Genomic DNA, 115343 nt, shown 5'->3' with positions numbered 1-115343 from the left:
ATCATCATCGCCGCCATCTCGGCTGTCGAAACTTCGCCGACTTTTCCAGTGCCGACAAGCTTGCCGCGCCGCAGGATCGATACGGCATCGGCAAATTTCGCCACCTCGGGAAACTTGTGGGAGATCATCAGCACGGTCAGCTCGCCACGCTGCGTCATCGCGCGCACGAGGCCGAGCATCTCATCGGCTTCTGCGGGCGTCAGCACCGAGGTCGGCTCGTCGAGAACCAGGAAGGAGCGGCCGAGATAGAGCTGTTTGACGATCTCGAGCTTCTGCTTCTCGCCGGCGGCAAGCTCGCTCACCGGCCGGTCAAGCGGGATCTTGAAGGGCATTCGCTCCATGAAGGCCCCAAGATCCTTCCGCTCCTTCGCCCAATTGATGATAGCGGGGACTTCGGCCCGGCTGATGACGAGGTTTTCGGCACCCGTTAGCGAAGGAACCAGCGTAAAATGCTGATAGACCATGCCCAGGCCATAGGTCGCAGCGTCCTTGGGCGAGGCGATCGCCACTTCGCGACCATCGACGGAGAGCGAGCCGGATGTCGCGTGATAGAAACCCATGATGCATTTGACGAGCGTCGACTTGCCGGCGCCGTTTTCGCCGAGCAGGGCATGGAAGCTGCCCGCAGGCACCTTGATCGAGACATGCTCGAGCGCGGTGAAGCTGCCGAAGCGCATCGTCATGTCGATCGTGTCGATGCCGACGGCCCTGCCGGCTTGCGGGAGTGGCGTGTCGCGGATCGTGCTCATGGCAGCTGGCTCACGAGCGTTTCGGAATTGGAGACGGAGCCGAAGACGCCACCCTGCATCTTCACCATTTTGATGGCGGCGAGGTGGTTGCCGTAATCGGTCGCGCCGCAGCAATCTTCCAGCAGCAGGCATTCGAAGCCGCGGTCGTTGGCCTCGCGCATGGTCGTGGAGACGCAGACGTCGGTGGTGATGCCGGTCAGGATGATGTTCTCGATGCGCTTCTGATTGAGGATTAGCTCCAGGTCGGTGGCGCAGAAAGAACCCTTGCCGGGCTTGTCGATGATCGTCTCGCCTTCGATCGGATAGAGTTCCGGAATGATGTCCCAGCCGGGTTCGCCGCGTGTGAGGATGCGCCCGCACGGGCCCGGATCGCCGATGCCGGCGCCGATGCGCTGTGAACGCCAGCGTTTGTTGGCCGGCAGGTCGGCGAGATCGGGCCGATGACCCTCGCGGGTGTGAATGATGTGATAGCCCTTGGCGCGCATGGCGGCCAGCACGCGTTTGATCGGCCCGATGGGCGCCTGAACCAGCGACAGGTCGTAACCCATGTGATCGACATAGCCGCCCTTGCCACAGAAATCGGTCTGCATATCGATGATGATGAGGGCCGTATTGTCCGGCCGCAAGGCGCCATTATAGGGCCAGGGATAGGGATCGGCGTCGATTAATGTCCTTTGGTCTCGACCATGGCGTCCATCGGCTTCTTCTCCTATTTGCCCGCAAGTTTGAATGTTTTGCCGTCGCGGTTGGACCGCTGTGGTCCTTTCGATGCGCCGAGGCTGGACGTCAGCTGCAACCTCGTCATTTTGTCAGCGACAGCGCGCCCGGCGCACCGGCAAGCGAGTGTGTCGGCGAGGAGGTCGCGATCATGATGATAAGGGTGAGCACGTAGGGCGCGGCGTAGAAGAGATAGTAGCCGTGGGTCACGCCGATAGATTGCAGTGCCGGACCGAGCGCACCTGCGCCGCCGAAGAGCAGGGAGGCCAAGAAGCAGCCGATCGGGTTCCAGCGCGCGAAGATGACGAGCGCCACGGCCATCAGGCCCTGGCCTGACGAAATACCCTCGTTCCAGGAGCCGGGATAATAGAGCGAGAGATATGCGCCGCCGATCGCCGCCAGCGAGCCGCCCGCGGCGGTGGCCAGCAGACGCACGCGATCCGGGTTGATGCCCATAGCGCGGGCTGCATCCGTGCTGTCGCCGACGACGCGCAGGATGAGACCCACCCGCGTATTCCTGAAACCCCACCGGAGCGCGAAGGCAAGCAAGGCGCCGAGGATGAAGAGCACATTGATGTTCAGCGCGGCCTGCATCTGCGGCAGGCTCGACCAGAAGCCGAACGGGATGGACGGCAGATGCGGCGCCACCGGCTGGATGAAGGATTTGCCGAGGAAGAAGGCGAGGCCCAGGCCGAACTGCATCATGGCGATGCCGATCGCAATGTCGTTCACCTTCGGCCATTTGCAGATCCAGCCGTGAACGAGACCGAACGTGGCTCCGGTCGCCATGGCGGCAAGCACGCCGAGCCAGGGCGAATTGCTCATGACAGCGACGGCGTAGGCCGTCATCGCGCCGAAGACGAGCGTACCTTCCAGGCCGAGATTGATGCGGCCGGAGCGCTCGGTGATCGTCTCGCCGAGGCTGACGAAGATGAAGGGGGTGGAAACGCGGATGGCGCCCGCCAGGATCGCGAGTGGCACGCCCCAGATGCCGATGCCCGTCTCATCCATCAGAGGCTCCTTTTCCAGAGGTCGGGATTGAAGATCCTGAGGCGCCCGTAGAAGGTCTCGCAGAAGAGGATGACGATGAAGAGCGTGCCCTGCAGCACCAATACGGTGGCATCGGGCAGGCCCATGCGGCGCTGGATCAGGCCGCCCGAGGCCTCTATGCCACCGAGCAGGATCGCAACGGGGATGATCGCCAGCGGATTGTGGCGGGCGAGGAAGGCGACGAGGATGCCGGTATAGCCGTAACCGGCGGCGAGCGAGGCATTGGCGCTGCCCTGGACGGCGGCGACCTCGATCATGCCGGCAAGACCGGCGAAACTACCGGCGATCGCTGTGAAGCCGGCAATCAGCCTGCCGACCGGCAAGCCCTGGATCTGGGCGGCGCGCACGTTACCGCCAGCGATGCGCGCGGCAAAACCGTAGCTCGTAACCTCGATCAGGATCCAGGAGAAGATGCAGGCGAGGATGCCGATGACGAGGCCCCAATGCACATCCATGCCGGAAATGTTGCCGAGCATGTAGTCGGCCGGTAACGGCCTGGTCGAGGGCTTGTTCAGACTGGCGGGGTCGCGCAGCGGCCCTTCCACGAACTGGTTCATCAGGGCGATGGCAATATAGGAAAGCAGCAACGAGGAGATGGTCTCGTTGACGCCGCGGTAGTGGCGCAGGAAGCCGGCAAAGCCGATCCAGACGCCGCCGACGACCATGGCGGCCATCGCCATCAGAATGAGAGTGGGAAATACAGGGACAGAGTTCACAAGCGGCATGGCCATGGCGGCGGCAGCAACGCCGCCCAGCACGACCGCTCCTTCCCCGCCAATGATGACGAGGCCGAGGCGGGCGGGCAGGGCGACGCAGAGTGCCGTCAGGAGAAGGGGTGCGGCACGGCTTAAGCTGTTTTGTACCGAAAACCAGCTGCCGAAGCCGCCGGTGTACATGAGGTAGAAGAGCATGGCCGGCGATTTGCCGATCGCCAGGATGAAGAGGGAAAAGAGCCCGAGCCCGATCAGGATGGCGGCAAGGCCGATGATGACGGGTTCGGCCCTGCGCGCCATCCATTCGAACAGCGGACGCAGCGAGGCGCGGTTGCCGGAGACGACTGGTATTGCGGGATCATCGGCCTGAACGGTCATGTCGCTTCTCCCCTCTCGCGGTTTTACGCCGTCGACCCGACGACACCCTCGACCAGGTAGTTCATGCTTTCAAGCTCGATCGCTTCTTCCGCATAGGCCTTGCCGGCAGCCACGACAGTGTCACCCTTGTTGTCCTTCAGCGGCCCCTTGAAGACCGAGAAGCCGCCCTTCATCATGTCGGCATGGGTCGCTTCGAACGCCTTGCGGCCTGCCTCGGAAACGCCGGGGCCGAGCGCGCTCATCTTCACGAAGCCGTCCTTCAGGCCGCCACGCACGAAGTTGCCGAGCTTTTCGCCGGCCTGCGCCTTCTTGACGAAGTCGCCATAGACATTGCCCCAGGCCCATTCGGCGCCGGTGAGATATTTCTCCGGCGCAAGCGGGCTCTGGTTGGCGTGGTAGCCGCAGACGAAGGCGCCGCGGCCGGCGGCCGTTTCGACCACCACCTTCGGGCTGTCGACATGGCAGGTGATGACATCGGCGCCCTGGTCGACCAGCGCGTTGGTGGCCTCCGCCTCCTTGACGGCGAGCGACCACTCGCCGGTGAAAATCACCTGACAGGTGATACCAGGATCGACCGCGCGCGCGCCAAGGAGGAATGCGTTGATATTCTGCAGGACCTGCGGGATCGGCTTGGCGGCGACGAAGCCGACCTTCTTGCTCTTCGTCGCATGGCCGGCGGCGATGCCATTCAGATATTGCCCCTGGAAAATATAACCGAAATAGGAGCCGGTATTGGCCGGGTGCTTGCCCTCCTGCCACATCCCGCCGCAATGCCGGAACTGGATATCGGGATACTTGGCGGCCATGGCCAGCATGTGTGGATCGAAATAGCCGAAGGAGGTCGGGAAGAGCAGGGCGGCGCCATCGAGATTGATCATCGATTCCATCGTCTTCTGCACGTCGACCGTTTCAGGCACGTTCTCTTCTTCGACGACGGTGATGCCAGGCATCGCCTTGATGGCAGCAGCCCCCTCGGCGTGCGCCTGGTTGTAGCCATAGTCATCCTTGGGGCCGACATAGATGAAGCCGACAGTGAGAGCCGTCTGCGCAAATGCGCGCGAGGAGAGGAGACCGGGCGCCGCGCCGACGAGCGTGGCGGCGGCGGAAGCCTGAAGAAAATGGCGGCGTTTCATGGAAAGGAGTCTGGTCATCGGAATGCTCCCCTGACGGCGGTTCTGCCGGTTTTAATTGGTTACAGGAAAGTGTATGCAATGGTCATGCCAGATTTTATTCTATTGATTTCATAAATGAAATTTTTCCGTCTGCAGACGGAATGCAAGAAGTGCATGCAATTTCACTTGGCATACGATGAAAAAATATGCATCGCCTATAAAATTGTCCGATACCTCCGTCGCTGGGCTTAGAATGCTGATTAAGCCCACGGTGAAAATGCATTTTTGCGAGTGCCATCAATAATATATACTGATGTTTGACTTGGCCTGATTTAGCGGGCATGTGTATGCAATCCTAGCAATGTAGAATCAGTCCTTGAAGCAAGTCAGGCGCAGAGAAATCATCAGGGCAGGGACGACCGTCGAGCAGATGGTGCGGGCGATCGCCGACATGATCGTCACCGGGCAGATGCTGCCCGGCGAGAAGCTTGATGAAGTCTCGCTCGCTGCTCGTTTCGAAGTCTCGCGCACACCGGTGCGCGAGGCGCTCCGTGAACTTGGGGCGATGGGGCTTGTCGACCGAGAGCCGAACCGCAGCGCCGTCGTCACCACCGTGACCGAAACCTATCTGCATTCGATGTTCGAGGCGATGGCGGAACTCGAAGCGATCTGCGCCAGGCTCTCGGCCGAGCGCATGACAGTCGATGAGCGACGCACGCTGGAGCTGGAACACAAGGCATCGATGAAGCTGGTGCATACCGGCGCGGAAGAGGACTATGCGGCGCACAATACCGAATTCCATTCCCGCCTTTATCGCGGCGCGCATAATGATCATATCTACGAGACGGTGACGCAGACACGGGCACGGCTCGCACCCTTTCGACGAGCGCAGTTTCGGCTGCCCGGCCGCCTGGCAAAATCCTACGAGGAGCATGGCCGGATCGTAATTGCGATCATGCGAGCGGACGGTACTGCTGCCGCACAGGCAGCCTATTCCCATGTGGAGATGGTCAGCGATGCGAGCGCGGTCTTTGCCGCAACCGGCGAGCCGAGCGCGCGAAGCACCTGACATCACGCGCGGTCCGTCCGCGACAAGGCGAAAGCCCGGCGGCCGCAGCCGCCGCGGCTGCCTTTGCATTTACTCCGCAGCCTCGATGAAGCGATGGCGTTCATAGAGGAACTTCAGCACGGCTTCGCGGCATTTCAGATATGTCCGGTCGGAGGCGAGTTCGATGCGATGGCGGGGACGAGGCATCGTTACATCGAGTACTTCGCCGATGCGGGCCGCCGGGCCGTTGGTCATCATCACGATGCGATCGGACAGCAGCACCGCCTCATCGACGTCATGGGTGATCATCACCATCGTGTTGCCAAGCCGGGCATGGATCTCCATCACTGCGTCCTGAAGATGGGCGCGGGTCAGCGCATCGAGCGCGCCGAAGGGCTCGTCGAGCAGCAGGATCTTCGGCTCCATCGAAAGCGCACGCGCAATGCCGACGCGCTGTTTCATGCCCCCTGATATTTCCGAAGGCCGCTTGTCTCTCGCATGCGCCATCTGTACGAGATCGAGATTGGCCATGACCCAGTCGTGCCGCTCGGCCTTGGTCTTTGTTCTGCCGAAGACCTTGGAGACGGCGAGATTGACGTTCTCGTAGACCGTCAGCCAGGGCAGCAGCGAGTGGTTCTGGAAGACGACGGCACGTTCCGGACCCGGTTCGTTGACCTCGCGGTTTTCAAGCAGCACGGCGCCTGACGAAACCGGGGTCAGGCCGGCAATGAGGTTGAGCAGGGTCGACTTGCCGCAGCCGGAATGGCCGATGATCGAGACGAATTCACCCTCTGAGATCGTCAGGTTGATGTCCTTCAGCACCTCGGCGCGAACGCCGCCCCGATCGAAATGTTTATCGATATGGTCGAGTTTGAGATAGGCGTTCATAGATGCGCTCCTCAGCTGGCCATGGCGCCGCGGGTGACGAGTTTGCCGAGCGCTGCCACCAGCTTGTCGAGGGCGAAGCCAACGATGCCGATATAGGCGAGCGCGACGATGATGTCTGGAAGGCGCGACGAGTTCCAGGCGTCCCAGATGAAGAAGCCGATGCCGACGCCGCCGGTCAGCATTTCGGCCGCGACGATCGCGAGCCAGGAAAGGCCGACGCCGATTCTGAGGCCGGTGAAGATATAGGGCGCTGCCGAAGGCAGCATGATCTTCCAGAAAAATTCGAGCTGGTTGAGACGCAGCACCTCGGCGACGTTGCGGTAGTCCTGTGGAATGTTGCGGACGCCAACGGCGGTGTTGATGATGACAGGCCAGATCGAGGTGATGAAGATCACGAAGATCGCAGAAGGACTGGAATCCTGGAAGGCTGCGAGCGACAGCGGCAGCCAGGCGAGCGGCGGGACCGTGCGCAGCACCTGAAAGATCGGATCTAGGCCGCGCATCGCCCAGACCGACTGGCCGATGATCGCACCGATGATGACGCCGGCGACCGCGGCAAGCCCGAAACCATAAGCGACGCGCTGCAGCGAAACGAGCACGCGCCAGCCGAGCCCGATATCTTGGGAACCGTAGTTGAAGAAGGGATAGGCGATCAGATCATAGCTCTCCTGCCAGACCTGATGCGGCGAGGGCAAAGATGCATCCGCCGAGGAACACAGCACCTGCCAGACGAGCAGAACGAGCGCGAGAACGGCAATCGGCGGAACGACATTGCAAACTGCGGTCAACCCCGCCTGTCGAAGGTTGAACCGCGAGCCATGTTTGCCGGAAAACGGCACGATCTTTGCTGCCGGTTGGGCGGAGGCGACCGGGGAGGGATTTTGTTTATTTGCCAGGGCGGACATCGACGCGCTCCTCACAGGAATGAAAGGCCGGCGCACCGATGGCGCGCCGGAAGCGGGGTCAGGCGACGGCCTTGATCGAAAGGCTGTCGAGATAGGCGGAGGGGTTTTCGGGGTCGAAGACCTTGCCGTCGAAGAAGGTTTCCTTGCCGCGGGAAGACGATGCGGGAATATCGGCTGCAGCGACGCCGAGATCCTTGGCGGCCTCGCGCCAGATGTCTTCGCGGTTCACCTGGTTGACCAACGCCTTGACATCCGTCGTCGCTGGCAGGTTTCCCCATCGGATGTTTTCCGTCATGAACCAGCTATCGTGGCTCTTGAACGGATAGGAGGCGGCGTCCTTCCAGAACTTCATATAGAGGTCGGTGGCCTTGGCCTCTCGGCCGTTACCATAATTGATGTCGCCCTTGAGGCGGCCGAGCACATCTTTCGTCGGGACGTTGAACCATTGGCGTTTGCCGAGAATGTCGGCCATCTCCGCCTTGTTATCCATGCTTTCGCACCACTGCTGAGCTTCCATCACGGCCATCAGCAGCGCCTTGGCGGCATTGGGATTCTTTTCGATCCACTCGGCGCGCAGCCCCAGCGCCTTTTCGGGATGTCCCTTCCAGAGCTCGCCGGTGGTGGCTGCGGTAAAGCCGATACCCTGGTTGACGAGCTGCTCGTTCCACGGCTCGCCCACACAGAAGACGTCCATGTTGCCGACCTTCATGTTGGCCACCATCTGCGGCGGCGGCACGACGATCGTCGAAACGTCCTTGTTCGGATCGATGCCGCCGGCGGCCAGCCAATAGCGGATCCAGAGGTCGTGGGTACCGCCCGGGAAGGTCATCGCCGCCTTGATTTCCTTGCCTTCGGCCTTCTTCTTCTCGAAGGCCGCCTTCAGCTTCGAGGCATCGAGTTGCACGCCGGTGACGGCATATTCCTTGGCGACGGAAATGCCCTGGCTGTCGAGGTTGAGCCGGGCCAGGATCGCCATCGGCACCGGCTTGTTGTTCTGCGTCACCTTGCCGGTGTGCATGAGATAGGGAAGCGGCGACAGGATATGCGCGCCGTCGATGCCGTTGGCAGCGCCGCCGAGCACGAGATTGTCGCGGGTCGCGCCCCACGAGGCCTGCTTGGCGACGTCCGTTTCGGGCAGGCCATATTTATCGAAAAGCCCCTTTTCCTTGGCGATAATCAGCGGTGCGGAATCCGTCAGGGCAATGAACCCAAGCTTGACGCCTTTCACCTCAGGACCTGGCCCAGCGGCGAAGGCGCCGGACGGAAAGGCAGTCTTGACGGCGCCGATGAGGGCGGCCGTTGCAGTTGTCTTCAGCATGGTACGACGGGTGATGCCGGGTTTCGAATTTTTTGTCATGCGCAGGTTCCCTCTGCTGGCTGAATTTGGACACAAAAAAACGCCGCCGGAATGCGTTCACCGGAGGGGAGAACCCCGGATGGCAATCCTTGCGACGTCGGTGTCTTGCGTAAGCGCTTATGTCGCGCCTATCTGCACCGATCGCCGTTGACCGATGCATTGTGAAGGCCTGCAATCAGCGTGCCAATTTCCAAAGCTCGGATAACCTCATGAACAGAATGACGAAATGCCGAAAACAGGAATTGCCTATTTATTGGACGAAGAGAAAATGTGATCATGATTTATGCGTTTGTATTGCGCCTGCATTTGCAACAGCGTTCTATTTGTGCACCGCACACGGTGGCGAAATGGGGAGAAACTCGATATGACACGCTGTACTCTGGTTGGAGCAGGACATGCCGATGAAGAAGACTTTCAATCCGCCCTCTGTCCGCCGTCCGTTCGGTAATTATAATCATGGGCTGCTCGTGCCGCCGGGCGCGTCGCTGCTCGTCACCTCAGGCCAGCTCGGAATTGGTCTCGACGACGAAGTGCCGGAGGAGATCGGCAAACAGGCCGAGCTATGCTTCGAAGCGATCAAGGCCATCCTTGCCGATGCGGAGATGAGTTTTGCGGACGTTATCCGCATTTCCGGGTTCGTGACGAAACGGGAGGATTTCCCAGCCTATATGGCGGTGCGCGATCGCTATACGCTCGACCCGAAGCCCGTCTCGACACTGATCATCGTCGGCGGCTTCACCCGGCCGGATTTCCTTGTCGAAGTCGAGGTCACAGCCGCCAAGATATTATGATGTCCGGCGGCGCGATGCGCTTCAGAACCGTTCCATCGACGTCTTCACCTTCGCCAGAAACCTCTCCCGCGTTTCAGGCGTACAGTTGTTCATGTCGTAATGAGCGAGAAAGGTGACAGGCCGCAGCGGATTGATCTGTGCTCTCAGCACGCGCTTGACGATCTTCTTCGGCGGATTGCCGGCAACGAAGGCGCGGAATGGCGTTGCTCCATAAGTCAGCACCGCGGCAAGCTTCCTGATATGGCGTAGCCGCGATTCCACCTTGCTGTCGACGAGTTCGAAGGAGACGCCCGGTAGCCAGACGCGGTCGAAATAGCCTTTGAGGATCGCCGGGAAACCGAAATTCCAGACCGGCGTCACCAGCACGAGCCCTTCGGCTCGCTTCAACCGCTCGACATAAGGTTTCACCAGCTCGGTATTGCCGGGATAGTCGTGATAGATGAGCCGGTCGTGGCGAGAGAGCACGGGATCGAAATTCTCGGCGTAGAGATCGCAGGCATCCACCTCGTGGCCGGCCTTGCGCAGGCTTTCCAGCGACTGTTGGTAGAGCGCCTTGCCGTAGCTTTCCTCCACCGGGTGCGAATGCAGCACAAGAACCCTCATCAGGCCTCCATGACGCTTGCAAGCCCTGGGAAGAGATAGTTCTTGCCGGCATCGAAATCGAAGTCCGGGTTCTCCCAGGCGATCATCTTGCCGGGGTTGAGCAACCCCTTGGGATCGGTTTCGTGTTTGAAGGCGAGCTGCACCTTGTCGGTGCGCTTCATGCCGCCTTCCTCCAGCGTGTAACGGTGCGGATTGAAGATCGGGCAGCCGTGATCCTGGTGGATCTTGATAATCTCCTCGAGCCGCGCCTCGGTAGTGTAGCGTACCAGCGGCAGGCCGGAGCACTGGATCTGCCCGTCGAACCGAATGAATTCGAGATGACCAGGGACCTCGTCGCCGAAGATTTCCACCATTTTGGCGACCTTGGCGACGTGATCCGGCCCCGGGTACTGGACCTGCAGATAGGTGAAGCCGGGATCGACCTTCAGCGCCCGCAGCGTCGTGTGGTTCCAGGCAAGCTCATAGGCATGCGGAATACCCTTCATGCTCTCGACCTTGTCGGAGCGGAAGATGACCTCGCCCTTGTGGGCCGAGGTGAAGGCGAGAAAGGCATCCATCGCATGCGGCGCGATCATCAGCACCACCACCGACTGGCCCTTGCGGATATAGGGCTTGTGGCGGGTGAAATAGTCGTGCGGAATGGGCGCCGCGATCGGCGCGATCTCTTTGACGAGGATGCCGTTGCATTTGGCAAGCGCATCCGAAAAGCGCACGCACGCCATGAAGTCATCGTAACCGACGAGAACGTCGACCCAGTCATAGGCAGGCGCGAGCGGCATCTCGATTTCGGTTATGATCCCGTTGGTGCCGTATGCATGGCTGACTTTCTGCAGGTCCCAGCCGGTGAGATCGAGCACGCGCGGCTCGGCTTCCATGGTGACGACGCGCAGGCGCAGAATGTTGCCGAGATCGCGCAAGCCACCCCAGGTGATCGAGCCGACGCCGCCGGAGCCGCCGGCGATAAAGCCGCCGACGGTCGCCATTTGCGCCGTCGAGGGATGGAACCGCAGCTCCTGGCCGGAATGGGCCTTGGTCTGCTTGTCGAGCTGGGCAATGATGATGCCGGGCTCGCAGATCACCCGGCCGGGATGGATCTCCTTGATCTTGTCCATGGCCGCCAGATTCAGCACGATCCCGCCGGAAAGCGGCATCGCCTGGCCGTAATTGCCGGTGCCGCCGCCGCGGGGCGTGACCGGCACGCCGTGGGCGAAGGCGACCTTCAGCGTCCGGATGACATCGTCTTCGTTTTTCGGCGTGACGACGAGATCGGCCGTCACATTGTCGAGCTGCGCTTTCAGTATTGGCGAATACCAGTAAAAATCGCGGCTCTTCTGGCGCACCAGCGCCGGATTGTCTTCGATGGCGATGCCTTCGAGTTCTTGTCTGATCGTTTGATAATCCGGCATGTCAGGCTCCAACGATGCTGTCGAGTTCACGATAGTCCGGCAGGCTGCGGTCGATCACCTTGCCGCGGCGAAGGACGACGCGGTCGGACTGCGGACGGGAAAGAAATTCGCTCCAGCGCCTGGCGCTGAAGAGCACGAGGTCGGCAGCAGTGCCGACAGCAATGCGGCCCATATCGGGCCGGCCGAGAATATCGGCGGGCGAGGTGGTGACGACGCGTGCGGCCGTATCCAGCGGATGGTCGAGATGCAGCATGCGGACCGCCTCGCGGAACACTTCCACCGGGTCGAGATCGCCATAGGCGTAGAAGGGATCGCGGGTATTGTCGGAGGCAACGGCGGTTGCGACGCCGGCTGCCGCCAATTCGTGGAAAAGTGTCACGCCGCGCCAGCGCGGTGTGCGGCCGGGATAGCGGTCCTGCAAATAGAGGTTGCACATTGGCAGCGAGACGATAGCAAGACGGGCCTCGGCGACGAGCTCGACCGTGCGTTTTGCGGTTTCCCCGTCCTGGCGGGCAAGCGAGCAGCAATGGCCGGCCGTCACCGTGCCGTCGAAGCGGTTGCGCAGCACCGCTTGCGCGATCGCCTTCAGGGTTTCTGCCGCCGGATCGTCGGTCTCGTCGACATGAAGGTCTATATCGAGGCCGTTATCGGCGGCGGCTCTGAACAGCGTGTCGAGCTGGCTCTCGAGATCGGCGCTCATTCGGGTGACGCCGCCGATCAGCCCGCCCTTTTTGCGGACCAGGCCGACGAGATCGGCGAAATAGGCCGTGTCCGCCATGTTCTCCAGCGGAAAGAGCGCTACCGCCTGCAAAGCGATGCTGTCCTTCCAGACATCGCGCATCTCGGCAAAGAGCTCGAAGGAGATGCGGTGCTGCGGCGCAAGGGAATCCAGATGAGTGCGGATCAGGCTGGTGCCGTGCGCGTAGGCGCAGCGCAGGGAAAACTCCATGCGCTTCTTCACGTCGCCAGCCGACCAGTGCGCTTCGCGGTCTGCGCGCACGGCCTCCAGCGCTCCCTGGAAATTGCCGTCCGGATTGGCGTTGCGCGGCCAGATGTGACCCTTGTCGAGATGCGTATGCATATCGGTGAAGCAGGGCCAGACCATGCCTTCCTTGAGGTCGGACTTCGCCAGTTCGACCGGCGCTTCGCCCGGCGGCAGCAGGGCCGAAATCATGCCGTCGGCGATGACGATATCGGCCCTGACGAGCCCTTCGGCGGCGGGCGCTTCGTAACCGGCAACGGCGGCGGCAGGCAGCGTCGCGTTGCTCAGCACGAAGCGGCCGGCATTCGGCGGCGAAATAAAGGAATAGCTCATCAGTTTTCCCGTTTCAGGCTGCTCTCGTGCCAGCGGTGCAGGGCAAGCCACGAAATGAACGAGGTGACGGCGAAGATCGCGACGCCGAGCAGGGAGAGCATCAGCAGCGCCGCAAAGAGGCGCGGAATGTTCAGCCGATACTGTGCTTCGAGGAGCCGGAAGGCGAGCCCGGAGCCGGCGCCGGCCGAGCCCGCGGCAAATTCCGCGACGACTGCGGCAATCAGGGCAAGGCCACCGCCGATCCTGAGGCCGGTCATGAAATAGGGCTGCGCGGCCGGCAGCTTGAGAAAGAACAGCGTCTGCCAGCGGGAGGCGCCGTAAAGTTCGAACAGGTTGATGAGGTTGTGGTCGACGCTTTTCAGCCCCTGGACCATATTCGATAGAATCGGGAAAAAGGCGACAAGGAAGGCGCAGATCAGCAACGCCACCTGGGTCGACGGCGCATAGATCAGGATCAGCGGGGAGATCGCCACGACGGGTGTTACCTGCAGGATGACCGCGAGCGGATAGAAGGCGAGTTCGATCCAGCGCGACTGTACGAGGAAGATCGCAAAACCGACGCCGCCGACAAGCGCCAGCATCAGCGACAGGAAGGTGATCTTGGTGGTGACCCAGAGGGCGGGGGCGAGCGTGCCCCAGTCGGTCACCAGGGCGTTGGCGACGGCGGCCGGTCCAGGCAGGATGTAGGGCGGGACGCCCGACAGTTTGACGTAGATGGACCAGGACAGGATAAAAAGGGCGATGACCAGGAAGGGGATGGAAATGCGCAGCGCCAGATCGCGGCGCCCAGCTCTGGCTGCGCCTTTAGGACGCAACGGTGGTGCATTGGTTTCGTCGCGCATTACTGATCTCCTGCCGCGTTGATGGCGCCGATCAGCGAATGCGACACCGTTTCGCAGGCTTTGCGATATTCTTCCGAGGTGCGGTAATGGGCGTCGCGTTCGAGGCTGGTGGCGAGCGGAACGTCGGCATGCACGCGGCCGGGTCTTGCCTTCATCACGACGATGCGGCTCGAGAGATAGGCGGACTCAAAGACCGAATGGGTGACGAAAATGACGGTAATGCCGGTCGTCTTCCAGAGCCGCAGCACGTCGTCATTGAGCTTCTGCCGGCTGATTTCGTCGAGCGCCGCGAAGGGCTCGTCCATCAGCAGCAGCTTCGGTTTCGTCACCAGTGCCCGGGCAATCGAGACGCGCATCTTCATGCCTCCGGACAGTTCTCGCGGATAGGCGTTGGCGAAATCCTGGAGGCCGACGGTGGTCAGCACCTCCATGATCCGGTCATGCGCCGCAGCCTTCGAAACGCGCCTCAGCCTCAGCGGCAGATGGACATTGTCGAACACGTTCTTCCACGGCATCAGCGTCGGCTCCTGGAAGACGAAGCCGATGTCGCCGTCCGGAAGGCCGCTGGCATTGATGCGCGAGCTCGGCCAATCGATTGCACCCGAGGTGACGTCGCCGAGGCCGGCGATGATGCGCAGCGCCGTCGACTTGCCGCAGCCGGACGGGCCGAGCAGACTGACGAATTCGCCGCTTTCGACGGTGAGCGACATGTCTGAAAGCGCTACCGTTCCGCTGGAAAAGACCTTCGAGACCGAGCGCATGGCGACCAGCGGCCGCGTGCGCGCCTCTTTCGGGGATAGGGCCTGGGCTTCTGCTAAAGGCATTGCCTGTCTCGTTCACTGGGGAAGAGGATGCGATCCGCCGCATCTGCGGCGGATGCTCGCCGGCATCGGCCAGCCTATTTCTTCAGCGCCACGCCGGTGTTCTTGCAGACAAATTTCGTCGTGAACGCCTTGGTGTAGTCCGTCTCTGGCTTGAAGACCTTGATATCAACCATTTCGGTGAAGAACGCCTTGTAATGCGCATCGGTGATGCAGCCGATGCCCTTGTCGAGGCTGTCGCCGGATTCGATGATCCCGTATTCCTTCATCTTGGCGATGGAATAGGCGATCTGACCATCCGTCATTTCGGGATTGTCCTTCTTGATCAGCGCGTTCGCCTTGCTGTTGTCGCCGTAGAGATAGTTGTACCAGCCCTCGATCGAGGCATCGACGAAGCGCTGGACGACGTCGGATTTGCTGTCGATCATCGTCTGGGTGGTGGTGATCATCGTCGAATAGGGGGAATAGCCGTTATCGGCGAGCAGGAAGACTTTCGGCTCGAAGCCGGCCTGCTTCTGGATCTCGTAGGGCTCGGATGTGAGGTAACCTTGCTGTGCGGACTCCTTGTCGGCGAGGAACGGCGCCGGGCTGAAATTGTAGGGCTTGTACTGCTCGTCCTTGAAGCCCTTGAAGTTCGCCTTCATCCATTCGAAATAGGTGAGATAGCCGTCCTTGCCGAGAAACAGGGTCTTGAGCTTGGCGAGATCTTCGAATTTGTTGATGCCGGCATCAGGATGGGCGATCAGAACCTGCGGATCCTTCTGGAAGATCGCCGCGACGTCGACGAGCGGAATGCCCTGTTCGACCGCCGAGATTTCGCCCTGCGGACCGCCCATGTAGAAATCGATCTTGCCGGAGATGAGCAGGGCGCTGTTGGCGGCATTTGGGCCGCCCTGCACGATGGTGACGTCGAGGCCATGTTTGGCATAGGTGCCGTCGGCAACCGCCTGGTAGAAGCCGCCATGCTCTGCCTGTGCCAGCCAGTTGGTGCCATAGCTGACCTTGTCTGCCGCCTGCGCCGAGACGGCGGCGCCAAGCGCACCGCCAAGGCCGACGAGTGCGGAAAAGACCGTATTCTTCCGTGCAATGCGCATGATCAATGTTCCCCTTCTAAGTTCGCAACGCCCGTGGCGACGTCGGATTTTCTTCATAGGAGCGATTGCTTTGCTCTTTGAAAAGCATCAAATTTCGTGCGCAATGATGCCTTTTCGGCATCTCTCCGAAAGCCTGTGCCTAATTTGTGCTGTCTGCTCTGTTTTTATGCAATGAGGTTGCTGCGATGCTGCATTCCAGAAAGCTTCTCTACATCAACGAGATCGCCCGAGCCGGCTCGATCCGCAAGGCGGCGGCGCGGCTGAATGTGGCGTCTTCGGCGATCAACCGGCAAATCCTGGCGCTGGAGGAGGAAATCGGCGCGCCGCTCTTCGAGCGCCTGCCACGCGGCCTGCGCCTGACGGCGGCCGGCGAACTCTGCATCGAGCATATTCGCGAGGTCTTGAAAAATTACGAGCGGCTGGAGAGCCGCATTCGCAGCCTCAGGACGCAACAGGCTGGCAAGATCCGCCTGGTGACGACGGTGGGCCTGGCCGCCGGCCCGCTGCCCGAAATTATCGCCCGGTTCCAGTCCGAGCATCCGCGCGTCTTCATGCAGTTGCGCAATGATGCGGGGACGATGACGGTCAACCCGGTGTTGTCGGGCGAGGTGGATATCGGCCTCGGCTTCAACATTCCGGCGACGCCCGGCATCCGCACGCTCGGCAATTTCGACATCCCGATCGGCGTTGTGCTGCCTCCCGGCCATCCGCTGATCGCTTCAGGTCCGATCAACCTTGCCGATATCGTCCAGGAGCGTCTGGTGTTGGCGCAGCAGGGCACCAGCCTGCGCGACGTGATCAATCTGGCGATGGCCCGCCTCGACGTGCACATCGAGCCCGTGCTGGAAACCAATGCGTCGGAGATGCTGAAGAAGCTGGTCAAATCAGGGGCCGGTGTGACGATGCTGAACCCGCTCGACGTGATCACCGAATGCCGACAGGGCGAACTTGTTTTCCGGCCGATCGCCGAGCCGCATGCGCGCCACCAGACGATGAAACTTTTCGCCCGCGCGCGCACCCCGCTTGATTCCGCCACCAGCCTGTTCGTCGAGTATCTCCTGGCCGAGCTCGCCGGCCTGGTACAGGAACTGCAGGCAAAGGGGCATATCGCGATGGAAAGGTCCGTCGCGATCTGAACCCTTCTGCGAATGGGCCTACTCCGAATAAAGATTGGAAAGCGGATAGCGCTTCAGGTCATGGAGCAGCTCGACGAAACCGGTGACCTGGTGGCGGCAGATCGCTTCGCCCTTTTCGGCTGTCCCGAGCGAGGCGTCGCCGACGACGCCGTTGGGATTGAGGTCGTGGGCGATCCAGGCGAGCGAATGCGGCGGTAGCGGCTGGATGTATTTCGATTGCCCGCGCATCCATTCCGCCTTGGAGGTGAAATTCTCCGCCTTCTCCATCCGCACCAGGTCGGGACGAAAATGGAGCATCAGCGAGGTTTCCACCTCGCCTCCATGGATGCCGTATTTCGTTTCATGGTCGCTGATCATCCCCTGAGGATGGCCGAAGCGGCCCCATTGCGTCGAGACGACGGCCATCCGGTAGCGCACGCGAAGCTCGCGTGCCACGATGCTCATGATATCGACATTGCCGCCATGTGAATTGACGATCACCATTTTGCGGATGCCGGCTTCGGCAACCTTGGCGCCGATCGCGGTCCAGACCGGAATGAGCAGCTCCGCAGCGAGTGACAACGTCCCCGGCCCGTAAATGTGTTCGTTCGCCTTGCCGATCTCCTGCGTCGGCAGCACCAGGAAATCGAGGCCGTCCGGCTTCTGCTCTTTCAGTTCGGCCAGCATGCCGTTGGCGATCGCCACGTCGGTCGCGATCGGCAGGTGCGGGCCGTGCTGTTCCGTCGAGGCGATCGGCAGGATGGCGATGGTTGTGTCGGGCGAAAGTCCGGCGAAGTCGGAGCTATTTAGTTCGTTCCAGTAGAATGGCAGTGCCATCGCCGCGCCTCTCGTTGCTTTTCAAGCAGGAGTAGGGAAAATCACTGCGCGCGAAAAGCATCAATTTGCGCCCATACCGATGCCTTTTAGAGGCTGGTAAAGCAGCTGCCGCTCTCTGAAGCGTGAGGCGGCGTAAGCGCGACACATATGTGGATTTATCACGATCGCTTACCCGCCCATATCGCGCCGGTCCTGGCAATGAGACCCCTGAGGACGAATTGAGCGGCCTTTGACAGAAGTTTTTGCATCCCTTCAGGCCGCCGGACCGGTTGCGCTGATATAGTTGCGCCAGCCGCCGAACTCGGTGATCTCTCGTCCACCGGCGACGGCATGACCCTCGCAGAGAAATCCCGTCAGGCAACTTCCATCGCTAAGGGTGATCTTGCCGACACCAAGCGGAGCCGGAATATTCTGCACGAAACGGGCGAATGCGGTCGGCGGCAGGGCCCAGACTTCGATTTCGATGCCATTGCCCGCAAAGCCGGGATCGCGGACCAGCCCCGGCTTGGGCGGGACCGTGCCCTGCAGGGCAAAGAGCCGGTAGCTGCCATCCGTGCGTCCTGTTTTCAACCTGTATCCGCCCGTCCGCGTCAGCTCGTGGTTCAGCGGCATATCCGTCAGATGCGCGCCGACGACTACGATCGGAATGAAGTCATCGGCCGGAGGTAGCACGCGGCTTGCCTCCGGCAAGGCGGCTTCACGGTCCTTCCCCATGCCGGCCCTCGCCGCCCGGTGCATGGCGTCGGCGAAGGGGGCAAGCGCGTCATCCGTGAAAGCGGGGCCGACCAGGGTGACGCCGGCCGGGAGGTGACCGTTGGCGTCGAAGCCGGCTGGAACGGCGATCGCCGCGCAATCAAGCAGATTGGCGAAGTTGGTATACCGGCCGAATTGGCCGTTCTTCCCGATCGGATCCGCCATCATTTCTTCGACCGTATAGGTGGTCGGTGAGGTCGGCAGCATCAGGATATCGGCCTTTTCCCATTCCTTCCCGGTCTTTTGGCGCAGCGCTTCGAGCTTGTATCGGCCTTCGAAAGCGGCGACCGCGTCATAGGCTTTCGCGCCCTCGATGATGGTGCGAACCGTCGGGTCGAAGTCGGCCGCATTGGTGGCAAGAAAATCCTTGACCGCCGCCAGCCGTTCGGCGACCCAGGGGCCGTTGTAGAGCAGCTCTGCTGCCTGCCGGAACGGCGCGTAGTCGAAGGCAACGATCGTGGCGCCGAGTGCGCGCGCTCTATCGATTGCGGCATCATAGAGAGCCTCGACGTCGCTGTTGCCGAAGAATTCCCGTTCTGCTCCGTCGAGCACACCGACCCGCAAGCCGGCGGCTGGCAGGCTGGATGGAACGGCCTTGCGCGAGAACGGATCGGCGGCATCGTAGCCCTCCATCACCTTGCGGATCGCAACGCCGTCGCCGACCGTTGCAGCAAAGACGGTGACGACATCGACGCTGCGGCAGGCAGGCACGACGCCGACATTCGGTACCAGTCCCGGCGTCGGCTTGATGCCGACGAGATTGTTGAAGGCTGCCGGTACGCGTCCTGACCCGGCCGTGTCGGTGCCGAGCGCAAAACTTGCCAGGCCCGAGGCGACGGCAACCGCCGAGCCGGAGCTCGAGCCGCCCGACACATAGTTCCTGTCGAAGACCGAGCGCGGCGCACCGTGAGGCGAGCGCGTGCCGTTGAGGCCGGTGGCAAACTGATCGAGGTTGGTCTTGCCGATCACGATCGCGCCCGCAGCCCGTAGCCTGGCAATGACGGTTGCGTCGCTTTCGGGATCATAGGCGAAAGCGGGGCACGCGGCCGTCGTCGGCAGCCCCTCCACGTCGATATTATCCTTGACCGCAAACGGAACGCCCCAGAGCGGCAAGCTGTTCGGCTCGGGAGCCCGTTCCATCAGGGCGCGCGCTTCAGCTCGAAGCGCTTCGTCAGGCGTCGGTGTGATGAAGATTGCGGGATCCTCCGAGGCTGCGCGACGGACAATGATGGTCTCGACAACGTCGAGCGGGGTTTGGCCGGCTTCATAGGCTGCGCGAAGGCTGGTCAGATCGAGAATGGTCGGCAGCATGGTTCAGCATTCCTCCAGAACAATAATGATATCGCCCGCTTTGACATTGCGGCCGGGGCCGGCGCGCAGGTCGCGGACGCGGCCCGGCGCATGTGCGGTGACGTTGATTTCCATCTTCATGGATTCGATAATGGCAAGCGTGTCGCCGGCTGCAACCGGTGCGCCCGGCTCAACCAGCAGTTTCCAGATATTGCCGGGCACGGCACTGGCAACACCGAAGCAGCCTTCCGGGATATCTCCAGCGGGGCTTTCGCCGGTGCCTTCGTCGGTGACGAAGCTGTCGAGCCCCGCCTCCTTCCAGCGCTGGCGTTCTGTCTCAAAGGCGGCCTGCTGACGTGCCTTGAAGGTCGCAATCGAGGCGGCATTTGCCTGCAATTCCCGCTCGTAGGCGGCGTAGGAGAATTCCGTCTCCTCGATCCGGACGGGATAACCGCCATGCGGGAAGGCGCTGCGGGCTTCCGCCAATTCCTGATGGCTGACCGGGAAAAAGCGGATCTGATCGAAGAAATCGAGCAGCCACGGCTTGTCCTTGGCAAAGACCGTCGTCTGGCGCCAGGTATTCCATACCTGAATAGTGCGGCCGAAGAGCTGGTAGCCGCCGGGACCCTCCATGCCATAGATGCACATATAGGCCCCACCGATGCCGACGGCATTCTCCGGCGTCCATGTGCGGGCCGGATTGTACTTCGTCGTCACCAGTCGATGACGCGGATCGATCGGCGTTGCGACCGGTGCGCCGAGATAGACGTCGCCGAGGCCGAGCACGAGGTAGCTCGCATCGAAGACGATGTCGCGCACGGCCTGTTCGTCTGCCAGCCCGTTGATGCGGCGGATGAACTCGATGTTATCAGGGCACCAGGGCGCATTCGGCCGTACGAGCTCCTGATATTTGCGCATGGCAAGTTCCGCGTCCGGATCGTTCCAGGAAAGCGGCAGATGCACGATGCGGCTCGGCACCGTCACGTCCAGGGCTGCCGGCAGGCTCGCCTCGATTTCGGCCAGCAGGGCGAGCAGGCGGTTGCGGGTCAGCGTCGTCCCATCATAATGGATCTGCAGCGAGCGGATGCCGGGTGTGAGATCAATGATACCGGGCAGACGGACCTGGGATACGGCCTGCATGAGCAGGTGCACCCTCAGCCGCAGGGCGATATCGAGCGTCATCGGCCCGTATTCGACCAGCAGATTGTCATCGCCCTGGCGGCGGTAGACGACAGAGACAGGCCCGTCGTCGCGTTTACCGACGATAGGCGAGCCTGCGTCCTGTTTCGCCCGATGCGCCGTTGGGCCGGCGACCGGGTCTTCGGGCCGCTCAACGGGATGGAAGCGAATGCGATCACCCGGCTTGAACTGGCCCATCTTCCACTGCTCGTCGCGGGCGATGACCGCCGGGCAGACAAAACCGCCGAGGCTCGGCCCATCGGGTCCGAGGATGATCGGCATGTCGCCGGTAAAATCGATCGCGCCGATCGCATAGGCATTGTCATGCAGGTTGGAGGGATGCAGACCGGCCTCGCCGCCATCGCTGCGCGCCCATTTAGGCGCCGGGCCGATCAGGCGAACGCCGGTGCGGGCGCTGTTGAAATGTACTTCGTAGTCCGTCGAAAACAGCGCCTCGATATCGCCATCCTGGAAGAAATCAGGCGCCCCATGCGGACCGTAGACGACACCGACCTGCCATTCGCGCGTCAGTTCCGCAGGCTCGGTTGCCGGCTTGGCCGCATCGGCGGCCGCCTGACGGGCAAGATGCAGCACATGGCCGGTCTTCAGCGTACCGGTGGCATTGCCGCCGAATTGACCGAGCCCGAAGGTGGCGCGCGAACCAAGCACGACGGGGGCGGCAAAGCCGCCTGACACTGCGAGGTAAGCCCGCTGCCCCGGTCCCTCGATGCTGCCGATTGCGAGGGTCTGTCCGGCGCGAATGGTCACGGCCTTGTCATGCGGCAGTTTCACCCCGTCGATGCTCATCGCCATGCCGGCCCCGGCAAGTGCGACCACTATGTCGGTATGGAACTTCAGCACCGGGCCGGAGACCGTCAGCTCCAGGGCTGCGACCGTGTCGCCATTGCCGACGAGACGGTTGGCGTGACGAAAGGAACGCTCGTCCATCGGGCCGCTCGGCGGCACGCCGACATGCCAGAGGCCAAGCCGGCCGGGCAGCTCCTGGATGCTCGATTGCGCGCCCGGCGCGATCACCTCGATGACGTCGGGCACGAAGGAAAAGTCGCGCAGCGCGGTCGTCGCCACCTTGCCGTTCGCCAGAAGCTCGGAGCTGGCGATGGTCCTGAGATAGTCGAGATTGGTTTCGATGCCCGATATCGATGTGTGAGCAAGAGCCGCCTTCAGCTTTTCGATCGCCGCCGGACGATCCTCAGCTGACACGATCACCTTGGCGAGCATCGGATCGTAGAAGGGTGTGACCTCGGTGCCGGTTTCGATCCAGCCGTCGATGCGTGCGTCCTCGGGGAATGCCACCTCGGTCAGCAGGCCGGCACTCGGGCGGAAATCGGCATGCGGCATCTCGGCATAGACGCGCACTTCGATCGCGGCCCCTTTCGGCTGCAGCGCCTCCTCACCGGACAGCACATCCTCGCCTGCGGCCTGGCGGATCATCCACTCGACCAGGTCGATCCCGAAGACGGCTTCGGTGATGGGATGTTCGACCTGCAGGCGGGTATTGACCTCGAGGAAATAGAATTCCTCGCGCAGGGGATCATAGATGAATTCGACGGTACCGGCAGATTGGTAGGAGACCGCAGCACCAAGATCGACAGCCGCCTTGTGCAGGCGGGCGCGGGTTGCGGCGGAAAGCCCGGGAGCGGGTGTCTCCTCGACCACCTTCTGGTTTCGCCGTTGCAGCGAGCAATCACGTTCGCCAAGCGCGATCACCCTGCCTTTGCCGTCACCGAAAAGCTGAACTTCGACATGACGGGCTTCAGCGACAAAACGCTCGATATAGACGCGCGCATCGCCGAAACTTGCCCGCGCGGTGCGCTGGACGCTGTCGAAGGACGCCTTCAGGATTTCGGCATCGGCGCAGAGCTGCATGCCGATGCCGCCACCGCCGGCCGTACTTTTCAGCATGACGGGGTAGCCGATCGTCTCTGCCGCCGAAAGCGCTTCGTCGGCGCTCGACAGCAGGCCGGTGCCGGGCAGCAGCGGAACGCCGCTTGCCTTGGCGAGTTCGCGGGCCGTATGCTTCAGGCCGAAGGCCGAGAGGTGTTCGGGCCGCGGGCCGATGAAGGTGATGCCTTCGGCAGCGAGGCGTTCTGCAAAACCGATATTTTCCGACAGGAAGCCGTAGCCCGGATGGACTGCCTCGGCCCCCGTCGCCTTGCAGGCGGCAATGACCGCATCGACATTGAGGTAGCTTTCGGCGGCAGGCGCCGGCCCGAGGCGGATCGCCTCATCCGCCATCATTGCGGGCTTGGCGAAGCGGTCGGCATCGGAATAGACGGCGACGGAGGCAATACCCATCCCTCGCAGCGTCTTGATGACCCGGATAGCGATTTCGCCCCGGTTGGCGATCAGGACTTTCTTGAACATGCTCAGTCCTCGCCGTCCCAGATCAGCACCCGGATCGGCGTCGGATCGAAGCCGTTGCAGGGGTTGTTGATCTGCGGGCAGTTGGAGATGACGCAAAGCACGTCGATTTCCGCGACGAGTTCCACGTAGTCGCCCGGCGCCGAAATGCCGTCTACGATCGTCATTTCGCCATTCGGCCTGATCGGCACGTTCATGAAGAAATTGATGTTGGGCACGATGTCGCGCTTGCCCATTCGGTGTTTGCTGACCTCAAGGACGAAGTTATCACGGCATGCATGCAGGTATTTCGTCCCATGGCCGAAGCGCACCGTGTTGCTTTCGCAGGAGCAGGCGCCGGCGGACGTGTCATGGCGGCCGCAGCTATCAGCCGTCATGGTCAGCATGACATTGCCTTCATTCGACATGATCTTCGTGCCGATGCCGATATAGGCGGCACCCTGCATGCGCATCGTATCCTGATTGGAATAGCGCTCGGAAAAATCATCGGCACGGTAAAACAGCGTATCGATCGCCTGCTGGCCAAGACTGTCTTCGATGCGGATCGTCTGGCCCTTGCGCACGAGGCCGGACCATGGGGCTTCGGCGGCGATGAAATGATCCTGCGCGGCATTCTGCAGGTTACGAACAGGGGAGGTCTGGATGAAATCGGACATCGTCGTCTCCTCAGGCCTGCATCAGGGCGTTGTTTTCGAAGCCGCGCACGGCTTCGGCCGTTGCCGTGCGGCAGAGGTCGTCAGCAGCAGAGACGGTTGCCCGGTAGCGGGTGATGACGACAGGCTTCGGTTGGTAGGTCGGATCCGGATCGAGCGGATGCGGGCAGGTGGAAAAGCCGACCAGCATGTCCATCTCGGCCCGCAGTTCGACATAGTCGCCGCTGTTGGAACGTTTGCCCTGCCAGCCGAAACCCCCGCCCTCGGCCAGGCGGACGGGTGCGAATAGGTTGAGGATGCCGGAAATATCGCGCCTGTCGAGGCCGAGCTTGACGGCGACGAGGATCAGGTTGTCGCGGGTATTGCGTGTCTTCTCGCCCGGATATTTCGCGGCGTTCGAGGCCGCCGTCGAGCCGCCCATCAGGCAATCATGGGCGCCGGAACTGTCTTCGATCATCGAGAACATGACACGGCCCATATCGGAGAAGATCACGCGCCCCTTACTGAGCGCCGTCGTCCACTGGACTTTGGCGGTATCAACGAGATTGATCCGCTCGCTCGTATCGTCGGCATTCCAGGCGACGAGCGCCACGGTCGAATTGCTCTCGCCCTGATCGATGCGGATCGCCTCGCCGCACGCGAGTTTCGTCGACCAGTACCAGCCGCCGGCAATGGTCTCCTGGTGGATGATGGCAGCGGCATCGATGGCCGGTGCCGGCAACGGGCTTGGGCCGGGAAGCGCCTTGGGCGCGAATTCCAGACCCTTCTTCTGGTGCTCCTCGTAGCGCGCGCGATTGGCGGCGATCTCTTCCGGCGAGCGTCTCACATGCATCATAGCGTCTCTCCTGATGATGCCAGGTCGTCCCGGCTGTGCCCCAGGGAAGAGACCGGGCCGTCCCGGTCAGGGCTGAAAATCGATGGCTGGCCGGCAAGGCGCGGCGGCCAGATGGCAATATCCTTGGTGATGGTGGCGCCGTAGCGCTCCTTCTCTTCAGGCCGGTCGCGGCGGCGTTCGAAAGCGACGACGCGGTTGGCCAGCGTGAAAGCCTCGCGCATGTCGTGCGTGACCATGACGACGGTCATCTGCGTTTCATGCCAGAGCCGCTTCATCAGCGTGTGGATTTCGGCGCGGATGCCCGGATCGAGCGCGCCGAAGGGTTCATCGAGCAACAGCACCTTCGGCTTCATGATGAGCGCCTGGGCAAGCGCCAGGCGCTGCTGCATGCCGCCGGAAAGCTGGGCCGGATATTTGCCCTCCGAACCAGCGAGCCCGACCTCGGCAATCAGCCTGCGCGCGTCTTCGATCGCGTTGCGGCGTTCCGCGCCGAAGAGTTTGGCCTTGTAGCGCGCGGCGGAAAATTCCTTGCCGAGCAGAACGTTGCCAAGCACCGTCAGGTGCGGAAAGACGGAATAGCGCTGGAAGACGACGCCGCGATCCGGTCCCGGCTCCGACGGCAGCGGCTCGCCGTCGAGCAAAATCTTGCCCTTCGTCGGTTGTTCCTGGCCGAGCAGCATGCGCAGGAAGGTGGTCTTGCCGCAGCCGGACGGGCCGACAAGCGCGACGAAGGCACGCGAAGCGACGGTCAGTGACACATCCTCGAGGACGATTTGGTCGCCATATTCCTTCCAGACCCTTTCGATCTTCAACTCGCTCATGCCTGCTTCTCCAGTTCTGACCAGGGGAAGACGGCGATGCGCAAGCGATCGAGCAGAGCGTTCATGACAACGGCAAGCAGGGTAATCCAGACGACATAGGGAAAAATGATGTCCATCGAGAGATAGCGGCGGACGAGGAAGATGCGGTAGCCGAGCCCGGAATCCGACGAGATCGCCTCGGCCGCGATCAGGAACAACCAGGCCGGACCGAGCTGCAGTCTGAGGCAAGTGATCAGCCGCGGCAGGATCTGCGGCAGCACGACACGCAGACCGATCTGCCAGGAGGAGCCCCCGAGCGTCTCGGCCTTGACGATCTGTTCGCGGGGCAATTCCAGCGCCTTCAGCGCCAGATCGCGGATCATCGTCGGCGCGACGCCGATGACCATGAGGGCGATCTTCGACGTTTCTCCGAGGCCCATGACGATGAACAGGATCGGCAGCAGCGCCAGCGGTGGCACCATGGAGATAACGGCGACGAAGGGCGAAAGCAGTGCTCTGAGATAGGGCAGCATGCCGATCAGCATGCCCAAAGCGAGCGCGATCGCCGTCGAGATGCCGAGGCCGGCAAGCAGGCGGACCAGGCTCGCGCCCGTGTCCGACCAGAGCAGAAACTCGCCGGTGCGCGGGTCGGCGACGAAGGCCAGACGGTTGATCGCATCGGCAAAGCCGGCAAGGCTCGGCAGAAGCTTGTCATTGGCGTTTTCTGCCAGTCGCGCGGCCGAGCCGAAGGCATAAGCAAGGGCGAGAAGCACGAAGGGCAGCATCGTCAAGGCGAATTGCGCGCCCCGGCTCGGCCTCGTGTTGATCCAACGCATGGGAATGCTCCGCTGATGAAGGGGAGGGGCGCGGTCAAGCCGCGCCTCCGTCGTGATCAGAGCGAACCGTCGGCGGCGGCCTTCATATAGGTCTCGGTGAAGCGCAGCTTCACATTGCCGGTATCGCCCAGCACCTTGCCATCAGGCATTTCGATGCCGATGACGTCAGCCGACGGCGCGCCGTTGCCGAGCAAGCCTTTCTCGAAGAGGAAGTTGCGCACCAAATCCATGGTCTTCGGCAGATTCGGCGAAGAGGTGAAGGCAACGGCATCAGCCGGCTTGTCAAAGAGCTTGGTGGCGGCAAGCTGGGCTTCGAAGCCGGCAAGATCGGTGCCCGAAGCCGAACCCATGGCCTCACGGGCTGCCTTGCCCTCGGTGGTGTCTGCCCGCAGCAGGGCGGCCGTCTCATACCAGATGCCGGCAAGCGCCTTGCCGAAGTTCGGGTTGTCCTTCAGCACGCCGCTATTGGCGACCATCAGGTCGATGATTTCGCCCGGCACTTGCGAGCTGTCGAAAACCTTCTTGGCCGAGGGATCTTCGAGAATGGTGGAAACCAGCGGGTTCCAGGTGACGACGGCGGTGACGTCGGGCGTCTTGTAGGCTGCGACCATGTCGGCATCAGATGTATTGACCACCTTCACGTCGCGTTCCGTCAACTTGATGCTTTCGAGCGCACGGGCAAGCAGATAGTGCGAGACCGAGAATTCGACGAGATTGACGTTCTGACCCTTGACGTCGGAAAGGCCCGCCTTGTCCTTCAGGATGACGGCGTCATTGCCGTTCGAGAAGTCGCCGACGATCACGGCTGTTGTATCGACGCCGCCGGCGGCCGGGATCGACAGCCCGTCCATATTGGTCAGCGTCACGGCGTCGAAGGCGCCGGCCGTGTATTGGTTCATCGACTCCACATAGTCGTTGAACTGCGTGACATCGATCTTGATGCCGTATTTGTCAGCCCATTTCTTGACGATGCCGTGATCGGCCGCATAACCCCAGGGCATCCAGCCGACATAGATGGACCAGGCCACCTTGAATTCGGTCTTCTGTTCCGCCTCTGCGACGGAAGCCAGCCCAAGTATCAGCGATACCGCTAGCGCCGTGGTGGAAACAATCTTCGAAAAAGTCTGCATTGAAATTCCCCTTCTGCTTTTCTTCAAAAGGGATCGGCAAAGACCATCGTGCCACCAATCCCTTGGCTTACGAGGTCTCCCGGGCTTTTGTCCCGCCGTGCACCCGACGGGATTTCTCCCCCGTCGGTGGTGGCTCTCGGACCAGCCGCACTTCAAAGAAGCGCCGGAACCCTAGCCACCAACTCAGCACATTCCATGCAAGAGGTGTGCCAGCTTGTAACCTGTTGATGTTTTTGGTCCCCGCTCCTTGAGTGATTTGGAATTGTGTACACTTGCGGCATTTTGCTCAATATTTGAGCGTCGACTGGGGGCTCGGACGGACCGGCAGCAGCTCTCTGGGGTGTGAGGCACGATGGCGTCTATCACAAGATCAGGCGCGGAAGCAGCGCCGGCAGAGCACGAGAAGCTTGTCGCTGGATGCTTTTGGCTATGGCTTTCCCAGAAGCCGAATTCTCGCGAAAGAAATGGGCGAAGGGCGCGGGTCAGTGCTCACGCCAAACTTCATATCGATAAGCTGATGATCTGGCGTCGGAAACTTCCAGCGAATTTGCCGGTTTGCGGATTGTCGCACCGCGATGCCCGTTTGCTTCCCATCAACTCGCCGGATCTCAGATGACCGGGTTCCTGCTCACTCGGCATCGCTTCCCCGAGCTATCCTCTGCCGAAGGGCCAAGGATTTAGAATAAGGACGTGACGAAATAAAACGCGGCCGAGATCAAGGCCGCCGACGGCAGCGTTATGATCCAGGCGATCAGGATATTGCTCGCCAGCCCCCAGCGAACGGCCGAGACGCGCTTGGCCGCGCCGACGCCGACGATGGCGCCGGTGATCGTATGCGTCGTTGAGACCGGAATGCCGAGCCAGGTCGCGCCGAAGAGCGTAAGCGCACCACCTGTCTCGGCGCAAAAGCCCTGCATTGGATTGAGCTTGGTGATCTTCGAACCCATCGTATGCACGATGCGCCATCCGCCGAACAGCGTGCCGAGAGCCATCGCCGTCTGGCAGGAAATCACCACCCAGAGAGGGACTTGGAAAGTGCTGCCGAGATAGCCTTGCGAGTAGAGCAGCACTGCGATGATGCCCATGGTCTTCTGCGCGTCATTGCCGCCATGGCCGAGCGAATACATCGAGGCCGAGACGAATTGCAGGATGCGAAAGCTCTTGTCGACGGCAAAGGGCGTCTGGCGGACGAACAGCCAGGTGACGACGAGGACGAGAAAAAGCGCCAGGAGAAAGCCGATCATCGGCGACATGAAGATGGCGAGGACCGTCTTGAAGACGCCTGAGAAGACAATGGCCGAGACGCCGGTTTTGGCGACGCCGGCACCGATCAGGCCGCCAACCAGTGCGTGCGACGAGCTCGATGGGATGCCGAAGATCCAGGTGACAATGTTCCAGATGATCGCGCCCATCAGCGCGGCGAATATCACCGGCGGCGTGATGATGGCAGGGTCAATAATGCCTTTGCCGATCGTTTCGGCGACGTGCAGGCCGAAGAACAGGAAGGCAATGAAATTGAAGAAGGCCGCCCAGAATACGGCATATTGTGGCCTCAACACACGCGTCGAGACGATGGTGGCGATGGAATTGGCTGCATCATGCAAGCCGTTGAGGAAGTCGAAGAACAGTGCGACGCCGATCAGGCCGACCAGCAGGGGAAAGGCAAGCGTGGCTTCCATCAGACGTTCTCGATCACGATGCCACTGATTTCGTTGGCCACGTCCTCGAAGCGGTCGACCACCTTCTCGAGCTCGGAATAGATCTCGCTGCCGATCAAATAGGCCATCGCGTTGCCATTGCCGTGCGCCCGGAAGAGATCTTTGAGGCCCTGCTCATAGAGTTCGTCGGAACGGCCCTCGACACGCGTCACCTCCTCGGCGATTGCCGTCAGCCGTTGAGCGTTGCTTCCCATTTTGTCGAGGAGCGGAATCGCTTCGCAGATGAGGCGCGCGGCTTCGGCGATGAGGACACCCATTTCCTTCATCCCGGGATCGAAGGTCTTCTGCTCGAAGCGGCGAAGCGTCTTCACGGTCTTGTGCATCATGTCGATTGCGTCATCCATCGACTGAATAAGATCCTTGATATCGCCGCGATCAAAGGGCGTTATGAAGCTGCGGCGCACGGCGAGCAGCACCTCGCGGGTGATGTCGTCAGCTTGGTTCTCTAGATCGACGATCTTCTGGCAATGGGCTTCAAGGTCGCCGTGGCCGCCGAAGATCTCACGCATTGCGTCAGCGGCGCCCTGGACGGTGCGCGCATGCTGCTCGAAGAGTTCGAAGAACTTGTCTTCGCGTGGCATGAGTTTTTTGAATACGCTAATCATAAATCTTCCCAATCCGGGTTGTCATAAAACCGTCATAAACGACTGACGTGCGATGGAAAAGATCACTTGCCTCGAGATTTGAATTATCGGGAGTCATCGCGGTCGGTCCTCTTCACACGAGCTGCAAATTGCAGGTGCTTGCGACTGCCGGCGAGGGCTTTAGTAGAATGAACTCCGAGACGAGATGGCTGATTGATCCGCTTCCTTGCCCGACCTTTCACACCAGCTTCTTCCCACGCTTCTCTTTCTGCAACTTGCTGGGGAGCTCAATCGGCCACCCTTTGGGTATCGTCCAGAACCCCGTCTCACGGGTCGTGACCAGGAGAGCTTCGACACCCGTTGTCGGCGATTGGGCGAAAGCACCGTACTGCTGTGCAGACCCGCCTGCGAGGATCGTCTTGGTGTGGTCAGCCAGCCGTTTTGATTGGGTTGTGACCTTCTTCATATTCAGGAGTTGCGGCGCAATTCGGTTCCTGACGAGCGGGCCAAGAACGCAATTCACGCCGGAAACAGAAGTTCGACGACCGTTCCCTTGCCCGGCGCCGAGGCAATACGAGCGTCGCCGCCGCTTTGGCGGACGAAGCCATAGACGACAGCGAGGCCAAGGCCCGCGCCGCCTTCGGCGTCGCGCGTCGTGAAATAGGGCTCGAAGGCCTTGTCGACCGCTTCGGCCGACATGCCGATACCGTCATCGGTCACGCTGACGGTCACGCCGGCCTCGCTGCGGGCGCAACGGATGAGGATCGTTCCGCCCGCCGGCATGGCCGCGGCGGCGTTGAGGCAGAGATTGAGGATCGATTGCTCGAAGAGTGCCGTGTCGATGAGGACGGTCGGCAGGTCGTCACCTATCTCGAAGGCAAGCCGGCATTTTTCGCCGATTGCGATTTCCAGCACGTCGGCCATGCCTCGCAGGACCACGCCGATTTCCACCGCGTCCGGATGGATCGGCTGCTGGCTGCCAATGGAAAGCATGCTCCCGGCCAAGGACCTGCCGCGGTCGGCTGCCTTGCGGATGCGAGCGAGGTGCCGCTTCTGCCGGTCGTTGAAGCCGGTGTCGCGTTCCAGCAGGCCGAGGCTGCCGGTGATGATGCCGATCATGTTGCCGACCTCGTGGCTCACCTGGTGGGTCATACGCATGATGCCGTCGAGGCGTTGGATCTTTGCTGCCTCCGCCTCCTGCCGGTCCATATCGGTGATATCGCGCGCCAGCAGCACGATGCCGCCGTCGGGTTGGCGCGATAGCGACACCTCCGTCACCTGGCCGGCGTCGGAGCGGTGGCGTAGCACGGACCGGTCGGAGAGCAGGCCGGCGTCGTTCTCGGCCGGCAGGAGTGTCGGATCGATCTCCGGCAGCGGCGTCACGAAACTGCGGAGCGGCAGTTTCCTGGCCGAACCGGACCAGCCGACCAGCTCGATGACGCGCCGGTTCATGGTGATCGGCCGGCCGCGCGAATCGAACAGCGCGATGCCCTCGTTCATACTGCGGAAGGTGGAGCGGATGGTGCGGGCTGCGGCCTCCGCCGTGCGCCGCAGCCGGCTCACGCGCTCGACGCTCTCCCGGAAAGCACGGAAAGCCTCGAGCAGCCGCACCAGTTCGGTCTCCGTGCCGCCATAGCGCGGCGCATCGACATCCTTGCGTCCTTCCGCCAGTGCGTTCATTCCGTTCGAAAGCGCGACGATGCCGCGTGAGACGCGCATGACCGAGCGGATCGAGACGACGGCCATTGCCAGGACCAGCAACGAGGCGACGGCGACGATGACGAGGATGCGGCTCAAGGCATCGGAGGTGGAGACGAGGTCGTCGCTGAGGCTGCGGGCAACGGCCTCGCTTTGGGTTTCCGTCGCATGCGACAGATCGCGCGAGACCGTATGCAGGCGCGAGACGGCGGCGCGGATGGCGAACATTTCGAGGAGATAGCGTGTCTGTGCCTCGAAGACCCGTTCGTAAGGGGCAAGCTCGGCGGCGGAAATCCGAATATCCGGCGCGGCCCGTTCGAGGCGCGGGGCGGTTTCGGAGACGTAGCGCCGGCGCAATTCGCCAAGCTGGAACAGGCTGTCCGAATTGGATGCGGATTGGACGATGGCGTTCAGGCGACTGCGGAAATCGGCATCAGCAATCCCGCTGCCGGTCGCGATTTCGCCGAGTGCTGCCGCAGCCTCCGCCTTGTGCTGCTGAGCGGATTCGGCGTCGCCGGCAAGCGTCGTCGTCTGCGTGCGGATCGTATCCAGCAGCTCGACGATGCGGCTGCCGGCAAAACCCTTCACGGTAGCCCCGTCGTTTTCCGGTTGCATGGCGCGCAATAGCGTATCGACCTGCACGACGACCGACCGGCTTTCGCTGGAGACCCGGTAGGGCGAGGTCGCATTCATCAGGAAGGGCGCGCTGGAGACGAGATCGGAAACCTGTCGCGAGACAAGCGAGGCCTTGGCGAGACTCGAAAACGCCTGCAGGCCATAGGCGGCCATCTCCTGGCGCGCCCGCTGCAGGCCGTAGACGGCGATGGTCGCCAGGCTGAAGACGAGCACGCAGATGAAGGCGATGGCAAAGGGCAGGCGAAAGGCGATGGAGGAGAGGAAGGGGCGACTGATCAAGGTACGATCTCGCCATCGTCGGTGTCGAGAACATAGCCCTTGCCGCGGCGCGTCTTGATATGGCGCGGCAGATCCGGATTGCGCTCGATCTTGCGACGCAGACGCAGCACGAGCACGTCGACATTACGGTCGATATAACGCTCGCTTTCGGCGCCCAGCCGATCGAGGATATGGGCGCGGCTCACAGGTGCGTTCGGCGTTTCGGCGAGGATTTCGAGCAGCGCGAATTCGGCGCTCGTCAGCGACTTGGCAGGATCAGTGCGGCAGATGGCGCGGCGGCTCTTCAGATCCACCGACCAGTCACCGAGCTTCAGGGACGTGGGCTCGTGGTCCCGCTCGCTTTCCCGCTCCGGCTTCAGCGAGGGGATCGTCCGGCGCAGTACGGCCTTGATGCGAGCCGTCAATTCGATTGGCTCGAAGGGTTTGACGACATAGTCGTCGGCCGCCGTTTCCAGGCCAAGCACTCGGTCTGCGGCGCTGCCGGCAGCCGTCACCATGACGATGCCGATATTGGTCTGCGCCCGCAGGCGTTGCGCAAAGGTGCGGCCGGAGGTTCCGGGCAGGTTATGGTCGACGAGCACGAGGTGCACGGTTTCGCACGAAAGCACGATCGCGGCCTCCTCCGCCGACGGCGCAGTCAACGGCGTCCAGCCCTCCGCTTCCACGAGGTCGGAGATAAGCTCCGCCATGTCCGGATCGTCCTCGACGATCAGAATGCTGATCCTCTCATTCAACACATGCACGTCCTCCCGCATTCATTATAGGCAGGGCCGTCGCGATCTTCAAAGCGGGCTCGTATTATGGGCTTTGTCACAATTGTAACCTTTGTCATTTTTGAGGGTTCGTCGCGGATAAAGCTGTAAGAACCGTAACCATTCTTCGATTGCGCGAGGCAGCAGATGTGACATCCTGACTGCGGAGATTGGGACGCAAGGTCCAATGGGAGGAAATCGTGAGAGGCATCACCGCTTTCAGCGCGGTCGCGGCTTTGTGGCTGGCGAGCGCCGGCTCCGGCATAGCTGCCTCGTCGCTGACCGTTTTGTGCGGTGTCGACGAGATGTGGTGTGCCGCGATGAAGACGGCCTATGAGGCGAAGAGCGGGCACGAAATTTCGGTAACCCGCAAGAGCACGGGCGATATCCTCAATCAGATCCGCGCGGAGAAAGCAGCGCCGGCCGTCGACGTCTGGTGGGGCGGCACGGGCGACACCCATCTGCAGGCCGGTTCTGAAAATCTCCTCGAACCCTACCAGCCGGCCCACGAGCGCGACATGCTGCCCTGGGCGCAGAATTTCTTCGCCATGTCCGGCGGCCGCTCGGCCGGCATCTACGCCGGGGCGCTCGGCTTTGCCTACAATGCCGATCTGCTGCGCGAGCTGAAGCTGCCAGCTCCGACCTGCTGGAAGGACCTGACCGATACCGCCTATCGCGGCCGCATCCAGAGCGGGAATCCGAATTCGTCCGGCACCGCCTTCACGACGCTTGCGACGCTCGTGCAGCTCTTCGGCGAGGACGAGGCTTTTCGTTATCTCGCTGCGCTCAACCGCAATATCGAGCGTTACACCCCCTCCGGAGCTGCGCCTATCAAGGCGGCGGCGCGCGGAGAAACGCTGATCGGCATTTCCTTCATGCATGACGCTGTGACGCAGAAGCAGGCGGGCTATCCGCTTGTGATCGTCGCACCCTGCGAAGGCACCGGCTACGAGATCGGCGCCGTGAGCATCGTCAAGGGTGCGAGGAACATCGAGGAAGCGAAGCGCTTCGTCGATTTCGCGCTGAGCCCGGAAGGGCAGGGGACGGGGGCGGCGTCCGGCCAGAACCAGGTGCCATCCAACGCGAAATCCGGCCTGCCGCTCGCAGCCCCCGACATTTCGATGATCAAGATGGTGGACTATGACTTCGCTACCTTCGGCTCGCCGGAAGAACGAAGTCGACTGCTCCGCAGGTTCGATGCGGAAATCGCTGCAACGAACTGATCGAGCCCTTTAGACAAACCGCAATCCGAAATCGTGAACGCGCCGCCGCAAGCAGGCCGATGGCCCCGCTGTGTCTTGTTCATGCGAAATCAAACCCAGGCAACAGGAGGATGCCACTATGAAAACGAAGACCCTTTCCCTCATGCTCTTCGCGGGCACGGCGCTCGGGGCGCTACCGGCGCAGGCGGCTGGCGAACTCAATCTCATCTGCTCGGCCGACGTGGTCATCTGCGAGCAGATGAAGGGCGATTTCGAGAAGGCGCATAGCGACATCAAGGTGAACATGGTTCGCCTCTCGTCCGGCGAAACCTATGCCAAGGTGCGCGCCGAGGCGCGTAACCCGAAGACCGACATCTGGTGGGCCGGCACGGGCGACCCGCATCTTCAGGCAGCATCGGAAAATCTGACGCTGGAATATAAGTCGCCGAAGCTCGATGAACTCAACGACTGGGCGAAGAAGCAAGCCGAAAGCTCCGGCTACAAGACGGTCGGCGTCTATGCCGGCGCTCTCGGCTGGGGCTACAACACCGAGATCTTCAAAACCAAGGGGTACAAGGAGCCGGTCTGCTGGGCCGATCTCCTGGCGCCGGAATTGAAGGGCGAGATCCAGATCGCCAATCCGAATTCTTCCGGCACCGCCTATACAGCGCTCGCCTCGCTGGTGCAGATCATGGGCGAGGACCAGGCCTTCGACTACCTGAAGAAGCTGAACGGCAACATCTCGCAATATACCAAGTCCGGCTCGGCACCCGTCAAGGCGGCTGCCCGCGGCGAGACGGCACTCGGCATCGTCTTCGTTCACGACGCGGTGGCGCAGACGGCGGAAGGTTTCCCGGTCAAGTCGATCACGCCTTGCGAAGGCACCGGCTATGAGATCGGCTCCATGTCGATCATCAAGGGCGCCCACAATCTCGACAATGCGAAGGTCTGGTACGACTGGGCGCTGACGGCAGAAGTCCAGTCTCGCATGAAGGATGCAAAGTCCTTCCAACTGCCTTCAAACAAGAGTGCGGTCATTCCGAAGGAGGCGCCGCGCTTCGAGGACATCAAGCTGATCGACTACGACTTTAAGACCTATGGCGACCCGGCAAAGCGCAAGGCTCTGCTGGAACGCTGGGATCGCGAAATCGGCGCCGCCGCCAACTGATATCCCGAACGGCGGCGCCTGTTCCCCAGGCGCCGCCTCCCACACTCAAAGACAGCGAGGTCAGCCATGAGACATGGCAATCGCAGGCTGGACGTGGTCCTGATCCTGGGCGCGGTCGCGTTGACCCTATTGCCCTGGTACCGGATCGAGAACGGCTTCTTCGGGCTCGGTTGGCTGGCCGGTTTCCCCTCTTCCCCGGAGGCCGCCCCCGGCATCGTACAGATCTTCGCGCATGGCCGCCTGTGGCTTGCCGGTGCGCTCGTGCTCTTTCTCCTGGCGGTCGCGGCCCGCGGCATGGCGGACCCGACGCGCCGCGGCGCCGTGCTCGCCTGGACCGGCGCGACCGGCGTCCTGTTTCTGTCGCTCCAGGGCCTCGCCATCGGCTTTTCAGGCTGGAACTGGACGGTCAGCGAGACACTCTTCGGCCCGCTCTCGAACGGCCAGCCCGCCATGGGCGCCGGTGCGGTGCTCTCTTCCATCACCTTCGTGCTGCTCTTTGCCTTCGGCCTTGCCGAGCGCGGCGTGATGAAGGGCGACGCCTTCGTCGTCAGCGCGATCGCACTGCTGGTCTTCCTCGTCGCGGTTTTCGTCTTCTACCCGATCGGCAGCATGTTCATCGGTGCCGTGCAGGATTTCGACGGCTCGTTCAATGCGGCCAATTTCATCCGCAACATCCAGGATCCAAGCATCTGGAGCCTCAACTGCGTGATCGCTGCTGGCCGCTGCGGCGTCGCCTGGCGCACGCTGTGGCTTGCCATCATGACCGGCCTCGGCTCGACCCTGCTCGGCCTTGCCTTCGCGCTCGTCGCCACCCGCACGCGCTTTCCCTTCAAGAAGGGCCTGCGGCTGCTGACGATCCTGCCGATCATTACGCCGCCCTTCGTCATCGGTCTGGCGCTGACGCTGCTTTTCGGCCGCGCCGGTGTCGTCACGCAGGGGCTGTCGCAACTGTTCGGCCTCGAGCCCGGCCGCTGGCTCTACGGCCTCACCGGCATCTGGATCGCGCAGGTGCTGTCCTTCACGCCGATCTCCTTCCTTGTGCTGATCGGCGTCGTCGAAGGCGTCAGCCCGTCGATGGAGGAGGCCTCCACGACACTGCGCGCCGACCGTTGGCGCACCTTCCGGCGGGTTTCGCTGCCGCTGATGAAGCCCGGCCTCGCCAATGCCTTCCTTATAGGCTTCATCGAAAGCATGGCCGACTTCGGCAATCCGCTGGTGCTCGGCGGCAGCCATGGCGTGCTCTCGACGGAAATCTTCTTCGCCGTCGTCGGTTCGCAGAATGATCCCTCGCGGGCTGCCGTGCTTGCCATGGTGCTGCTCGCCTTCACGCTCTCCGCCTTCCTTGCCCAGCGCGTCTGGCTATCGGGCAAGAACTTTGCCACCGTCACCGGCAAAGGTGATAGCGGATCGCATATCGCTCTGCCGCGCGGCCTATCGATCGGCGTTCACGCCGTCGTCATCCCGTGGATTCTTTTCACACTCGTCATCTACGGCATGATCCTGATCGGCGGCTTCGTGAAGACCTGGGGCCTCGACAATTCGTTGACGCTCGACCACTACGTCAAAGCCTTCTCGATCAGCTTCGAAAACGGGATTGCCTGGACGGGTGTCGCCTGGAACTCGTTCTGGACGACGATGGAGATCGCGCTGATTGCCGCCCCGCTGACGGCCGCCGTCGGTCTGCTGACCGCCTATATCATCGTGCGTCAGAAATTCGCAGGCAAGAATGCCTTCGAATTCGCCTTGATGATGAGCTTTGCCATTCCCGGCACGGTCATCGGCGTTAGCTACATCATGGCCTTCAACCTGCCGCCGCTCGAAATGACCGGCTCGGCGCTGATCCTGATAGCCTGCTTCGTCTTCCGCAACATGCCGGTCGGCGTGCGCGGCGGCATTGCGGCGATGAGCCAGCTCGACAAGAGCCTGGACGAAGCGTCGCTAACGCTCCGGGCCAACAGCTTCCGCACGATCCGCAAGGTCATTCTGCCGCTCTTGCGTCCGGCAATCACCGCCGCGCTCGTCTATTCCTTCGTGCGTGCCATCACCTCCATCAGCGCCGTCATCTTCCTCGTCAGCGCTGAGTACAACATGGCGACGTCCTACATCGTCGGCCTCGTCGAGAATGGCGAATACGGTGTGGCGATCGCCTATTCCTCCATGCTCATCGTCGTGATGATCACCGTCATCACCGGCTTCCAGCTCATCGTGGGTGAACGGCGCCTGCGCCGTGAAAACCGCGTCGCCGGCCTCGCCACCCCCGCTTCCTCTCGTCAGGAGAAAATCGCATGATCAACCAGAAAGCCGGTTCAGTCGTCTTCCAGAACGTGCGCAAGACGTTTGGCGCCTTCACCGCCATTGCCGACCTCTCGCTCACCATCGAGCCCGGCACGCTCGTCACTCTGCTTGGCCCTTCCGGCTGCGGCAAGACGACGACGTTGCGCATGCTTGCCGGTCTCGAACATCCTTCGGCCGGAAAAATCCTGATCGGCGGCAAGGACGTCACCATGCTGCCGGCCAATGAACGCGACGTCTCGATGGTCTTCCAATCCTATGCGCTGTTTCCGCATATGAATGCGCGCGACAATGTCGCCTATGGTCTGGAATCCTCCGGTCTCAGTCGCAAGCAGGCGCGCGAGAAGGCTGAGGAGGGGCTGGCGCTCGTCGGCCTTGCCGGCATGGGCCATCGCCTTCCAGCCGAACTCTCCGGCGGCCAGCAGCAGCGCGTTGCGGTCGCCCGCGCGCTGGTGCTGGAGCCGCAAGTGCTGCTGCTCGATGAGCCGCTCTCCAACCTCGATGCGCGCCTGCGCCGCAAGGTGCGCACCGATATTCGCGAACTCCAGCAGCGCCTCGGCTTCACGGCAGTCTACGTCACGCACGATCAGGACGAGGCGCTCGCCGTGTCCGACCGCATCATCATCATGAAGGATGGCGAAGTCGCCCAGTCCGGCGCCCCGCGCGATCTTTACGAAGCGCCGGCTTCGGCCTTCATCGCGGATTTCATGGGCGAGGCAAATGTCATCCCCTGCGAGGTGCTCGGCATCGAGGGCGCCGATGCCGAGATCCGCATCGGTGGTTTCAAGCATCGCGTGCCGGCAGGCAGGGCGACGCCAGGTGCGGCAAGTCTTGCCGTTCGTCCCGGGGCCATCGCGCTTTCCGAGGGACGCGGGCAGGGGCTTGCCGGCCGTATCCTGCATTCGGCCTACCTTGGAGATCATGTCGAATACGAGGTTGAAACCGACGTCGGCACGCTCTTCATCGTCGACCACGCCGTCGACCGCATTCTGCCGGTCGCCTCCGACGCCACGCTCGGCTTCCGAAATCGCGGCATCGCTCTTATCAGCACGTGAGAGCTTATGAGGCGATCTCTGGTCGGGCCGGCGCTCGATGCCGGTCTGCAGGAAGGCTGCGCCTGTATGGAACCCACAAGTCGATGTCCTGCTCGCCTGAAGGAGCACTTATGATTGATATTCTGTCGCTCGAAAATGATTTCGAGGCTGTGATTTTTGATTGCGACGGCACACTTGTCCACACGCCGCCGATCTATGCCGACGCATGGTCGGCCGGCTTTTCACTTTCCGGCAAAGCGATGAACCAGGCCTGGTATTTGCTGCGGGCAGGGATGTCAGAAGGGGTTCTTATGGACGCCTTCGAGCGGGAATTCGATATTGTGCTCGATCGCAAATGCGTCATCGCTGCCATGCGATCGCACTTTCTCCAGAATGTTCACAAGGTGCGCGAAGTTCGCGCGGTTGCTGCAACCGCTCGCCGGTTGTCCGGCTTGCTCCCCATGGCTGTTGCATCCGGCGGGTCGCGAGAAATCGTGACGGCGACGCTACAAGCAACGGGCCTGCGAACGTATTTCGACCACATCGTCACGATCGATGATGTGGTAAATCCAAAGCCGGCGCCGGACCTGTTTCTGCAGGCAGCCGCCTTGTTGGGAAGAGGGCCAGCCCAGTGCGTCGTATTCGAAGATAGCGAACAGGGCCTTGAATCGGCACGACGGGCGGGTATGAGCGCCATAGATGTAAACCGCATCGATTTCCATGAGCAGCAATGCGAGATGAAGAGAGGCGACAGCTTCCAGATGAATGCCTGAGAATTCGGTCGGTGCAGTCGCTTTCGCTCGCCTTCGATTGCGGTGCCGACCCCTGAAACAGCCAACGACCAGAACAATCATAAGGGAGTACCGGCACCATGTCGCACGAAACGGAACTTGATACACGCTTCGCCCTCGCCAAAGCGGTGGCACAGGAGGCGGGCGCCATGGCGCTCGATTATTTCTACAGGCGCGAAACGCTCGTGATCGAGACGAAGAGGGATCTGCAGGATGTCGTGTCGATTGCCGACCGCAACGTCGAGACATTGATAAGGCAGCGCGTGGCGGAAGCTTTTGCGACAGACGGGTTTCTCGGCGAGGAATACGGGTATCAGGAAGGGCAGTCGGGATTGACGTGGGTGGTCGATCCGATTGACGGAACCGCGCCCTTCGTCAATGGCATGCCGACATGGTGTGTATCGATTGCCGTTCTACACCGCGGCGTGCCGGTGATCGGCGTCATCCACGTTCCATGCGATGATGAACTCTACGCAGCCGCGGCGGGCATGGGTGCAAGCCTGAACGGCAAAAGCCTGAGCCTCAATCCGTCACGGACTTTGCAGAATGCGATGACCGGCATCGGCTGCAACACGTATGTCACTCCGGAACGGGTAGGCGCTATTGTTGCTGCTCTGCTCGGCAAAGGTGGGAATTTCATCCGCAACGGCTCCGGCGCCCTGATGCTGGCCTATGTGGCCGCGGGCCGGCTTGTCGGTTATTACGAGCCCCATATGCGTGCCTGGGACTGCATGGCCGGCTATTGCCTCGTCAAGGAGGCGGGTGGAACCCATCTGGCTTTCCCGGCTGAAGGTGAAGCCTTGCTGCAGGGCCATCCGGTGTTGGCAAGCAATCGGACGGTCTATGCCGATCTGCTGGCAATCCATACCGGCTGAACAGTAACCCGCCCAACGCCGGTTCTTTCTATCTGCTCAAGGAGACACATAGGCCTCACATCGTTGCCCAGGCCGATAGCTGACGCCTCCGATCAGGCGACGGCTGTCGGCCGTACCCTGGGTCACCGCGGACCCTTTCCCTTGAGCGCAAGTGTATCGCCGCAGTCCTCGTCGAGCGGCTGGTGCCCCTAATAGCTGCAAGGACGATCGTTGCCGAAGCCATCGCGGCAGGCAGGTCTGAGCCCATAATCTGCGCTGGTATATCCGACCGAGCCGGTGTGTATCGTATCACTCGAGCTCGTCGTACACGATGATACCGAACCGGCAACCAGAATAACGGCAGCGGCCGCCGCCAGTGATTTGCGCATTTGAAGCATCCTACCCTCCTCATCGAGGCCCGAATTTCGATGCAGTTGGTGGGAAATAGGGCCGATGTGGGATCCGGTAACCGCGTTGACGATCAAGATTTCGTTATTGTTTAACATTAGTTCCGGTCCGAGCCGCGAGTGCCGATGCACCCACCTAAGTTAAAAGATCTTCCCCTAATATATTGTTTTCATTAGAGCGATAACGGTTTTTGGCCCAAACGAAATTCAGAATGTTCCGTAACCAACTAAAGAAAAGATAGGTGCAAGGCACAAAAAAACCCGACGGGGTTTTTTGAATAGAGCTACCGAGCTACGTAAAGGTCATGTCACCACCTGCTCGTCCGGCTGAGACAGCTTCTTCTGCCGGCGGCGCGTGGCGATGCCCCTGCGATAGGAACAAGAACTGCGTCACCAGAGCCTATCCGATTGTCCCGCTCGATCTGCCGAACCTTCCCTTAAATTCCGGGCGATCCACATATACGGTAGTCATTCTTATAGGACGGCCCCTGCCATTCCGTTCATCGCCGACGATATCACGGAAACGTTCGATGACTTCCGCGCCGAGGAGGCATTCCGATTGTTCACCGAGATGTCCGGGCACGGGATACTTTCATCGATTGACCGGTCGCCATGCTTAACTTCAACATCGAAATCATCCATGGTGGACGACGACTGATCGCCAGGGAACTCTTTGTAGCAGGTCACGTCGTGATCCTGATTGGCTGGATCGAGGCGGCGTGTTCGCCGGAGGTCGCCAACGGAGAAGGGCCAATCCGCGGGCCATCTGAACCTCGTCGGTCACACCCTCATCAAGTCCGAGCAAACGCTTTACAGGTGGCAGCAGTGGGCGAAGGACCACGGGCTGATGATCGACCTCAACCGCGGCTCGCGGTTCCGCGACGCGTTTATGTCGGTTGCGACGGCTTTGGAAGGGCGGGGCGTCTGCCTTGAAAGCTATCGCCTACCGCAACGCGACGTCGGGAGGGGGACCCTGGTTCTTCCCTTTGGAATGACCGGGCCAAACCTGCGGTGTCACACACTGACGTACGTTCGATCGCGCCCGAGGTCAGAAAAGGTAAGCGCCTTCAAGTTGTGGCTCGAAAACATATGGCTCGAGGACAACGCTTCGGCGGAATGCGCGCGCGTGCCTGAGAGGCGCGGGTCGGTGAATTCCGGCGGCGCGGCGTTTTTTTGCGGATTTATGTGGCAAAACCACCAAGCGCAGCCTCTTTCGCGGCCAATCGCTATGCGGGGAAAGACCAAAAGGCGGAGAGCGGCAGCGCAAACATATTCTTCCCGAAAGAGAGTAGTCGATCCCCCATGTAAACTACAATCCCAATCGCGTTCCAGGTTTTGCCTGGTCCATTGTTTCTGAACCACCGCAAATGTCGGAAATCATCTTCTTCGACCAATGTAGAGGTCTTCATTTCGAAACCTACGATCGTCCGGTCTGCCTCGGCGATGATGTCGATTTCACGTCCTTTATCATATCGCCAATGGTAGAGCCGCCATTCCTGTTTTTGGAACGGGAGAGATTTAGCCAGTTCGTTGTGGACGAAATTTTCAAACAGCCCTCCCAAGGCCGTCGGGTTCGCATCGATATTGAAGCTCTGCGAGTTCATGCTCCTCAGCGCAGACGCGATACCCGTGTCGACAAGATGGACCTTAGGATGTTTGATGTCCCTTCCTGTCTCGCCAGAGGTCCACGCGGCAAGTCGCTGCAAGAGTGATAGCTTGGTTAGAATATCCATGTAGGTTTCGATTGTTTTTCTCTGTACCCCATTAAACTGGTTGTTAAGGCTCTCGACATTCAGCTCGTTTCCAACACGGGCGGCAAGTTGATCGATTAGTCGCCGCATGGTGTCCGACTTTCTGATCTTCAGTACATCAGCGACGTCACGTTCCACCACACTGTCGATGTAGTTGCGATACCGACGCCTCCTTTGCGGTGCGTCTAAGTTCCGTATTTCTGGAAATCCTCCTGCTAAAATCATTTCAATGTAGTCCGCTCGGGACTTTGCCTCTGGTTTTGGTAGAGCTGCCGGATCGGGGCCATCCTCGGCGGATGCCCAATCAAGGATTCGCGCAGGTCCCATGCGTCTTGCTTCCGCCATGCTTAATGGAAACATCGTCATCGTCTGAACTCTGCCCGCAAGGGAGTCGGCTACCTGTGAGGATGTGAAAATATTGGAGGAGCCCGTCAGGACGAATTGACCCATATTTCGATTTTCGTCGACTGTCCGTTTTATGGCGAGCGCCAGCTTCTTCGATCGCTGGGCTTCATCGATGATCAGAGGGCCTGAAGGCATTTCACCAATCAAAGCATCTAGCTGCCCCTTCGGATCAGCTTCGAGTGCGGCGAGGACGTTCTCGTCGTCAAGCGTTATGAAATTTCCCTTCTTTAAGAGGTCTCGTACGAGAGTTGTTTTGCCTACCTGTCGCGGACCAACAATGTTCACGACTTTAGCCGATCTCAGCGCATGCTCCAACTCTGATTCTAAATGACGCGGTAGCAATTCGCTCATAATTTCCATCCGCGTACGAAGTTATGATCATCTTTTACATCAACGGCGTGGAATTCGCAATAGGGATGGCGTAGAATTGGTATTATATTTGGCGTAGAATTCGCGATAGGGATGGAGTGAATTTCGCAATAGGAGCGGCGGGGAATTGGTATTAAGCGCAGCGCGCTCCTGCCCCAGGTAGAGCCGTGATTGCGATAGTGAAAAGGCGCCTCGCACGAGAACTCCTCCCTTGACGGCAAATCAAAGTTACTTAATCTAAGCGCCAGCCGCACCCGTTGGGAGAAGGGGCCGGCAATCGCGATAGCTGTCGCACCATCTTCATCTCCCGAAGCCATGATTCCGGATCGCGCCGCCGATTTTCAACAGGATAAGCCATGCCGCTCACCATTGCCCAACGCCTCGATAGTCTGAAGGTCCGTATCGCCGAGCTCGCGCATTGGCGGGACCGGCATAGCAGCCCGATCGATGGCTGGACGTTCGAGGGTGAACCGATCGCCCTTCACCAGGACTGGCCGCATCGCCAAGGCGTGGTGCATTTTGCCGCAAGCGCCGAGGCGCCCCAGAACTGGCCACTCGACGATATTCGCCTCCAGCTCGATCTCGGCGGTGAAAGCCTGATCACGCTGAGCTATCCCGATGGCAAGAGCGAAACATTCGGCCTTGATCCTTATCATCAGGAATTCCCGGTGAAGGGCCGCCGTTTCTCGATTGCGACGGAAAGCGTCGCCCGCTTTCCGTTCGGCGAGCCGAACCGGGCGCCGCGGTTGAACAAGGCCCGGTTTATCTGGCTCGATGGCCCCGCCCATCGCCTGCATCTTCTGTTGAAACAGGTTGCCGAGGCGATCAGCGTCCTCGGGGAGCATGAGGTCGTGCCACATCTGGTCGATGTGGCCGAGCGGGCCTTGCGCAGCCTGGACTGGCCGTCGGACACGGCGGCTTACATCTCCCGCACGTCGGGCGCAGTCATGCAGCAGAAGATCTGGGAACTGCCGGAGCTCGAGGCAAACCCGGCGGGCCTCTCCGACGAGCAGAGCGCTTCGGCGGCTTCCGCCTTCCAGGCGCTGACGGCGCGGTTGAAGGAACTGCAGAAGCGCTTCCCCCCGAATGGCGAGTTGCTGCTGACCGGCCATGCCCATATCGACCTTGCCTGGCTTTGGCCCTATCGCGAGACGCGGCGCAAGATGCGGCGCACCTTCAATACCGCGCTGTCGCTGATGGAGCGCTCCGACGATTTCCGCTTCAACCAGTCGACCGCCCATTATTACGCGCAGATGGAAGAGGAAGATCCGGAGCTTCTCGATCGCATCAAGGAGAAGGTCGCGGAAGGAAAGTGGGAAACCGTCGGCGGCATGTGGGTCGAGCCCGACACCAACATGCCCACCGGCGAAAGCCTCGTCCGCCAGGTTCTCTATGGCCAGCGTTATTTCGAAAAGACCTTCGGCACGCGCCATACGGTGTGCTGGCTGCCGGATTGTTTTGGTTTCTCCGGCGCGCTGCCGCAGATCCTGAGACAGGGCGGCATACACAGCTTCTTCACCATCAAGGTCAACTGGAGCGAGACCAACCATATTCCTTCCGATCTTTTCTGGTGGAAGGGCCTTGATGGCAGCCAGGTGTTGACCCACACCTTCGACAATCCGATGCAGGGATATAACGGCTTCGTGCAGGCCGACTGCTATGTGCCGACATGGAAGAATTTCCGCGGCAAGGTGCAGCACGATACCTCGCTTCTCGCCGTCGGCTACGGCGATGGCGGCGGTGGCGTGACGCCTGAAATGGTGGAGCGGGAAGTGCAACTGCGCGATTTCCCGGCGATCCCGCAGGCACGTTGGGGCACCGTCAAAAGCTTCTACGAGCATGCGCACAAAACCGCTGGGGAGAAGAAACTTCCCGTCTGGGACGGCGAAATCTATCTCGAACTGCACCGCGCCACGCTGACGACCCAAAGCGGCGTCAAGCGCAAGCACCGCCAGGCCGAACGCGCGCTGATCACCGCCGAAACGCTCGCCTCGCTGGCCCACTTGCTCGGCGCCGACAAGCCGAAAAGCCTTGAAGCGGATTGGCGCGTGGTGCTGAAGAACGAGTTCCACGACATCCTGCCGGGCTCGAGCATCCGCGAAGTCTATCAGGATGCCGAGCAGGAACTCGGCGGCGTCATCGACAACGCCAAGGGCGAGCAGGCAAAGGCCTTTCAGGCGCTGTCGGCCAATCTGCCGAAGGGCGGGGTCGGCAATGCGCTCGTCGTCGTCAATCCGTCGCTTTCGCCGCGGCCGGTGAGCGCCTCGCTTGCCGACGGCACGGCGATCTCGGCCGCCGATATCGTCGCCCCGTTGTCCGTAGCAGTCTTCGACCGGCAGGCACTCCAGCCGGCCGGCGGATTGAAGGCCAGCGCCGATCGCCTCGAAAACGATCATCTTGCTGTGACCATTGGCAAGGACGGGGCGGTTGCGAGCCTCATTCACAAGGCGAGCGGCCGCGAAGCGGTCGATGGCTCTGCCAACCAGCTCTGCGTTTACCCGGGCGACAAGCCGCGCAATTGGGACGCCTGGGATATGGATGCGGACTATGCCGAAAAGGCGGTCCGCCTCGAAGCCCCCGAAAGCATCAGCCTCATCGAAAGCGGCCCGCACCGTGCGGCGATCCGCGTCGTTCACCGCTACCGAAATTCGAGCGTCACGCAGACTTATGTGCTGACGGCCAATGCCCGCCGGCTCGACATCGAAACGACGATCGACTGGCATGATCGCCGCACCCTCCTGCGCACCGTGAACCCGGTTGACGTCAGAGCCCGAAAGGCAACGTTCGAATGCGCCTTCGGCATAGTCGAGCGGGCTACGCACACGAACACCTCCTGGGAGCAGGCGATGTTCGAGGCCGTCGCCCATCGTTTCGTCGATATCAGCGAGCCGGGTTTCGGCGTGGCGCTGCTCAACAACGCCAAATACGGCCACAGCGCTCGCGGCAATGTGATCGGCATGAGCCTGGTGCGGGGGCCGATCTATCCGGATCCGCTGGCCGATGAAGGCGAGCAGAGCTTCACCTATGCTCTGATGCCGCATGACGGCGCCTGGCATGAAGGCGGAGTGCTCGATGAGGCGCTCGACCTCAATCAGCCGCTTGTCACGGCGGAAGCCAAAAACCTCTCTACGGGCACTTTCGCGCCGCTCGCCGTCGATGGCACTCCCGTCGCCTTTTCGGGTCTGAAACCGGCGGAAGAGGGCGACGGCCTGATCCTGCGCCTCTACGAACCTGCCGGCCGGCGCGGTCGCCTCTCTCTTGCCCTGCCTTCCGGATGGGCGGCATCGCAGCCGCTGAACATTCTCGAGGAGCCGATGGAGCGGAAAGGGCCTGCCGACATCATGCCGTTTGAGATCCGGACCTGGAAGCTGAAAAAGGCCTGACGCGCCATTCTTGAGAGCCGCCGCTGCTTCGATGCGGCGGCGCGAGAAGGAGTCGAATGCAGCCGGAGCAGACAAGCAGCTGAAGACTGCCGAAATTCAAAAGAGCGTCGATTCGGTCATCACCGCGGCGGTCGCCGGCGATTTCACGCATCGCGCCGCCGCCCGTCGCCGATGGCGAAACGCCAGCGATGCGCGCAGCGTTGTGCCGGGGCCGGCGCGCGACGAGCAAAGCAGTGCCGATGAAACGCTCGAAGATATCGAATTCCAGCGCAAATACCTGTCGATGGAATCCGCAAAGGCATTCGCTACATTTTCCTTTCACTTCGGGGCGGAGGGGGTTTCAATCGAAGGCGGCAAGATCATGTGCCCGAGCCTCGTCATCTCAGCCGTCAACGATGAAGCCGATGATCGCCGCGGCCGGGCGACGGCTAGACATATTGGCGGTGAAAATCTGGGTCTTGAAGGGACCACCCATACGGGTCTGCTGGTCGGGCAAAGATATTGCGAAGCCGTAAGCCGCATGATGATTTGGCTGGAGCGCTTTGAAGAGGGAACCAGTCAGCCTTCCAAACCGAGGCTCGCCAGCAGCCGGCCGACATAGGCTTCCAGGCCGCCGACCATGTCGAAGCGATCGGGGTCCCGCAGCCAGAGCATTTGCAGCCCATCCATCACGGCGATCAGTTCGGCTGCCATCGCCTTGCCGTCGATCCCGCGATCAATCGAGCCGTCGGCGCCGGCCGGTTCGAATGACGAGGCGAGGTTATCCTGCATCTCGGCGGCGCGATTCAGGAACCATGCCTTGGCAGGGTGGTCCTTCATCAGGCTTTCGGCATTGAGGATGGCGAAGGCTCTGACGACCTCGATCATTTCGGCGTTGCGGCGGAAGACCGTGACCATGCCCTTCAGCAGGCCGCGGAGATCGGAGCCGTGGAGCCCGATGAAATCCGCGCTGTCGAGATCGCGCTTGGCGAGGATTGCAAGCAGCAGATCGACCTTGGTCGGGAAGTGGTGCAGCAGGCCGGGCAGCGACAGGCCGACATCGCGGGCAATGTCGCCGATCGCCGCATTCTGGTAGCCGTCTTCGGCAAAGCGCCGCATTGCCGCCATCAGGATTTCCGCGCGGCGCGTCTCGCCCTTGCGGGATCGGCGTTCTCGCTTCTCTCCGGCCTTCTGTCCCGACAATTCTGCCTCTCCTCTGCCCTGTGAAGCGGCTATCGGCACGCGCCTCGGCCGATTTCTCCCATGCTGCCTACATACATCACGCCTGCCCGATTGACATCTTAAAATTACCGAGTAATCGGTAGGTTTAAGGTTTTCCTTGGGAGGTTTGCATGATCGATTCCATTCTCGACCAGATGACGCTCGAGGAGCAGGTCTCCCTGCTATCCGGCGCCGATTTCTGGACGACGGTTCCCGTCGAGCGTCTCGGTGTGCCGAAGATCAAGGTGACGGACGGGCCGAACGGCGCGCGCGGTGCCGGCTCGCTGGTCGCCGGCGTAAAGGCGACCTGCTTTCCCGTCGGCATCGCGCTCGGCGCCACCTGGAACCCTGAACTCGTCGGCCAAATGGGCGCAGCCCTAGCGCGACAGGCAAAGAGCAAAGGTGCCGCCGTGCTGCTGGCGCCGACGGTAAACATTCATCGCTCCGGTCTCAATGGTCGCAATTTCGAATGTTATTCCGAAGATCCGATGCTGACCGCGGAGCTTGCCGTCGCCTATATCGACGGCGTGCAGGGCGAGGGGATCGCGGCGACGATCAAGCACTTCGCCGGCAACGAATCCGAGATCGAGCGGCAGACCATGTCGTCCGATATCGACGAGCGGACGCTGCGCGAAATCTACCTGCCGCCCTTCGAACAGGCCGTCCGCCGCGCCAGCGTCATGGCCGTCATGTCCTCCTATAACCGTCTCAACGGCACCTATACCAGCGAACATTACTGGCTGCTGACCAAGGTGCTGCGTCAGGAATGGGGTTTCGACGGTATCGTCATGTCCGACTGGTTCGGCTCGCATTCGACGGCTGAGACGATCAATGCCGGTCTCGATCTCGAAATGCCGGGTCCGGCGCGTGATCGCGGCGAGAAACTGGTTGCCGCCGTGCGCGAGGGCAAGGTCGAGGCTGCGACGGTGAAGGCGGCGGCGCGGCGCATGCTGCTTCTGCTCGAAAGGGTCGGCGCATTCGAGAAGACGCCTGCCCTCACCGAGCGGGCAATCGACCTGCCGGAAGACCGGGCGCTGATCCGGCGCCTCGGCGCGGAGGGCGCGGTCCTCCTCAAGAACGACAGCATCCTGCCGCTTGCCAAGACCTCGCTCGACCGTATTGCCGTCATCGGACCGAATGCCGCCACCGCGCGCGTCATGGGCGGCGGCAGCGCCCAGATCGCGGCGCATTATACGGTGAGCCCGCTCGAAGGCATTCGCGCCGCCCTTGCCAATGCCAAAAGCATCAGCCATGCGGTCGGCTGCCGCCATAACCGGCTGATCGACGTGTTCAAGGGAAAGATCACGGTCGAATATTTCAAGGGTCGCGGCTGCAAGGGCCATCCGCTGCATGTCGAGACCGTCGAAAAGGGCGAGTTCTTCTGGTTCGAGCTGCCGTCGGGCGATCTCGATCCCGCCCATTTTTCGGCGAGGATGACCATGCAATTCGTGCCCGAGGAGAGCGGCGATCATGTCTTCGGCATGACCAATGCCGGTCTGGCGCGGCTCTTCGTAGACGGTGCGCTGACGGTTGACGGCCATGACGGCTGGACGCGCGGCGAAAACTATTTCGGCACCGCCAATGCCGAGCAGCGCGGCGCGGCCAGGCTCGAAGCCGGCAAGGCTTATGCGGTCACCGTCGAATATGAGCCGTCCACCGCGAACGGGGAGGGCATCAACCTTATCGCCGTTCGTTTCGGTGTTGAAAAGCCGCTCGGCGAGGCCGATATCGCGGCGGCCGTCGAGACGGCTCGCAATGCCGATGTGGCGCTTCTCTTCGTCGGTCGCGACGGTGAATGGGATGCCGAGGGACTTGATCTGCCCGACATGCGGCTTCCGGGCCGGCAGGAGGAATTGATCGAGCGGGTGGCCGCCGCCAATGCCAATACCGTCGTCGTGCTGCAGACCGGCGGCCCTGTGGAAATGCCCTGGCTCGGCAAGGTCCGCGCAGTGATGCAGGTCTGGTATCCCGGCCAGGAACTTGGCAATGCCGTCGCCGACGTGCTGTTCGGCGATGTCGAGCCCGGCGGGCGCCTGCCGCAGACCTTCCCGAAGGCGCTGGCCGACAATTCCGCCATCACAGGCGATGCCGCCGTGTATCCCGGCAAGGACGGTCATGTACACTACGAAGAAGGTGTCTTCGTCGGTTACCGTCACCACGACACACGCGCCGTCGAACCGCTCTTTCCCTTCGGATTTGGCCTTGGCTATACCCGTTTCAGCTGGGGCGAGCCGAAGCTTTCATCTTACGAAATGGGGCCTGAAGGCGTGACCGTCAGCGTCGATGTCACCAATATCGGCGACCGGGCGGGCTCGGAACTGGTGCAGCTCTATATCAGTTCGCCGAAGACCAAGGTGGAGCGGCCGGACAAGGAGCTGCGCGCCTTCGCAAAGCTTTCGCTACAGCCCGGCGAGACCGGCACGGCCGTGATGAAGATTCGCCCGCGCGATCTGGCATATTTCGATGTCGAGGGCGGCGCCTTCCGTGCCGAACCTGGCAACTACCAACTGATCGTGGCGGCGAATGCCGCGGATATCAGGTTCATCATCGACCTACCGTCGCCATCCGCTTATGTGCTTTCGCCTTCGCATCAAGCGACCAGCCTCATCGGATAAACCGCTAGGCTGGCCGTCCGTCCGATTCCATCGACAAGCCTCGCGCTCGACCGAGGATGTCTGTCGGATCGTCCCCCCATCCAGAGCTTTGAGCGCAACGAGGATGTCGGCATAACGAACCGGAGACGGTTTACCGGGCGGCAGCCGAAATTCCGGAACGGACTCCACCGAATAGAGTCCGAAGCCCAAGTCGCAAGGATCGCTCTCTTCTCCTGCGCAGGGATGTCAGCGGCGAGAATCTCGTTTGGAGAGGTGGAATGTGCGAGGCAGAGAGCTCGACAACATTATCAGGAATGGTCGTGGTGATTGTCGGCCATGAGAACGTTTCCGAAATTTCCACACAAGCGACGAACATCGTCAGTCACCATCCGATTTAGGTGAAGGAAAACAGCGTTCAATAGTCCTCGAACCGTCCTTGGAGACCACGGCAAATTTTTTTTGAACCTCCTCTTGAATCGAAAATAACTCGAAACCAGATGATTTTCGTCGGCGGCGCAAAGGCGGGCCGACCTGACCGGAGGCGCGGTTTTGCCCGCGTCTCTCCATGTTGCTTTACGGAGGATATGGCTATGAGAAACGAACTTGACTTCGCACCCCTTTATCGGTCCAGCATTGGCTTCGACCGGGTCTTCAACCTCTTGAACAATGCGCAGCGGCTGCAGGCGATCGACGCTTGGCCACCCTATGACATCGTCAAGACGAGCGAAGACGATTATCGTATCCAGATGGCAGTCGCCGGTTTCGACGAGGGCGACCTCGACATCGCGCAGGAGCGGAACGTGCTTGTGGTAAAAGGCCATAAGTCCGAAGAAAAGGATGGCGAGTACCTGCATCGTGGCATCGCCGGGCGCGCGTTTGAACGCCGCTTCGAACTCGCTGACCACGTCAGAGTCGAGAACGCCTCCCTGACAAACGGCATTCTCGTGATCGCGCTGAAGCGTGAGGTGCCGGAAGCCATGAAGCCGCGCAAAATCGCCATTGGAGGCGGTTCCTTTCAGCAGGCGCCTCTGCAGATTGAAGCCGAGCGCCAGGTGGCTTAAGGAGCGCTTCTCGATGAAGTCCCAGAAAAAGCCGCTTGCCGTCGAAATCAGGAAACGTCGCAGCAGGGCGAAAGACGCAGGAAAACGAACGCTTTCAAAGCTGCTGGGCAAGCTTCGCCCCGGAATCGCAGTTCCGATAACACGATCCTAAAAAAACGGCCTTGACGTTGTAGGGGGCTGGCTGGGTGGCCGGCCCCTTCGCGCAAGATTTCCCTGGTCTGGGTTCCTCATCCCCCGTGCCATCGAGTCGGCCGCATTGGGCAACACGCATGGCTTCACGACGGGCCGCTCTAAAACGAGGCGCATTCGACGTGCGATCAGACCGCGTCGGGCTGGGTGCGGAGATTGGTGACGACGCGCCGGTTCTGCACCTTGCAGGAGCGTTCGGTGCAGTCGCGGACTTCGCGGTCGTTGCCGTAACCCTTGGCCCACATGCGCTTGGCGTCCACGCCTTTCGAGGCGAGATAGGCCATCGCCGCGTCGGCGCGCTTCTGCGACAACGTCGCCATTTTGGATGCGGAACCGGAATCATCGGCAAATCCCTGAAGCTTGAGGAGCCAAGACGGGTTCCTGTTGAGCCAATTGGCCTGGTTGTCCAAGGTTGCCATGGCTACGGAATCGAGCGTGGCGGAGTCCTGCTTGAAGTAGATCCGCCGGCCGACATTGAGGATAAAATCCTCTTCGCTGCCCGCTGCGACGTTTTCGAAACCAGGCGCTGGATCGTTGGTCTGGCCGGTCATCGGCGCGGCCGTCGGTTCTTCCAGGGAAGCGATCTCGGTGGTGGAGCAGGCGGCAAGCGCCAGGAGCATGGCCGCGGCGAAAAGGCGCCTCGTATATTCTGCTGTAGCAGACATCAGGTGATCGTCCTTATTCGACCGGGGTTGTCTGGCTGACCTGAGTGGCGCTTTCGGCCTGGTCGGCGATATGCGGCAGAACCTGTACCGCCGTGCCGATGGGGCAACGCTGGTAAAGGTCGATGGCATCCTCGTTGAACATCCGGATACAGCCGCTGGAAGCATCCTTGCCGATGCTCCATGGCTCAAGCGTGCCGTGGAAGCGATAGCCGGTGTCGACGCCGTCGCGATGCAGATACATGGCGCGGGGGCCAAGCGGGTTCTTCGGTGAGCCTCCCTCCACGAATTCGGGCAGTTCGGGATGGCGCTTGCGCATCTCGGGAGGCGGCGTCCAGCGCGGCCAAAGCGATTTGGCGTCGATCGTGGCGCGGCCAAACCATTTGAACCCCTCGCGGCCGACGCCGACGCCATAGCGAATGGCCGTCTTGTTCTCCATGATCACGTAGAGAAAGTGATGCCTGGTATCGACGACGACGGTGCCGATCGGCTCGCTGCTGAAATATTTGACAACCTGGCGGTGCCACTTCTTGTCGATCTTGGTGAAGTTGGTCCTTCGGAACGTCACGCCGTTGTCGACGATGGTTCCGTCGAAACAGGAGGACGCCGCAGCGAAGGCCGGTTTCGCGACCGCACCGGCGCCAAGTAACGCCAAACCACCCAGCACAATATTTCTGCGAGTCCACGGCATCGGCAATATCCCCCTTAAAGCCAAGCAGCGAAGCGTCAGTAAAGCAGATTTTTCATTTGCCACAACAGAAAAATCATCTCCTCCCTAAGGCGCAGATCGGGTCACGGGCCTCCTGTGTCTGGTATTGCCCCATCGTTACTCTGGAATACCACGGCGCTCGAGTTAAAGGGCCGGGCATTCGTCTCCTCTGAAATCGGCATGTCTCTTTCCGCAACCGCCTGTAAGCCGATGCTCCTCACACGCGGCAGTTCCGTTTCTTGTGCGAATGCCTCCACAAGATCACAAAGCATCTCTCGCGCAACGCCAGGGATCACATGATGGGGCAAATGCCCGACACCTTCCAGCAATCTGACAATCGGCCCCGGATGCTTCCTGCAAAGCCAATCAATATGCCAGTTCGGTGAAATCACGCGATCCGCCATCCCGAATAGAACGTGCAGGGGAAGATCGCCACGCAGATCTGGAAGGCGCTCCATGTCTCGGTTGAAGGCGCGCAACTCGTCTGCCATCGTGCGGATGGCAATGGGATTGATCACTTGAGAGGCCGGCAGGCACGAGAGATGAGAAGGCAGGGGATTGGGAAAAGAGGACGACCTCAGACCTCGATCAAGAAAGAATGCTGGCCACCGGCTGATGACGTGCTGGCGGATCAACGGCCCGACCACCGGAGCGACCGCCGATCTAAGCACAATCAATGGCCTCGATGGCATAGGCGCGCAACATGGGGAAATGAGAAAAAGTCCGCTGACGAGGTCTGGTCTTCTTGCAGCAAGGTGTAACGCCGCTGCGCTGCCGATCGAGTGCGCCACGATCCTCACCTCCGGCAGGTCAAGAGACGCGAGAAGGCGTTCAAGCCAGAAGGACTGTCCCTCAGGTCCACGTTCAGCCGGTGCAAGCGGCGTGCTCAGTCCATAGCCAGGCCGATCGGGTGCAATGATCCGGAAATCGCTGTTGTCGAAGGGAAGCAAAATTTCCTGCGCAAGGCTGCCGCAGCCATGCAGGAGGACGACTGGAATGCCGTGTGAGTTGCCACCGTCAAGGATGTGAACATCCTGATCTCCAACGTGAATCGTTGTTCCGAGCGTCGGCTGGAGTGGCTTCGCTGACATGAACCGCATAACAAAAATCAGAAGAAGAAGTTCCGGCCGGTTGCGGGACGGCGCCTACGGCAATGAGCCGTTGGAGTAGGATGGAAGGCAGGCCCAGCGTTGCCGCCTTATCTGTGCTACCATCATCGCGGTCTCGAAGCGGAAAGATCGAATGCTCCGTCAGCGTGTCAGTTTCTATGTGCTTCTGGTACTCGTGACCATTGCGTTCGTCGCCGTCGTGCTACCGTTCTATTCGGCGATATTCTGGGCAGTCGTCCTCGCTATCATCTTCTTCCCGCTTCACGCCCGTATAGAGGCTCGGCTGGGTGGTCGGGGAAACCTTGCTGCGGCGCTGTCTGTGTTGATCTGTCTCTGCGTCGTTATCATTCCCGGGCTGATCGTCCTCAGTTCACTCGTCCAGCAGGGCAACCATCTCTACCAACGTATGGACACTGGCGAGATCGACGTCCGGAGCTTTATACATAACCTGCAGGAAGCATTGCCCTTGTTCCTTCGCGACTGGCTCCGGAGCATCGAGCTGAACGGCGTCGACACGTTTCAGGATCGCGTTTCCTCGGCATTGATGCAGGGCGGCAGTTTTTTTGCCGGACGCGCCTTGAGCCTCGGTCAGAACACCCTACGGTTCTTCGTCACCTTCGGCGTGATGCTCTATCTCCTGTTCTTCATGTTCCGGGACGGGCGCGCCCTTGCCCGCGCCATCAGAAGAGCGCTGCCTCTCAGCGATTCTCATACCCTTCGCTTCACCTCCAAATTCACTTCGGTCGTTCACGCGACCGTGCGAGGCAATATTATCATCGCCATCATCCAGGGTTCGATTGGCGGCATTGCCTTCTGGGCCCTCGGCGTCGAGCCAGCCCTGCTGTGGGGCGTGCTGATGAGCTTCCTGTCGCTGCTGCCTGCGGTCGGCGCCGCATTGATCTGGGTGCCCACGGCCATTTACCTGGCCCTGGCCGGCTTTTGGGTAAAGGCGATTGTGCTGGTTGCCGTCGGCGGCCTCGTCATTGGTCTTGTCGATAATCTTCTTAGGCCATTCTTGGTTGGCAGGGAGACCAAGCTTCCCGACTATGTTGTCCTCATTTCCACCATTGGCGGCATTTCTCTCGTAGGCATCAATGGTTTCGTGATCGGCCCGTTGATAGCCGCTCTCTTCATCGCCGCTTGGGGGATATTCGTGGAGGAGGAGGGCACGTCGGATTCCTGACGATGCGGCCGGAGCATTTAACGATGGCTTCTGGAACTTTCGTCTCCCTGACTGGTTTGATAGATTCAAAGCATCATCATGGGGGGTGGAGCCATGAGCGCTTGGGGTGTCGCCGTCTTCGATAAGATGCTGGAAACCACAAATATGCGGTACGACGATCTGATGGCCGAGCAGGGACCTGAAAGGCAACTCGTCTGGCATGTACTCGGCGCGGTTTTTCATACGCTGCGAGATCGTCTGCCGGCTGCGCAGCTGCCCCTCCTTGCGCGCGGCGCCTATTGCGATCGATACGATCCTTTCAACGTCCGCTCCCGTTCCCTGGATGAGTTCCTGGAGCAGGTGAACGACGAGCTTTCATCGACGCGTCCGGTAGACGCGAAGGAGGCGGTGCGGTCGGTTTTCCGGGTGCTTTCCCACTCTATCGATCCGGGCGAGATGCCGAAAGTGCGCCACGGACTGGCGGCAGAAGTCCAGGCGCCCTGGCCGGATCCGGATATGCGCCATTGGAGGCCCCATCGAGAGAGTGGCAGGAGCCGCAACCACACCGTTACGGAAACGACTCTCACCGGAACATTCGACGTCCACTAACCGCAAAAGGCAGGAGGAAAGACCATGAAAGTGTCAGAGATTATGTCGCGCGATGTAGAAATCGCTAACCCTAATCAGACGATAGCCGAGATCGCGAGATGCATGGCCGACAGGCAGATCGGCTTTCTGCCGGTCGGCGACAACGACCGGCTCGTCGGAACCATCACGGACCGCGATCTCGTCGTGCGCGGGCTTGCCGACGGACTCGGGGGCGATGCAAAGGTGCGCGAAGTCATGTCGCGCGATGTCAAATATTGTTTCGAAGACGAAGATCTCGACGACGTGACCCGCAATATGGGGCAGGTCCAGGTCCGCCGCCTTCCCGTCGTCAATCGTGACAAACGGCTTACCGGCGTCATCTCGCTCGGCGATGCGTCGCTGGCGGACACTGCTGCAGCGGGAGCCGGATTGAAAAAAGTGTCCCGCCCGGGCGGCGCTCATGCACATTAGAACAGGGGTGACGTTAGGCCTGAAGCAATCAGCGATCTTGTCGTTTGAGATCATTCATCGTTGAGGTGGCAAGCCGACAGGTGCCCCGGTGCAATTTCCTTTCTCACCGGCACTTCCATATGACAGCGGTCCATCGCAAATGGGCATCTCGGATGGAAGTGGCAGCCTGTCGGCGGGTTTATCGGGCTGGGCAGTTCGCCATCGACGGGCTTGAACTGTTGCTTGCCGTGTTCGATGCGCGGCACCTCGGCCAACAGCGCTTTCGTGTAAGGATGATTGGGCCGCCTGAAAACCTCCTCGACGGGCGCCTCTTCGACGATGCGGCCAAGATACATGATCGCAACGCGATCGGAAATATGTTCCACAACGCCGAGATCATGGCTGACGAACAAATAGGTCAGGTCGAGCTTGTCACGAAGTTCCATGAACAGGTTGATCACCTGGGCCTGAATGGAAACGTCGAGTGCGGCGACGCTTTCGTCACAGACGAGGAATTTCGGCTGCACGGCGAGCGCGCGCGCAATATTGACGCGCTGCCGCTGGCCACCGGAAAACTGGTGCGGGTATCGCTTTTTCATGGCCGGGTCGAAACCGGCCAGCATCAAATATTTGTCGACATAGGCGTCGCGTTCCGTCGAGCGGGCAAGCCCATGCGTTCGAGGCGCCTCCCAGATAAGCTGCTCGACGGTCATGCGCGGATTGAGAGCCGCCATCGGGTTCTGGAAAATCATCTGGCTGGCGAGACCGAACTGATGCTGCTCACCTTTCGACATGGCGCTTCGGTCCATCCCCTTCCAGAGAATGTGGCCCTGGCTTGGCGAGGTGATCCCTGCAATGGCGCGGCCGAGCGTCGACTTCCCGCAGCCGCTTTCGCCGACAAGGCCGACAACCTCTCCGGGCCGAATGCTGAGGCTGACATTATCAAGCGCGTGAACGACAGGCGCCGGCTTAGCCAATTTGAGCTTGAGCGCGATCTTGGCGGCGAGATCGGGTTTGGCTCCGAAGCGCTGCGACACGTTCCTCGCTTCAATCAGGGGCGCGGCGGTCGCCGTCATCATGCTACCTCTTTCGTTACGGGATGAATGCAACGGAAGGAGCGATCGCCTTCCGGCATGAGCGCGGGCATGACCAGGCAGCCGTCGGTTGCCCGATCGCAGCGCGTACGAAAACTGCATCCCTGTGGGAGGCGGTTGATCGCCGGCGTCATGCCGCGGATCTGGTGAAGGGGCTCTCCGCGTCTGTTTTGCGAAGGAACCGACGCGATCAGACCGGCCGTGTAGGGATGGTGAGGATCGGTCAGAACCTTGCCCACGGGTCCGGTCTCGACGAGGCGGCCGGCATACATGACGGCGATCTCGTCGGCCAATCTTGAGACGATAGCCAGATCGTGGGTGATCCAGATCACCGCCGTATTTCCCTGTTCGGTGAGCTTCTGGAATTCGGAAATAATCTGGCTCTGGATCGTCACATCAAGCGCCGTTGTCGGTTCATCGGCGATAATAAGGTCCGGCTTATGAAGAAGCGCGATGGCAATCGCCACACGCTGGCGCATTCCGCCGGAAAACTGATGCGGGTAGGCGGCAAGCCTTTCTTCAGGGCTTGGTATTCCGACCAGCGCCAAAGCATCCCGCGCCCGCTGCCGGGCGGCATCCTTCGAGACTCGCTCGTGTGCCTGGACGGCTTCCACCATCTGCGTCCCGACCGTCAGGACGGGATTGAGCGTCATCATCGGATCCTGGAATACCATGGCGATCCGCTTGCCGCGCAGCTGCCGCATCTCTTCGTCAGAATATTTCGCGATATCGGCGCCATCGAAGATGACCCGGCCGCCGGCAACCCTGCCGGGCTTATCGAGGAGCCGCATGATCGAGAAGCCGGTCACCGACTTTCCGGATCCGGATTCTCCCACAAGACCAAGGACCTTGCCGCGCTCCACCGTGAACGACACATCATTGACGGCGCAAAGGCTGGGGCGTCCCCTGCCGCCGCCGAATTCGGTGACGAGATTGCTCACTTGCAGCAACGGGGTCATGATATGTTCCTGGGGTTGAGGACATCGCGCAGCCGGTCGCCGACGAGATTGATCGCCGCTATCGTGACCAGAAGGGCAATGCCGGGGAAGAAGCTGATCCAGTAGAGGCCGGTCAGAAGATACTGGTAGCCTGTCGAGATCAGCATGCCGAGCGAGGGTTCGGTCACGGAGGCACCAAGACCGAGGAAGGACAAGGTTGCTTCAAGACCGATTGCCCGGGCGACCTGCATGGTGGCGATGACGATGACGGGCGCAAGACAGTTCGGCAGCAGGTGCCAGAAGAGGATACGCCATCCGGGCAGGCGCAGCATCCGGGCCGCCTCGATATATTCCTTCTCGCGCTCGACCAGAGCGGTGCCGCGGACGGTTCGGGCATAGGTCGCCCACTCGGCGATGATCAGTGCGATCACGACATTGGGCACGCCCTTGCCGAGCACGGCAAGCATCATGAGCGCCATCAATATGGTGGGAAACGACAGCTGCAGGTCGACGAGCCGCATCATCGCGGTTTCCGTGCGCCCTCCCACGTAAGCGGCGAACAATCCGGCTGAGGTTCCGATGATGGCAGCAGCGAAAGCCGACAGAACGCCCACCAGCAACGAGGTACGCAGCCCATAGAGGATGCCGGACAGGATATCGCGGCCCTGGCTGTCGGTGCCAAGGTGATAGACAAGCCCGGTCATGGATTCGGAACCCGGCGGCAGTCGTCCATCCATGATGTCGAGCTGCATCAAATCATAGGGATTTTGCGGAGAGATCCATGGCGCAAACAGCGCCAGGCAACAGATGATCACCAGCGTGAGGAAGGCGATCGCGGCTGCCGGAGAGCTGAAGAAATCCGTGACCCCTTTCGACAGGCGACTGGGTTCGGGCGTTGGAGCACTGGTGTCTTGCGTTTGTGGTTCGGCCATGGGGTCAAGCCTTTCCTTCCAGCCGGACCCGCGGATCCAGAAGGGTATAACAGATATCGATGATGAAATTGAGGGCGACGAAGAGCAGCACCATCATCATCAGGTAGGCGACGATGACCGGGCGATCGAGAAGGTTGATCGAGTCGATGATGAGCTTGCCCATGCCCGGCCAGGCAAAGATGCTTTCGGTGACGACCGAAAAGGCGATGAGTGAGCCGAACTCGAGACCGATGATGGTCACCACCGGGATCATCAGGTTCTTGAGAACGTGCACGGAAATGATCCGCCGCTCTCGCAATCCCTTGGCGCGGGCGAACTTCACATAGTCCTGAGGAAGGACCTCCTGCACGCCGGCGCGGGTCAGCCGAAGAATGAGCGACGTCTTGAACAGAGCCAGGTTGAAGGCCGGCAATAAAAGGTGCCGAATGCCATCCCCGGTCAGAAACGACCATTGTGCGCCAAACAGCTCCTGCGTCGGGCCGCGGCCGTTCGTCGGCAACCAGCCAAGCTCGACGGAAAAGACCATGATCAGCATCAGACCAACCCAGAAGGTCGGAAGCGAGAAGCCCAGAATCGAGCCGCTCATGATGAGCTTGGAGGAGATCCGATTGGGGTAGAGCCCTGCATACAGCCCAAGCGGAAGACCGAACAGCAGCGCGATGCCGAGAGCCGTGATCGCCAGCTCGAGTGTTGCGGGGAGACGTTCGAGGATCAGACCCAGCGCCGGCCGGCCATAAACGAAGCTGTTGCCGAAGTCCCCGTGCAGAAGTCCTTGGAGAAACAGCAAATATTGTTTCCACAGCGGCTGATCCAGGCCGTAATGGGCGATAACGAGAGCCCGCTCCGCCTGATTGGCGTCCGGGTTGATGAGGATGTCGACTGGGTTGCCGATCACATTGACGCCGATGAAGACAATGATCGTCATCGCGACAACGACGAACAACGCCTGAAGCAACCGCCTGATAATGGATGTGACCATTGAACCTCTCCCAGCGCCGCGCATCTTTTCGAGAGCCGCAAAGGACGCTGTAACACCTTAAATCTACGCATGTCGTTGTCGCAAAACCGCTGCACACTTTTGCGCGACATGCTTTAAGCGACGGAGATCGCCATCCCGTCACGTTGCGGGTCGGCCGCGCCTTTCGAGATGCCGCCGTCAATCTTAATCGCGTGGACTGCGGCGAACGCATATGTCTGCGGCGACCGCGCCACCTGGTAGCCCTGCGCCCGCAACTCGTCTTCGACAGAGTGGCGAATGCGATTGCAGATGTCGATCGTGTTTGACACGCCTACGATCCTTGGCGCCGAGACGGCTTCGAGCACGGACATGTCGAAATCGATCATGTTCATCAGGCATTGCGCAACGGCCGGCGCGATATAGCTGCCGCCTGGCGCTCCGATGACGATGCTGGGCTCGTCGCCCTTGAAGACGATCGTCGGTGCCGCCGAGCTGGGACGCCGCTTGCCGGGCGCGATCGAGCCGGGCTTGCCGGGAAGCGGATTAAAGCGGCTCATCGTGCCATTGTACATGAAGCCGAGGCCGTCGGTGATTGCGCCCGAGGGACTGCCGAGGGTGTGGGTCATGGCGACTGCATTGCCGTCCTTGTCGATCACCGAGATGTGGGTGGTGTCGCGCTGCGAGCTATCAAGACGCGAAACACTGGCGATCTCGCCCGCCTTGATCGCGCGGGCATGGGCCTTTGCATGCTCTTTCGACAGCAGCTTTTCATAGGGCACGTCGACATAGGCGGGATCGCCCATATGCGCGTCCTTGTCGATCGTCATCCGCTTCATGGCTTCGAATAGGATGCGGACATGTTCGGCGCTGCCATGCTGCAGCGAGCAGACATCGAACTGCTCCATGATATGCAAGAGTTCCAGCATCGGGAAGCCCGAGCCTGGCGGAGGGGAGGTAGCGATGCGGTTGTCGCGGTAGTCGCCCCAAACCGGCTCTACCTTCGACAATCGGTAACGCGCCAGATCCTCCCGATCAATCAAGCCGCCGTTTGCCTTGAAATCGCCGGCGATCTGTTCGGCCAGTTCGCCGTGATAGAAGATGTCAGCGCCGCCGCTTCGGGCGATACGTTCGAGGGTCTCTGCCATGTCCTTATTGAAGAGCAGGTCGCCGACATTCTTGAGCGTGCCGTCGTCGTGGAAATAGGTTCGCCGTCCCGTTGCAGAAAAGCGCAGCTTGTCGAGCGTGTTGGCAAAACCGTCATTCGACTGGTCCTTGGCCCAATACCAATACATGTGGTTTCGGATCATGAAACCATTACGGGCAAGGCGAATGGCCGGCTTGATGAGATCGGCCCAATCGAAGGTGCCGTAATCGCGTAGCGCGGTCTCATAACCCTTGAGCGAGCCGGGAGTGCAGACGGCAAGGTAGCCGATATCGGATATATTTCCTTCAAGGACATAGCCGAAGCCGTCGCGGCTCTGGTGCTTGATCTTGTCGAGCCACATGTCCGGCGCAGCCTTCAACGGCGCGCGCGCATAAAATTCGAGGATCTCGTGCACGCCCTTTTTCGGCATGTAGACATGCATGGAGCCGAAGCCGCCGATGCCGGCCATCTGCGGGTCGACCACGCCCTGGACGAAGGCACAGGCGAGCGCTGCGTCGATGGCGTTGCCGCCGCGTTCGAGAACTTCCGCGCCGGCTTCGACTGCCTCCGGCTGAGGCGCCACGATCGTTGCATTTCTCATTTTGCGCGACGGCCCTCCAGCACCTTTGCCAGGAAGGCCTTGACGTGACCGAGAACCTTCATCCGGTCATGCGAGACGCCCGGAACACGATCGAATGTCACATCGACACCCGCTTTGCGGAATGAGCTCGCCAGGGTGGCAAGGCGCTCGGGCCGAGTTTTGCCGGCTTCGTTTGCGCCGTCCATATAATATTTCCCACCCGGCTTGTGGGTGATTTCCCAAGTCTCCAGATCGGCGTCGCCGACGATCATGTGCACCGGCACCTTGGCGAGATCTTCGGGCCGGAAGGCCTTGCCGAAGCGCGCCTCCAGATCGCGAATGCCGACCCACCAGTCACGCGTCGGATCCAGAAGGGTGACGGAACCAGGTGCGCCGATCGATGCCGCCCATAGCTTCTCCGGATGCAGGATGGCGAAACGGTGCACGAAATGCCCGCCGCCGGAGAAGCCGAACATGGCGAATTTGGACCAGTCCTGGCGGTATTTGTCGGCCATCTCCGCAACCATGGCCAGGACGACCTGATCGTAACGGATGTCGCCTTCCTCAAGAAACTTGTAGCCGGAACGCGCACCATCGCCGAGAACGCCAACCGGGAAGATCGGGCAAAGGATGGCACAGCCGTTATAGAGTCCGAATTCGGCAAAACCGTCGCGGAAGTCGATGGCCGATGTGCGCCCGGTCCCGTGGACCGCGACCAGGAGGTCGAGCTTGCGGCCGTCTGCCGCCGTCGGCGGCACATAAAGCACCATATGGAGGCGGGGATCGGCCCGAGAGGCGAAGATGGCCGTCTGGCCATAGTCATAGATGGCCTTCGCCCGGGCGACGGCTTCGCCCGTTCCAAGTTCCTGCATGAATGTCTCCTGGGAGATGAAGAAAGGGACGGCCCTGATACCGCCCAATGGAGCTTTTTTGAACCGCGCCGCATCGAATGGATCGATGCGACGAACTTCAAATCTTTATTTGTCCCAAAACCGCTTCACGCTTTTGGACGACATGCATTAGTCCGCCGGCTTCACGTCGTAAGCGAGCGTATATTTGTCGCCGCGCGGGGTGTAGGACACGGTCTTCCTTGCACCCAGCACGATGTTTTCGTAATGCATCGGGAGAAGCCAGAGGTTGTTAAAAGTTTCCGTCGACAGTTCCTCGAGAAGGGGCGCACGTGCAGCTTCATCGAGCGTCGAACTGGCCTTGGCCAGCACCTCGTCGATCTTCGGATCGGACACGCCGCCGCCATTATATCTCCCGGTCCCCTTTTTCTCGTCGCGCGTGGCGACGAGCGCAACGGTCGGGTTTGTGGTTTCGCCGGTGTTCACACCCCAGGAGCCGAAATAGGTGCTGTAGGTGCCCTTTGAATAGGCTTCCGAATACATCGACCAGGGCAGGACCTCGACTTTCGATTTGATGCCGATGCGCGTGAACATCTGGCCGACCGCCTGCAAAACTTCGGCATCCTTGACGTAACGGCCAGAGGGACCATGCAGGGTCAGGCTGAAGCCATCGGGATAACCGGCCTCAGCCAAAAGCGCCTTCGCCGCAGCAGGATCATAGCCCACCTTCTCGACCTTTTCGGAATAGCCCGCATAGCCTTGGGTGACGAATTGGTCGGCCACCGTGCCGTTCTTCTGCATGACGCGGTCGACGATTGCCGGCCGGTTGATCGACATCAGCATCGCGCGACGCACCCGTCCATCCTTGAGCGGGTTCTTGTCGAGATCGGAGCCGCCGGCAGCCTTCACGAAAGGCGAAACATCGCGGCTGACGTCGAGGCCAAGATAAACGAAGCGGGACGACAGGCCATTGATGACTTGCAGATTGTCGCTCGCTTCCACGCGTGCCATTCCATCGGCAGGGAGGGTTTCGACAATGTCGATCTCGTTGGAAAGAAGCGATGCCAGACGGGCGCCGTCATCGGGCAGGAAGCGCAGCGTGACGTTCGACCAGTGCGAGGGGCCAGCAAAATAGCTGTCATTGCGCTTCAAAGTCAGGTTGCTGCCTGGCGAATAGGAGACGAAGGAATAGGCCCCGGTTCCGATTGCACATTTGCCGTTGTCGAAATCCTGGACCGGCGCCTCCTTGCAATCGGCGCTGATAATTCGAATTCGGCTGACGGAATTCAGCAGGATCGGATCCGGAACCTTTGTCTCGACGACGATGGTATAGGGATCCGTGGCCGTGGCATTGACAATATTGCGGGTGTAGGAGGCAAAACTCTGGCTGGGCTTGTCGCGGGCACGCAGAAGCGAAGCGATGACATCATCGGCGTTGAACTCGCTGCCGTCATGGAATTTCACGCCCTTCCGCAGCTTGAATTCCCAGTGGGTAGGGTCGACGACCTTCCATTCGGTGGCGAGCTCCGGCGCATTTGCCGACGTTCCCGTGAGGTTTATGAGGCTGTCCCAGATATGGCGCGAAGTCGCATTGTTTGGCGCCGAACTGTCTTCATGAGGGTCCAGCGTCGTCGGCGTTGTCGACATTCCGATCGTCAGCGGGGTTTCCTGTGCGGCGACCATTGCAGGAATAGCAATCGTGCCAAGCAGCCCGATCGCTGCCCGCGTCAATATTTTTGCGGCCATTTCTTCCATCCCGGTTTAGCGTTTTTGGGCCGACCTTGCTTGGTCGGTACGAGCAGGTTCCCGTCCACTCTTGGCACAAATTGGTAAGGGGGCCTCAAGGGGGCTGTCAAACGGAAAACGAGAGCGTTACGATAGGCGTAACCTGAAACTACGCCAATGCTTCAGCCTTGGTCGCGGAGAAAATTCTGGTCCCATGGACAAAAGACAACCACAAAAAAACGATATCGTGCAATCTGTTGACGTCTGCATCGAGGTATTGCTGAATGTCGCCAAAAACCCGGATGTCAGACTGACTGAGGTAGCGCAGAACATCGGGGAAACCAAGCCGAGAATTTTGCGCATGTTACGCACACTGGAACGACGCGGCCTGGTCCGGAAGAGCGATACAGGCACTTACCGGCTGGGGACGACTGCGATCATTCTCGGCACCGCTGCCTCGACACAGGTTGATCTGGTGCGAATCGCCAATCCTATTCTTGAAGAAGTAGGCCAGAAGGCGAACGAAACGACACAGCTCAGGATCATCGACAATGGGGAATCCCTATGCATCGCAAAGTTCGAACCGATGCGCGACTTGCGGGTGCAGGCAATGATCGGCCGAAGACGACCGCTCACGGCAGGTTCGTATAAGGTGCTTCTCGCCTATCTCCAACCTCAGGTGCAGTTGCAAATGATCCCCGAGACTTTGCCGCGGCTGACCAAGCGCACGATCACGGATCGCAGCAAGCTGATTGCTGAATTGGATAAAATCCGCCGCCAGGGATTTTGTGTGAGCTACGGTGAAGTCAGCGAGCAACTCGTCTCCGTCTCAGTGCCGGTTCTGGCATTCGACGGTTCCGTGATCGCCGCGGTGAATGTCGGCGCCCCGGCCTTCCGCACGCAAAAAAGCGATGTCGACCGCTTCATCGTTCTGCTGAAGGAGGCCTCGAGCAAGATATCGGCCCGGCTGGGATGGTAGAGCTTTTCGTTCTACGCCATATCGGATCTTGACTCTTCGGTTCGACGCCCATCAAGGCGAGCCAACGCGACTAGTTTCGTGCCAAGCCCGCTCTTTAAGCAAAAACTCAAGGGAAAAGATCGGGGAGTTCGGAGCGTGCGATGCGTCGCAACCTGATCGCTTCTGTCGTGTCTATCGAACGATAGGGAAACCGCAAACGGGTGCCCACGGGTCCCCAATTGCCGATAGCACTCAACAGCTTGTCGAGAGCGGCGTTTGAATAGCCAAATTCCTGGCGAAACGGGACGATATGCGCGTCCATAAACCTGCAGATGCGTCGTTCCAGATCGAGTGCGGCGTCGATATCGTTTCGCATCAAGACCGTCCAGGCCTGAGCACCGCGGGGGCTGAGGCAGGCGACATTGGAAAAGGCGCCGGCCGCGACGCCCTCCTCGATGCCGGTTGCGAGATGATGGCCGGGGACGAAGAGCGAAAGCCCGGACAGATGCCGGCGCGCCTCGGCGTACCAGCTGTCGTCGCCATCGGCGAGCTTGATGCCGATTACCGCAGGCACAGCAGCGCAGACCATGCCCAGCTCCTTTGGCGTCAGCACCCGTTTTGCATGCGGCGGATTGTAGAGGATGAGCGGAATGCCTCCGGCAGCCTCGGCCGCGCGATTCAGGAAATCCACTGCTTCGGCATCGCTGAGCGGCCACCAATCCGGCAAGATCACTTGAATGGCGCGGGGATCGAGCGCTGCGGCGCGCCGGACGCGATTGAGCATGATCAGTGGGTCGGGCTGGCAGGCGCCGATCACGAATGGCGCAGAGGAAGCCTTGCAGCGCTCGGCCAGCATTGCCTGGATCCTGTCGAACTCCTCCTCCGTCTGATTGTGGAATTCGCCGGCAGTTCCGTTCGAATAGATACCGTCGACGCCGGCCTCGATGAGGATATCGATCTCGTCGCCGAGCTTGTCGAATTCGATGCTGTCATCGGCAGCGATCGGCAAAAGCAGGCTCGCCCAGTTTCCGCCGATAGCGGCATGCGGCGTCTTGGCGGTCATCTATTCTCTCCGATGGATGGCGGATCAGTCGAGGTCGTCGCGGATGCAGGCCTTGAGGTGGCCGGGTGCCACTTCCCGCAATTGCGGAACGGCGCCGGCGCAGGCCTCGAGCGCGCTCGGACAGCGCGTGCGAAAGACGCATCCGCTCGGCGGATCGGCCGGGCTTGGAATATCGCCTTTCAGGATTTGCCGGTTACGGCGGGCATCCGGATCGGGCGACGGAATGGCCGACAGCAGTGCGCGCGTATAGGGATGCTGCGGCCGCGCATAGAGATCGGCACTCGGCGCAACTTCCATGATGCGGCCGAGATAAAGCACGATCACCCGGTCGCAGATATATTCGACGACGGCGAGATCATGCGAGATGAACAGCATGGTCAGACCGAGCCGCTGCTGCAGGTCGCGAAGCAGGTTGATCACCTGTGCCTGGATCGACACGTCGAGCGCCGAGACCGGCTCGTCGGCAACGATGAATTCGGGCGACAACGTCAATGCCCGGGCGATCCCGATGCGCTGGCGCTGGCCACCGGAAAATTCATACGCATACCGATTGATCGCATCTGCGGGCAGGTCGACCTCGGCCAAGGCCGACCGCGCCCGTTCCAGCCTGTCTGGGGTGCTGCCGATTCCCTGGATCTTCAGGCCCTCCGTCAGGATTTCGCCGATCGTCATGCGCGGCGACAGGCTGGCGAACGGATCCTGGAAAATATACTGCATGCGCGGCCGCTGGCGTCTGAGCGCCGAGGCGGTCAGTGTTGTCAGTTCATTGCCGTCGAAGCAGACGCTGCCGGACGAAGGCTCGACGAGGCGGAGGACGGAACGCCCGATCGTGGTCTTTCCACTGCCGGATTCGCCGACCAGCCCTACGACTTCGCCCTTGCCGATATCGAAGGAGATGCCCTGAAGAATGTTCAGCCGCGTCCCGCGGGAGGTATAATGTTTCGAGAGGTCGCGGACGGAGAGCAGCGGCGCACTCATCTAGATCTCCTGCCATCGGATGCAGCGGCTGCGGTGCTGCGGATTGACCTGTTCCAACGCGGGAACGGCAGCGCGACAGGCTTCGATCGCGAATGTGCAGCGCGGCGAAAATGCACAGCCGCTCGGCATGTTCATCAGGCTTGGAACCATGCCGGGAATGGCGGCGAGTTTTTCGCCGGCCTGCTTCATCCGCGCGGCGTCGCCAAGGCGCGGCATGGAGGCGAGAAGGCCTATCGTGTAGGGATGTTTCGGATGGCGGAAAACTGCGCCGACTGGCCCCTCTTCGACGATGCGGCCGGCATACATCACCGCGACGCGATGGGCGATTTCGGCGACCACGCCGAGATTGTGGGTGACGAAGAGCATGGCCATGCCGCGCTCGCGCTGCAGCTTGAGCAGCAGATCGAGTATCTGCGCCTGGATCGTCACGTCGAGCGCCGTGGTCGGCTCGTCGGCGATCAAAAGCGCCGGATCGCAGGCGAGCGCCATGGCGATCGTCGCACGCTGCCGCATGCCGCCCGACAGTTCGTGCGGATATTGGCCGGCACGGCGCCGGGCGTCCGGGATGCCGACGCTTTCAAGCAGCGTGACGGCTGCATCCATCGCCGCCTTGCGGTTCGCCCGGCGATGGATGCGGATCGGCTCGGCGATCTGGTCGCCGATGGTGAAAACCGGATTGAGGCTCGACATCGGCTCCTGGAACACCATGCCGATGTCGTCGCCCCGGATCCTGCGCATGCTCTGTTCGTCGAGAGAAACAAGGTCCCGGGCTGCGCCGTCCCTCGTCGTCAGGCGGATGCTGCCTGCGGCGATCACACCGATGTTGCGGGTGAGCAGCCGCATGACCGACAGGCTGGTGACCGACTTGCCGGAGCCGGATTCGCCGACGAGCGCCAGCGTCTCGCCGGCGGCGACGGTCAGGTCGATATCGTTGACCGCCGTGATCTCGCCGCCGCGGATACGGAAGATCGTTCGCAATCCCCTGATATCGAGTACCGGTTCGGCTGCCTGTTCCATCGGTTCGCTCAGTTCAGCAGGCCGGTTGCGCGCAGGATCTCGTCGATCCGCGTCGTTTCCGCATCGTTGAGGCTGGCACGCGGTCGCGGCATGACGGCTGTGTCGATGATGCCGAGGCTGCGCATGGCGGCCTTGAAGGCGCCGATGCCTGCCGCCCCGCCGCTGACGCGGCCCTGGGCGACCCAAACGATCTCGAAGAGGCGGCAGAGACGCTCCTGTTCCTTCCTCGCGGCGCCCCAGTCGCCGCGCTGGGCGGCATTCCAAAGCCTGATATAGCCGTGCGGATCGACATTGGCGATGCCGGGAACGACGCCGTGAGCGCCCATCAGCAGGGCGGTGTCGACGACGATTTCGGAGCCGGTCATCAGGAAGACGTCCTTGTGTTCGGCAAGATCGAGGAGCGCATAACGGAAATTGCCGTCGTCACCGCTGGAATCCTTGAGGCCGATGATCGCGCCTTCGCTCGCAAGCGTGACGACCGTCTGGCGCTGCAGCTTGACGTGAACGCAGACCGGAATGTCGTAGGCGACCAACGGAACGTCCACCGCATCTCTGACATAACGGAAATGATCGAGGATCTCGGACTGGCCGGTGACGGTATAGAATGGCGCCGTCACCACGACCGCGTCGGCGCCAGCTGCCTTTGCGACCTTGGCATGGGCGATGACGCGATCCGTGGTCGGATCGATGACGCCAACGATCAACGGCACGCGGCCATTCACCACCTTGGCCGAATGTTCGATGATTTCGCGCCGGGTCTTGTCGTCATGGAAGATGACTTCGCTCGTCGAGCCGAGCACGAATACGCCGTGGCAGCCGGCACCGATCAGATGCTCGAGCACACGTGTATAGGAGGGATAGTCGACGGTGAGATCCGGATTGAGCGGTGTTACGACGGGGGGGACAACACCCTTGAATTTGGTCATGTTCGCTTCTTTCGATTGTCAGTTCAGTTCGGCACGCGGGTCGAAGGCATCTCTGAGGCCATCGCCGATGAAGTTGATGGCAAGCACGGCGAGGATCAGCGCGGCGCCGGGGAAGAGCCACTGCCACGGATATTGTTCGAGCACGGCGGTGGAGCGGGCTGCGTTCAGCATGTTGCCCCAGCTTGCCGCCGGCGGCGCGATGCCTAGCCCGAGGAAGGACAGCCCCGCCTCGAGCAGAATGGCATTGGCGATCTGCAGCGTTGCATAGACCACGAGGATATCGATCGAGTTCGGCAGGCCATGGCGCAAGAGCAGATGTCGGATGCCGGCACCCATGCCACGGGCGGCCATGACGAAATCGCGTTCACGCAGTTCCAGCAGCCGCGAGCGGATCATGCGCGCCAGCAGCGGCCAGGAGAGCAGGGAGATGACGAGCACTGTCGGCCAGATGCCGGTGCCGGCAATCGAGGCGAGCACGAGCAAGAAGATGACGGGCGGCAGGGTCATCACCAGATCGACGAAGCGCATCGAGGCGGCGTCCGTCCAGCGGCCTGCAAGCGCCGAGATTGCCCCGAACAGAAAACCGATGACCGCGGAAAGCGCGGTCGACGCGACGGCGACGAGCAGCGAAATCCGGCCGCCTTCGAGCACGCGGGCAAAGACATCGCGACCGACGCCGTCGGTTCCGAACCAGTGCGTTGCCGTCGGGCCGCTATTCATCGCCAGAAGATCGATATCGTTTGGCTGGAATGCCCACCATAGCGGATAGGAGAGGATCAGCAGCAGCATGGGAATGGCGATGCAGACGCCGGCAACGGCTGCGTGGTTGAGCAGGAAGCGGCTGAAGGCGCGGGTAAGCGGCCCCGGGCTGCGATGTTCTGGGGAGCGTGCCAGCATGGTCAGCCCACCTTGATGCGCGGATCGACGACCGCATAGGTGATGTCGGTCAGAAGATTGACGACGATGACGCAGGTGCCGATGACGAGCGTCGCACCCATGATGACGGGGTAGTCGCGGGTCTGAACGGCATCGACGAGCAAAAGACCCATGCCCGGCCAATTGAAGACGCTCTCGATGAAGATCGCGCCGCCGATTGCAAGCCCGATGGTGGAGCCGATCAGCGTGACGATCGGAAGAAGCGCGTTGCGCAAGGCATGTTTGCTGATGACCCAGAACTCGCGGACGCCTTTGGCGCGGGCCGTGCGCACGTAATCCTGGTTCAGGACTTCGAGCAGCGAAGCGCGCATGTACCGCATGATCAATGCGGCTTGCGCGACAGAGAGAAGGGCGGCGGGCAGGATCAGATGATGGAGGAGGTCGCTCACCGAAAATTCCTCGCCCGGCGTCAGCATGCCACCCGATGGCATCCAGTGCAGACGGACGGAGAAAATATAAAGGCCGATCAGTGCGCTCAGAAATGCCGGGCTCGAAATGCCGGCAAGCGCAACCACCGACAAGGAGAGATCGGCAATTGAATTCCGGCGGACGGCGCCGATCACCCCGCAGGCGATGCCGAGGACGATGCTAAAGGCCAGTGCGGTGGCCATCAACAGTACCGTCGGGCCGATCCGCGACAGCACCAGGCCCAGAACCGGCTGATCGAGACGCTTGATCGAATACCCGAGATTGCCGGTCAGCGCCTGCTGCAGCCAGCCCATGTACTGAATGGGCAAGGGCCGGTCGAGCCCGAGACTTCTGCGCAGATCGGCAAGATCCGACGGCGCCATCGGCAGGTTCGGATCGATATAGGCATCGATCGGATCGCCGGGCGTCAGGCGCAGCAGCAGGAAGATCAGCATGCTCAGGGCAACGAGCATGCCTATTCCTATGACCAGGCGTCTGAGACTGTATCGGAGCATCGTCAATCCGTGTTGTCAGGCCGTCTTGCCAGCTGTCTTGCCAGCCGTCTTGTCAGGGTGGCTGAAGCCACCCTGAAGGCTTTGCGGAAACGCCTATTCGGCGATCGACCATTTCTGCGGGCCGGCCTGGTAGGGGCCGCCGCCCGGCGCCGGCGTCCAGACAAAATCCTTCAGCTTGGTCGAGACGATGCCATAGCGGTTTGCCACCCAGAGTGTCGCCCAGGGCAGCTCCGTGTTCATCACCTTGCAGACGTTCTGATAGGCGGCATCCCGCTTGGCGCTGTCGGGCTCGGCAAGCGCGCTGTCGAGTGCCTTGGTCAGATCGGGCATACGAACTCTGGCGACGTTCGGCCCGGCCGGAGGGATCTGCTTTTCGTTGAGGCCGACATTGATGCTGCCGGCATCCGGCCCGTTCTGCAGCCCGGCGTAAACCATCTGGAACTGGGCAATATCCGGCGTCGCATTAAGCACGATGCTGTTATAGGTCGGCGCATCGACGGCGCGCGGGACGATGTTGATGCCGACCTGGGCTAGCATCGCCTGGACGGCGGCAAGCACGTTGGTGGCAAGCGGCGTGGTGTAATAGGTCAGAAGCGTGATCGGCTTGCCGCCGTTGATCTGGTCCCAGCCGGCGTCCTCCAGCAATTTCTCGGCCTTCTCGGGATCATAGGCATAGCTGTCGATATCAGGAGGTATCAGCTGTCCGGCGACATAAGCGCAGTTGGCTGGCTTGGCTGCGCCGCCATAAAGGCTTTGGATGATGGCATCGCGATTGATCGCATACATCACCGCTTGGCGGACGCGCACGTCCTTCCAGAGCGGGGAATCGTGGTTGAAGCCCAGATAGTTGACGACGAAAGAGTTACCTTCGATGACCTTGAAGTCCTTGTTGTCCTTGAAGGTCGGCACGTCGTTCGAATCGACATAGGTGAACTGGATTTCGCCGGATCTCAGCGCCGCGATCGCTGCGGCCGGGTTGGCGAAATAGCGATTGATGACGCGTTCCAGGGCGGGTTTGCCACCGCGATAATCGGTGTTTGCGGCAAGTTCGACATACTGATCCGAGACATATTTGGTGAATTTGAACGGCCCGGTGCCGATCGGCGCGGTGGACCACCAGGTGTTCTTCGCCAGCTGGTCGGCCGGAATCGAGGTGAGCGCATGCTCGGGCAGCATCATCACCTTGGTCATCGTGTCGGGAAAACTGCTGCTGGGGGCGCTGAGCTTGATGACAACAGTGTGATCGTCCGGTGTCTCGACGGACGATATGCCCTTCAGCCGAGCCGCGAGCACCGAGCCGGTCTTTGCATCCATCGCAAGGCCCATGGTGAATTTCGCGTCCTTGGCGGTGAACGGTTTGCCGTCATGCCATTTGGCGTCCGTCAGCTTGAACGTGTAGGTCATCTGGTCCGGGCTGACCTCGTAAGAGCTTGCCAGCGCGCCTACGACCTTCTGCAGCTTCTCGTCATAGGTGATCAGCGGTTCGTAGTAGATACTGAGCCAGGTGAAGCCGGCGGTGGCGGCAAGCGGATTGAAGTTGCCCTGGAAGCCGCCGGGGCCGACATCGAAACCGCCAGACAGCGTGGCCGCCCGGGCCTGGATGGCGACGCCCGAGACGAGAGCCGGAACGGCGGCCGTCGACAGCAGGGCGGCAAGCGCGATAGCGGATAATCTAGACAGTCCTTTCATGTGTTCCTCCCATGTTTGAATTTGTCTTGTTGTTGGCAATCACCCGGGCAATACCCTCATAGTGGCGATCCAGGCGCCGGCGCGCCTCCTCCAGATCTTTTGCCTCGATCGCATCGACGATCGCCGCGTGGTCGCGCCAGGTCGCCATCGGATCGGTATTTTCAAGATTGACGAAATCCGAGGCCTTGTAGAAGGCGAGCCAGAACACATCGATCAGCCGTACGAGCGTTTCATTGTCCTGGCAGCGAAACAGCAGCCGGTGGAATAGCTGGTCATCGGCCGCAAAGGTTTCACCCCGCTCGGCATGGGCGCGCATTCGGTCGACCGAGGCGCGCAGTTCGGCGATGTCCTCCTCGCCGATCACATCGATCGTCTTGCCGATCAATCCCACTTCCAATGTACGCCGGATTTCGAGCACTTCCTCGATCTGCCGCAGGGCGCCGCCGAGCCCGTAGGCGAGGTTGTCGAGAAGCGGCTCGAAGGAAAACGCCTTCACGAAGATGCCGACGCCGCGCCGCGTCTCCAACACGCCGAGCGATTCCAAGGCCTTGATGCCTTCCCTCAGCGAGTTGCGGCTGACGCCGAGCTGGGTGGCAAGCTCTCCTTCCGCCGGAAGCAGGGTTCCGGGCGCAAGGCCATTGTCGTCGATATAGGCCCGCAGACTTTCCTGCACGGAGACATGCAGTAGCGGCGCGCGCGTCAGCGGCTTCATCGATTTCAATGTCATGCGGTCACTTTCTGGTGTCGTAGATTAGTGCGTTACTTATATACTTGTAGGATATCTGTCAACTGGTGCGGCTCGATGTCGGTGCGGGCCCTGCTTGCCGTCCGCCGTCGAGTTGAAGCTGCGCCTCTTCCAAATCCACCTCCCGTGTATTTCCCTGGGCCGCGGAGTTCACCCGAAAAGACGATGTGCTTGCCCTAATGATTTTGTACCCGGTGATGACAGTCGGTCGTCAACATTGCGTCACATTGAGCCAAAATCTTACCGATGCCGGAGTGGTGGGTTCAAATCCGCTCAACTGCAGCGGATATATGCCCACAACGGGTTCGTCAGCTCATTGGCAAACCGAACCGATAGTCGCGCGATGGCCGAACAGCCACATTGTCGGCGGCATCGGGATGTGACGAACTGGCAACCCTCTCGGCTGAACGACGGCGGCAGAAGAAGGATGGCCTTACGCGCCTCAAGGCGGAAGGCAAGGACGCTTTCCTAGACTGATGCGGTCGAGATCGCCGGCGATTGCCGACGGGCCTCATGTTCAGAGCGCGAGCATTACTCGGGGACGTCGCACCCAATCTGCCGATGGGAGATGATCCCGCTATGAAAGTGTCATCTCCTGCGACTAGTGCCACGCCGGCAAGCTTGATCCCAGATCGCAGCAGGGGGGGAGGCGCTAAGCGCCCTCTCCTTTGATCATGGGGCGGTATTCCCTCGGCGTGCTGCATCGATCACCGCAACGTCGATTTTCCTCATGGTCATCATTGCGTCGAACGCACGCTTGGCTTCTGCGCCGCCTGCTGCGAGCGCGTCGGTGAGGGTGCGAGGTGTGATTTGCCAGGACAGACCCCATTTATCCTTGCACCAACCGCATTCGCTTTCCTGACCGCCATTGCCGATGATGGCATTCCAATAGCGATCTGTTTCTTTCTGATCCGCGGTGCTGATCTGGAATGAGAAAGCTTCGCTGTGCTTGAATATCGGGCCGCCGTTCAATCCGATGCAGGAAACACCTGCCACGGTGAACTCGACGACCAGGACGTCCCCCTCTTCTCCACTGGGATAATTTCCCGGCGCCCGGATGATGGCTCCGACGTTGCTGTCTGGGAAGGTGTTGGCGTAGAAGCGGGCCGCTTCCTCGGCGTCCTTGTTGTACCACAGACAAATGTTGTTCTTAGACATCGCGTCCTCCTGGTGGTTATTCTTCAGATCGAGAGTGACCTAATGAACATATGACGCACCAACCGTCGACGATCCGACAACCTGATCGACACAGCAGCTTATTTTTTCGCTATTGCGTTTTCCACGACGCCTCTTGAGCGTACCGCAGCTATTTTCGAACAGTCGCCATCGACAGCGACTCGTTTGAAGGTCTAAACTGCCTCCGCATAGTTTCGAGCTCGGGATAGGTGCCGGACCTTCATATCGATACCTCGAAGATCAAGAGCCGCAATTTTCGCTGAATTTGCGGTGCTAGTTGACTGTCATGACCGCGGGGCCGTGGGTTCCATTCCCACTAAGGCTTCCAGCGCGTATCGCAACTAGCAGAAGCCGTTGAGCTTTAGGATTTTATGAGCGTCAATCGTCGCCCGAAGAGCCGACTCGGCCGTGCGGTCTCCATCGTTTGCGTCGGGATGGTGCATCTTGAGTCTCTGCCTGTAACGGCTTCTGATTTCGTCCGGCGTAGCGTTTGGCGAAAGATCAAGCGTTTCGAATGCTTTTGCTTCCAGCACTTTAAGTTTGCGGGATTGAAAGGCAGCTTTGGCTGCTTGGCTTTGTGCAGCGCTTTTTCGCGCATTGAGCGTCTTCGCGGTCCCGGAGCGAATTGAGGAGGGAAGGGGAGTTTCTGAAGAGTGATCGACTCTAACGCCCCAGCTGGGGCGGCTGCCACTTGCCGCTTCCCTCTGATAGCGGGCCGTGACGGGGTTCGACAGTTTCGTCACATAATTGTAGCCTTCGCCGTATTCTTTTGCGTGGTTACGACAAAACAGCAGGAATAGCCCCTCGGCATCCGCTCCCACTGGGGCGCGATGGACGCCTTGTTTGTCGCATCCATCCCATTGGCATCTCGGGCCGTTTGTGTCCCGATGTTCGGCCGGCTTGTTTCGCGTTGGTCTCAGGCCAACGAAAATCTTTGAATCAGACGTCATCGCGCCTTATATGGCCATGCTGCCGGCCACGGCAAGATCGCTCTTGGCAGACGCGGATTGCTTGGCTGTCGTTAGATCAACGGTACCGCACCCTAAACGACCGAGATCTTGAATGTTATCTTTGCGGGTGTCTATTTACAATCTGGTGGGCTTGGCATCAACTTGGTGCCGGAATGGACGCAGGATCTGCCGAACCCCGGTTTCAAGTTGACGAAGGTACCCAGTAATAATTTCAAGATTGGCCTCGGTGTCGCCTGGAACCGCGAGGATCCGACCGCCCCGCTTGACGACACCATCGATATCGCGCCGTTGCTTGTGCGGCCGGGCAGGTGAGGGAGTGCAGGCCGGTCGTCGGTTACGAGCGCCGCCAGTCGCATCGGTCGGAAAGCGGAACACTCGGTCGTGGGGCAGTCGGTCCCGCGGTGCCCAGGCCATCGTGTGACGCAATTTCCCGCTTTGCAGGGCGCTCGGTCCTGTCGCTAATACTCAAAGCTCCGACACGCATCTCTCTCCATCAGTCGACCCATTGGATTCATAAATGACGTTCGCCGTCCGGCTGAAGCGCTGTCTATTCCCTCGCCGTCTCGGCGGCGGGCCATCCGTCGCTGAGCGTGATACTGCCTGCAACCTATTCGCGAGGGTCGCACGCGCAGGCCCATCGCTTAAAGATGACTAAAATAATCATCTTAAGTTGACAAGGCCAAATTCGCTCCATAGGTTCCGCGCGCATCTGTGACGTAGGGACCAAGTGATGGCGCTTGTTTTTTTGAATGTTTCTAATAATCTACCGCGAATTTATCGAGAGGGCCTGTTTGCTACGACGGCGGTCATTCTGATCGGCATGGCAGCGTCGCCGGCTGTTGCGCAGAGTGCCGCCACAAGCGATACCGCGACGACGCTGGAACCGATCGTTATTCAGGGTGCAGCCTCTGATAGCAAGACTGATCGGACATCGGTGACCGCCAAGAACAGCGCCGGCGCGACCAAGATCAGCACGCCGCTCGTCGAGACGCCGCGTTCGGTCTCGGTCACCACCGAGAAGGAAATCGAGCAGCGCGGCGCCCAGACGGTCATCGAGGCGGTGCGCTATACGGCCGGCGTGACGACAGGAACGAGCGGCTTCGATCCACGTTTCGACCAGATCTACATTCGCGGCTACAACGCCACGACGGTCGGCGACTATCGTGACGGATTGCGCCAACCCTACATCAATTACGGCATGTTCCGCACCGATCCGTATCAGCTGCAGCGCGTCGAGGTGATCAAGGGACCGGTATCCGTTCTCTACGGCTCGGGATCGCCGGGTGGCCTCGTCAACAAGATCTCGAAGCTTCCGACTGAGGAGCCGATACGCGAAGTCGGCATGAGTTACGGCACCAAGGACCGGGTGCAGGGGATGTTTGATTTCGGCGGGCCGATCAGCGAAGACAACGACGATTTCCTCTATCGCATCGTCGGCGTCGCCCGCCGCGGCGACACCAATTTCGATATTACCGACGATCGTTATCTGCTGGCGCCATCCTTTACTTGGAAGCCCGACGAGGGCACGTCCTTGACGGTATACGGCCTGGCGCAGGCGGATGAGACCGACTCCAATGTCGGCGCGATCACGACCTTGGACGGCAGGATCCGCGACATCAGGCAGAGCGATCCCGACTATGACTACCAGAAGGTCAAGCAGCAGCAGGTCGGCTATCAGTTCGAGCATGAATTCGACAACGGCCTGACCTTCCGGCAGAACCTTCGCTATTCGCATCTCGATCTGAAGGCCCGTTATCTCGAGGTTACCGGCTGGACCGGCACCGTCGCGCATCGCGGCACAAATGCGATCCGGGACGAGATGAACGTTTTCCAGGTCGACAATCAGCTCGAGGCGAAATTCGATACGGGCCCGCTTGCGCATACGATGCTGTTCGGGCTCGACTACACCAATCTCAAGTCGAGCTTTGGCTATGGCGCCGGAGCGGCCGATCCGGCATTTGACTTCGATATCGCCAATCCGACCTATGGAGTCTCGGGCGCTACGCCGGACTATAATGTCTTGGCTTCCGATGCCGATATGCGGCAGGTTGGCATCTACGCCATGGACCAGATCGAGGTCGGGAACTGGCGCTTCAACCTCGGCGGCCGGCAGACCTGGGTGAACCAGACACGCGATTCGACCTTGCCTACGGTCAGCTCGGAGGATGTCGACAAGAATGCCTTCTCCGTACAGGCCGGCGCACTCTACCTATTCGACAACGGCATCGCGCCGTTCGTCTCCTACGCGACCTCCTTTGATCCGGTCACCAACCGATCGGCAGCCAACACAATTCTTCCGCCGACGAAGGGCGAGCAATACGAAGTCGGCGTGAAGTACCAGCCTCCCGGCTCCGACATCCTGCTATCGGCCGTCGCCTATCACATCGTCGAGCAAAATAAGCCGAGGCTCGCCGACCCGCTGACCTTTGCCTACGACTCGCAAGGGGAAGTGACCGGAAAGGGTATCGAGCTCGAAGCCCGGGCGGCAATCGCCGACGGTCTCGATATCATTGCAGCTTACACCTACAACGACTCCGAAGTGACCGGCGGCGACAACGTCGGAAAGACTCCGGCCGTCACCCCGACCCACATTGCGAGCCTGTGGGCGAACTACACTTTCCAGGAAAGCAATCCCTTCAACGGTCTGTCGGTTGGCGCCGGCGTGCGCTACATCGGCGAGACCTGGACGGATGTTGCCAACACCTCGAAAAATCCCGCGACTTTCTATGTCGATGCATCCGCCTCCTATGATTTCGGCGCTGTCGACAAGAAATACGAGGGCCTGACGGCAGCGTTCAACATCCGCAACATCGGCGATGAGCGAGAAACAGTTTGCGAGGAGGGCTTCTGCTATCTCGGCCAGGGCAGGAACATGACCGGCACGCTGAAGTATCGGTGGTAAGCTTGGCGGTTGAGATGAACGGGCGGTTAGGCCCGACCTTGATTACCGATCATCCTGTCGCCCACCAGGCCTCCATGGCTTGGTGGGCGACAGTCGTTCGTTGTCACCGCAGCGAGTTGTTCGGTTCGCCTTGCAGACGGGCATCTTCGTACCGCGGCAGGGATATTTGTGCCGTGAAATTCTGGCCGGATCATCGCTCCCTTGAAGACGTTCCCGCGCTGCGGACGCAAATCCCGATGTTCGGCATGAATTCCGTAGCGTGGCGTCACTGCAGCGAAGCCAGCCCGCTGCCGGACGGGCGCCATTCGGTGGTGTCCCGCCGTGCGCCGGTGATGGGGCCTGCGTTGTCCCGGGCCCCCCAATCAAAGACGAACGCCTTCACGCCCGCCTTCGTAAAACGATCAGCAGCATTGGGGCTCCCACAAGAGCCGAGATCAATCCGGCGGGGATCTGATAGGGAAAAGCGATCATACGCCCCGTCCAGTCGGCGATGACCAGCAGGGCCGCTCCGATGATGGCGGCGGCCAGAAGCTGGGCGGCGGGCCGGCGAAGACCGAGACCATGGGCAAGGTGCGGTGCCATCAACCCGACGAAGCTCAAGGGGCCGACGACGAGTGTCGCCGCCGCCGTCATGATGGCGGAGAGCCCAAACAGCACTGCGCGTGCGGGAAGGATCCTGAGGCCGAGTTCGCTTGCCGTCTCGGTTCCAAGTTGCAGCAGGGCAAGCCAGCGGCTGGCGAGAAATGCGGCGATGAGGCAGGCGAGCGCAATCAGCAGCGCGCTTGCCGCCACCGCATTGTCGACAAAATAGGTCGAGCCCGCCATCCAGCGTATCAGCGCCAAGCCGCGCGGATCGCCGCTCGCGGCAAGGACGCCGATTCCGGCGTCGAGGATCGCGCCGAAGGCGATGCCGGCGAGCAGCACGCGGTTCGGGCCGAAACCGGAACGAGCGCTCAACAGGAAAATCACGGTCAGCACGGCAAGGGCGCCGCCGCCCGCGAACGCAAGCTGGATTGTCAGGCTCGGTCCGGCAAAAGCAAACATGGCGGCGGCAACACCGAGCGTTGCTCCTGCCGATACGCCAATCACTTCAGGGCTTGCCATTTCGTTTCCGGTCAGCCGCTGCAGGATCAGTCCTGTCACGCCGAGCACGGTTCCGGCGCCGAATGCGGCGGCGACCCGCGGCAGCCGCAGGGGAAGAATTTCATCCCATGAACCGGCCGGTAGCCAAGCCCAGGCGCCGTCGGGTGTGCGGCCGAAGAAGATCGCGGCAATCGCCAATGCGATGATGCCGGCGAGCAGGACGGCGAATGATGCCGCTCTGTTGTCGATCGCGGGCCCTGGCGACGCCACGCCGGGCAGCGTGCGCGAGGCGGTGGCAAGGCGTGGCAGAAGAGCGATCAGAATTGGTCCGCCGAGCAGTGCCGTCACCGCCCCCGTCGGCACGAAGTCGCCGGGAGCAAGAAGCTTGATCGCCTGATCCGTCAGCAGGAGAAGGCCGGCACCGGCAACGGGCGACCAGATCAATTGGCTGAGGATCCGTCTTGCGCCGGCCAGCCGAACGATCTGCGGGGCCACCAGCCCGATGAATCCGATGACGCCGACGGCGCTGGTGACGAGAGCACTCAGCGCAATCGCGATCGCCAGGATGAAGCCCCGCGTCCATTTGATCGGCAGGCCGAGGCTGGTCGCGCCGGCATCGCCGAGTTGGCTGAGCGCCAGCGGCCGCGTGGCCAGCAGGGCAAGTGCCGCCAGCAGCGCCACCTTCGGGAGCAACGATGCCGGGATCGCCCAGCTTTGCTGCGACAACGATCCGGCGCCCCAGATGAAGATCCCCGAAAGATATTGATCGTTCATCAGCACCAGGATGGCCGCTGCCGCGCCGCACCAGAGGCCGACGATCATGCCCGACAATATGAGCGAAAAAGGCGAAAACCCATGCCGGGCGCTGATCGAAAAGATGGCCAAGGCAGCAAGCGCACTTCCGCTGAGCGCGACTGCGTCGCGCCCCCATCCGGTCAGTGACGGAAAGGCGAGCATCACGGATACCAGCGCCAGATTGGCGCCGGCCGATACGCCGAGCGTCGTCGGCGAGGCCAGGGGGTTGCGCAGTACCTGCTGCAGGATCGTGCCCGAGAGTGCGAGGGCGGCTCCCGTGATCAGCGCCGTTGCCATGCGCGGGAGCGTCGAATAGAGGAGCAGCAGGTGCTCAGCGTCGTAACCGCCTGTCGCCTCCAGATGCGGCAGCGCCGGGAGGACGTCGAGGATAGCCAGGCCCAGGCCTGAAAGCAGCAGCAGCGCCGCGAGTGTGGGCGCGCCGAAGCGGGAAAACTCGGCTTTCATCGGGCGGCAGTCTCCAGAACAGCGACCATCAAGGTCGCAAAGCGCAGCGCCTCCTGGACCATTCCAAACATCAGCACGCCTGGAACGACCGAAATCCTCTGCCGCCTGACGAAGGGAAGGCTGGACCAGAGCGGGCTTTCCAAAAGCCGGGTCAGGACATCGGGCGGAAACAGCGGCGACACGACGACGAGGTGGACCTCTTCATCGAGTTCGGCGAGCTGTTCCAGGCCTATCGTTTGAAACCCCCAGTAGTTGGCCTCGCCTTTCCAGGCATTCTCAAGGCCTATGCGTCTCATGGCGCCGCCGTAAAGCCCAGGACCGCCGTAGATGCGCGCATGCCTCTGGTCGATGAAGTTGATGACGGCGACCGGAGGCGCGAACAGGTTCCCCGCCCGCTCGCGCAGTCGGTCGAACGTGGCGTCGGCGTGGGAGAGAAATGCCTCCGCTTCCTGCCGCCGCCCGATCAAGGTGCCGAGACGCCGCGTCTCGGCATAGGAGCGATCGAGCGCCTCGCCGTTCTCGGCATAGACGGTGAAGGTTTCGACTGGCGCGATGCGGGCGAGTTTATCGTCCAGCGCTGCCAGGAACGGCGTGCTGAGGATGAGCGATGGCCGCAGGCTGGTGAGGACTTCGAGATTGATCTCCGACGTGGTGCCGATATCGACGACATCAGGCGGCATGGGCGGCTCGACGACCCATTCCGCCCAGTTCCTCAGCGCAGCAATCGCGCGCGGCACGCTGCCGAGCGCCAGCATCGTCGATGCCAATCCATAATCGAGCGAAACGACGTCGCTATCGCCGGCGCGCGTAGTAGTGGGCGCGCCGGTCATTGCCAGCGCGCCAAGAAGAAAGTTTCGTCGTCTCAAAGCGCGGTCTCACCTGCCTGGACCGCAGCGAGCGGCTTGACCATGAACAGACACGGGTGATCCTCCTCCCACAGCGTGGCAAAGACCTCCGCTCTGACGAAGCCGTTCCGGTCATAAAACCGCCGCGTCGCCTCGAATTGCGGTTCGTCGAGGCGGCGCGGGGCGAGCGTCTTGGCCGTCAGCAGTCGTGGGCCCGCTTGATGGCCGAAGCGTTCGGCCTCGTCGAGAAGATGGCGTCCAGCACCGCGGCCGTGATATTCGGGGCGCGTCGCAATCAGTGCGATTTCGACGGCTCCGGGCAGGTGCCGTTTCAAGGTCATCAACGCCGTCACGACGTCCGCCTCGACATAGCCGAACACCGGCAGATCTTGGACCGCAGCGGCACTCGCTTCGATGACCTCCGGTTCTGAAAACCAGTCGGGCAAGGCCCCCAAAATCGAGCGGCAGAGCTCCACCTTGCCTGTCAGGATCTCAACTATTCTTCCCATTCTTTTCTCGCCTTCAGCCGGTCGATTTAAACTTGACTCTAGTTATCATCTTAAAATAGACACTGCAATCAAATCGTGCACTTCCGCTCGAAAAAGGAGCGCCAGGACCGAACCGAGCAGCAACGACAGAGCCTGATTTTCCATTTGTAAAAAGGGTACAGGACAATGCGAGCATCGCATCGTGATGTGAACGGCAATGCCGTGGTCAACGCTATGATCGAGAACAAGAAGAAACTCCTCAAAACGATTGAAAGCGTTGTCAAATCAAGATCATATTCCGAGGACATCTTTCAGGACGGAGTCATCAAAGCCTATGGGGTGAAAATCGACGACATTCGTTGCCCGATCGGTTATGCCTTTCGCATGGTTTATAATCTCGCACTCGACGAGAGCCGCCGTCAGCGCCAGCAGATGAACAACTATAGGTCGATAGACCAGGTTCAGGAGATCACTGCTCCCATCCCCACCGTGCTCGATCAGTTGGTCGCTGCCGAGACCCTGCGCGACGTGCTCGCCTCGCTGGAAGCGCTGCCGAAGCGTACCAATGATGCCTTCATCCGCCACCGCCTGAACGGTGTGCCGCAGAAGGATATCGCGGCCGAACTCGGCGTCTCACGGACGCTTGTTAATTTCATGATCAAGGCGGCGGAGCAGCATTGCCATTCGGCGATCACCGAACCCACCCGCCCCGATCATGAACATCGGCAGGATCTTACCGCCGCGCGGCGTGCAGCGCCTGCTCAAGGTCGCTCCAAAGCATTTCCGGTTCTTCCAGCCCCACGGCGAAACGAATTGTCTGTTCGCTCACGCCGAACCGGATGAAAGTGGTTATCCGGTCGGGGATCTGCAGCGCCACCTTGGCCGGGACCACGAGCGTTTCCGGTCCTCCCCAGCTGACGCCGAGGCGGATTTCGCGGAGCGCATTGACGAAGCGCGCGACGTCGATATCGGGCGTGAGGTCGAAGGAGAAGAGCCCGGCATAACCCGACAGCGTCGCCCGGCCGGGATGGTCCTGAAAGACCGGGTGGCGAATGCGGGCGATGTCGGGATGCTGTTTCAGCCGCCCGGCGAGCAGAAGCCCGCTGCGCTCATGCTCCTTGAGACGGACGCGCAGTGTGCGCATGCCGCGCAGCAGGAGCCAGGCCTCGAAGGGCGAAAGCTTGGCGCCGACATAGGGATAGGAGGTCGAGTTGATCCTGGCGATCGCCTCCTTCGTGCCGACGACGACGCCGGCGACCGTATCGCTGTGGCCGCCGAGATATTTCGAGGCGGCGTGAATGACGATATCGACGCCATGCTGGATCGGCTTCTGGAAGAGCGGCGTCGCCCAGGAATTGTCGATGATCGTGGTAACGCCGGCCTCCTTCGCCATGGCCGACAGTGCCACGATGTCCTGAAGCTCGAAGACGAAGGAGGAGGGGTTTTCGAGATAAAGCAGCTTGGCGCCCGGCAGCGCCTTGCGCACCTCGTCATGGTCGGAGGGATCGACGAAATCCACCGTGACGCCGAGCCTGCCGAGCAACTTCACGAGAAGGCGGTAGACGTCATTATAGAGGTGACGGACCGCCACGACCCGGTCGCCTGCTTCCACGAGGCTGAGGATGGTGGAGGTGATGGCCGCCGTTCCGCTCGAAAAGGCCCGCCCGTCCTCGGCACCTTCGAGGCGCGCGACCAAGAGTTCGAATTCGCGGACGGTCGGATTGTCGCCGCGCGAATAGATGAAATTGCGCGCCCGGCCGGCGAAGACATCCTCCATTGCTTCGTAGCTGTCGTAGGTGAAGAGAGAGGTCTGGAAGATCGGCGGCGACACGGCGTTGAAGGCGGCCGGATCGACGGGCGTGAAGAGATCGTCGGCGGCCGCATGGGCGCCAAGGTCGCGGAGGCTGAAGGATTGGTTCATGATGATCCTCTCATGGACAAAAGCGGGGATGGGAACGGATAGCGGTTAAAGGTTCGGCCGCGCGCTGCCGGAGCGCGCCGAGCGACCGCGCCAGGCAGAAGCATGACAGCAGGCCGGTCAGCGCCGAGGCCAGGAACATGGCCCAGAGCAGGCCCGAAAAACCAAAGAAGGGCGGCAGGAGCGCAAGCAGCGGAAAGAGCAGATATCCATTCTGCGCCAGGCCGACGGCAAGGGCGGCTTTCGGCCGGCCCTGCGCCTGAAAGAGGACCAGCAGTGTTTGCCTGACGCCAAAGAGCAGGAAGGGAAGATGGGTCGCGATGATCACCTGTCCTGCGATCGAAACCACCGATGCATTGTCGGTCAAGAACGAGGCGAGATGTTCGGAAAAGATGACCGCCGTCAGTCCGTAGACGCCGCCGACCGCGCTCGTGACGGCGGTTAGTATGCGGGTCGCCGACCGCACCCGTGATATATCCCCACGGCCCCAGGCGAAGCTTAGGATGGACTGCGCCCCGAGCGAAATGCCGATGACGGGCAGTGCGCCGACCGCAAGCAGCCGCAAGGCGATCCCGACGCCGGCAATGCCGTCTTCACCGTGAAAGGTGCCGGCGACCGACAACATCGCGGCGATTGCGCCGGCCGTTGCAAGGCTCGTCAGCGTCGTCGGTGCGCCCACGGCAAGGATCGGCTTGAGATGCCTGAGGTCGCCGAACCGCCAGCCGAACGTCGGCCGGATCGTGCCGAGCCTTCTGGCATGATAGGCGCCGTAGATTGAGAGCGCCACGAGCTGGGAGAGGATGGTGGCGATTGCCACGCCCTGTAGACCGAGGCCGAAGCCGAAGATCATGATCGGGTCGAGGATCATGTTCAGCGCGAAGCAGGCGACCAGCGTCCACATGCTGAAGCGGGCATTGCCCTCGGCAATCGCCAGGAAATCGAGAATGATTTGCGCCATCGTCAGCGGGATCGAGACCGCGATGATGAGCAGGTAATGCTGCGCGAGCGGCTCGAGGGCGGGCGTTGCGCCGAACACCAGGAAAGATGGGAAAACGACGATGACGACCGCGCTTGCTGCGCCGAAGGCGACGCCGGCGGCCAGGCTGACCGAGGCGAGCGTGCTCGCACGTGACCGCTTGCCGGCGCCGAGCGCCCGCCCGACCTCGGTGGCCACACCGACGCCGATGCCTTCGCCGAAGGCGGCGACGAGCATGAGGATCGGCAGCACGATCATGATCGCGGCGATCTGGTCTTCGCCGATCATGCCGACGAAGACCATGTTGATCGTGTGATGCGCGGCATTGATCGACAGGCCGAACATGGCAGGCAGTCCGAGCCGCAGCAGCAGCCGGAAAAGCTGCGGGCTGGCAAGATCTTCCGGTGCAAGGCTAGGTTTCCGCAGGCTGCCGCTCATGTCGTTCATGACGCTGGGACCCAGAGATGATCGCTGAAGAAGCGCTCTCGGCTCAGCATGACGAGAAGCGCCCGCTTATGCGGAAAATCGAAATGCTTGACCTTTGCAAAGCCCGAGCGGTCGAGATTGCGGATCTGCTGATCGTGACTGGCACGCGGCTCACCGACGATGCGCCTGGTGCGCGGATCGTCGAGGAAGATGAAATGCATCAGCGAGGGAAGCCACGCGCTGATCCATTTCTTGCCGCGATAATCGGGTTCGCCGACTGCGACATGCCATCCGCGATCGTAATCGTCGGCATCGTAGTAGGGGCCGAGCCGGTTCTCCTTGGCCCAGTAGACTTCGAAATAGCCGAAGGGAATGTCGGCGAAACTGCCAATCAGCGGCAGGACATGCGGATCGGCGATCCTCTCTTCCAGGATCTCTCGGTGCTTGTCGATCGAGCCCGCATCCTCCCAGATCGTGTTGACCTGTTCGTCGTTCATCCAGCGATGAAAGGCGGCAAGATCGGTCTCGGGATCGGCGACCCTGAGGGTGATCTCCCGTTCCAGCCACGGGATGAAGCGCTGGTAGACCGTGCCCTTCGGCTTTGCCGGCCGGCGCGGATGATAGCGGCCCGCGGTCATCTGCTGCACCGGCGGCAGCGGATAGGAAAGCTGCGGCAGCCACAGCGACGGCCATTGCCACAGGATCTCGGAATCGAGTCTTCCGCCTGTGCCGGCAATATGCGGCGGGAGGCTTGCCTGGTGGCCGTCGAAAATGACCGATTTGATCGAGCGGTCCTGCGCCGTCACCGCCTCGGCGGCCGCCATCAGAAGCTCCGCGGACTGCATGGGATTCCCCTCGTAGAAGGTTAGCGAGGCGATGCCGGCTTCGACTTCGAGGGCGACTTCGTGATTCCCGTGCACGGTGTTGAGATGGACGATATTGGGGGCTAGCCTGACATAGCTGCGCGCCTGCAGAACCCGCCTTTGTTTGGCGGCGTCGAAATCCATAATGTTCTCCTTGATCGGCAGGGCTTTTGATGCTGCGAGCATGAAGTGTGCTCTTGTGACGATTTGATAGAATGACGATCCATAGCTGGGTGGATTTAGGGGCGGACGAAGAAAAAAATTCTCAGCGGTTGTCTAAACTCCTGATGACCAGATCCGTCATTTGCGCATGACGTCAATCTCCGCAGGAGCTTCGAATGGACAATCTTGAGCCCCCCGACGATCTCTGGATCGTCGTCATCGACACCGAGCATCACTACTCGGTCTGGCCACAGGACAAGCGGATTCCGCTGAGCTGGCAGCCGGCGGGTTTTGCCGGTTCGCGCCAGGAGTGCCTGGCCCATATCCGCGGCGTCTGGGCCGACCCGCGCCCGCTTTCCCTGCGCTCGGCCATGGCCAGTAACGCGCGTCTCTGAAACGTCTGGATGGCAAGATGAACAAGCAGATCACCAATTTCGCCGATGCCCGCCCGACCGATGCTGTGGATACCGTCTTCGAAAGCTTTCCGCTGACGATCGCGCAGAAGCGCATCTGGTCGCTGGAGCAGATCGGCAACTACACCGTCTTTCCCGACCAGGTCATCGGGCTGCGGTTGAGTGCGGCGACCGATGTCGAGACGATTGCCGGCGCCTGCCGGGCGCTCGTGGCTGAGAACCCGTCGCTTGCCACCCGCTTCCGCCGGCTGGCAGGCGGCCGCATCGAGCAGTATCGCGGCGCATCGAACGCCGTGCCGATCGAAATCCTCGGCGAGGAAGGAGCAGCTCTTTCCAAGGCTGCAGCCTTGGCCGGGCGAAAAGCCTTCCGCGACAGGCGCTTCGATCTGCTGGAGGGACCAGGCGTCCGCATCCAGATCATCCGGCTTGCCGATGGGCAATCACTGCTGACGATCGTATTGCATCCGATCATCTCAGACGACCGGGAAAAATCCGTTCTTGCCGCGTCGCTGACGCGAATTCTCGATGGCGAACCCTCCGGCGAGATGCACCCGGTGAAAATTTCGGCCGGGACCAGGGAGGAAGAATGGCTGGAGACGGATGCGGCACGAGATGCGCTTGCCTATTGGAAGAACACGATCGGTCTCGACTACGCGGCTTCGACCTTCCCCACCCGCTTCAACAGCGGCGGGCTTGCAGGCGTGGCGCGCGCTGAGCATCGGTTTGCGATCGAGCCCGAGCTGTGGCGCAAGCTCGAATGGCATGCGGGTGAACGAGGATTTGAGGTCGAGCGCGTGCTGCACGCCGCCTTCTGCGCGCTGCTGGCGCGCTATAGCGGCAACTATGCTTTGCTGACCGGCCTGCTGGTCGCACGGCCCCGCACGGAACATTTCGCCAGCCGCGGCCGCGCCGAAAAGGTGCTTCCTCTCGTCCTGCCACTCGCCTCCCGGCATTCCCTCGACGACGTCGTCGCGGCGATCTCGTCGGTGACGGAAGAGGGGCTTGCCCGCCTCTTGCCGCTGGAGCGCATCACGCAGGAATTGGTGGTCGACGAAGCGGCCGCCCAGGAGGCCGTGGTCAAGGCGCTGTTCGAGTTCCGTGAACCCTATCCGATTGCGAGAGATGCGACGAACCTGGAATCGTCCGGCGCGCGTGCCGACAGCGAGCTTTCCCTGGTGGTCGAGGCGCGTCTGGAGGGCGGCGCATTTGGGCTGATCGACTATGCTGAAGATCTCTACGACGGCGCCTTGATCGCCCGTGTCGCCAGGCATTTCTGCCTGGTGCTCGAGCAGATCGTCGCGCAGCCGGATCTCAGGATCAAGGACATCGAACTCATGGGTAGCGACGAGCTCGACTGGTTGTCCGCCCCCTACGACGATGATGTCGTCAACGACGACCGGCCGGTGCATGAACTGATCTCAGCCCATTCGCGCCGGACGCCAGAGAAGACGGCGATCGTCTACGGCGACGAGGAGTGGAGCCATGGCTGGCTGGAGGCGAGCACCAACCGCCTCGGCCATCGGCTGCGGCAGCTCGGCGTGCGTGCCGAGGTGACGGTCGCGATCTTCATCAAGCGCTCGCCGGAGGCGATTGTCGGCATCCTCGCGACGCTGAAGGCCGGCGGCGCCTATATCCCCGTCGAGCCAGACCATCCGCCGGTCCGCAACCACCACATTCTGCGCGACGGCGGCGTCAAGATTGTGCTGACCCACAGCTGGCTGCGCCATCGGCTGCCGGAAGAGCTCGGCACCATTGTCCTCGAACTCGACAAGCTCGATCTCGACGGCGAGCCGGATACGCCGCTCTATGTTCCCACGCATAAGGATCAGCTCGCTTACGTCATGTACACCTCGGGCTCGACGGGATTGCCGAAGGGTGTGGCCGTCGAGCACGGTCCACTGACGCACCATCTGCAGAATACCTCGCGCGTCTACGGCATGAGCTCGGAGTCGCGCGAGCTGCCGTTCCTGCCCTTCAGCTCGGACGGCGGTCATGAGCGCTGGATGAACCCGCTGATGGAAGGCGGCAGCATCATTCTACCCGATCAGCCGCTTTGGACCCCGGAAGAGACGCTGACGGCCATGCGCAAGCACGGCGCCAACAATGCGAGCATTCCCACAACCTATCTGCAGCAGCTGGCGGAATGGGCCGATATGTCAGACGGCGCGCCGCCGATGCGGCTTTATTCCTTCGGCGGCGAGGGGCTGGCGCAACCGACCTTCGATCTTCTGTCGCGGGCGCTGAAATCGGAATGGCTGATCAACGGCTACGGTCCGACAGAAACCATCATGACGCCGATGGTCTGGAAGGTGAGGGCGGGCACGAAATTCCAGGGCGTCTATGCTCCGCTTGGCCGCGCCGTCGGACTGAGGCGCGTCTATGTGCTCGATCCCGACCTCAATCCGTGCCCGATCGGCGTGACCGGCGAGCTTTATATCGGCGGCGAGGGCGTAGCTCGCGGCTATCTCGGCAAGCCGGATACGACGGCGGACCGCTTCATCCCCGATCCGTTCTCGAAAGAAGGCGGCCGGCTTTATCGCTCCGGCGACCTGACGCGCTGGCGCGAGGACGGAACCGTCGAATTCGTCGGTCGCGTCGACCATCAGGTGAAGCTGCGCGGCTACCGCATTGAACTCGGCGAGATCGAAGCGGCGCTGCTCCAGCAGCCCGGCGTCGGCGAAGCCCTGGTCGTGCTGCGCGACGACGACGGTGGTGGCGAAAAGGCGCTGGTTGCCTATGTCGTTCCGAAAAAGGACGAAAGGCTCGACGTCGAGACGGTTCGGTCCGGCCTCGAACGCAGCCTGCCCTCCTATATGGTGCCGGCGGCTGTGGTCGAACTGGAAAAGATGCCGACCAATCCGAACAGCAAGCTCGACCGCTTCGCGCTGCCCGCGCCGCAGCCGGTCAAGCGCGAGATCGTCGAGCCGGCGACCGCGCTCGAAGAAGAGGTGCTGGATGTCTGGCGCCAGGTTCTCAAGCTGGAGGCGATCAGCGTCGAGGACAATTTCTTCACGATCGGCGGCAATTCGCTGGGCGCGATCCGCATTCTTTCCCTGCTGCGCCAACGCAGGCCGAAGATCCCGCTCACCGTCGCCGATATCTTCAACAACCCCACCATTCGCGCCTTTGCGGGTGTAATGGAGCAGGGGGAGGAGCGGGATCTCTCCGAGGTGATCGTGCTGCGCGCTTCCGGTGCCAAGCCGCGGCTCTACTGCTTCCCCGGCCTTCTCGTCAGCACCCGCGAATATGTGAAGCTCGTCGATTATCTCGGCGCCGATCAGCCGGCGACCGGTTTCATTTGCCACTCGCTATCCGAAAATAAGGAAGTCGGCGCGCCGGTCGAAGAGATCATCGAGAGCTATGTCGACTATATCAGGAAGCACAGCAGGGGCGCGCCCTGCACTTTCCTCGGCTGGTCCTGGGGCGGGCTCCTGGCCTACGAGGCCGCTCGCACGCTTGCCAATGAGGTCGACGTCAGGATGATGGCGATGGTCGATGTTTGCGACCTCGGATCCGAATTCGCGATCGGCGCCAGGCCGCGCTTCCGGCCGGGCGAACGCGACGCGCTGCATCGGGACGTGCAGGCATGGTTGCAGAAAACGGTGATGCGCCCGGAATGGGACCGGCTGCTGTCGACGATGGACGCCGATACTTATGAGCAGTTCCTGCGTTTTGTCGGCGACGAGAAGGACCCGCTTCCGACCGATGGGCCTGACATCAGCAGCCGCGAACATACGTTCTGGGTGCTGATCGACAATGCCTTGATCTTTCGCAAGCATTGGCTCGTTCCCCATGACGTGCCGATCTATCCCTGGGCGGCCGACGACAGCCTCAACCGCGGCCTCAACCTGATCGATTGGCGCCGCTTGTCGCCGCGGGCGCATGCTGCCGAGATCATCACCGGCACCAACCACCTGCATATGATCGGGTCTCCCGCCTTCCATTCAAGGCTTGCCCTGCGCCTCAAGGAAACAGAGAAGGATAACGCATGACCGTCGCTTTTACCCGCAGGGATGCCCTCAACGAGCCGCTCGATCTTGCCGGCATCGGCATCGGTCCCTCCAATCTGAGCCTTGCCTGCCTGCTGGAATCGGTGCCTGAGGTCCGCAGCCGTTTCTTCGAGCGGCGCGACGCCTTCGACTGGCATCCCGGCATGATGATGCCCGGCGTCGAGCTGCAATCGTCCTTTCTGAAAGACCTCGTCACCCCCGTCCTGCCGACCAGCCGCTGGTCGTTCGTCTCCTATCTGGTTGCTCATAAGAGGCTCTATGCATTCCTCAACGCCAATTATGACGCCGTTCCCCGGCAGGAGTTTGCACGTTATCTCGCATGGGTCGCCAAGGGCGTGGACGGTCTGCGTTTTGGGACTGACATTCGCGACGTCGAGCACCGCGACGACCGCTTCGTCCTGCGCTTCGACAACGGCCAGGAAGAAGCACGCAACCTGGTGGTCGGTACGGGATCTTCACCCTTCGTGCCAGACTGGGCAAAACCGTTTCTGGGTGCGGATTGCTTTCACAACAGTGAGGCGAAGTCGCGTCTCGCAGATCTCGGAGCCGGCCGCATCGTCGTGGTCGGCGGCGGCCAGAGCGGTGGCGAGGTCGTCGAGGCGCTGCTTGGGGATCCCGGTTCGATGACGGAGCTGACCTGGATCAGCAGGCGTCATAATTTCGAACCGATCAACGACACGCCGTTTTCAAACCAGGTCTTCTCTCCGGAATATGTGCATGCCTATCTGAAGCTCGGCGGCGAGCAGAAGCAGGCAGCCTTGAAAAACTCGATCCTGACCAGCGACGGACTGTCGATTTCGACGATTCATTCGATCTACCGGCGCCTCTATGCGCTGCGTTATCTCGAGCCAAGAATGCTCAACGCATCTCTGGCGCCGAACCGCGATGTGATCCAGATGGAGCGGAACTGCAATGCCTATCGGCTGATCGTCAGGAATCAATTCGACGGGGGCATCGAGGTACTTCACGCCGATGCGGTGGTTCTGGCAACCGGTTACCGGTTCCGATTGCCGGACGCTCTCGGCTCGCTGGGTGAACGGATCACGCTCGACAGAAACGGCTATCCCATCCTCAACGACGATTACACGATGCAATGGACGGGTCCCAGGGCAAATCGGCTGCTGGCGCAGAATGCAGGTCGATACTCGCATGGTATCGCCGACTCTCAGCTCAGCCTGATGGCCTGGCGCAGCGCGACGATCGTCAATACGCTGCTCGGCCGGCAGCATTTCGATGCGGAACCGGACAATGCGCAACTGGCCTGGGCGACCGAGACCGCTTCTGCAATGCCGCATCAGCTCCGCACCGGTTATTCGGATGGCCTGCTATCGTCCTGAAATAGATGTGTAGAAATGCCGGGCAGTCCGACTGCCGAGCAGGCCGCCAGCGCGACCATGTGCTGGCTGCCGCTGTCGATCAGGCGGTGATGCCATCGTCGATCGCCACCGACCATGACAGGAATGCCATCCTTCCAGGAAAAGGCAATATTGCGGGGATCTTCGCGCAAGCCCACGCCAAGTGCCTTCAGATGGCTCTCCTTGAGCGTCCAGAGTGCGACAGCCGCCCGCGCACGTTCGTGGTCAGGCAATTCTGCAAGTCGGAGCCATTCGTCTACGCTGCAATAGCTCGCCACCGCCGCCTCTTCGATCTCGATGTCGACCGGTTCGCAATCTATTCCGAGGTGATCACATCCCGACGCGACAGCGACCGTCACAAGCCCGTCGGCATTGGCGAGGCTGAATTGCGGCGTGTCACGACCCGCAAGCCTCAGCTTGCCGTACTGGTCCGGAGACAATACGACCTTGCTTGGTGCTGTCGCGACATAGTCGCTCAACAGTCGCCGCAAGAGATAGCGGCCGGCAATGAATGAGGCTCGGTCTCGTTCAAACCGATAGGTCTCCGCCCGGTCGCGTTCATCCTGTGAAAGCGACTGCAACCAGCGGCTCCAGTCGCGTTCGCTCCCGGAATACTGCCAGAGGGAGATTTCGATGCCGGCAGGTTGGTTTTCTGATCGCTGCATGGATCCAGTATGTGTTCCCGAGGCCGCTTGGCAAGCGCGCAGCTGCTTGCCGACGTGGTGGACGGCTCCCTGGCGGGCGCAACAGAAGTTAATTTTCAGGACCTCTTTTAGCTCCCCTCCGCAGCCGACGATCGGCGCAGCACCAATCTCGGCCGAGCTATATTTCGGTGTCTTGGATCCGAGCGAGGAGACATTTTCGCTCGCCATGGCTGCTTTTTCCCGCGGTTTCCAGGAACCTTGAGTCGTGCTGCATTCGGACTAATCGCGGAAGTTTGTGTCGGCGCAAAAGTTTCCCAAAAACGACACCGGGGGCCCTGTTTAGTTAATACTAAATTATCGAATCCGGTGTGAGATTTTGCATCAACCGGCAAGCCGGTCGTCCCAGCAAACCTTCGAGGAGACCCGCATGAAGCGCCCGAGTATCAAGCAGGCCCTGATCTTAAAGCTGACAATCATCAGCCTGTTCATGGTTGGACTATCCTATGTCTCGCTGACCACGATGTCGACACTGAGGGCCAATGCCGAACAGATCGGCACCTTCTGGATGCAGCGGCTGGTGACGGCTCGCGAGATCAAGGACAACTTCCTCGACCTGAAACTAACCTATGCTCAGTATCTCCTGGAAGACACGGCGGAGGAGCAGAAGGTTGGAAAGCAAGAGATCGACGCTGCCGGCGCTGCGCTCGACAAGGTTGTCGCCGAATATGAAAACGGCGTCCGCACGGCGCGTGGGCGCGAACTGATCAATCAGATCAAACCCGAGCTCAGCAAATATCGCGAACTGGCGGATCACATGATCGCCCTCGAAACCAGCGGGAAGACGCCGGAAGCAGTTCGTTTCTTCAAGGAAAATATGGAGCCACAGGCTGCGCTGATGAACAAGGCGGTGGGGGATCTGGTTGCTTTCATTCTCAGCCAGGCCGAAGGTTTCGTAACCGCAAGCGGTGTCTCTGCCGATTCCGCGTTCATTCTGACGGCAGCAATTGCAGCAATCGCCGTGCTCGTTGCCGTGGCGGGCATCGTGTTTGCAATATCAGGAATCGCCAACCCGATCCGACGAACCGCATCCGCCATGAAGCGCTTGTCGGATGGCGACCTCGACAGTGATATTCCCTATGCCGGCCGCGCCGACGAAGTCGGTGAAATGGCCGGCGCCGTCGAAATCTTTCGTCAGAATGCCCTTAACGTCGTCAGGCTTGAGAAGGAGGCCGCCGACTCCCGCAGTGAGAGTGAGGTGGCGCGCGCTGCGGCCCAGCAGCGCGCCGAACGCGAGGCTGAACAATTGCGCTTCGCAACCACCACATTGGGCGGGGGCCTCCGGCGGCTTGCGGCAGGCGACATATCCTTCCAGCTCTCGGAGCAATTTGCAGCCGAGTACGAAACCTTGCGCGAAGACTTCAACGCTTCGCTCCGGCAATTGGGCGCGACGATCGGCGCGGTGCTGCAGACCGTACACAGCATAGACAATGGTACCGGTGAAATTGCATCTGCCGCACAGGACCTTTCCAAACGTACAGAGCAGCAGGCAGCTTCTCTTGAGGAGACGGCCGCAGCCTTGGACGAGATCACGTCGAATGTGACGATGGCGACCAAACGCACCGACGAGGCACGCCATGTGGCCGTGGAAGCCAATATCAGCGCTCAGCGGTCGGCAACCGTCGTATCGGAGGCCGAACAGGCCATGCGACGAATCGAGGACAGTTCAGAACAGATTTCGAATATCATCGGTGCAATCGATGAAATCGCCTTTCAGACGAACCTTTTGGCGCTGAATGCCGGCGTTGAGGCGGCCCGTGCGGGTGAGGCAGGCAAAGGCTTTGCCGTCGTCGCACAGGAAGTCCGTGAACTTGCCCAGCGCGCCGCTCAAGCAGCCAAGGAGATCAAGGGCTTTATTCAGAAGTCCTCAACCGAAGTGCAAAATGGCGTGAAACTGGTTCTCGAAACCGGAACGTCGCTCAAGTCGATCGGCGAGTACGTCGTACAGATCAACCAGCTCATGGATGCGATTGCCACTTCGGCGCGCGAGCAGTCAACGGGACTTGCCGAGATCAATACCGCCGTCAATCAGATGGACCAGACGACGCAGCAAAATGCGGCAATGGTCGAGCAGTCGACGGCTGCCGCCGCATCGTTGTCCTCCGAGGCAGGCCGTCTGAGGGATCTGGTCAATCAGTTTCAATTGGATGGTGACAAAGGCGCGGCAGACATGCAGCGCAGCGGGCGGCCTTTCGAAGGCAATATGCCAATCCGGTTGGTCGGTCCGCGCCGTGTGATGCAAAGGTGACGCGAGACTGAGGTCAGGAGGAAGGGGACTGAGGTCAGCGCCCAAAATTGATCTCTTTAAATCGCGAAGTGTCTCGGCTGAGAGAGGTTCTACCAGCGGAGCAAGCGAGGACCGGTGAGGACGCCGAGGGCGCCGGTGAGCAGGATGCCGAGGGAATACCAGACCAGCACGAAGGGCATGCCGTTTTCGGTGCAGAACCAGGAATAGACCCAGGCGCCGGCAGCGCCGGCGGCAATGCCGGCGACGAAGCCGGTGAGCCGGAGATCGGAGGGTGCCGCACGACGCAGTGCCCAGACGACGCCGGCATAGACCGGCATGGCAAAGCCGAATATCAGCAACGGGCAATGAAGCGCCGACGAGCCGAGGATCAGCACCCGGGAAGACCCGGCGGGAGCCATCATGAGTTGGATGGCTGCGATCGCCGTCATGGCGGCAAAGACTACGGCGAGCAAACCGAAGAAGCGTCCCTCGGAACCGTCGGGGCGGGAAAGCCGAAAGACGGCGAGGAGAGCCGCCACGGCAATCAGTGCATTATAGGCCGATTTGATCCAGAAGACCGGCAGCATCAGCACATCGGGCATATCGACCCTGAGGCCGAGAATGGCCAGCATCAGCAGCAGCGAGAGCCCGAGTGTCGGCACCAGGCCAAGCGCGAAGCGGCGCGACAGCGCATTGCGCGGCACCGGCTTCAGGTCGCCTACCAGGCTTTCGATGATGTCGTCCGTCTTTATCACGATGCGCCTCGCAATCTCTCTGCGAGCGCCTTGAGCGCCCGGTGGATGCCGACTTTCACCGCCGATTCGGATTGGCCGGTGCGGGTTGCGGTGTCGGCGACCGACTGGCCCTCGAGTTTTACCTGCCGGATCAGTTCCTGCTGTCTCGGTGATAAGCCATCGAGCAACCGCTCGACATCCATGCGGGCCGTCAGCGTGTCCTCGCTGAAGTCGTCTTCGATCTCCTCGCCAAGCTCGGTCTCGGCCAGCCTGCGTCCACCGTGGCCGCGATGGTGGTCGATCAGCTTGTAGCGGGCGATCGAGAAGAACCAGGCGGTAAAAGGTCGCCCTCGGTCATAGGTGGATCGGCGAGAATGCAGTGCCAGCAATGTCTCCTGCACCAGGTCTTCCATATCCGACTTCGTCGCCGCAGCCATACGGCGGCTGTAATAACCGACAAGCAGCGCGCGCAAAGTCGTCAACAAACGCCGATAGGCCGCCTCGTCCCCGTCAAGGGATAGAAGCATCAGGGCTTTCAGGGCTTCTTCCGAACGGGCGGTTGTCATGCTGTCGGAGAGTTCATTCGGAAAAACAGCCAATCGGTTACAGAGAGGATCAAAAACAGTATCGCCATCACAGTCCTATCACATGCGCGTGAGGCTGTAACGCATCCTGGCGTTTGCTCGAATGGGCTGATGTGAGCCATCGGCAAACAGTCGGCGGACACGACAATCCCATTCCAGGAGAGTTCCATGACCAAACTTGTTTCCAGCCTTGCAGCCTGCATCTTCGTCGCCGGCCTTTCGCTCGCCGGTGCGGTGTCGGCCGAGGACGCCATGAAGTCCGACACGATGAAGAAGGACACGATGCAGAAGGACACCATGTCGAAGGACGCCATGTCGAAGGACGCCATGAAGATGGCGGGCACGAAGAAGGACTGCATGCACAAGGCCGGCATGGAAAAGGATGCAATGAAGAAGACCGACATGATGAAGGCCTGCGATGCGATGAAGTAAGAGGGCCGCATCTGCGCGGCCGCTGAAACTTTTTTCGCAGCGGCCGCGTCTTTTCCTCCTGAAACTTTCATCGATCTGGAGAACCAACATGGCGACGATCGATACCGGCACGAAAACCGGCCGCACGCTCATCTACCGCCACAGCCTTGCCGTTCGCCTATCGCATTGGCTGAACGTGCTTTGCCTCACTGTGCTGCTGATGAGCGGCCTGCAGATATTCAATGCTCATCCGGCGCTCTATTGGGGCCAGTATGGCGCCGACAACGATCCGTCCTTCATCTCGATGGAAGCCGTCGACGACGGCAATCAGGCGAAGGGGGTGACGCATGTCGGTTCGTTCACCTTGGATACGACAGGTGTATTCGGGCTCTCGAATGTCAATGGCGAAGCGGCAGCCAGGGGTTTTCCAAGCTGGCTCACCCTCCCAAGCTATCAAGACCTGTCGGCCGGCCGGCGCTGGCATTTCTTCTTTGCCTGGCTCTTCGTCCTCAACGGTCTTGTCTATCTCGCCTACGGGCTGATCAGCCGGCATTTCCGCCGGGATCTCGCCCCCGCCGGCAAGGAACTGACGCTCGCTCATCTCGGCCATGAGGTCGCCAACCATGCCAGGCTGCGTTTTCCCAAGGGAGCCGAGGCGCGCCATTACAACACCCTGCAGAAACTGACCTATCTCGCGGTGATCTTCCTGTTGCTGCCGTTGATGATTGCCACGGGGCTCACCATGTCGCCCGGCTTCAATGCCGTGGCGCCCTGGCTGCTCGATATATTCGGTGGACGGCAATCGGCCCGCACTCTGCATTTCCTCACCGCCTTTTCGCTCGTCGCCTTCGTCGTGGTGCATGTCGCCATGGTGATCCTGTCGGGTGTCTTCAACAATCTGCGCTCGATGATCACCGGCTACTACGCCATCGAACAGGGAGACGGACAATGAGCCGCCTGATCACCCGCCGCCGTTTCCTGATCGGCTCGACCCTGACCGCCTCCGCACTCGGATTGAGCGGCTGCGACGCATTGGTCGAAAGTGAGCGGACGCAATCGGTCCTGAAGATCGCCGAGGGCTTCAGCATGAAGACGCAGCGCTTGCTGCTCGGCGACGATTCGCTCGCCCGCGAATTCAGCGAGGCCGATCTGTCGCCGATCTTTCGCTCGAACGGCACCAGCATGCCTGACAATCCGCAATATCTCGACTGGATGAGCGAGCAGTTCTCGACCTGGAGACTAGATGTCGGCGGACTTGTGGAAAACCCCACTCAGCTCTCGCTCGCGCAGCTGAAGGCGATGCCGTCGCGCACCCAGGTCACCCGCCACGACTGCGTCGAAGGCTGGAGCGCGATCGGGAAATGGACGGGCTTGCCCCTCGGCGCCCTGTTGCAATCGGTCGGGCTGAAGCCCGAGGCGCGTTATATCGTGTTCCACTGCGCCGACGAATACGAAAAGACGCTTGACGGTACCGGCTGGTACTATGAGAGTCTCGATCTGGTCGATGCCTTTCATCCGCAGACCATCCTGGCCTATTCGATGAACGGGCGCGATCTGGAAGTGGCGCATGGAGCGCCGCTGAGGCTTCGGGTCGAGCGGCAGCTCGGTTACAAGCAGGCGAAATATCTGACTCGCATGGAAGCGGTCGCCGATCTAGGCCGGCTTTACGGCGGCAGCGGCGGCTTCTGGGAAGATCGCGGTTATGAATGGTATGCCGGCATATAGGTCGCGGGCAGGCCGGTGCACACCACGGACCGATTGACTCAGCCTCTCCTGTTTAAGTTTTATGCGGCGGATTGACGCACAACCTCGGCGATGATACCTGTACGCTAATTGGTCAGGCCAGTTGACCAGATGCGTGCTTGAGGAGAAGCCGCGGGAGGCCCCATGTTTTCGCCTGTTGAATCACGCCGCCTCTACAGGCAGGTGGCGGACCAGATCCGTTTGATGATCGTCAGCGGCGAGCTTGCCGTTGGCCAACGGCTGCCGGCCGAGCGCGACCTGGCGGAACAATTGTCGGTGTCGCGCCCGACGGTGCGCGAAGCGCTGATCGTGCTGGAGGTTGAAGGCCTCGTCAACATCCGCATGGGATCCGGCATCTATGTGGTGCGCCAGCATGCCGCGACTGTGGCCGGGGCCGAGCGCGAGCCGGTGGAGGGGCCTTTCGAGCTGCTGCAGGCCCGCGCCATCATCGAATGCGCCATTGCCGAAGAAGCAGCAGGCTGCGCCCGGCCGGAAGGCATCGCGCTGCTCGATGAGGCGCTGATGCGGATGAGCGGCGGCGTCAACGATGCGAGTACGGTGCTTGCCGCCGATCGCGCCTTCCACACCGGCATTGCCGCGATCGTCGGCAATGCGACCCTGATCCGGGTGACCGGCGAAATGTTCGACATGCGCATGACCCCTTATTTCGCCAAGCTCGCGAGCCACTTCGAGGGGCCGGGAACATGGCGTCGCGCCGTCGACGAGCATCGGACCATTCGCGATGCGATTGCCGCCGGCGATGGGGCAGGCGCCAAGGCTGCCATGCGCGCCCATCTCACCCTATCGCAGAAGAGGTTTTCCGAGAGCTTCGGGGAGGAGTTCTCGGGAGAGGAGGAGCACGGCCGCAACAAGGGGCCTGCGAAAGGAACGACCAAGACTTAACCCGAGCTCGGGAGGAGAGAGCGATGAAGAGCAGACTGGCAACGATACTTTGCGCCGCGACCGCGATGATGGCGACGACCGCCGTCGCGCATGCCCAGACCGTATTGAAATGGGCGCATGTCTATGAAACCTCGGAGCCCTTCCACACGGATTCCGTCTGGGCCGCGGAAGAGATCGCCAAGCGCACCGACGGGCGTTACAAGATCGAGGTCTATCCCGCCTCGCAGCTCGGCAAGGAAGCCGACATCAATCAGGGTCTCAAGCTCGGCACCGTGGACATCATCATCTCGGGATCGAGTTTTGCCGCACGCGACTACAAGCCGATCGGGGTGACTTATTTCCCTTACATCTTCCGCAGTCCTGATCATCTGATCGCCTATACCAAGAGCGATGTCTTCAAGCGCCTTGCCAAAGGTTACGAAGACAAGACCGGCAATCACATTGCCGCCGTCAGCTACTACGGCACGCGCCATACGACTTCGAACAAGCCGATTGCCAAATGTGCCGATATGCAGGGCCTGAAGATCCGCGTGCCCGACGTCCCGGCCTATCTCGCTATGCCGCGCGCCTGCGGCGCCAACACCACGCCGATCGCCTTTGCCGAAGTCTATCTCGCTTTGCAGAACGGCACGGTCGAGGCGCAGGAAAACCCGCTGACGACGATCGAGGCGAAGAAGTTCTACGAAGTCCAGAAGAACATCATCCTCACCGGCCACATCGTCGATCATCTCAACACGGTGATTTCGAAGACGCGGTGGGCGAGCCTGACCGACGAAGACAAGAAGATCTTCGGCGAGGTCATGCAGGAGGCCGCCGAGCGCACGAGCAAGACGATCGCCGGCAAGGAGACCAGCCTGGTTGCCACCTTCAAGGAGAAGGGCCTGAACGTTGCCGAGGTTGATAAGGCTGACTTCGAAAAGACCGTGATGGAAAAGGTCAAGTTCGAGGACTTCGGCTATGAAAAGGCCGATTGGGAAGCAATCCGGGCGATTCAGTAGGAGCTCGCTCACGACCTTCGTCATGCGCGGCGCATGCCACGGCTGCCCGGTTTGCGCCGATGGCTGCCCCTCACCCTAACCCTCTCCCCGTTCTGACGGGGGAGAGGGGACGTGCCCTGCGAGGCGTGGGTGAGGAACGGAGAGATCGCGGCACATCCCCTTCGCCCCGTTTACGGGGAGAAGGTGGCGGCAGCCGGATGAGGGGCAGACGCCGCCGAGCAAAGAACGAGATTTGTCGAACTGAAGGTCGCGCCGCTCAGCGCCGCGCGCCTCCTTCTCCACCCGAAACAAGGCCGATCATGTCGCAAGAAATTCACACGCCAATCACGGCCGAGGAGATCGGTCACGAATTCGAAGGCCATGCGCCGACCGCAAACGTATCGGATTACGCCATCGAGGACTGGATCACGCTGATCGTCTTCTGGCTGATGGCGGGCTGCGTCTTCCTGCAGTTTTTCACCCGCTATGTGCTGAACGACAGCTATGCATGGACCGAGGAAATCGCGATCAACTGCCTGATCGGCGTGGTCTTTCTCGGTTCCGCCATGTGCGTGCGCATGTCACGGCATATTCAGGTCGATGTGTTCTATCACTATATGCCGGCAGGGCTTGCGCGCGTGCTCGCAACCTTCGTCGATATCGTCCGCATCGGCTTTTTCGCCTATGGCTGCCACCTGATGTGGCGCTACGTCGATATCGTCGCCGACGAGCAGATGGTCACCGTCGAATTGCCGCGCAACATCGTCTTTTACTCCGTGCTCGTCGCCTTCGTGCTGATGCTGATCCGCGCGGTTATCGTCTTCATCGCCAATATGCGCCGCGGCTACTCCGTTCTGGAGCGCCCTGAAGAATTCCAGACTGTCGAGGGTTGACACGATGCTGCTGCTTCTTGGTTCGTTTCTGGTGCTGATGCTGATCGGCGTGCCTGTTGCCATCTCGATGGCCGTCGCATCCGTGCTTTATATCGTGCTTTTCGGCATCGCGCCCGACATCATCGTCGCCCAGCGCATGATCGCCGGCGTCGAAAGCTTTCCGCTGCTTGCGGTGCCCTTCTTCATCCTGGCGGGCAACCTGATGAACTCGGCCGGTGTGACGGGCCGCATCTATTCCTTTGCGGTGGCCCTCGTCGGCTGGATGAAGGGCGGGCTGGCGCAAGTTAACATCATCGGTTCCGTCATCTTCTCCGGCATGTCCGGCACCGCACTTGCCGATGCGGCCGGCATCGGCACGATCGAAATCAAGGCGATGAAGGATCACGGCTATCCCGTCGAGGCTGCCGTCGGCGTGACGGCGGCCTCGGCCACGCTCGGGCCGATCTTCCCGCCGTCGCTGCCCTTCGTGATCTACGGCATGATGGCGAATGTTTCGATCGGAGCGCTTTTCATGGCCGGCATCCTGCCCGGCATCGTCATGACGCTATTGATGATGATCACCGTCGCCGCCTTCGCCTACAAGAAGCGCTGGGGCTCCGACGCGCCCTTCGATATCAGGCAGCTCCTGTCGGCGGGCATGGAAATCGTCGTTGTCCTGATGGTGCCTGTGGCGATCTATCTGATGATGCAGACCGGCATGTCGATGAACGTTGCGGCCGGCATCGCCCTTCTGGTGCTTCTGGCGCTCGACTGGTATTTCGGCTTTTCCGCCGTCATGGCGCTGATGACCCCGGTCATCCTGATCGGCGGCATGACGATGGGCTGGTTTACGCCGACGGAGGCCGCCGTCGCCGCCGTGCTCTGGTCACTGTTCCTCGGTCTCGTGCGCTACCGCACGATGACGCTCTCAACGCTCGCCAAGGCAAGCTTCGATACGATCGAGACGACGGCATCGGTCCTCTTCATCGTCACCGCAGCCTCGGTCTTTGCGTGGCTCTTGACGGTGAGCCAGGCCGCCCAGCTGTTGTCGGATGCGATCCTCTCGATCACCGACAACAAATGGGTTTTCCTGATCCTGGTGAACCTCTTGATGCTTTTCGTCGGCTGCTTCCTGGATACGATCGCGGCGATCACCATCCTTGTGCCGATCCTGCTGCCGATCGTCGCCAAGTTCGGTATCGATCCGGTTCAGTTCGGTCTGATCATGACGCTGAACCTGATGATCGGACTGTTGCATCCGCCGCTCGGTATGGTGCTTTTCGTGCTGTCGAGGGTCGCGAAACTGTCGGTCGAACGCACCACCATGGCGATCCTGCCCTGGCTGGTGCCGCTTTTCCTGGCGCTGATCCTGATCACCTTCATTCCCGCCGTATCGCTCTGGCTGCCGCAGCAGCTCGGGCTGCTGAGATAGGAGGGATAGGATGCACACACGTCTGGCCCGGCTTTACCAAAAGGGCGATCTCAGGATCGAGACCGACACCGTTCCGGTGCCCGGTCCAGGCGAGGTGCTACTCAAAATGGCCGCCGCAGGCATCTGCGGCTCCGACCTGCATTATTACCAGGACGGCGGCTTCGGGCCGGTCCGGGTTCGCGAGCCGATCATCCCCGGCCACGAAGCCTCGGGAAGCGTGAGCCAGGCAGGCGAGGGCGTCGACCTCAAGGCCGGCGTGCTGGTGGCGGTCAATCCGAGCCAGCCCTGCGGCCAATGCGAATATTGCGCGAAGGGGCTGCCGATCCACTGCCTCGACATGCGCTTCATGGGCAGCGCAATGCGCCTGCCGCATGAGCAGGGCATGTTCCGGGAATGGCTGGTGGTGCCGGCCAGCCAGTGCTTCGAAGTCGGACCTGCGACGACGGCCGCGGAGGCGGCTTGCAGCGAGCCCTTATCCGTCTGCCTGCATGCTGCATCGCGCGCCGGCGATATCACGGGCAAACGCGTCCTCATCACCGGCGCCGGCCCGATCGGGGCGCTAATGGTTGCCGTTGCTGCTTATCATGGTGCAGCCGAGATCGTGGTGACCGATCTCGCGGACGCGGCGCTGGAGCGAGCCAAGGCGATGGGCGCCAGCCGCGCGATCAATGTTTCTCAAGGGGCCGCCGCACTTGCGGAGTTCGAAGCAGGAAAAGGCTTTTTCGATCTCGTTTTCGAATGCTCAGCCGCCGCACCCGCCATCCGCAGCGCAATTGCCGCCATCCGGCCGCGCGGCACGATCGTGCAGGTCGGCGTCACGGGAGAGATCCCGATCCCCCTCAACGCCATCGTCGGCAAGGAACTTCATATCCACGGTACGCAGCGCTTCCATGAGGAATTCGCCACCGCCGTCGAGCTGATCTCCAGCCGCACGATCGACGTGGGGCCGATCATCAGCCATAGCCTGCCGCTGGAAGACGCCAACGCCGCCTTCGCACTCGCCGGCAACCGCATGGCCGCCTGTAAAGTGCAGCTTACGTTTTAAAAGGGCTCATTCCGTCCCGGCCTATCGACCAGGCCCACAAGCCTGCAGGCCAAGGGTTGCTCACGTCAGAACGCGACACGGACGGAAACAAAAGAGGACTTGGCTTGATACCGGTAAACCCGCGCAGGACTTCCTCGCCGGATGGGCATCAGCATGGGAGCAGGACATTGATACAGCAACGCAGTGGGCCCTTCTTCTCGGTGCTCTGACGCTGGCGAGCTGGATCGCAGGCGGGCTGACGGCCGTCTTCGGAACCGTGGAGCCCGGTCAACCCCGGCAAAAGGCGGCAGAATATCTGATCTTCGGGCTCAACGCCGCCGGCCCCGCCTCGGCGGTCGCGATGGTTGCGATCCTGGTGATCTGATGATGTCGATCCGCCGGGCGGCAGAACGGGATTCCCGCGATCGACGGGTATCTTGTTCTAGCGTCGGGCGGCGATCTGCTCCGCGGCGGACGGCGCTGCCTGGTTCGGCCGGTGAAAGACGCAGACCTGGTTGCGGCCCGCTTCCTTGGCGCGATAGAGCGCCATGTCGGCCTCGTGTTGGAGATTGGCCAGTGAAATGTCGGTGTCGAGTGCCGATTTCAAGGCGACCCCGACGCTCAGCGTCACTGACGGGCCAACACCGGAGGAAGGATTCGGAAGGGCGGCGGCTTCCACGCTCTCGCGTATTCGCTTTGCCACCGCGATGGCTTCGTCTTCGTCGACATCCGGAAGCACGATCAAGAATTCCTCGCCGCCATGGCGCGAGACGAGGTCGCGATCGGCGCGCACGCAGCTCTGGATGATGCCGGCAACCTTGACGAGGCAGCGGTCGCCCTCGCCATGACCGAGCTTATCGTTCAGCGCCTTGAAGTGATCGATATCGCACATGAGCATGGCGACGACGCCGCTTTCACGGCCGTTGCGCCACAGGCCTTCGAGCGTTTCCATCATCCAGCGGCGGTTGGCAATCCCGGTTAGCGGATCGGTTCTGGCCAGCCGCTCCAACCGGGCGTTCGCATCGGCCAGTTCCGCAACCCGGCGCTGGTCCCGGCAGTCCAGGAGGAATGTCTTCTGCGCCAGGATGTTCATCGTGCGCCTGGCAACCACGATGGCGATGATCCCGCAGGAAAAGAACAGGGTCGCGGCGACGACGCTGCCGGCATCCAGGATCGGGTTGTGCCATTGGAGGACGAAATAGAGACAAAGCGCATAACAGGCGATGGCAACCGTCCACGCCAGCGGCACGCTGAAGATGGTGATCGCGCTTGTGGCGACGAACAGCATGATGCTCAAATGCCGCTCGTAAAATTCGCCGCCGGCAAAGACGCCGACAAGTGCCACCGACAGAAGAATAAGGCACATTCCTGCCAGCAGCGACACGTGCTGAAGCGTTGCGGCGCGCGGCTTGCTCCAGATGATCGCCGTCAAAATTGCCGCTGGCGGCAAAAGGCAGGCGGGGGCGACCATTGCCAGCGCGACCTGACGGGGAAGCAGAAGCGCGTTCAGCGCTAGCGTCAACACGTCGACGAATGCCACCCATATCATCCAGGAACGGATGATTTTTGCGGTCTGCCGCCATGACCGTTCCTCAAACCGGCGGTGCAGTTCGCCCGTAAGGCGGATATCGCGGGTTCGGCCCGACAAAAGACGCTCGACCTCACCCGCCATCGCGCCCGTCAGCGGCCGGGGCGGGAGGAGCCCGGCTGAAGAATTTTCAGGGGAAGCGCTTTTGCCATCTGTCATCCCTGGATAATCTAGCCGCAATCGAAAGCTCGGCAAGGTTTGGGGAGAGAGGCCGCGTTGGCGTGGTTAGCTTCCGGTTCTCGTGGGCCGTTCGCATGTCCGAATTCGCACATTCGGAAATTTGCGGGCAAGATCGCGGACATAGTCTGGGCGAGGCCGTCCCGGACATGCTACCAACCCTTTTGCGAGGGGGTACGGGATGAGACTCAAGCTGGTTGCAGTTGCGGTCGCGGCGCTGGCGCCGGTGGTGGCGATGCTCGCCTATAACGAAGTCGCGCTCCGCCATCAGCGTAACGAAGAAGTGCGCGCATCCGCAGCACAGGCGGCGCGCCAGGCATCATCCGAGGTCGAAAGGATTGTCGAGGGCCTGCATGGCCTTCTCGTATCCGTCTCCGCCATGCCCTCCGTCCGGCATCTCGATGTCAATGCCTGCAATGAGGCACTCAAATCGGTTGCCGAAAGCATTCCGAACATCAGCACCATCTTCGTCGTTGGGCTCAACGGGCGGCCGGTCTGCGGCAGCACGGTGTTTCCCGAGGGCGTGGTGTTTTCCGACCGCGACTATTTCCAACAGATATTGAAGACCAAGGACTTCACCGTCGGCACCTACACGCAAAGCCGCCTTTCCGACAAGCACGTGCTGCCACTCGCAATGCCGTTGAAGGAGGGCGATATTCTCCAGGCCGTCATCGTCAGCGGCATCCGGATGGACTGGCTGCAGAACCGCATCACCGAACGCGGCGTCGCGCCCGGCAATGCGGTAACGATCGCCGATGGAAAGGGAACCATCGTCGCGCACGTACCACTTGCCGAACAGCTCGTCGGCACTGTGATACCCGAAGAATACCAGCGCCTGATCCATGCCGAACAGCCCGACGTCGTCGAGGTCACGAGCCGGGACGGAACAGCGCACGTCCTCGGCTATCGCCCGATCGCCCTGCCGTCCAGCCCTCTCTATGTCAGCGCCGGCTTCTCGAAATCGGAGGCCTTCGCGCCGATCAACCGGGCAACGCTGATGAACACGCTCGCGATCATCGGCGGCGCGCTGTTTTCATTTGCTGCGGCGATCTTCATCGGCAACCGTTTCATCCTCGTGCCGATCTGGCGGATCGCCGATGTGATGGAGAAGTGGCGCAGCGGCCAGACGACAGCCAGAACCGGCATGAAGGGAGCGGACGAGTTGGAAGTCGTCGGCGCGACCTTCGATCGACTGCTCGACGAACTCGATGAGCGCAGACGCCGGAACGAGCAGGCGGAGGAGGAGCGGACCCTGCTCGTCCGCGAAATGGCGCACCGGGTCAAGAATGGCTTCGCCCTCGTTCAGGCGATCGCCCGGCAGACCTTCTCGCGTTCCAATCCGGAAAGCTACAACGCCTTTGCCGAAAGGCTCACGGCGCTTGCCGGCACATATGATCTCATCTTGTCACGGGAGGGGTCGGCCGCGCCCATCCGGGAGATCATCTCCGCCGCCTTGCGGGCGCACATCGCCTCGGAGGAACGCATTCGTCTTGATGGCCCCGACGTGGTTCTTCCTGCCGATATCGCCCTGCCGCTTTCCCTCGTGCTCCACGAGCTGGCGACCAATGCGACGAAGTACGGAAGCCTCGGAAGCGAGCAGGGTACCGTCACCATCGAGTGGAAGCACGATGACGGGCGCGTGTTTCTCGTCTGGACGGAAGCCGGTGGGCCGCCGGTGCCTACGCCGACGAAAAGAGGCTTCGGCTCCGTCCTGATAGAGCGGGCATTTTCTTCCAAGGCACAGGCGCAATCGAGATCGGACTATCGGCCGGAGGGCCTCGTCTTCGAACTTGTCTTCTTAACCGGCAAACCTGCAGCGAAGACGGAAGACGAACTCCCGATGGGGATATAGTGGCTTCGAGCAGACGTGCCTGTAAGCGTGGGGTTTAAACCAGCCGGGACGGCGATGCGCGCTCCGGCGGACCTCCCTACTTTTCCGCTGCAAGGGGACGCTGCAAATCGATGCGGCTCGTCACTACGGATTTGCCTGAAGTCGGGTCTTGATCGACCGTCTGCAGGCGAAGCCTGTCCCGTCCGAGTTTCTCGATCATCAACGTCGCGTTTCGGTCGCCATTGATCACGCGAGCCCAGGTCACGCGAAGATTGAGCGCGTCGCCCTGCCTGCTGCCGACCAGTTTGGACGGCTGTCCGGATGGCCCGATGTAGTTACCGGTGTATCGTTGTCCCAATGCCTTGACATTGGCCGAGAAAGCTCTCGTGAAAACCGCAAGGCCACGACATTTCCCGTTCATCGAGACCGCAGAGTCACTCGCGTCTGATTTGAGGGTGCAGGAGACATTGAAGTTTGTGCCGCCGATCTTGGTGAGGACCATGCCGGTCCCGCGCCAATCGCCGGCCAGGGATCGTAAAAATCCCGCCTCCGACGCCTTTGCAGTGTGAGGCAGGCAGGACAGCGAGAATATAGCAGCAATCAGAGCAGCACGCATGAAAGCCTCCCCGGTTAAACACTCTCCCGAACCGATGAACGCGACAGATTGTTCCGACAAGCCTCCTGCCGTTGAATGGGCGTGCCACGTTTGTGGTAAAGGTCGGTGCCCTTGCCGAACTGCGGCGTCAATCGTGTCACCTGCTATGGCATACGATAAATTGGGTCATGCCGGCTGTCGAGAGCACGCGTAGCGGGAAAGGCAAGGTGGCCGCTATTCTCTCGCGCTGAAACCGTTAAGTAATAAGAAGAGGGTGGTGCGTTGTGCATTTCGACAAGCCCGGTGCGATTCACCGCCTTTCCCTCGTCCGCGTCGCCAGAGCATTGCGGATCGACCTTTAGCGGCAGATGTTGGATAGAACGGTTCTGCGGCTTCGTTAACAGCTCAACCGCTCTAGCTTGCTTTCCAGTTCGCATTGTTGGGGATCGATCGCTGAGGCACGACGACCTGGATGATGGACGGACTGTTCAGGTTGTCTTTGGCGCCGCTTATGGCATCCTCCAGTTCGCCATAGGTGTCAACTTTCCAGCCCCGGCAGCCAAAGACCTCTGCCAGCTTGCTGTAATTCCATCGGTGCAGGATGCAGGAATTATAGAAGGGCTTGTTGCCATGGAAGACCGATGCATCGGCAAGCCATTGCTCCACGCCATAGATGCCGTTGTCCATCACGAAGATGATCGGGTTGAGATTGAAACGGGTTTGTGTCGAGAGGCATTGAGCGGTCATCTGAAACCCGCCATCCCCCGCAAAGACCAGCAGCCTCTGTTTATCTTGCTTCGCCAGCGAAACCCCGGTCGCGGCCGGGCCGATATAACCGATCGCCGAATAGGATGATTGGACGATGAAACCGCGGCGAGAACCCACTTCAAGAAGCAGGCTCCCGAAATAATTCAAACTGGCGTCGGCACCAACGATGGTATTTCCGTCAATCTGCTGCTGAATGAAATCATAGAAGCCCTGATAGGTGATTTCGCCTGCCGGCGCCACGACCGGCGCTTGCCGGACCGGTTTCGCCGGAAGACTTTGGGCTTTGCACGTCAGCCTACTGTCAATCAAGCCGTTGACGAGATCCGCCAGCGAAACCTGTGCGTTGAAGATCGTGCTGTATTTCACTGTATCCCAGGAGGCAAATGCGGTTTTAGCGAGATCAATGGGCCAGCCCAAATCGTTGATATCAGTCAACCAGACGCCCAGCGCCAATACGAAGTCGGAGTCTTTGACCAAAGACTGGACATAGGGTGACGATGATTTGCCATCGAACACCCCGGCAAATTGGACATCGTCTTCCGACAGGATGGCCTTGCTCAAAAGCTCGGTCACGTAGGGAATTTTGAGGTCCCGAATGAGCCGCTCCGCCTGGTCGTGAAGGCCAAACCGGTCGATCTCGACACCGATCCAGATCAGCGGTTTGGTGGCATTCTGCAATCTTTCGCTGATTTGCGCGATCGACTGATTGAGGCTGTCCTGGTCGGATATGTCAGGCGCCGCTTTCAATGCAGTCGACGGACGAGTGCATTCCAGGTCGACCATATCCTCCAGCAACTCGATATAGACCGGACGCCTCTCCGTGATGCACTGCGTCAGCGCATAATCTATGAGCATTGGCGCAAGATGAGGGCTGTCGATGCGGACGGTAGCGGCGGTTATGTATTCGAACACCTGACGATCCGTTTCCCGTCCGCTGATGAAGTGATGCGAACTGTAGCCGGTTTGTTCGAATGTCAGCGTTTTCTGGATGCTTGGCGCACCGTTGATCAGAACGACCGGCACTTTCTCGACGTAAGATCCGGCGATCGCATTTGTTGCGCAAAGCGAGCCTGCGGAATAGGTGACGCACAGCGCCCCAATTCCTTTCAATCTTGCATAGCCGTCGGCCGCATAACCGGCATTCAGTTCATTCACCTCTTCGATGACCTGAATACCGCTTTTCTCGACATAGCTGTTTACCCATTCGATCGAATAATCGCCCGCCACGGAAAACAGGTGTCCCAGGCCCAGTTCGCGAAGTCTGTCGACCAGATATTGCCCAACCGTGTATGTATCGCCCATGTTCCAGCGGCTCCCCTGTTGACGAGAAAATTAGAACTCGCTCGCGTTATCGAATAAGCGCGGTATGTATATGTCGAATATTCCGGGGCATTTTCGCTCCGGAAATCTTTCCAGCAGGAAGCGCTTGAAAGCATCATTGGTGAGTCCGTTGCCGACGGCCTCCATGGCGACGGACAAATACTCTATATTTTTGGCAATCTCGTTTTTGTCAGCCGGAAAGCCGTGGCCGGGAAGGAACACCTCATAGTCGGACAGCAGCATGCCCTGCAAAATCCGGATCCAATGCTCCATATATTTCGTCAGATAGAGGTGCGTGCCGCTGTAGATCAGGTCTTGCGCAATAAAAACGCCCACGTCCGGAAGACCTATGGTGAGGAGAAAATCGATCTCCGTATCAACGACTTCATCAAATACGTATTTGACTCCGTCGATGATCTCGTGGCCGGCGCGGACGGTATTTTCGGGAATTACCAAGCTCTGCGGAGCGAGGTTGCCCAGTTTCCAATGGTCATTCAGGGAATCCTGGCCATGCTGCCTCAGGAACTCCTTCGTTTCCGGCAATGCATGAATCGGGATGTCACTGAATGCGGCTCCCATGCCGAACCAATGGTCGGGGTGCCTGTGCGACAGGTAAATCCGGTCGATTTCCTTGCCGATACTGTCGGCATACGCCCTGAATTGCAGCGCATAGGGAACGAAGAATTGCCCATCGACAAGAACAAGCTTGTTCCTGCTTTCGATGATGTGCGTTGCATTGGCGATATTATCATCCGTGAAAGCTGAAATGAAAGTATGAATACGGATATCGCCTGCTCGCCTGACGATTTTAATGGGATCCGGCAATTGCGCCACCATAGGTATCTCCCTGAGTGAAAGGTCGTTTACTGAGGTTTGACGTTCACCCGGGCATGGCGGAGACGTGGTTCCCCAGCATTCCCGGGCTGTTTCCAACATGTGCGCGCCAGACCGCCATCACGGATGAGATCGACGCCTGTGGGACGCGATCTTTTCCTCCAATGTCCTCAGGGCGGCGCGCGCAACGTCGTAGGCGCTGTCGACGCCCGCCTCCGGCGCGTCCTCGCCGGGCCGCCAGAAGCGTCTGCGCGTCATTCTCATCGAGCTCTCGAAGGGGGGAATCGCGTTAAAGACTTCGACGAGATAAGGGCCGGAATAGACCGGCTCGATTTCGTCCAGCATGATCTCCCAGGGAATCCAGCTGTCTTTAACAGCGCCCCGGTCCGGCGCTGAGATATGAACGTAATTCAGCCGGCTCTGCTGTGCGGCGCGGGCAACATTTTTCCTGAAGGTTGCCGGCCCCTGGCTTTCCATCACGACCTGGGCTGTATCGATCGTGACGCCACAGACCGGAATGTCGGCGCTTTCGAGAAAATCCAGCGCTTCCGAGACCATGGTCGGCCCGGGCGTTTCCCAATTCTTGACGGGTTCGATGGCGAGCTTCACCCTCTTCTCGGCAGAATATTGCGCCAATTCCCGGAAGATGGAGGCTGCCGCCGCATATCGTGGCTTCATCCAATCCTGGAGCGCGTCGCTCCAGATCTCTTCACCGTCATCCGTCAGCGGAAAAATGCCATAGGGGTACAGGAACGGCCCCGACATGATCGTATTATCTCCGCCCAGCACCGAGGTGATGTCGACGCGGGATTTGAGATAGGACAAAGCCTGCTTGCGCTGTTCTTCGTAGGGCGAGGTCGGATCGAAGGTTCGCGTGGTCCCCACATTGGTTGTGAACTTCACATCCCGGAAGCCGGCCTGATCGAACGCCCTCTTAAGGCTGATATAGCTTTCGATCTCACCATGATGACCGACATGGGCCGGTCCTGGGGCGATATGCACATCGAAGCCGGTGTAGCCGATCTCGGTAAGAGCTTTCAGATGTCTGACGAGAACCTGGGTGTAGCCCGCGTCATCCGGCCTCAGATCGGCTGTAAACATAAAGAAGCTGAAATATATATCTCGCCCGCGTGCCTCTTCCATCGTCATCGCTCCAGCTGTGGCTATTCAGTAATGCGTGGTTCAGGATGATGTCTCGCCCGGCATTGTGATGAGGCGAGGTCGTCCCGCCTCCTTCACAGTGTCATTGGGCTGAAACAAACGGTCCGCGCCGGGCTACCATCCAAGCAGCTTGCGCAGATATTCGCGGCCCATTTTCGCGTATTGCAGCGGATTGGCCTTGGCCGGGTCCTGCTCTGCCTCGACGCAGATCCATCCGGCGAAATCCGCCTCGGCCAACGCATCGAGAATTTCCGGAAAGGTCTCTATGGAGCCGTCACCCGGCACGGTGAAGATCCCCGCCTCGATCCCTTGCTGGAAGGACAATTCGCGGTTGTGAATTCTCGTGACCACCTCGGCACGAATGTCTTTCAGGTGAACATGCTTGATGCGATGGCCGTATTTTCTGGCCAGCGACAGCGGATTGACACCGGCAGCCGCCTGGTGCGCGGTGTCGAGAAGCATGTTGACCAGGCGAGGATCCGTCTCGTCCATGAGCCGGTGGATCGCTTCCGTCTTCATCACCCCCGTTCCGAGATGCGGGTGATAGCAGAGCCGGCGGTTACGGGCCCTGGCTTTCTCTCCTGCCGCGTGCAGGCCTTCGATCAGTTGTTTCCACTGGTCCTCGGAAAATTCGGGGCAATTCGGAAACAGGGCGACCGGAAGCGGATTGACCGCTCCACCAAATTCAGCGACGACGAGATCGGCCCTGCGCGGATCGTCGCTGCCACCTTCCATCGCTTCGAGGAAGTCGAGTTGAGCATCGACGCTTTCAAGCGTATGACGATTCATCGCCTTGATGGTGAAGTAAGTGCTCACCCAAGGCTCGGAAATCCGTAATCCCCTGAGTTCGAGGGCAGGCCGCAAGATTTTCGGATCCGTCGGATATTTATGGCCGACGCCGCATCCGACATAGCCGGCGAGCGCCATTTCACTCAGTGCCTGCTCGTAGGGGATGCCGATGTCGATGTTGATAAAATCGTCATTCCACCAGAGCGTGGGGATGACACCGAGCCAGACCTTGGCGGGCGTCAGTCGATGCAGATATGTCGTCATGGCAATGATCCAGTTCTTTGGAGACGAGCGGAGGTGACTTCAGGTCAGATTTTGGAAATCGAGAGCCGAAGAAAAAGCCGGAATCTTCGGCGGAAAGGCCCAGGAGCCGAAACCTTGCCCCTTGGCGCCTGCAGGGTGGGCTCCGATCGCCTTCCAGAGCAGACCCTCGATATAGGCATCGGGCGAAACGACGAAGGTGATGTTCGCAGGCCTGGGGCCAAAGCGCTCCGTCCAGGCGGAGGACAACTCGAACCAGGTGCCGGAATACCAGAGCTTGATCAGCGCGCGGGCCACGTCTCCCAGCAATTCATTGCCCAGAATGGTCGTGCGCACTGCCTGGATACGGGCCTCACTTTCCGGCGGTGGCAGGGCGGTGAAAGCCGCCAGCAGCACGTCGGTGATCTCGCCGCCGACCACCTTGTCGAGCGTGGCGAGATAGCTTTCCGCCAAGCCGGTTCCCAGAAGATCGAAGTGGGAGAAGGCCGTCAATTCGGCGGAAAGACCCAGAAATGGCTCGAAACGGCTGGTCATGCGTTCACCTCCGCCTGCCGGGTGGCGGCTGGCTGTTTGATGCCGCCGGGGATCTCATAGGTGGGGCTGCCGTTCTTACCGGGATATTTCGGCAGCGGATTGCGGATGAGTTCGAGGATCATGTTGCGAAATTCGAACATCATCGGAACGGCCTCCAGCAGCAGGTTGGGCTGGCCGTTATAGGCATGCGTCAAAAGCTGGAGAAATTCACCATAGCGGGTGTTGAAGGCGATCGCCGCCTCACGCAGGTCCGAACCTTCGAATATGTCCCCCACTTTGAGGTTCTCTTTTATGGGATAGGCGCCCTCCCAATCGACCTGCAAGTGCGGACCCGTGGGGTGCCCGGGCTGGTCGCCCTTCTGGTAGTAGCGGCCCTTGACCAGTTCCTCGAAACGATAGTAATGGGCCAGTTCGTGGTCGTCATCGTCATAGATACCGCCACCGTCGCCCTCGCCCTGTTCGATGATGAGCTCGATCGCTTCCAAGGCGCTTTTCAGATCGGTCACGGGAAACAGCTCGCCGCCGCCGGAGTAATAATATTCCGAGGTGATCTGGCGCGACCTGTCGCCGGTAAAGATGGTTGTGCCCGCCTCATGCGCTTCGGCTTCCAGGTATTTGATGCCCTCCGCGATAGCCGAGTAGAATTCGCCGATACTGTAGAAATGGAGGTCCTCATGCCTCGGATGGCTGGCAAGCGCGGTGATATCAGGCGGAGTTTTGCGGTATATGAGGCCCTTGCCGACGAGATGTTCAGGACGCTGGGGCGGCCGCTCGATTTTCAGGAAGGTCGCTAGCGCCTCACGGCCGAAAGCCTGGATGTCGACCTTGAAATCGGTCTCACCGTCCGGCAGGGCGGCGGGATAGCTGGCTACGAAGTCCGGCCTGACAAGATCCGGCTTGCCGCCGATGGCATTGAGAATATTGGCCGC

96 protein-coding genes, 4 pseudogenes and 1 riboswitch (2 of these 101 cut by a window edge) are annotated in these 115343 nt (G+C 60.9%); of the genes and pseudogenes, 33 read left to right on the top strand and 67 right to left on the bottom strand.

Going from position 1 to position 115343, the window contains the following annotated elements:
* From FFM81_RS25490 to FFM81_RS25470, 5 genes and pseudogenes are all read right to left on the bottom strand, one after another.
* Nucleotides 1-749 carry the beginning of an ABC transporter ATP-binding protein gene (locus tag FFM81_RS25490; RefSeq protein WP_138385988.1) on the bottom strand. 802 nt of this gene lie to the left of the window's left edge, so only the first 749 of its 1551 coding nucleotides appear in the window; the start codon lies at nt 747-749; the stop codon falls past the left edge of the window.
* A pseudogene (gene biuH, locus FFM81_RS25485) lies at nt 746-1446 on the bottom strand (biuret amidohydrolase). Before biuH ends, FFM81_RS25490 begins: the two are co-directional and overlap by 4 nt.
* 104 nt (nt 1447-1550) lie before the next feature.
* Nucleotides 1551-2477 carry an ABC transporter permease gene (locus FFM81_RS25480; protein WP_138385990.1) on the bottom strand — a complete coding sequence of 309 codons (927 nt, stop codon included), beginning with the start codon at nt 2475-2477 and terminating at the stop codon, nt 1551-1553.
* The gene (locus tag FFM81_RS25475; protein WP_173883843.1) at nt 2477-3607 is read right to left on the bottom strand and encodes an ABC transporter permease; all 1131 of its coding nucleotides are present in this window, start codon (nt 3605-3607) and stop codon (nt 2477-2479) included. The genes FFM81_RS25480 and FFM81_RS25475 overlap by 1 nt, the downstream gene beginning before the upstream one ends.
* A gap of 23 nt (nt 3608-3630) precedes the next feature.
* Entirely contained in the window at nt 3631-4758 is a 1128-nt protein-coding gene (locus tag FFM81_RS25470) for a BMP family ABC transporter substrate-binding protein (protein ID WP_138385992.1), read from the bottom strand.
* 337 nt (nt 4759-5095) lie between these two features.
* Between FFM81_RS25470 and FFM81_RS25465 the strand changes: the two genes are divergently transcribed.
* Entirely contained in the window at nt 5096-5788 is a 693-nt protein-coding gene (locus FFM81_RS25465) for a GntR family transcriptional regulator (protein WP_003568585.1), read from the top strand.
* 69 nt (nt 5789-5857) lie between these two features.
* Here FFM81_RS25465 and FFM81_RS25460 read toward each other — a convergent pair whose 3' ends face one another.
* The 3 genes from FFM81_RS25460 to FFM81_RS25450 are packed head-to-tail and all read right to left on the bottom strand — an operon-like array spanning nt 5858 to nt 8917.
* Nucleotides 5858-6655, bottom strand: coding sequence for an ABC transporter ATP-binding protein (locus FFM81_RS25460; protein ID WP_003568586.1), 798 nt, complete (start codon nt 6653-6655; stop codon nt 5858-5860).
* Between the two features lie 11 nt (nt 6656-6666).
* Nucleotides 6667-7560 carry a nitrate ABC transporter permease gene (gene ntrB / locus FFM81_RS25455; RefSeq protein WP_003568587.1) on the bottom strand — a complete coding sequence of 298 codons (894 nt, stop codon included), beginning with the start codon at nt 7558-7560 and terminating at the stop codon, nt 6667-6669.
* Between the two features lie 58 nt (nt 7561-7618).
* Entirely contained in the window at nt 7619-8917 is a 1299-nt protein-coding gene (locus tag FFM81_RS25450) for a CmpA/NrtA family ABC transporter substrate-binding protein (protein ID WP_138385993.1), read from the bottom strand.
* A 401-nt stretch (nt 8918-9318) separates the two neighbouring features.
* On the opposite strand from FFM81_RS25450, the gene FFM81_RS25445 reads away from it, so the two are divergent.
* On the top strand, nt 9319-9708 hold the full coding sequence (locus FFM81_RS25445) for a RidA family protein (RefSeq protein ID WP_025418544.1): 390 nt from the start codon (nt 9319-9321) through the stop codon (nt 9706-9708).
* 21 nt (nt 9709-9729) lie between these two features.
* Here FFM81_RS25445 and FFM81_RS25440 read toward each other — a convergent pair whose 3' ends face one another.
* From FFM81_RS25440 to FFM81_RS25415, 6 genes are all read right to left on the bottom strand, one after another.
* On the bottom strand, nt 9730-10311 hold the full coding sequence (locus FFM81_RS25440) for an NAD(P)H-dependent oxidoreductase (RefSeq protein ID WP_003568590.1): 582 nt from the start codon (nt 10309-10311) through the stop codon (nt 9730-9732).
* Nucleotides 10311-11717, bottom strand: coding sequence for an FAD-binding oxidoreductase (locus FFM81_RS25435; RefSeq protein WP_138385994.1), 1407 nt, complete (start codon nt 11715-11717; stop codon nt 10311-10313). The genes FFM81_RS25440 and FFM81_RS25435 overlap by 1 nt, the downstream gene beginning before the upstream one ends.
* A gap of 1 nt (nt 11718) precedes the next feature.
* Nucleotides 11719-13032, bottom strand: coding sequence for a cytosine deaminase (locus tag FFM81_RS25430; RefSeq protein WP_138385995.1), 1314 nt, complete (start codon nt 13030-13032; stop codon nt 11719-11721).
* Nucleotides 13032-13874: an ABC transporter permease gene (locus FFM81_RS25425; RefSeq protein WP_138385996.1), complete on the bottom strand. Its 843-nt coding sequence runs from the start codon at nt 13872-13874 to the stop codon at nt 13032-13034. The genes FFM81_RS25430 and FFM81_RS25425 overlap by 1 nt, the downstream gene beginning before the upstream one ends.
* Nucleotides 13874-14698: an ABC transporter ATP-binding protein gene (locus FFM81_RS25420; protein WP_003568594.1), complete on the bottom strand. Its 825-nt coding sequence runs from the start codon at nt 14696-14698 to the stop codon at nt 13874-13876. The genes FFM81_RS25425 and FFM81_RS25420 overlap by 1 nt, the downstream gene beginning before the upstream one ends.
* 74 nt (nt 14699-14772) lie before the next feature.
* Nucleotides 14773-15789, bottom strand: coding sequence for an ABC transporter substrate-binding protein (locus FFM81_RS25415; protein ID WP_138385997.1), 1017 nt, complete (start codon nt 15787-15789; stop codon nt 14773-14775).
* A gap of 185 nt (nt 15790-15974) precedes the next feature.
* Here FFM81_RS25415 and FFM81_RS25410 point away from each other — a divergent pair, with 185 nt between their 5' ends.
* The gene (locus tag FFM81_RS25410; protein WP_025418548.1) at nt 15975-16925 is read left to right on the top strand and encodes a LysR substrate-binding domain-containing protein; all 951 of its coding nucleotides are present in this window, start codon (nt 15975-15977) and stop codon (nt 16923-16925) included.
* 18 nt (nt 16926-16943) lie between these two features.
* Here the strand turns inward: FFM81_RS25410 and FFM81_RS25405 are convergent, their stop codons facing one another.
* From FFM81_RS25405 to FFM81_RS25345, 13 genes are all read right to left on the bottom strand, one after another.
* Complete coding sequence (locus FFM81_RS25405; protein ID WP_003568597.1) at nt 16944-17741, bottom strand: creatininase family protein; 798 nt, start codon at nt 17739-17741, stop codon at nt 16944-16946.
* Nucleotides 17742-17993: 252 nt separating this feature from the next.
* Complete coding sequence (atzF, locus tag FFM81_RS25400; protein ID WP_003568599.1) at nt 17994-19805, bottom strand: allophanate hydrolase; 1812 nt, start codon at nt 19803-19805, stop codon at nt 17994-17996.
* A gap of 3 nt (nt 19806-19808) precedes the next feature.
* A complete protein-coding gene (uca, locus tag FFM81_RS25395; RefSeq protein ID WP_138385998.1) occupies nt 19809-23348 on the bottom strand; it encodes an urea carboxylase in 3540 nt (1179 codons plus the stop codon).
* 2 nt (nt 23349-23350) lie between these two features.
* The gene (locus FFM81_RS25390) at nt 23351-24001 is read right to left on the bottom strand and encodes an urea amidolyase associated protein UAAP2 (RefSeq protein ID WP_138385999.1); all 651 of its coding nucleotides are present in this window, start codon (nt 23999-24001) and stop codon (nt 23351-23353) included.
* Nucleotides 24002-24011: 10 nt separating this feature from the next.
* Nucleotides 24012-24833 carry an urea amidolyase associated protein UAAP1 gene (locus FFM81_RS25385; RefSeq protein ID WP_138386000.1) on the bottom strand — a complete coding sequence of 274 codons (822 nt, stop codon included), beginning with the start codon at nt 24831-24833 and terminating at the stop codon, nt 24012-24014.
* A complete protein-coding gene (locus FFM81_RS25380) occupies nt 24830-25654 on the bottom strand; it encodes an ABC transporter ATP-binding protein (protein ID WP_003568603.1) in 825 nt (274 codons plus the stop codon). The genes FFM81_RS25385 and FFM81_RS25380 overlap by 4 nt, the downstream gene beginning before the upstream one ends.
* Entirely contained in the window at nt 25651-26469 is an 819-nt protein-coding gene (locus tag FFM81_RS25375) for an ABC transporter permease (RefSeq protein ID WP_097536981.1), read from the bottom strand. The genes FFM81_RS25380 and FFM81_RS25375 overlap by 4 nt, the downstream gene beginning before the upstream one ends.
* A gap of 56 nt (nt 26470-26525) precedes the next feature.
* On the bottom strand, nt 26526-27599 hold the full coding sequence (locus FFM81_RS25370; RefSeq protein WP_138386001.1) for a putative urea ABC transporter substrate-binding protein: 1074 nt from the start codon (nt 27597-27599) through the stop codon (nt 26526-26528).
* Between the two features lie 74 nt (nt 27600-27673).
* Nucleotides 27674-27785, bottom strand: a riboswitch (guanidine-I (ykkC/yxkD leader).
* Between the two features lie 491 nt (nt 27786-28276).
* The gene (locus tag FFM81_RS25365) at nt 28277-29278 is read right to left on the bottom strand and encodes an inorganic phosphate transporter (protein ID WP_025418554.1); all 1002 of its coding nucleotides are present in this window, start codon (nt 29276-29278) and stop codon (nt 28277-28279) included.
* Nucleotides 29278-29922, bottom strand: a complete 645-nt coding sequence (locus FFM81_RS25360; RefSeq protein ID WP_138386002.1) for a DUF47 domain-containing protein — start codon at nt 29920-29922, stop codon at nt 29278-29280. The genes FFM81_RS25365 and FFM81_RS25360 overlap by 1 nt, the downstream gene beginning before the upstream one ends.
* A 217-nt stretch (nt 29923-30139) precedes the next feature.
* Nucleotides 30140-30367 carry an NUDIX hydrolase gene (locus tag FFM81_RS25355; RefSeq protein WP_375164647.1) on the bottom strand — a complete coding sequence of 76 codons (228 nt, stop codon included), beginning with the start codon at nt 30365-30367 and terminating at the stop codon, nt 30140-30142.
* A 53-nt stretch (nt 30368-30420) separates the two neighbouring features.
* Nucleotides 30421-32514: an ATP-binding protein gene (locus FFM81_RS25350; RefSeq protein WP_138386003.1), complete on the bottom strand. Its 2094-nt coding sequence runs from the start codon at nt 32512-32514 to the stop codon at nt 30421-30423.
* Entirely contained in the window at nt 32511-33269 is a 759-nt protein-coding gene (locus FFM81_RS25345; RefSeq protein WP_425504976.1) for a response regulator, read from the bottom strand. The genes FFM81_RS25350 and FFM81_RS25345 overlap by 4 nt, the downstream gene beginning before the upstream one ends.
* A 197-nt stretch (nt 33270-33466) precedes the next feature.
* Here FFM81_RS25345 and FFM81_RS25340 point away from each other — a divergent pair, with 197 nt between their 5' ends.
* From FFM81_RS25340 to FFM81_RS25315, 6 genes are all read left to right on the top strand, one after another.
* Complete coding sequence (locus FFM81_RS25340) at nt 33467-34489, top strand: ABC transporter substrate-binding protein (RefSeq protein WP_003568614.1); 1023 nt, start codon at nt 33467-33469, stop codon at nt 34487-34489.
* A 118-nt stretch (nt 34490-34607) separates the two neighbouring features.
* Nucleotides 34608-35636 (top strand): ABC transporter substrate-binding protein, encoded by a 1029-nt coding sequence (locus FFM81_RS25335; protein WP_025418558.1) that lies wholly within the window; start codon nt 34608-34610, stop codon nt 35634-35636.
* A gap of 66 nt (nt 35637-35702) precedes the next feature.
* Nucleotides 35703-37925 carry an ABC transporter permease gene (locus FFM81_RS25330; protein WP_138386005.1) on the top strand — a complete coding sequence of 741 codons (2223 nt, stop codon included), beginning with the start codon at nt 35703-35705 and terminating at the stop codon, nt 37923-37925.
* Nucleotides 37922-38983: an ABC transporter ATP-binding protein gene (locus FFM81_RS25325; RefSeq protein ID WP_003568619.1), complete on the top strand. Its 1062-nt coding sequence runs from the start codon at nt 37922-37924 to the stop codon at nt 38981-38983. Before FFM81_RS25330 ends, FFM81_RS25325 begins: the two co-directional genes overlap by 4 nt.
* Before the next feature lie 110 nt (nt 38984-39093).
* Nucleotides 39094-39735, top strand: coding sequence for an HAD family hydrolase (locus FFM81_RS25320; protein ID WP_046154812.1), 642 nt, complete (start codon nt 39094-39096; stop codon nt 39733-39735).
* A gap of 98 nt (nt 39736-39833) precedes the next feature.
* Nucleotides 39834-40628 carry an inositol monophosphatase family protein gene (locus FFM81_RS25315; protein WP_138386006.1) on the top strand — a complete coding sequence of 265 codons (795 nt, stop codon included), beginning with the start codon at nt 39834-39836 and terminating at the stop codon, nt 40626-40628.
* Between the two features lie 188 nt (nt 40629-40816).
* On the opposite strand, the gene FFM81_RS32860 is transcribed toward FFM81_RS25315, so the two are convergent.
* Nucleotides 40817-41005 carry a hypothetical protein gene (locus FFM81_RS32860; protein WP_138386007.1) on the bottom strand — a complete coding sequence of 63 codons (189 nt, stop codon included), beginning with the start codon at nt 41003-41005 and terminating at the stop codon, nt 40817-40819.
* A 1235-nt stretch (nt 41006-42240) separates the two neighbouring features.
* Entirely contained in the window at nt 42241-43521 is a 1281-nt protein-coding gene (locus tag FFM81_RS25305; protein WP_138386008.1) for an ATP-binding protein, read from the bottom strand.
* Between the two features lie 374 nt (nt 43522-43895).
* On the opposite strand from FFM81_RS25305, the gene FFM81_RS25300 reads away from it, so the two are divergent.
* Complete coding sequence (locus tag FFM81_RS25300; protein WP_138386009.1) at nt 43896-46922, top strand: alpha-mannosidase; 3027 nt, start codon at nt 43896-43898, stop codon at nt 46920-46922.
* Between the two features lie 196 nt (nt 46923-47118).
* Nucleotides 47119-47523 (top strand): annotated as a pseudogene (locus tag FFM81_RS25295) (alpha/beta hydrolase); the annotation flags it as partial.
* Here FFM81_RS25295 and FFM81_RS25290 read toward each other — a convergent pair.
* Nucleotides 47481-48104: a TetR/AcrR family transcriptional regulator gene (locus tag FFM81_RS25290; RefSeq protein WP_138386010.1), complete on the bottom strand. Its 624-nt coding sequence runs from the start codon at nt 48102-48104 to the stop codon at nt 47481-47483. The pseudogene FFM81_RS25295 and the gene FFM81_RS25290 overlap by 43 nt on opposite strands.
* 149 nt (nt 48105-48253) lie before the next feature.
* Here FFM81_RS25290 and FFM81_RS25285 point away from each other — a divergent pair, with 149 nt between their 5' ends.
* Nucleotides 48254-50737: a beta-glucosidase gene (locus FFM81_RS25285; RefSeq protein ID WP_138386011.1), complete on the top strand. Its 2484-nt coding sequence runs from the start codon at nt 48254-48256 to the stop codon at nt 50735-50737.
* A gap of 569 nt (nt 50738-51306) precedes the next feature.
* On the top strand, nt 51307-51777 hold the full coding sequence (locus FFM81_RS25280) for an Hsp20 family protein (protein ID WP_138386080.1): 471 nt from the start codon (nt 51307-51309) through the stop codon (nt 51775-51777).
* Between the two features lie 317 nt (nt 51778-52094).
* Here FFM81_RS25280 and FFM81_RS25275 read toward each other — a convergent pair whose 3' ends face one another.
* The 3 genes and pseudogenes from FFM81_RS25275 to FFM81_RS25265 form a co-directional block, all read right to left on the bottom strand.
* Nucleotides 52095-52631 (bottom strand): OmpA family protein, encoded by a 537-nt coding sequence (locus FFM81_RS25275; protein ID WP_138386012.1) that lies wholly within the window; start codon nt 52629-52631, stop codon nt 52095-52097.
* A 13-nt stretch (nt 52632-52644) separates the two neighbouring features.
* Nucleotides 52645-53319: a L,D-transpeptidase gene (locus tag FFM81_RS25270; protein ID WP_138386013.1), complete on the bottom strand. Its 675-nt coding sequence runs from the start codon at nt 53317-53319 to the stop codon at nt 52645-52647.
* A gap of 162 nt (nt 53320-53481) precedes the next feature.
* Nucleotides 53482-54437 (bottom strand): annotated as a pseudogene (locus FFM81_RS25265) (alpha/beta fold hydrolase).
* 142 nt (nt 54438-54579) lie between these two features.
* On the opposite strand from FFM81_RS25265, the gene FFM81_RS25260 reads away from it, so the two are divergent.
* The 3 genes from FFM81_RS25260 (at nt 54580) to FFM81_RS25250 (ending at nt 56667) form a co-directional block, all read left to right on the top strand.
* Nucleotides 54580-55629: an AI-2E family transporter gene (locus tag FFM81_RS25260; RefSeq protein WP_003568639.1), complete on the top strand. Its 1050-nt coding sequence runs from the start codon at nt 54580-54582 to the stop codon at nt 55627-55629.
* A 144-nt stretch (nt 55630-55773) separates the two neighbouring features.
* A complete protein-coding gene (locus tag FFM81_RS25255) occupies nt 55774-56217 on the top strand; it encodes a DUF2267 domain-containing protein (protein ID WP_246401237.1) in 444 nt (147 codons plus the stop codon).
* Nucleotides 56218-56241: 24 nt separating this feature from the next.
* Complete coding sequence (locus tag FFM81_RS25250; protein WP_003568641.1) at nt 56242-56667, top strand: CBS domain-containing protein; 426 nt, start codon at nt 56242-56244, stop codon at nt 56665-56667.
* 50 nt (nt 56668-56717) lie between these two features.
* Here the strand turns inward: FFM81_RS25250 and FFM81_RS25245 are convergent, their stop codons facing one another.
* The 7 genes from FFM81_RS25245 to FFM81_RS25215 form a co-directional block, all read right to left on the bottom strand.
* Nucleotides 56718-57722, bottom strand: a complete 1005-nt coding sequence (locus FFM81_RS25245; protein ID WP_003568642.1) for an ABC transporter ATP-binding protein — start codon at nt 57720-57722, stop codon at nt 56718-56720.
* Entirely contained in the window at nt 57722-58699 is a 978-nt protein-coding gene (locus tag FFM81_RS25240) for an ABC transporter ATP-binding protein (RefSeq protein ID WP_003568643.1), read from the bottom strand. The genes FFM81_RS25245 and FFM81_RS25240 overlap by 1 nt, the downstream gene beginning before the upstream one ends.
* On the bottom strand, nt 58696-59610 hold the full coding sequence (locus FFM81_RS25235; protein ID WP_003568644.1) for an ABC transporter permease: 915 nt from the start codon (nt 59608-59610) through the stop codon (nt 58696-58698). The genes FFM81_RS25240 and FFM81_RS25235 overlap by 4 nt, the downstream gene beginning before the upstream one ends.
* A gap of 4 nt (nt 59611-59614) precedes the next feature.
* Nucleotides 59615-60589 carry an ABC transporter permease gene (locus tag FFM81_RS25230; protein ID WP_003568645.1) on the bottom strand — a complete coding sequence of 325 codons (975 nt, stop codon included), beginning with the start codon at nt 60587-60589 and terminating at the stop codon, nt 59615-59617.
* 113 nt (nt 60590-60702) lie between these two features.
* Nucleotides 60703-62313: a gamma-glutamyltransferase gene (gene ggt, locus FFM81_RS25225; RefSeq protein WP_003568646.1), complete on the bottom strand. Its 1611-nt coding sequence runs from the start codon at nt 62311-62313 to the stop codon at nt 60703-60705.
* A complete protein-coding gene (locus FFM81_RS25220) occupies nt 62310-63164 on the bottom strand; it encodes an alpha/beta hydrolase (protein WP_025418574.1) in 855 nt (284 codons plus the stop codon). Before FFM81_RS25220 ends, ggt begins: the two co-directional genes overlap by 4 nt.
* Before the next feature lie 147 nt (nt 63165-63311).
* On the bottom strand, nt 63312-64886 hold the full coding sequence (locus tag FFM81_RS25215) for an ABC transporter substrate-binding protein (RefSeq protein ID WP_138386015.1): 1575 nt from the start codon (nt 64884-64886) through the stop codon (nt 63312-63314).
* A 193-nt stretch (nt 64887-65079) separates the two neighbouring features.
* Here FFM81_RS25215 and FFM81_RS25210 point away from each other — a divergent pair, with 193 nt between their 5' ends.
* Complete coding sequence (locus tag FFM81_RS25210; RefSeq protein ID WP_003568651.1) at nt 65080-65844, top strand: IclR family transcriptional regulator; 765 nt, start codon at nt 65080-65082, stop codon at nt 65842-65844.
* A 106-nt stretch (nt 65845-65950) separates the two neighbouring features.
* Here the strand turns inward: FFM81_RS25210 and FFM81_RS25205 are convergent, their stop codons facing one another.
* The 10 genes from FFM81_RS25205 to FFM81_RS25160 all read right to left on the bottom strand — a co-directional run bounded on the left by FFM81_RS25205 (nt 65951) and on the right by FFM81_RS25160 (nt 76226).
* Nucleotides 65951-66886: a dihydrodipicolinate synthase family protein gene (locus tag FFM81_RS25205; protein ID WP_138386016.1), complete on the bottom strand. Its 936-nt coding sequence runs from the start codon at nt 66884-66886 to the stop codon at nt 65951-65953.
* A 24-nt stretch (nt 66887-66910) separates the two neighbouring features.
* Nucleotides 66911-67864 carry an ABC transporter ATP-binding protein gene (locus tag FFM81_RS25200; RefSeq protein ID WP_138386017.1) on the bottom strand — a complete coding sequence of 318 codons (954 nt, stop codon included), beginning with the start codon at nt 67862-67864 and terminating at the stop codon, nt 66911-66913.
* Nucleotides 67865-68881, bottom strand: coding sequence for an ABC transporter ATP-binding protein (locus FFM81_RS25195; RefSeq protein WP_003568656.1), 1017 nt, complete (start codon nt 68879-68881; stop codon nt 67865-67867). It lies immediately after the preceding gene.
* Nucleotides 68882-68889: 8 nt separating this feature from the next.
* Entirely contained in the window at nt 68890-69807 is a 918-nt protein-coding gene (locus tag FFM81_RS25190; protein WP_003568657.1) for a dihydrodipicolinate synthase family protein, read from the bottom strand.
* Between the two features lie 18 nt (nt 69808-69825).
* Nucleotides 69826-70704 carry an ABC transporter permease gene (locus FFM81_RS25185; protein ID WP_138386018.1) on the bottom strand — a complete coding sequence of 293 codons (879 nt, stop codon included), beginning with the start codon at nt 70702-70704 and terminating at the stop codon, nt 69826-69828.
* Nucleotides 70705-70706: 2 nt separating this feature from the next.
* Complete coding sequence (locus FFM81_RS25180) at nt 70707-71666, bottom strand: ABC transporter permease (protein WP_037092124.1); 960 nt, start codon at nt 71664-71666, stop codon at nt 70707-70709.
* Nucleotides 71667-71759: 93 nt separating this feature from the next.
* Nucleotides 71760-73355: an ABC transporter substrate-binding protein gene (locus tag FFM81_RS25175; protein ID WP_138386019.1), complete on the bottom strand. Its 1596-nt coding sequence runs from the start codon at nt 73353-73355 to the stop codon at nt 71760-71762.
* Nucleotides 73339-74082 (bottom strand): FadR/GntR family transcriptional regulator, encoded by a 744-nt coding sequence (locus FFM81_RS25170; protein WP_138386020.1) that lies wholly within the window; start codon nt 74080-74082, stop codon nt 73339-73341. Before FFM81_RS25170 ends, FFM81_RS25175 begins: the two co-directional genes overlap by 17 nt.
* Nucleotides 74083-74772: 690 nt before the next feature.
* The gene (locus FFM81_RS25165) at nt 74773-75258 is read right to left on the bottom strand and encodes a VOC family protein (protein WP_128398890.1); all 486 of its coding nucleotides are present in this window, start codon (nt 75256-75258) and stop codon (nt 74773-74775) included.
* A gap of 359 nt (nt 75259-75617) precedes the next feature.
* Nucleotides 75618-76226, bottom strand: a complete 609-nt coding sequence (locus FFM81_RS25160) for a J domain-containing protein (RefSeq protein WP_128398891.1) — start codon at nt 76224-76226, stop codon at nt 75618-75620.
* 129 nt (nt 76227-76355) lie between these two features.
* On the opposite strand from FFM81_RS25160, the pseudogene FFM81_RS25155 reads away from it, so the two are divergent.
* Together FFM81_RS25155 and FFM81_RS25150 are read left to right on the top strand one after the other, a co-directional pair.
* A pseudogene (locus FFM81_RS25155) lies at nt 76356-76559 on the top strand (LysR family transcriptional regulator); the annotation flags it as partial.
* Nucleotides 76560-76977: 418 nt separating this feature from the next.
* Nucleotides 76978-79149, top strand: a complete 2172-nt coding sequence (locus tag FFM81_RS25150) for a TonB-dependent siderophore receptor (RefSeq protein ID WP_138386021.1) — start codon at nt 76978-76980, stop codon at nt 79147-79149.
* A 378-nt stretch (nt 79150-79527) separates the two neighbouring features.
* Here the strand turns inward: FFM81_RS25150 and fhuB are convergent, their stop codons facing one another.
* Genes fhuB through FFM81_RS25135 form a run of 3 tightly spaced genes read right to left on the bottom strand, consistent with a single transcriptional unit; the run spans nt 79528 to nt 82846 of the window.
* A complete protein-coding gene (gene fhuB, locus FFM81_RS25145; protein ID WP_138386022.1) occupies nt 79528-81492 on the bottom strand; it encodes a Fe(3+)-hydroxamate ABC transporter permease FhuB in 1965 nt (654 codons plus the stop codon).
* Nucleotides 81489-82322 carry an iron-siderophore ABC transporter substrate-binding protein gene (locus FFM81_RS25140; protein WP_138386081.1) on the bottom strand — a complete coding sequence of 278 codons (834 nt, stop codon included), beginning with the start codon at nt 82320-82322 and terminating at the stop codon, nt 81489-81491. Before FFM81_RS25140 ends, fhuB begins: the two co-directional genes overlap by 4 nt.
* A 32-nt stretch (nt 82323-82354) precedes the next feature.
* Nucleotides 82355-82846: a GNAT family N-acetyltransferase gene (locus tag FFM81_RS25135; protein WP_138386023.1), complete on the bottom strand. Its 492-nt coding sequence runs from the start codon at nt 82844-82846 to the stop codon at nt 82355-82357.
* A 165-nt stretch (nt 82847-83011) separates the two neighbouring features.
* On the opposite strand from FFM81_RS25135, the gene FFM81_RS25130 reads away from it, so the two are divergent.
* Nucleotides 83012-83668 (top strand): sigma-70 family RNA polymerase sigma factor, encoded by a 657-nt coding sequence (locus FFM81_RS25130; RefSeq protein ID WP_138386024.1) that lies wholly within the window; start codon nt 83012-83014, stop codon nt 83666-83668.
* Here FFM81_RS25130 and FFM81_RS25125 read toward each other — a convergent pair.
* The 3 genes from FFM81_RS25125 to FFM81_RS25115 are packed head-to-tail and all read right to left on the bottom strand — an operon-like array spanning nt 83559 to nt 87152.
* On the bottom strand, nt 83559-84746 hold the full coding sequence (locus FFM81_RS25125) for a PLP-dependent transferase (protein WP_138386025.1): 1188 nt from the start codon (nt 84744-84746) through the stop codon (nt 83559-83561). The genes FFM81_RS25130 and FFM81_RS25125 overlap by 110 nt on opposite strands.
* 10 nt (nt 84747-84756) lie before the next feature.
* Complete coding sequence (locus FFM81_RS25120) at nt 84757-86166, bottom strand: MATE family efflux transporter (protein WP_138386026.1); 1410 nt, start codon at nt 86164-86166, stop codon at nt 84757-84759.
* Nucleotides 86163-87152, bottom strand: coding sequence for a GNAT family N-acetyltransferase (locus tag FFM81_RS25115; RefSeq protein WP_173883879.1), 990 nt, complete (start codon nt 87150-87152; stop codon nt 86163-86165). Before FFM81_RS25115 ends, FFM81_RS25120 begins: the two co-directional genes overlap by 4 nt.
* A 194-nt stretch (nt 87153-87346) precedes the next feature.
* On the opposite strand from FFM81_RS25115, the gene FFM81_RS25110 reads away from it, so the two are divergent.
* Genes FFM81_RS25110 through FFM81_RS25100 form a run of 3 tightly spaced genes read left to right on the top strand, consistent with a single transcriptional unit; the run spans nt 87347 to nt 92930 of the window.
* On the top strand, nt 87347-87565 hold the full coding sequence (locus tag FFM81_RS25110) for an MbtH family protein (RefSeq protein WP_138386028.1): 219 nt from the start codon (nt 87347-87349) through the stop codon (nt 87563-87565).
* 17 nt (nt 87566-87582) lie between these two features.
* Nucleotides 87583-91575, top strand: a complete 3993-nt coding sequence (locus FFM81_RS25105; RefSeq protein ID WP_138386029.1) for a non-ribosomal peptide synthetase — start codon at nt 87583-87585, stop codon at nt 91573-91575.
* Nucleotides 91572-92930 carry a lysine N(6)-hydroxylase/L-ornithine N(5)-oxygenase family protein gene (locus FFM81_RS25100; RefSeq protein WP_138386030.1) on the top strand — a complete coding sequence of 453 codons (1359 nt, stop codon included), beginning with the start codon at nt 91572-91574 and terminating at the stop codon, nt 92928-92930. Before FFM81_RS25105 ends, FFM81_RS25100 begins: the two co-directional genes overlap by 4 nt.
* Here the strand turns inward: FFM81_RS25100 and FFM81_RS25095 are convergent.
* On the bottom strand, nt 92903-93613 hold the full coding sequence (locus FFM81_RS25095; protein WP_138386082.1) for a 4'-phosphopantetheinyl transferase family protein: 711 nt from the start codon (nt 93611-93613) through the stop codon (nt 92903-92905). The genes FFM81_RS25100 and FFM81_RS25095 overlap by 28 nt on opposite strands.
* Before the next feature lie 406 nt (nt 93614-94019).
* On the opposite strand from FFM81_RS25095, the gene FFM81_RS25090 reads away from it, so the two are divergent.
* Nucleotides 94020-95897, top strand: coding sequence for a HAMP domain-containing methyl-accepting chemotaxis protein (locus FFM81_RS25090; protein ID WP_138386031.1), 1878 nt, complete (start codon nt 94020-94022; stop codon nt 95895-95897).
* Between the two features lie 89 nt (nt 95898-95986).
* On the opposite strand, the gene FFM81_RS25085 is transcribed toward FFM81_RS25090, so the two are convergent.
* Nucleotides 95987-96631: an NrsF family protein gene (locus FFM81_RS25085; protein ID WP_138386032.1), complete on the bottom strand. Its 645-nt coding sequence runs from the start codon at nt 96629-96631 to the stop codon at nt 95987-95989.
* Nucleotides 96628-97176: a sigma-70 family RNA polymerase sigma factor gene (locus FFM81_RS25080; RefSeq protein ID WP_138386033.1), complete on the bottom strand. Its 549-nt coding sequence runs from the start codon at nt 97174-97176 to the stop codon at nt 96628-96630. The genes FFM81_RS25085 and FFM81_RS25080 overlap by 4 nt, the downstream gene beginning before the upstream one ends.
* A 186-nt stretch (nt 97177-97362) precedes the next feature.
* Between FFM81_RS25080 and FFM81_RS25075 the strand changes: the two genes are divergently transcribed.
* The 8 genes from FFM81_RS25075 to FFM81_RS25040 all read left to right on the top strand — a co-directional run bounded on the left by FFM81_RS25075 (nt 97363) and on the right by FFM81_RS25040 (nt 104577).
* Nucleotides 97363-97626, top strand: a complete 264-nt coding sequence (locus tag FFM81_RS25075; RefSeq protein ID WP_003568693.1) for a pentapeptide MXKDX repeat protein — start codon at nt 97363-97365, stop codon at nt 97624-97626.
* A gap of 88 nt (nt 97627-97714) precedes the next feature.
* Nucleotides 97715-98557, top strand: coding sequence for a cytochrome b/b6 domain-containing protein (locus FFM81_RS25070; RefSeq protein ID WP_003568694.1), 843 nt, complete (start codon nt 97715-97717; stop codon nt 98555-98557).
* Complete coding sequence (locus tag FFM81_RS25065; RefSeq protein ID WP_138386034.1) at nt 98554-99330, top strand: molybdopterin-binding protein; 777 nt, start codon at nt 98554-98556, stop codon at nt 99328-99330. Before FFM81_RS25070 ends, FFM81_RS25065 begins: the two co-directional genes overlap by 4 nt.
* Nucleotides 99331-99492: 162 nt before the next feature.
* Nucleotides 99493-100251: a FadR/GntR family transcriptional regulator gene (locus tag FFM81_RS25060; RefSeq protein ID WP_097536764.1), complete on the top strand. Its 759-nt coding sequence runs from the start codon at nt 99493-99495 to the stop codon at nt 100249-100251.
* A 23-nt stretch (nt 100252-100274) separates the two neighbouring features.
* The gene (locus FFM81_RS25055) at nt 100275-101249 is read left to right on the top strand and encodes a sialic acid TRAP transporter substrate-binding protein SiaP (RefSeq protein WP_138386035.1); all 975 of its coding nucleotides are present in this window, start codon (nt 100275-100277) and stop codon (nt 101247-101249) included.
* 299 nt (nt 101250-101548) lie between these two features.
* Complete coding sequence (locus FFM81_RS25050) at nt 101549-102121, top strand: TRAP transporter small permease (RefSeq protein WP_003568700.1); 573 nt, start codon at nt 101549-101551, stop codon at nt 102119-102121.
* A gap of 4 nt (nt 102122-102125) precedes the next feature.
* Entirely contained in the window at nt 102126-103532 is a 1407-nt protein-coding gene (locus FFM81_RS25045; protein ID WP_003568702.1) for a TRAP transporter large permease, read from the top strand.
* A gap of 10 nt (nt 103533-103542) precedes the next feature.
* A complete protein-coding gene (locus FFM81_RS25040; RefSeq protein WP_003568703.1) occupies nt 103543-104577 on the top strand; it encodes an L-idonate 5-dehydrogenase in 1035 nt (344 codons plus the stop codon).
* A 421-nt stretch (nt 104578-104998) separates the two neighbouring features.
* On the opposite strand, the gene FFM81_RS25035 is transcribed toward FFM81_RS25040, so the two are convergent.
* Complete coding sequence (locus tag FFM81_RS25035) at nt 104999-106303, bottom strand: GGDEF domain-containing protein (RefSeq protein ID WP_037092126.1); 1305 nt, start codon at nt 106301-106303, stop codon at nt 104999-105001.
* A gap of 199 nt (nt 106304-106502) precedes the next feature.
* Between FFM81_RS25035 and FFM81_RS25030 the strand changes: the two genes are divergently transcribed.
* Nucleotides 106503-108173 carry a sensor histidine kinase gene (locus FFM81_RS25030; RefSeq protein WP_003568706.1) on the top strand — a complete coding sequence of 557 codons (1671 nt, stop codon included), beginning with the start codon at nt 106503-106505 and terminating at the stop codon, nt 108171-108173.
* Nucleotides 108174-108249: 76 nt separating this feature from the next.
* On the opposite strand, the gene FFM81_RS25025 is transcribed toward FFM81_RS25030, so the two are convergent.
* The 7 genes from FFM81_RS25025 to FFM81_RS24995 all read right to left on the bottom strand — a co-directional run.
* Nucleotides 108250-108768 carry a hypothetical protein gene (locus FFM81_RS25025; RefSeq protein ID WP_003568708.1) on the bottom strand — a complete coding sequence of 173 codons (519 nt, stop codon included), beginning with the start codon at nt 108766-108768 and terminating at the stop codon, nt 108250-108252.
* 393 nt (nt 108769-109161) lie between these two features.
* Nucleotides 109162-110817 (bottom strand): alpha-keto acid decarboxylase family protein, encoded by a 1656-nt coding sequence (locus tag FFM81_RS25020; RefSeq protein WP_003568710.1) that lies wholly within the window; start codon nt 110815-110817, stop codon nt 109162-109164.
* A gap of 30 nt (nt 110818-110847) precedes the next feature.
* Nucleotides 110848-111672 (bottom strand): MBL fold metallo-hydrolase, encoded by an 825-nt coding sequence (locus FFM81_RS25015; RefSeq protein ID WP_138386036.1) that lies wholly within the window; start codon nt 111670-111672, stop codon nt 110848-110850.
* A 117-nt stretch (nt 111673-111789) separates the two neighbouring features.
* Complete coding sequence (locus FFM81_RS25010; RefSeq protein WP_173883842.1) at nt 111790-112818, bottom strand: sugar phosphate isomerase/epimerase family protein; 1029 nt, start codon at nt 112816-112818, stop codon at nt 111790-111792.
* A gap of 126 nt (nt 112819-112944) precedes the next feature.
* Complete coding sequence (gene iolE, locus FFM81_RS25005) at nt 112945-113883, bottom strand: myo-inosose-2 dehydratase (RefSeq protein WP_003568715.1); 939 nt, start codon at nt 113881-113883, stop codon at nt 112945-112947.
* A 39-nt stretch (nt 113884-113922) separates the two neighbouring features.
* On the bottom strand, nt 113923-114414 hold the full coding sequence (locus FFM81_RS25000; protein ID WP_138386038.1) for a hypothetical protein: 492 nt from the start codon (nt 114412-114414) through the stop codon (nt 113923-113925).
* Nucleotides 114411-115343, bottom strand: partial view of a ferritin-like domain-containing protein gene (locus FFM81_RS24995; protein WP_138386039.1) — the 3' portion only. Its footprint extends 186 nt past the window's final position; the window shows 933 of its 1119 coding nt (coding positions 187-1119); its start codon lies off the right edge, out of view; it ends in the stop codon at nt 114411-114413. Before FFM81_RS24995 ends, FFM81_RS25000 begins: the two co-directional genes overlap by 4 nt.

This window comes from Rhizobium hidalgonense (genome assembly GCF_005862185.2).
Classification (GTDB): Bacteria; Pseudomonadota; Alphaproteobacteria; order Rhizobiales; family Rhizobiaceae; genus Rhizobium; species Rhizobium hidalgonense.
Note: the sequence above shows the minus strand (reverse complement) of the source record. Positions and strands in the feature narration are given on the sequence as shown.

Excerpts from the sequence above, each read along its gene's own strand:
- FFM81_RS25440 (WP_003568590.1), bottom strand. The coding sequence starts at position 10,311 with ATGAGGGTTCTTGTGCTGCATTCGCACCCGGTGGAGGAAAGCTACGGC.
- FFM81_RS25370 (WP_138386001.1), bottom strand. The coding sequence starts at position 27,599 with ATGCAGACTTTTTCGAAGATTGTTTCCACCACGGCGCTAGCGGTATCG.
- FFM81_RS25075 (WP_003568693.1), top strand. The coding sequence starts at position 97,363 with ATGACCAAACTTGTTTCCAGCCTTGCAGCCTGCATCTTCGTCGCCGGC.
- FFM81_RS25390 (WP_138385999.1), bottom strand. The coding sequence starts at position 24,001 with ATGTCCGATTTCATCCAGACCTCCCCTGTTCGTAACCTGCAGAATGCC.
- FFM81_RS25210 (WP_003568651.1), top strand. The coding sequence starts at position 65,080 with ATGGACAAAAGACAACCACAAAAAAACGATATCGTGCAATCTGTTGAC.
- FFM81_RS25360 (WP_138386002.1), bottom strand. The coding sequence starts at position 29,922 with ATGATTAGCGTATTCAAAAAACTCATGCCACGCGAAGACAAGTTCTTC.
- FFM81_RS25040 (WP_003568703.1), top strand. The coding sequence starts at position 103,543 with ATGCACACACGTCTGGCCCGGCTTTACCAAAAGGGCGATCTCAGGATC.
- FFM81_RS25430 (WP_138385995.1), bottom strand. The coding sequence starts at position 13,032 with ATGAGCTATTCCTTTATTTCGCCGCCGAATGCCGGCCGCTTCGTGCTG.
- FFM81_RS25090 (WP_138386031.1), top strand. The coding sequence starts at position 94,020 with ATGAAGCGCCCGAGTATCAAGCAGGCCCTGATCTTAAAGCTGACAATC.
- FFM81_RS25420 (WP_003568594.1), bottom strand. The coding sequence starts at position 14,698 with ATGCCTTTAGCAGAAGCCCAGGCCCTATCCCCGAAAGAGGCGCGCACG.
- FFM81_RS25185 (WP_138386018.1), bottom strand. The coding sequence starts at position 70,704 with ATGCTGGCACGCTCCCCAGAACATCGCAGCCCGGGGCCGCTTACCCGC.
- FFM81_RS25175 (WP_138386019.1), bottom strand. The coding sequence starts at position 73,355 with ATGAAAGGACTGTCTAGATTATCCGCTATCGCGCTTGCCGCCCTGCTG.
- FFM81_RS25120 (WP_138386026.1), bottom strand. The coding sequence starts at position 86,166 with ATGAACGACATGAGCGGCAGCCTGCGGAAACCTAGCCTTGCACCGGAA.
- FFM81_RS25180 (WP_037092124.1), bottom strand. The coding sequence starts at position 71,666 with ATGCTCCGATACAGTCTCAGACGCCTGGTCATAGGAATAGGCATGCTC.
- FFM81_RS25125 (WP_138386025.1), bottom strand. The coding sequence starts at position 84,746 with ATGAACCAATCCTTCAGCCTCCGCGACCTTGGCGCCCATGCGGCCGCC.
- FFM81_RS25335 (WP_025418558.1), top strand. The coding sequence starts at position 34,608 with ATGAAAACGAAGACCCTTTCCCTCATGCTCTTCGCGGGCACGGCGCTC.
- FFM81_RS25130 (WP_138386024.1), top strand. The coding sequence starts at position 83,012 with ATGCGAGCATCGCATCGTGATGTGAACGGCAATGCCGTGGTCAACGCT.
- FFM81_RS25195 (WP_003568656.1), bottom strand. The coding sequence starts at position 68,881 with ATGGAACAGGCAGCCGAACCGGTACTCGATATCAGGGGATTGCGAACG.
- FFM81_RS25365 (WP_025418554.1), bottom strand. The coding sequence starts at position 29,278 with ATGGAAGCCACGCTTGCCTTTCCCCTGCTGGTCGGCCTGATCGGCGTC.
- FFM81_RS25450 (WP_138385993.1), bottom strand. The coding sequence starts at position 8,917 with ATGACAAAAAATTCGAAACCCGGCATCACCCGTCGTACCATGCTGAAG.
- FFM81_RS25405 (WP_003568597.1), bottom strand. The coding sequence starts at position 17,741 with ATGGCACTGCCATTCTACTGGAACGAACTAAATAGCTCCGACTTCGCC.
- FFM81_RS25095 (WP_138386082.1), bottom strand. The coding sequence starts at position 93,613 with ATGCAGCGATCAGAAAACCAACCTGCCGGCATCGAAATCTCCCTCTGG.
- FFM81_RS25230 (WP_003568645.1), bottom strand. The coding sequence starts at position 60,589 with ATGGTCACATCCATTATCAGGCGGTTGCTTCAGGCGTTGTTCGTCGTT.
- FFM81_RS25460 (WP_003568586.1), bottom strand. The coding sequence starts at position 6,655 with ATGAACGCCTATCTCAAACTCGACCATATCGATAAACATTTCGATCGG.
- FFM81_RS25190 (WP_003568657.1), bottom strand. The coding sequence starts at position 69,807 with ATGACCAAATTCAAGGGTGTTGTCCCCCCCGTCGTAACACCGCTCAAT.
- FFM81_RS25060 (WP_097536764.1), top strand. The coding sequence starts at position 99,493 with ATGTTTTCGCCTGTTGAATCACGCCGCCTCTACAGGCAGGTGGCGGAC.
- FFM81_RS25375 (WP_097536981.1), bottom strand. The coding sequence starts at position 26,469 with ATGCGTTGGATCAACACGAGGCCGAGCCGGGGCGCGCAATTCGCCTTG.
- FFM81_RS25065 (WP_138386034.1), top strand. The coding sequence starts at position 98,554 with ATGAGCCGCCTGATCACCCGCCGCCGTTTCCTGATCGGCTCGACCCTG.
- FFM81_RS25220 (WP_025418574.1), bottom strand. The coding sequence starts at position 63,164 with ATGCAGGAACTTGGAACGGGCGAAGCCGTCGCCCGGGCGAAGGCCATC.
- FFM81_RS25385 (WP_138386000.1), bottom strand. The coding sequence starts at position 24,833 with ATGATGCATGTGAGACGCTCGCCGGAAGAGATCGCCGCCAATCGCGCG.
- atzF (WP_003568599.1), bottom strand. The coding sequence starts at position 19,805 with ATGCTGCCGACCATTCTCGATCTGACCAGCCTTCGCGCAGCCTATGAA.
- FFM81_RS25000 (WP_138386038.1), bottom strand. The coding sequence starts at position 114,414 with ATGACCAGCCGTTTCGAGCCATTTCTGGGTCTTTCCGCCGAATTGACG.
- FFM81_RS25415 (WP_138385997.1), bottom strand. The coding sequence starts at position 15,789 with ATGCGCATTGCACGGAAGAATACGGTCTTTTCCGCACTCGTCGGCCTT.
- FFM81_RS25030 (WP_003568706.1), top strand. The coding sequence starts at position 106,503 with ATGAGACTCAAGCTGGTTGCAGTTGCGGTCGCGGCGCTGGCGCCGGTG.
- FFM81_RS25480 (WP_138385990.1), bottom strand. The coding sequence starts at position 2,477 with ATGGATGAGACGGGCATCGGCATCTGGGGCGTGCCACTCGCGATCCTG.
- FFM81_RS25285 (WP_138386011.1), top strand. The coding sequence starts at position 48,254 with ATGATCGATTCCATTCTCGACCAGATGACGCTCGAGGAGCAGGTCTCC.
- FFM81_RS25160 (WP_128398891.1), bottom strand. The coding sequence starts at position 76,226 with ATGACGTCTGATTCAAAGATTTTCGTTGGCCTGAGACCAACGCGAAAC.
- FFM81_RS25320 (WP_046154812.1), top strand. The coding sequence starts at position 39,094 with ATGATTGATATTCTGTCGCTCGAAAATGATTTCGAGGCTGTGATTTTT.
- FFM81_RS25020 (WP_003568710.1), bottom strand. The coding sequence starts at position 110,817 with ATGGGCGATACATACACGGTTGGGCAATATCTGGTCGACAGACTTCGC.
- FFM81_RS25105 (WP_138386029.1), top strand. The coding sequence starts at position 87,583 with ATGAACAAGCAGATCACCAATTTCGCCGATGCCCGCCCGACCGATGCT.
- FFM81_RS25445 (WP_025418544.1), top strand. The coding sequence starts at position 9,319 with ATGAAGAAGACTTTCAATCCGCCCTCTGTCCGCCGTCCGTTCGGTAAT.
- FFM81_RS25240 (WP_003568643.1), bottom strand. The coding sequence starts at position 58,699 with ATGACCCCGTTGCTGCAAGTGAGCAATCTCGTCACCGAATTCGGCGGC.
- FFM81_RS32860 (WP_138386007.1), bottom strand. The coding sequence starts at position 41,005 with ATGCTTCAAATGCGCAAATCACTGGCGGCGGCCGCTGCCGTTATTCTG.
- FFM81_RS25050 (WP_003568700.1), top strand. The coding sequence starts at position 101,549 with ATGTCGCAAGAAATTCACACGCCAATCACGGCCGAGGAGATCGGTCAC.
- fhuB (WP_138386022.1), bottom strand. The coding sequence starts at position 81,492 with ATGAAAGCCGAGTTTTCCCGCTTCGGCGCGCCCACACTCGCGGCGCTG.
- FFM81_RS25260 (WP_003568639.1), top strand. The coding sequence starts at position 54,580 with ATGCTCCGTCAGCGTGTCAGTTTCTATGTGCTTCTGGTACTCGTGACC.
- FFM81_RS25325 (WP_003568619.1), top strand. The coding sequence starts at position 37,922 with ATGATCAACCAGAAAGCCGGTTCAGTCGTCTTCCAGAACGTGCGCAAG.
- FFM81_RS25150 (WP_138386021.1), top strand. The coding sequence starts at position 76,978 with ATGGCGCTTGTTTTTTTGAATGTTTCTAATAATCTACCGCGAATTTAT.
- FFM81_RS25170 (WP_138386020.1), bottom strand. The coding sequence starts at position 74,082 with ATGACATTGAAATCGATGAAGCCGCTGACGCGCGCGCCGCTACTGCAT.
- FFM81_RS25435 (WP_138385994.1), bottom strand. The coding sequence starts at position 11,717 with ATGCCGGATTATCAAACGATCAGACAAGAACTCGAAGGCATCGCCATC.
- FFM81_RS25045 (WP_003568702.1), top strand. The coding sequence starts at position 102,126 with ATGCTGCTGCTTCTTGGTTCGTTTCTGGTGCTGATGCTGATCGGCGTG.
- iolE (WP_003568715.1), bottom strand. The coding sequence starts at position 113,883 with ATGACGACATATCTGCATCGACTGACGCCCGCCAAGGTCTGGCTCGGT.
- FFM81_RS25080 (WP_138386033.1), bottom strand. The coding sequence starts at position 97,176 with ATGACAACCGCCCGTTCGGAAGAAGCCCTGAAAGCCCTGATGCTTCTA.
- FFM81_RS25140 (WP_138386081.1), bottom strand. The coding sequence starts at position 82,322 with ATGACCGGCGCGCCCACTACTACGCGCGCCGGCGATAGCGACGTCGTT.
- ggt (WP_003568646.1), bottom strand. The coding sequence starts at position 62,313 with ATGAGAAATGCAACGATCGTGGCGCCTCAGCCGGAGGCAGTCGAAGCC.
- FFM81_RS25215 (WP_138386015.1), bottom strand. The coding sequence starts at position 64,886 with ATGGCCGCAAAAATATTGACGCGGGCAGCGATCGGGCTGCTTGGCACG.
- FFM81_RS25135 (WP_138386023.1), bottom strand. The coding sequence starts at position 82,846 with ATGGGAAGAATAGTTGAGATCCTGACAGGCAAGGTGGAGCTCTGCCGC.
- FFM81_RS25035 (WP_037092126.1), bottom strand. The coding sequence starts at position 106,303 with ATGACAGATGGCAAAAGCGCTTCCCCTGAAAATTCTTCAGCCGGGCTC.
- FFM81_RS25410 (WP_025418548.1), top strand. The coding sequence starts at position 15,975 with ATGCTGCATTCCAGAAAGCTTCTCTACATCAACGAGATCGCCCGAGCC.
- FFM81_RS25205 (WP_138386016.1), bottom strand. The coding sequence starts at position 66,886 with ATGACCGCCAAGACGCCGCATGCCGCTATCGGCGGAAACTGGGCGAGC.
- FFM81_RS25315 (WP_138386006.1), top strand. The coding sequence starts at position 39,834 with ATGTCGCACGAAACGGAACTTGATACACGCTTCGCCCTCGCCAAAGCG.
- FFM81_RS25100 (WP_138386030.1), top strand. The coding sequence starts at position 91,572 with ATGACCGTCGCTTTTACCCGCAGGGATGCCCTCAACGAGCCGCTCGAT.
- ntrB (WP_003568587.1), bottom strand. The coding sequence starts at position 7,560 with ATGTCCGCCCTGGCAAATAAACAAAATCCCTCCCCGGTCGCCTCCGCC.
- FFM81_RS25200 (WP_138386017.1), bottom strand. The coding sequence starts at position 67,864 with ATGAGTGCGCCGCTGCTCTCCGTCCGCGACCTCTCGAAACATTATACC.
- FFM81_RS25425 (WP_138385996.1), bottom strand. The coding sequence starts at position 13,874 with ATGCGCGACGAAACCAATGCACCACCGTTGCGTCCTAAAGGCGCAGCC.
- FFM81_RS25475 (WP_173883843.1), bottom strand. The coding sequence starts at position 3,607 with ATGACCGTTCAGGCCGATGATCCCGCAATACCAGTCGTCTCCGGCAAC.
- FFM81_RS25235 (WP_003568644.1), bottom strand. The coding sequence starts at position 59,610 with ATGGCCGAACCACAAACGCAAGACACCAGTGCTCCAACGCCCGAACCC.
- FFM81_RS25070 (WP_003568694.1), top strand. The coding sequence starts at position 97,715 with ATGGCGACGATCGATACCGGCACGAAAACCGGCCGCACGCTCATCTAC.
- FFM81_RS25010 (WP_173883842.1), bottom strand. The coding sequence starts at position 112,818 with ATGACGATGGAAGAGGCACGCGGGCGAGATATATATTTCAGCTTCTTT.
- FFM81_RS25280 (WP_138386080.1), top strand. The coding sequence starts at position 51,307 with ATGAGAAACGAACTTGACTTCGCACCCCTTTATCGGTCCAGCATTGGC.
- FFM81_RS25255 (WP_246401237.1), top strand. The coding sequence starts at position 55,774 with ATGCGGTACGACGATCTGATGGCCGAGCAGGGACCTGAAAGGCAACTC.
- FFM81_RS25115 (WP_173883879.1), bottom strand. The coding sequence starts at position 87,152 with ATGGATTTCGACGCCGCCAAACAAAGGCGGGTTCTGCAGGCGCGCAGC.
- FFM81_RS25015 (WP_138386036.1), bottom strand. The coding sequence starts at position 111,672 with ATGGTGGCGCAATTGCCGGATCCCATTAAAATCGTCAGGCGAGCAGGC.
- FFM81_RS25345 (WP_425504976.1), bottom strand. The coding sequence starts at position 33,269 with ATGCGGGAGGACGTGCATGTGTTGAATGAGAGGATCAGCATTCTGATC.
- uca (WP_138385998.1), bottom strand. The coding sequence starts at position 23,348 with ATGTTCAAGAAAGTCCTGATCGCCAACCGGGGCGAAATCGCTATCCGG.
- FFM81_RS25245 (WP_003568642.1), bottom strand. The coding sequence starts at position 57,722 with ATGACGGCGACCGCCGCGCCCCTGATTGAAGCGAGGAACGTGTCGCAG.
- FFM81_RS25275 (WP_138386012.1), bottom strand. The coding sequence starts at position 52,631 with ATGTCTGCTACAGCAGAATATACGAGGCGCCTTTTCGCCGCGGCCATG.
- FFM81_RS25250 (WP_003568641.1), top strand. The coding sequence starts at position 56,242 with ATGAAAGTGTCAGAGATTATGTCGCGCGATGTAGAAATCGCTAACCCT.
- FFM81_RS25355 (WP_375164647.1), bottom strand. The coding sequence starts at position 30,367 with ATGAAGAAGGTCACAACCCAATCAAAACGGCTGGCTGACCACACCAAG.
- FFM81_RS25055 (WP_138386035.1), top strand. The coding sequence starts at position 100,275 with ATGAAGAGCAGACTGGCAACGATACTTTGCGCCGCGACCGCGATGATG.
- FFM81_RS25165 (WP_128398890.1), bottom strand. The coding sequence starts at position 75,258 with ATGTCTAAGAACAACATTTGTCTGTGGTACAACAAGGACGCCGAGGAA.
- FFM81_RS25110 (WP_138386028.1), top strand. The coding sequence starts at position 87,347 with ATGGACAATCTTGAGCCCCCCGACGATCTCTGGATCGTCGTCATCGAC.
- FFM81_RS25270 (WP_138386013.1), bottom strand. The coding sequence starts at position 53,319 with ATGCCGTGGACTCGCAGAAATATTGTGCTGGGTGGTTTGGCGTTACTT.
- FFM81_RS25330 (WP_138386005.1), top strand. The coding sequence starts at position 35,703 with ATGAGACATGGCAATCGCAGGCTGGACGTGGTCCTGATCCTGGGCGCG.
- FFM81_RS25305 (WP_138386008.1), bottom strand. The coding sequence starts at position 43,521 with ATGAGCGAATTGCTACCGCGTCATTTAGAATCAGAGTTGGAGCATGCG.
- FFM81_RS25300 (WP_138386009.1), top strand. The coding sequence starts at position 43,896 with ATGCCGCTCACCATTGCCCAACGCCTCGATAGTCTGAAGGTCCGTATC.
- FFM81_RS25025 (WP_003568708.1), bottom strand. The coding sequence starts at position 108,768 with ATGCGTGCTGCTCTGATTGCTGCTATATTCTCGCTGTCCTGCCTGCCT.
- FFM81_RS25470 (WP_138385992.1), bottom strand. The coding sequence starts at position 4,758 with ATGACCAGACTCCTTTCCATGAAACGCCGCCATTTTCTTCAGGCTTCC.
- FFM81_RS25380 (WP_003568603.1), bottom strand. The coding sequence starts at position 25,654 with ATGAGCGAGTTGAAGATCGAAAGGGTCTGGAAGGAATATGGCGACCAA.